This window comes from Sediminicola luteus (genome assembly GCF_040566555.1).
Lineage (GTDB): Bacteria > Bacteroidota > Bacteroidia > Flavobacteriales > Flavobacteriaceae > Sediminicola.
Genome location: NZ_JBEWYP010000006.1, coordinates 115,344 through 230,686, shown reverse-complemented (window position 1 = coordinate 230,686; position 115,343 = coordinate 115,344). Strand labels below are relative to the sequence as shown.

The 115,343-nt window shown below is 39.4% G+C and carries 88 protein-coding genes, 2 tRNA genes, 1 pseudogene and 2 riboswitches (2 of these 93 cut by a window edge); of the genes and pseudogenes, 62 read left to right on the top strand and 29 right to left on the bottom strand.

The features are described 5' to 3' along the window. From ABXZ32_RS11870 to ABXZ32_RS11860, 3 genes are all read right to left on the bottom strand, one after another. Positions 1-543, bottom strand: the start of a protein-coding gene (locus tag ABXZ32_RS11870) for an NRAMP family divalent metal transporter (protein ID WP_354618890.1). 705 nt of this gene lie to the left of the window's left edge; the window shows 543 of its 1,248 coding nt (coding positions 1-543); it begins with the start codon at positions 541-543; its stop codon lies off the left edge, out of view. 79 nt (positions 544-622) lie between these two features. After that, a complete protein-coding gene (locus ABXZ32_RS11865; protein WP_354618889.1) occupies positions 623-1,258 on the bottom strand; it encodes a SanA/YdcF family protein in 636 nt (211 codons plus the stop codon). Between the two features lie 181 nt (positions 1,259-1,439). Next, positions 1,440-1,889 (bottom strand): hypothetical protein, encoded by a 450-nt coding sequence (locus tag ABXZ32_RS11860; RefSeq protein ID WP_354618888.1) that lies wholly within the window; start codon positions 1,887-1,889, stop codon positions 1,440-1,442. 320 nt (positions 1,890-2,209) lie between these two features. On the opposite strand from ABXZ32_RS11860, the gene ABXZ32_RS11855 reads away from it, so the two are divergent. The 7 genes from ABXZ32_RS11855 to ABXZ32_RS11825 all read left to right on the top strand — a co-directional run bounded on the left by ABXZ32_RS11855 (position 2,210) and on the right by ABXZ32_RS11825 (position 23,780). Beyond that, complete coding sequence (locus ABXZ32_RS11855; protein ID WP_354618887.1) at positions 2,210-4,648, top strand: TonB-dependent receptor; 2,439 nt, start codon at positions 2,210-2,212, stop codon at positions 4,646-4,648. 3 nt (positions 4,649-4,651) lie between these two features. Next, a complete protein-coding gene (locus ABXZ32_RS11850; protein ID WP_354618886.1) occupies positions 4,652-10,072 on the top strand; it encodes a fibronectin type III domain-containing protein in 5,421 nt (1,806 codons plus the stop codon). Further along, on the top strand, positions 10,069-10,308 hold the full coding sequence (locus ABXZ32_RS11845) for a hypothetical protein (protein ID WP_354618885.1): 240 nt from the start codon (positions 10,069-10,071) through the stop codon (positions 10,306-10,308). Before ABXZ32_RS11850 ends, ABXZ32_RS11845 begins: the two co-directional genes overlap by 4 nt. 47 nt (positions 10,309-10,355) lie before the next feature. Further along, positions 10,356-10,973: a hypothetical protein gene (locus ABXZ32_RS11840; protein ID WP_354618884.1), complete on the top strand. Its 618-nt coding sequence runs from the start codon at positions 10,356-10,358 to the stop codon at positions 10,971-10,973. A gap of 115 nt (positions 10,974-11,088) precedes the next feature. Beyond that, entirely contained in the window at positions 11,089-16,044 is a 4,956-nt protein-coding gene (locus ABXZ32_RS11835) for a hypothetical protein (protein ID WP_354618883.1), read from the top strand. Between the two features lie 37 nt (positions 16,045-16,081). Continuing rightward, positions 16,082-18,142 (top strand): fibronectin type III domain-containing protein, encoded by a 2,061-nt coding sequence (locus ABXZ32_RS11830; protein WP_354618882.1) that lies wholly within the window; start codon positions 16,082-16,084, stop codon positions 18,140-18,142. 4 nt (positions 18,143-18,146) lie between these two features. Further along, positions 18,147-23,780, top strand: coding sequence for a T9SS type A sorting domain-containing protein (locus ABXZ32_RS11825; protein WP_354618881.1), 5,634 nt, complete (start codon positions 18,147-18,149; stop codon positions 23,778-23,780). A gap of 76 nt (positions 23,781-23,856) precedes the next feature. Here ABXZ32_RS11825 and ABXZ32_RS11820 read toward each other — a convergent pair whose 3' ends face one another. Together ABXZ32_RS11820 and ABXZ32_RS11815 are read right to left on the bottom strand one after the other, a co-directional pair. Then, a complete protein-coding gene (locus ABXZ32_RS11820; RefSeq protein WP_354618880.1) occupies positions 23,857-24,306 on the bottom strand; it encodes a hypothetical protein in 450 nt (149 codons plus the stop codon). 323 nt (positions 24,307-24,629) lie between these two features. Further along, positions 24,630-24,947 (bottom strand): hypothetical protein, encoded by a 318-nt coding sequence (locus ABXZ32_RS11815; RefSeq protein WP_354618879.1) that lies wholly within the window; start codon positions 24,945-24,947, stop codon positions 24,630-24,632. Between the two features lie 348 nt (positions 24,948-25,295). Here ABXZ32_RS11815 and ABXZ32_RS11810 point away from each other — a divergent pair, with 348 nt between their 5' ends. The 6 genes from ABXZ32_RS11810 to ABXZ32_RS11785 all read left to right on the top strand — a co-directional run bounded on the left by ABXZ32_RS11810 (position 25,296) and on the right by ABXZ32_RS11785 (position 31,689). Then, entirely contained in the window at positions 25,296-25,775 is a 480-nt protein-coding gene (locus ABXZ32_RS11810; protein WP_354618878.1) for a UpxY family transcription antiterminator, read from the top strand. Between the two features lie 624 nt (positions 25,776-26,399). Next, the gene (gene gmd / locus ABXZ32_RS11805; RefSeq protein WP_354618877.1) at positions 26,400-27,512 is read left to right on the top strand and encodes a GDP-mannose 4,6-dehydratase; all 1,113 of its coding nucleotides are present in this window, start codon (positions 26,400-26,402) and stop codon (positions 27,510-27,512) included. A 93-nt stretch (positions 27,513-27,605) separates the two neighbouring features. Further along, positions 27,606-28,688: a GDP-L-fucose synthase family protein gene (locus tag ABXZ32_RS11800; RefSeq protein WP_354618876.1), complete on the top strand. Its 1,083-nt coding sequence runs from the start codon at positions 27,606-27,608 to the stop codon at positions 28,686-28,688. A gap of 443 nt (positions 28,689-29,131) precedes the next feature. Further along, positions 29,132-29,434, top strand: a complete 303-nt coding sequence (locus tag ABXZ32_RS11795; protein WP_354618875.1) for a hypothetical protein — start codon at positions 29,132-29,134, stop codon at positions 29,432-29,434. A gap of 113 nt (positions 29,435-29,547) precedes the next feature. Continuing rightward, positions 29,548-30,252: a hypothetical protein gene (locus tag ABXZ32_RS11790; RefSeq protein ID WP_354618874.1), complete on the top strand. Its 705-nt coding sequence runs from the start codon at positions 29,548-29,550 to the stop codon at positions 30,250-30,252. Between the two features lie 84 nt (positions 30,253-30,336). Further along, on the top strand, positions 30,337-31,689 hold the full coding sequence (locus ABXZ32_RS11785) for a lipopolysaccharide biosynthesis protein (RefSeq protein ID WP_354618873.1): 1,353 nt from the start codon (positions 30,337-30,339) through the stop codon (positions 31,687-31,689). A 21-nt stretch (positions 31,690-31,710) separates the two neighbouring features. Here ABXZ32_RS11785 and ABXZ32_RS11780 read toward each other — a convergent pair whose 3' ends face one another. Continuing rightward, positions 31,711-32,097 carry a hypothetical protein gene (locus ABXZ32_RS11780; protein ID WP_354618872.1) on the bottom strand — a complete coding sequence of 129 codons (387 nt, stop codon included), beginning with the start codon at positions 32,095-32,097 and terminating at the stop codon, positions 31,711-31,713. A 79-nt stretch (positions 32,098-32,176) separates the two neighbouring features. Here ABXZ32_RS11780 and ABXZ32_RS11775 point away from each other — a divergent pair, with 79 nt between their 5' ends. From ABXZ32_RS11775 to ABXZ32_RS11705, 15 genes and pseudogenes are all read left to right on the top strand, one after another. Then, complete coding sequence (locus tag ABXZ32_RS11775) at positions 32,177-33,265, top strand: hypothetical protein (RefSeq protein WP_354618871.1); 1,089 nt, start codon at positions 32,177-32,179, stop codon at positions 33,263-33,265. Continuing rightward, positions 33,262-34,212 carry a glycosyltransferase family 2 protein gene (locus ABXZ32_RS11770; RefSeq protein WP_354618870.1) on the top strand — a complete coding sequence of 317 codons (951 nt, stop codon included), beginning with the start codon at positions 33,262-33,264 and terminating at the stop codon, positions 34,210-34,212. The genes ABXZ32_RS11775 and ABXZ32_RS11770 overlap by 4 nt, the downstream gene beginning before the upstream one ends. 97 nt (positions 34,213-34,309) lie before the next feature. Further along, complete coding sequence (locus ABXZ32_RS11765; protein WP_354618869.1) at positions 34,310-35,281, top strand: O-fucosyltransferase family protein; 972 nt, start codon at positions 34,310-34,312, stop codon at positions 35,279-35,281. 3 nt (positions 35,282-35,284) lie between these two features. Further along, positions 35,285-36,235, top strand: a complete 951-nt coding sequence (locus ABXZ32_RS11760; RefSeq protein ID WP_354618868.1) for a GT-D fold domain-containing protein — start codon at positions 35,285-35,287, stop codon at positions 36,233-36,235. A gap of 438 nt (positions 36,236-36,673) precedes the next feature. Beyond that, positions 36,674-36,934, top strand: a pseudogene (locus ABXZ32_RS15780) (CatB-related O-acetyltransferase); the annotation flags it as partial. Continuing rightward, positions 36,931-37,581 (top strand): acyltransferase, encoded by a 651-nt coding sequence (locus ABXZ32_RS11750; RefSeq protein WP_354618866.1) that lies wholly within the window; start codon positions 36,931-36,933, stop codon positions 37,579-37,581. The pseudogene ABXZ32_RS15780 and the gene ABXZ32_RS11750, both read left to right, overlap by 4 nt. A 51-nt stretch (positions 37,582-37,632) precedes the next feature. Then, complete coding sequence (locus tag ABXZ32_RS11745; protein ID WP_354618865.1) at positions 37,633-38,922, top strand: hypothetical protein; 1,290 nt, start codon at positions 37,633-37,635, stop codon at positions 38,920-38,922. Positions 38,923-38,962: 40 nt separating this feature from the next. After that, positions 38,963-39,814, top strand: a complete 852-nt coding sequence (locus ABXZ32_RS11740; RefSeq protein WP_354618864.1) for a glycosyltransferase family 2 protein — start codon at positions 38,963-38,965, stop codon at positions 39,812-39,814. 83 nt (positions 39,815-39,897) lie between these two features. Next, positions 39,898-41,376, top strand: a complete 1,479-nt coding sequence (locus ABXZ32_RS11735) for a class II glutamine amidotransferase domain-containing protein (protein WP_354618863.1) — start codon at positions 39,898-39,900, stop codon at positions 41,374-41,376. A gap of 88 nt (positions 41,377-41,464) precedes the next feature. Then, the gene (locus ABXZ32_RS11730; protein ID WP_354618862.1) at positions 41,465-42,370 is read left to right on the top strand and encodes a glycosyltransferase family protein; all 906 of its coding nucleotides are present in this window, start codon (positions 41,465-41,467) and stop codon (positions 42,368-42,370) included. Between the two features lie 75 nt (positions 42,371-42,445). Further along, positions 42,446-43,471, top strand: a complete 1,026-nt coding sequence (locus ABXZ32_RS11725; RefSeq protein WP_354618861.1) for a hypothetical protein — start codon at positions 42,446-42,448, stop codon at positions 43,469-43,471. Between the two features lie 49 nt (positions 43,472-43,520). Further along, positions 43,521-44,636: a glycosyltransferase family 4 protein gene (locus ABXZ32_RS11720; RefSeq protein ID WP_354618860.1), complete on the top strand. Its 1,116-nt coding sequence runs from the start codon at positions 43,521-43,523 to the stop codon at positions 44,634-44,636. Positions 44,637-44,767: 131 nt separating this feature from the next. Beyond that, complete coding sequence (locus ABXZ32_RS11715) at positions 44,768-45,523, top strand: WecB/TagA/CpsF family glycosyltransferase (RefSeq protein WP_354618859.1); 756 nt, start codon at positions 44,768-44,770, stop codon at positions 45,521-45,523. 182 nt (positions 45,524-45,705) lie between these two features. After that, positions 45,706-47,052 (top strand): undecaprenyl-phosphate glucose phosphotransferase, encoded by a 1,347-nt coding sequence (locus tag ABXZ32_RS11710; protein WP_354618858.1) that lies wholly within the window; start codon positions 45,706-45,708, stop codon positions 47,050-47,052. A 76-nt stretch (positions 47,053-47,128) separates the two neighbouring features. Continuing rightward, positions 47,129-49,522: a GumC family protein gene (locus ABXZ32_RS11705; protein ID WP_354618857.1), complete on the top strand. Its 2,394-nt coding sequence runs from the start codon at positions 47,129-47,131 to the stop codon at positions 49,520-49,522. A gap of 611 nt (positions 49,523-50,133) precedes the next feature. Here ABXZ32_RS11705 and ABXZ32_RS11700 read toward each other — a convergent pair. The 4 genes from ABXZ32_RS11700 to mutS all read right to left on the bottom strand — a co-directional run bounded on the left by ABXZ32_RS11700 (position 50,134) and on the right by mutS (position 55,261). Further along, positions 50,134-51,225, bottom strand: a complete 1,092-nt coding sequence (locus ABXZ32_RS11700; protein WP_354618856.1) for a right-handed parallel beta-helix repeat-containing protein — start codon at positions 51,223-51,225, stop codon at positions 50,134-50,136. Between the two features lie 1,053 nt (positions 51,226-52,278). Next, positions 52,279-52,362, bottom strand: a tRNA-Leu gene (locus ABXZ32_RS11695). Between the two features lie 49 nt (positions 52,363-52,411). Further along, positions 52,412-52,484 (bottom strand) — tRNA-Gly (locus ABXZ32_RS11690). Positions 52,485-52,684: 200 nt separating this feature from the next. After that, entirely contained in the window at positions 52,685-55,261 is a 2,577-nt protein-coding gene (mutS, locus tag ABXZ32_RS11685) for a DNA mismatch repair protein MutS (protein WP_354618897.1), read from the bottom strand. Positions 55,262-55,461: 200 nt separating this feature from the next. On the opposite strand from mutS, the gene ABXZ32_RS11680 reads away from it, so the two are divergent. Beyond that, positions 55,462-56,013, top strand: coding sequence for an RNA methyltransferase (locus ABXZ32_RS11680; RefSeq protein WP_354618855.1), 552 nt, complete (start codon positions 55,462-55,464; stop codon positions 56,011-56,013). 122 nt (positions 56,014-56,135) lie between these two features. Here ABXZ32_RS11680 and folK read toward each other — a convergent pair whose 3' ends face one another. Next, positions 56,136-57,278, bottom strand: a complete 1,143-nt coding sequence (gene folK, locus ABXZ32_RS11675; RefSeq protein WP_354618854.1) for a 2-amino-4-hydroxy-6-hydroxymethyldihydropteridine diphosphokinase — start codon at positions 57,276-57,278, stop codon at positions 56,136-56,138. 176 nt (positions 57,279-57,454) lie between these two features. Here folK and sppA point away from each other — a divergent pair, with 176 nt between their 5' ends. The 3 genes from sppA (at position 57,455) to ABXZ32_RS11660 (ending at position 62,752) form a co-directional block, all read left to right on the top strand. Next, positions 57,455-59,215: a signal peptide peptidase SppA gene (gene sppA / locus ABXZ32_RS11670; protein ID WP_354618853.1), complete on the top strand. Its 1,761-nt coding sequence runs from the start codon at positions 57,455-57,457 to the stop codon at positions 59,213-59,215. 2 nt (positions 59,216-59,217) lie between these two features. After that, on the top strand, positions 59,218-59,931 hold the full coding sequence (locus tag ABXZ32_RS11665) for a queuosine precursor transporter (protein ID WP_354618852.1): 714 nt from the start codon (positions 59,218-59,220) through the stop codon (positions 59,929-59,931). A gap of 94 nt (positions 59,932-60,025) precedes the next feature. Then, complete coding sequence (locus tag ABXZ32_RS11660; protein ID WP_354618851.1) at positions 60,026-62,752, top strand: AsmA-like C-terminal region-containing protein; 2,727 nt, start codon at positions 60,026-60,028, stop codon at positions 62,750-62,752. Here the strand turns inward: ABXZ32_RS11660 and ABXZ32_RS11655 are convergent. Then, the gene (locus ABXZ32_RS11655) at positions 62,745-63,539 is read right to left on the bottom strand and encodes a DUF2797 domain-containing protein (RefSeq protein WP_354618850.1); all 795 of its coding nucleotides are present in this window, start codon (positions 63,537-63,539) and stop codon (positions 62,745-62,747) included. The two genes, ABXZ32_RS11660 and ABXZ32_RS11655, sit on opposite strands and share 8 nt — an antisense overlap. 112 nt (positions 63,540-63,651) lie before the next feature. Between ABXZ32_RS11655 and ABXZ32_RS11650 the strand changes: the two genes are divergently transcribed. Both ABXZ32_RS11650 and ABXZ32_RS11645 read left to right on the top strand, forming a co-directional pair. Then, positions 63,652-65,166, top strand: a complete 1,515-nt coding sequence (locus tag ABXZ32_RS11650; protein WP_354618849.1) for a GH3 auxin-responsive promoter family protein — start codon at positions 63,652-63,654, stop codon at positions 65,164-65,166. 73 nt (positions 65,167-65,239) lie between these two features. After that, complete coding sequence (locus ABXZ32_RS11645) at positions 65,240-65,785, top strand: dienelactone hydrolase family protein (RefSeq protein WP_354618848.1); 546 nt, start codon at positions 65,240-65,242, stop codon at positions 65,783-65,785. On the opposite strand, the gene clpX is transcribed toward ABXZ32_RS11645, so the two are convergent. From clpX to ABXZ32_RS11615, 6 genes are all read right to left on the bottom strand, one after another. Further along, positions 65,782-67,017, bottom strand: coding sequence for an ATP-dependent Clp protease ATP-binding subunit ClpX (clpX, locus tag ABXZ32_RS11640; protein ID WP_354618847.1), 1,236 nt, complete (start codon positions 67,015-67,017; stop codon positions 65,782-65,784). The two genes, ABXZ32_RS11645 and clpX, sit on opposite strands and share 4 nt — an antisense overlap. A 96-nt stretch (positions 67,018-67,113) precedes the next feature. Then, a complete protein-coding gene (gene clpP / locus ABXZ32_RS11635; RefSeq protein WP_354618846.1) occupies positions 67,114-67,794 on the bottom strand; it encodes an ATP-dependent Clp endopeptidase proteolytic subunit ClpP in 681 nt (226 codons plus the stop codon). A gap of 88 nt (positions 67,795-67,882) precedes the next feature. Then, entirely contained in the window at positions 67,883-69,205 is a 1,323-nt protein-coding gene (tig, locus tag ABXZ32_RS11630; protein WP_354618845.1) for a trigger factor, read from the bottom strand. A 106-nt stretch (positions 69,206-69,311) separates the two neighbouring features. Then, positions 69,312-69,653: a phage holin family protein gene (locus ABXZ32_RS11625; RefSeq protein WP_354618844.1), complete on the bottom strand. Its 342-nt coding sequence runs from the start codon at positions 69,651-69,653 to the stop codon at positions 69,312-69,314. Between the two features lie 150 nt (positions 69,654-69,803). Further along, positions 69,804-70,580: an alpha/beta fold hydrolase gene (locus tag ABXZ32_RS11620; protein ID WP_354618843.1), complete on the bottom strand. Its 777-nt coding sequence runs from the start codon at positions 70,578-70,580 to the stop codon at positions 69,804-69,806. Next, complete coding sequence (locus ABXZ32_RS11615; RefSeq protein WP_354618842.1) at positions 70,580-71,305, bottom strand: pyridoxine 5'-phosphate synthase; 726 nt, start codon at positions 71,303-71,305, stop codon at positions 70,580-70,582. Before ABXZ32_RS11615 ends, ABXZ32_RS11620 begins: the two co-directional genes overlap by 1 nt. A gap of 89 nt (positions 71,306-71,394) precedes the next feature. On the opposite strand from ABXZ32_RS11615, the gene ABXZ32_RS11610 reads away from it, so the two are divergent. The 8 genes from ABXZ32_RS11610 (at position 71,395) to murI (ending at position 79,532) form a co-directional block, all read left to right on the top strand. Then, positions 71,395-72,051 carry a CBS domain-containing protein gene (locus ABXZ32_RS11610; protein ID WP_354618841.1) on the top strand — a complete coding sequence of 219 codons (657 nt, stop codon included), beginning with the start codon at positions 71,395-71,397 and terminating at the stop codon, positions 72,049-72,051. 5 nt (positions 72,052-72,056) lie between these two features. Then, entirely contained in the window at positions 72,057-72,938 is an 882-nt protein-coding gene (locus ABXZ32_RS11605; RefSeq protein WP_354618840.1) for an NAD kinase, read from the top strand. A 118-nt stretch (positions 72,939-73,056) separates the two neighbouring features. Further along, positions 73,057-73,749: a type IX secretion system protein PorG gene (gene porG / locus ABXZ32_RS11600; protein ID WP_354618839.1), complete on the top strand. Its 693-nt coding sequence runs from the start codon at positions 73,057-73,059 to the stop codon at positions 73,747-73,749. Positions 73,750-73,758: 9 nt separating this feature from the next. Further along, positions 73,759-74,499, top strand: coding sequence for an isoprenyl transferase (locus ABXZ32_RS11595; RefSeq protein WP_354618838.1), 741 nt, complete (start codon positions 73,759-73,761; stop codon positions 74,497-74,499). Between the two features lie 4 nt (positions 74,500-74,503). Continuing rightward, positions 74,504-77,080: a BamA/OMP85 family outer membrane protein gene (locus ABXZ32_RS11590; RefSeq protein ID WP_354618837.1), complete on the top strand. Its 2,577-nt coding sequence runs from the start codon at positions 74,504-74,506 to the stop codon at positions 77,078-77,080. 105 nt (positions 77,081-77,185) lie between these two features. Next, a complete protein-coding gene (locus ABXZ32_RS11585) occupies positions 77,186-78,016 on the top strand; it encodes an OmpH family outer membrane protein (RefSeq protein ID WP_354618836.1) in 831 nt (276 codons plus the stop codon). A 61-nt stretch (positions 78,017-78,077) separates the two neighbouring features. After that, positions 78,078-78,587, top strand: coding sequence for an OmpH family outer membrane protein (locus ABXZ32_RS11580; protein ID WP_062058312.1), 510 nt, complete (start codon positions 78,078-78,080; stop codon positions 78,585-78,587). Between the two features lie 156 nt (positions 78,588-78,743). Then, on the top strand, positions 78,744-79,532 hold the full coding sequence (gene murI / locus ABXZ32_RS11575; protein ID WP_354618896.1) for a glutamate racemase: 789 nt from the start codon (positions 78,744-78,746) through the stop codon (positions 79,530-79,532). Here murI and ABXZ32_RS11570 read toward each other — a convergent pair. Both ABXZ32_RS11570 and ABXZ32_RS11565 read right to left on the bottom strand, forming a co-directional pair. Next, entirely contained in the window at positions 79,529-80,029 is a 501-nt protein-coding gene (locus ABXZ32_RS11570) for a dihydrofolate reductase (protein ID WP_354618835.1), read from the bottom strand. The genes murI and ABXZ32_RS11570 overlap by 4 nt on opposite strands. Further along, complete coding sequence (locus ABXZ32_RS11565; RefSeq protein ID WP_354618834.1) at positions 80,011-80,415, bottom strand: 2TM domain-containing protein; 405 nt, start codon at positions 80,413-80,415, stop codon at positions 80,011-80,013. Before ABXZ32_RS11565 ends, ABXZ32_RS11570 begins: the two co-directional genes overlap by 19 nt. Positions 80,416-80,474: 59 nt before the next feature. Between ABXZ32_RS11565 and ABXZ32_RS11560 the strand changes: the two genes are divergently transcribed. Together ABXZ32_RS11560 and ABXZ32_RS11555 are read left to right on the top strand one after the other, a co-directional pair. Further along, positions 80,475-81,560 (top strand): aminotransferase class V-fold PLP-dependent enzyme, encoded by a 1,086-nt coding sequence (locus ABXZ32_RS11560; RefSeq protein WP_354618833.1) that lies wholly within the window; start codon positions 80,475-80,477, stop codon positions 81,558-81,560. Positions 81,561-81,709: 149 nt separating this feature from the next. Next, on the top strand, positions 81,710-82,006 hold the full coding sequence (locus ABXZ32_RS11555; protein ID WP_062058321.1) for an isoamylase early set domain-containing protein: 297 nt from the start codon (positions 81,710-81,712) through the stop codon (positions 82,004-82,006). 29 nt (positions 82,007-82,035) lie between these two features. Here ABXZ32_RS11555 and ABXZ32_RS11550 read toward each other — a convergent pair whose 3' ends face one another. The 8 genes from ABXZ32_RS11550 to ABXZ32_RS11515 all read right to left on the bottom strand — a co-directional run bounded on the left by ABXZ32_RS11550 (position 82,036) and on the right by ABXZ32_RS11515 (position 89,501). Then, positions 82,036-82,317, bottom strand: coding sequence for a DUF427 domain-containing protein (locus tag ABXZ32_RS11550; RefSeq protein WP_354618832.1), 282 nt, complete (start codon positions 82,315-82,317; stop codon positions 82,036-82,038). Positions 82,318-82,320: 3 nt separating this feature from the next. After that, positions 82,321-83,292: an L-histidine N(alpha)-methyltransferase gene (locus ABXZ32_RS11545; RefSeq protein ID WP_354618831.1), complete on the bottom strand. Its 972-nt coding sequence runs from the start codon at positions 83,290-83,292 to the stop codon at positions 82,321-82,323. A gap of 16 nt (positions 83,293-83,308) precedes the next feature. After that, entirely contained in the window at positions 83,309-84,469 is a 1,161-nt protein-coding gene (gene egtB, locus ABXZ32_RS11540) for an ergothioneine biosynthesis protein EgtB (protein WP_354618830.1), read from the bottom strand. 75 nt (positions 84,470-84,544) lie between these two features. Continuing rightward, positions 84,545-85,369 carry a thymidylate synthase gene (locus tag ABXZ32_RS11535; RefSeq protein ID WP_354618829.1) on the bottom strand — a complete coding sequence of 275 codons (825 nt, stop codon included), beginning with the start codon at positions 85,367-85,369 and terminating at the stop codon, positions 84,545-84,547. A gap of 144 nt (positions 85,370-85,513) precedes the next feature. After that, positions 85,514-86,980 (bottom strand): NupC/NupG family nucleoside CNT transporter, encoded by a 1,467-nt coding sequence (locus tag ABXZ32_RS11530; RefSeq protein WP_354618828.1) that lies wholly within the window; start codon positions 86,978-86,980, stop codon positions 85,514-85,516. A gap of 14 nt (positions 86,981-86,994) precedes the next feature. After that, on the bottom strand, positions 86,995-87,630 hold the full coding sequence (locus ABXZ32_RS11525; protein ID WP_354618827.1) for a bifunctional nuclease family protein: 636 nt from the start codon (positions 87,628-87,630) through the stop codon (positions 86,995-86,997). A gap of 87 nt (positions 87,631-87,717) precedes the next feature. Beyond that, positions 87,718-88,686, bottom strand: coding sequence for an electron transfer flavoprotein subunit alpha/FixB family protein (locus ABXZ32_RS11520; RefSeq protein ID WP_354618826.1), 969 nt, complete (start codon positions 88,684-88,686; stop codon positions 87,718-87,720). A gap of 68 nt (positions 88,687-88,754) precedes the next feature. Continuing rightward, entirely contained in the window at positions 88,755-89,501 is a 747-nt protein-coding gene (locus ABXZ32_RS11515) for an electron transfer flavoprotein subunit beta/FixA family protein (RefSeq protein WP_354618825.1), read from the bottom strand. A 185-nt stretch (positions 89,502-89,686) separates the two neighbouring features. Here ABXZ32_RS11515 and ABXZ32_RS11510 point away from each other — a divergent pair, with 185 nt between their 5' ends. The 5 genes from ABXZ32_RS11510 to ABXZ32_RS11490 all read left to right on the top strand — a co-directional run bounded on the left by ABXZ32_RS11510 (position 89,687) and on the right by ABXZ32_RS11490 (position 97,708). Continuing rightward, positions 89,687-90,664, top strand: coding sequence for a pyruvate dehydrogenase complex E1 component subunit beta (locus ABXZ32_RS11510; protein WP_354618824.1), 978 nt, complete (start codon positions 89,687-89,689; stop codon positions 90,662-90,664). 161 nt (positions 90,665-90,825) lie between these two features. Continuing rightward, complete coding sequence (locus ABXZ32_RS11505; protein WP_354618823.1) at positions 90,826-93,318, top strand: DUF5686 family protein; 2,493 nt, start codon at positions 90,826-90,828, stop codon at positions 93,316-93,318. Between the two features lie 79 nt (positions 93,319-93,397). Next, positions 93,398-93,925, top strand: a complete 528-nt coding sequence (locus ABXZ32_RS11500; RefSeq protein WP_354618822.1) for an inorganic diphosphatase — start codon at positions 93,398-93,400, stop codon at positions 93,923-93,925. 115 nt (positions 93,926-94,040) lie between these two features. Next, positions 94,041-96,422, top strand: coding sequence for a sodium-translocating pyrophosphatase (locus ABXZ32_RS11495; RefSeq protein ID WP_354618821.1), 2,382 nt, complete (start codon positions 94,041-94,043; stop codon positions 96,420-96,422). Between the two features lie 263 nt (positions 96,423-96,685). After that, positions 96,686-97,708: an App1 family protein gene (locus ABXZ32_RS11490; RefSeq protein WP_354618820.1), complete on the top strand. Its 1,023-nt coding sequence runs from the start codon at positions 96,686-96,688 to the stop codon at positions 97,706-97,708. 63 nt (positions 97,709-97,771) lie between these two features. Here ABXZ32_RS11490 and ABXZ32_RS11485 read toward each other — a convergent pair whose 3' ends face one another. Then, positions 97,772-98,386 carry a deoxynucleoside kinase gene (locus ABXZ32_RS11485; protein WP_354618819.1) on the bottom strand — a complete coding sequence of 205 codons (615 nt, stop codon included), beginning with the start codon at positions 98,384-98,386 and terminating at the stop codon, positions 97,772-97,774. Positions 98,387-98,834: 448 nt separating this feature from the next. Between ABXZ32_RS11485 and metK the strand changes: the two genes are divergently transcribed. The 13 genes from metK to ABXZ32_RS11420 form a co-directional block, all read left to right on the top strand. Continuing rightward, complete coding sequence (gene metK, locus ABXZ32_RS11480; RefSeq protein WP_062058357.1) at positions 98,835-100,091, top strand: methionine adenosyltransferase; 1,257 nt, start codon at positions 98,835-98,837, stop codon at positions 100,089-100,091. A gap of 75 nt (positions 100,092-100,166) precedes the next feature. Then, a riboswitch (SAM riboswitch) is annotated at positions 100,167-100,277 on the top strand. 127 nt (positions 100,278-100,404) lie between these two features. Then, positions 100,405-101,700 (top strand): O-acetylhomoserine aminocarboxypropyltransferase/cysteine synthase family protein, encoded by a 1,296-nt coding sequence (locus ABXZ32_RS11475; RefSeq protein WP_354618818.1) that lies wholly within the window; start codon positions 100,405-100,407, stop codon positions 101,698-101,700. 53 nt (positions 101,701-101,753) lie between these two features. Further along, positions 101,754-105,140 (top strand): bifunctional aspartate kinase/homoserine dehydrogenase I, encoded by a 3,387-nt coding sequence (gene thrA / locus ABXZ32_RS11470; protein WP_354618817.1) that lies wholly within the window; start codon positions 101,754-101,756, stop codon positions 105,138-105,140. 2 nt (positions 105,141-105,142) lie between these two features. After that, positions 105,143-106,309, top strand: a complete 1,167-nt coding sequence (locus tag ABXZ32_RS11465) for a trans-sulfuration enzyme family protein (RefSeq protein WP_354618816.1) — start codon at positions 105,143-105,145, stop codon at positions 106,307-106,309. 81 nt (positions 106,310-106,390) lie between these two features. Continuing rightward, positions 106,391-106,801, top strand: coding sequence for an RrF2 family transcriptional regulator (locus tag ABXZ32_RS11460; protein ID WP_062058366.1), 411 nt, complete (start codon positions 106,391-106,393; stop codon positions 106,799-106,801). Positions 106,802-106,992: 191 nt separating this feature from the next. Beyond that, on the top strand, positions 106,993-107,256 hold the full coding sequence (locus tag ABXZ32_RS11455) for a DUF2061 domain-containing protein (RefSeq protein WP_062058369.1): 264 nt from the start codon (positions 106,993-106,995) through the stop codon (positions 107,254-107,256). 38 nt (positions 107,257-107,294) lie between these two features. After that, on the top strand, positions 107,295-107,918 hold the full coding sequence (locus ABXZ32_RS11450; protein WP_354618815.1) for a phosphoadenosine phosphosulfate reductase domain-containing protein: 624 nt from the start codon (positions 107,295-107,297) through the stop codon (positions 107,916-107,918). Positions 107,919-107,984: 66 nt separating this feature from the next. Then, entirely contained in the window at positions 107,985-108,932 is a 948-nt protein-coding gene (cysD, locus tag ABXZ32_RS11445; protein ID WP_082591171.1) for a sulfate adenylyltransferase subunit CysD, read from the top strand. 86 nt (positions 108,933-109,018) lie between these two features. Continuing rightward, on the top strand, positions 109,019-110,266 hold the full coding sequence (locus ABXZ32_RS11440; RefSeq protein WP_354618814.1) for a sulfate adenylyltransferase subunit 1: 1,248 nt from the start codon (positions 109,019-109,021) through the stop codon (positions 110,264-110,266). A 112-nt stretch (positions 110,267-110,378) separates the two neighbouring features. Next, positions 110,379-112,469 carry a nitrite reductase gene (locus ABXZ32_RS11435; RefSeq protein ID WP_354618812.1) on the top strand — a complete coding sequence of 697 codons (2,091 nt, stop codon included), beginning with the start codon at positions 110,379-110,381 and terminating at the stop codon, positions 112,467-112,469. After that, complete coding sequence (gene cobA, locus ABXZ32_RS11430) at positions 112,462-113,232, top strand: uroporphyrinogen-III C-methyltransferase (RefSeq protein ID WP_354618811.1); 771 nt, start codon at positions 112,462-112,464, stop codon at positions 113,230-113,232. The genes ABXZ32_RS11435 and cobA overlap by 8 nt, the downstream gene beginning before the upstream one ends. After that, positions 113,229-114,293, top strand: a complete 1,065-nt coding sequence (locus ABXZ32_RS11425; protein WP_062058383.1) for an NAD(P)/FAD-dependent oxidoreductase — start codon at positions 113,229-113,231, stop codon at positions 114,291-114,293. Before cobA ends, ABXZ32_RS11425 begins: the two co-directional genes overlap by 4 nt. Before the next feature lie 132 nt (positions 114,294-114,425). Beyond that, positions 114,426-114,579: riboswitch (SAM riboswitch) on the top strand. A gap of 181 nt (positions 114,580-114,760) precedes the next feature. Continuing rightward, positions 114,761-115,343, top strand: partial view of a homocysteine S-methyltransferase family protein gene (locus ABXZ32_RS11420; protein ID WP_354618810.1) — the 5' portion only. Its footprint extends 422 nt past the window's final position; only the first 583 of its 1,005 coding nucleotides appear in the window; its start codon is at positions 114,761-114,763; its stop codon lies off the right edge, out of view.

Genomic DNA, 115,343 nt, shown 5'->3' with positions numbered 1-115,343 from the left:
GATGGGCATAGGTGTAAAATTGTCTGCAGTGGCCACATTGCCTTTAAATACGACTAAGGCCGTAGTAACAATTAGGGCTATAAAAAGAATGGAAACCACCAATTTTAGGGACGTTTCCAGAAACTTGTACTTGCCTATGATCAGTAGGGCACTAATAAAGACGAACAATCCAAGGGCAACCCCGCTTACCGAGGCATCATTTATTTTAAAGAGGTTTATGAATAGGCCCGAGGTAACCACATAGAGGGTAGCCAAAATGGTAAAGGTTGAAATGAGGGTGATAAAAGCATAGAACCACAGGTAGCCCTTTCCTCTGTTGAGATAACCTTCAATTAGGGTTTTATTGGTCACATTGGTATAGCGAACCCCAAATTCAAAGAAAGGATATTTAAGCACATTGGCCAGGATAATGGGGATGATCATGATCCAGCCATATTGGGCACCAGCTTTGGTAGACAATACTAAATGTGACGTTCCAATGGCCATACTGGCAAAAAGGAGACCAGGGCCTAGGTTTTTAAGGAGAATCTTTAAGTTGGACATTATTGGTAGGGTTGGCTAATGAGCCCTAATGTACTATTTTTTAAAGATTTTGAATGAAAAAAATTATGGGTAGGATAGATTATTTGATCTCGATTTTCTTACCGTAAAATTTTGGTTGGGTATTAAAGGTAAGGTCGATGAACACTTTTACCCTAGCCCCATATTCCCTGAGGCGCACTTTCAGGCCATCGCTTCCAGTAATATCCTTGGCGTTGAAACCGATGGCATGGAGTCCTTTTCTTTCGGCCAGAAATATGGCCCGTTCATTGTGGAATTTTTGGGAAATCACGGTAACGCTATCCAACCCAAATACATATTTGGCCCTTACCATGGAATCCAGGGTTCTAAACCCTGCATAATCCAGGAAGATCTTGTTCTCTGGTATTCCGGCCTTGATCAGATCTTTTTTTATGGTGTAGGGTTCATTGTAATATAGGGTGGCATTATCCCCGCTCACCAAGATATATTCAATTTTTCCCGCGTCATAGAGCCTAACAGTGGCAGATATACGATTGTGGTAATAGGGATTGGGTTTACCAGAGGTTAGTCGCTTAGACGTACCCAGTACCAAACCTACTTTGTTTTTGGGAATGTTATTTAGGGTATAAAATGTTTTTCCTGATGTAAGGAGTTGAATTGAAAAAGTACTGATGAACAACACCAAAATAATGGCGGTAGCTAAAAGTAGAAAAACACGGACAATTCTTTTTTTCATTCTTGATCAATTCCAAAATAAAGGTAAGGAAAGCAATTTGATCTTTCTAGATAGAAACAGGAGTTGGATTGAAAATAACGAAATAATGAACTACCTGCCAACTAAGATCTTACAAAAAGGCATTAAAAAACCCTGACCAGTTGGCCAGGGTTACCTTATAAATGGTAATTATTGAATATTCTTATTTTGCATTGGCACCAATATTTCCTTGGGCTATTACAATCTCTAAGTGATCACTGTTCTGGTGAATTTTAAGGTGACCGTCAAAATTGATCAATTCTTCATAGGTTACGGCTTGTCCATTGTCCCATTTAGATACTACGGTGATGCTTTCTTCACAATCACACTCAATAGGTGCTAGGGTAAGCGCAACTGGTCCACCTTCAGCAAGGCTATTGGAATAAATAAAGGCCGGGTGAATGTCTTTTGAAGAGTTATTGATCTGCAAGATAACTTCAGTTCTTCCGTCTTCATATTTTACAAAAGAAACGTTCCCAGAAATATTTGAATCTGCGACCGGACTCAATGCAAATACATTTTTGGCCAGGATAACTTCGGTGGCATCGTCTTTGCCACAACCAGAAATTAGTAAAGAAAAAATAGCGATTAGTAAAAAGTATTGTTTTTTCATGATCTAGGGTTTTATAGTTGTTCTCTGGTCAAAATTAAATCATAATAGGGTCCATATTACATCCACTACTCTCAACGGTCCAAATAATCGTTGTACTACCATCTTCTATACCTATTTAATCATATGAGTTAAAAAATGTTGCAAATTTTCTATTTCTCAGAGAGTTACATTGAAGCAAATGAGTCATAAATAGCTAGCGATAGGGTCAATAGCTTTGGAATGTAGCGTGAGGGGCGTATGAAAAGTTGATCGCCGTTTGTCGAAAATATTCTTCTAATTTGTAATTTTAACTTATATTTAAGTTTTTAAGAAAATTTTCGTTGTTAAAATATTTTGTTCCCTTTTTTATGTGCTTTGGAATAGCCTTTTCTCAATCCGTAAATTTTGACCAATTGGGCAAGGAGAAATTCTTAAGGTACAATGGAGGTATAGCCGCAAATGCGGTCTATTATGATGGTGCTGCCAATAGGCAAGCATTGACGTATTACCTAACAGGTAATTTAAATTTTAATATTGCAGGTTTGTATAATGTTCCTTTATCATTTACCTATTCCAATCAGGAGTTCGATTTTCCGAATCCCTTTAAATTTAATCGGTTTAGTTTTAATCCTTCCTATAAATGGGCAGCTGCCCATCTTGGGGATGTGAGTATGACCTTTTCTCCCTATACTTTAAGCGGACACCAATTTACGGGAGCAGGGGTAGATCTTACTCCGGAAGGTCCTTTTCAGATCAGTGCAATGTACGGACGGTTTCTCAGAGCCACGGAATATAATCCGGAAGCACCTCAAGGTCTTACGGCCTATCAACGTATGGGTTACGGTTTAAAAACGGCCTATGAGTTTGAGAAAGTAAAATTAGGACTCATTTTTTTTAAAGCTAAAGACGAAGAAACTTCCCTGGAGAATCCGATACCCGTTGAATTGGGATTAGCACCAAAAGAAAATGCCGTGCTTTCTTTTGAGTCTGAGTTCAAGGTTTTTGAAAAGGCCCAAATTCGGATAGAATACGCCATTTCAGGAGTAACGGAAGATAACAGATTAATCGAAGAAAGAACCGAAAAAGGGGTCTTGTCCTTTGTCCTAAATGAAAACATAAGCACCAATTACTACAATGCGTTAAACGCCTCCTTTAATTATCCCGCAGGGAATGGATCTTTGGGCGTGGGGTATGAGCGAATAGATCCGGATTATAAGACATTTGGGGCTTATTTTTTTAACAATGATCTCGAGAATATTACGGTCAATGCCAACCAGACCATCTTTGATGGAAAGGTTAATTTAAGTGTAAATGCGGGGGTGCAACAAGATAATTTGGACAATGCCAAATCCTCGGACCAACAGCGGATCGTGACCGCCATTAATGTAAATTATACAGCTTCAGATCGCTTGGGTTTGATCGGGTCTTATTCCAATTTCCAGTCGTACACCAACATTCGCGACCAATTTGATTATATCAATCAAGTGGGTCAGTTTGACAATGTGGACACGCTCAACTATCGACAAATTTCCCAGAATGCCAATTTGGGCATCAATTACATCCTAAAGCAGACGGAAACAAAACAACATACTACCAATTTAAACTTGGTCTATCAGAATTCCAACAACCAACAAGAAGGGGAGACCATTGAAGGTGGATTTTCAACCTTTTATAATGGTACGGCGGCCTATACCTTGGGCTATCCCAAAGAGGCGCTTAGTATTTCTCTAGCGGCAAACACCTCCTATAATACCATAGGGGAAGATGAAAACCTTACGGTTGGACCAACGCTGGCTGTTGGGAAACAGTTTTTTGAAAAGAAATTACGCACCAACTTCTCCAGTTCCTATAACACTTCTTTTAATAACGGAGAGCAACAGGGGAGTGTTTATAATTTCAGATTGGGTAGTAATTACTTGTGGCTGCAAAAACATAATTTGAGTCTTAATGTACTTACGCTATTTAGAAACGCAACCACGGCAAATACCACCGATGTCACTATCACTTTTGGGTATAGCTATGCCTTCGATAATTTTAAACTCAACCTTGATCTTCGCGGCCGCAATGCCAATGCAAATGAGAACACCATCAGTTTTAGGTATAGAAATGTGGTCTATAGCGGTACTATTCCCAATATCAACAATCAGCTGTCCACCGTTTTTGGAAGTAGTCAGTTTTCTTCTATTCCATTATTCAAAAAAGAAGAACTAGTGATGCTTTTGACTATTGTGAAAAAACAAGAAAAGGAAGAAGACTACAAGGAAAATGCGCTTATTTTTTTGGAAGCCTTATATGAGTATGGAGATTTTCAAGCGGTTTATAACGAAGCGCTTTTCAGTGCTATTCAAAAAATAAAACGCGATATGCGGAAAATAGATGTCGTTTTAGAGCAACTATTTGTAGACCAGAAATTAAAAGTCGACCAGCATCCGATGCACAATAAAGAGATTTTTATTTCGGAAGATCAGGAGTTGGAAAATGCCTATAAAAGTCTATTGAAGGATCAGCAAATCCGATTGGAGAAATTGGTGGGACACCGATGGATGCAACAGCAGTTTTCGGAATTTGTGGGCATGGAGGTTGTAACTCAACCGATAGGGGATCTAAAGGAATTCAAAGAGACTATGGCCTCCAGGGCGTTCAAGGATTTTGATGTCAATTCGGATATGGAACGCTTGGAAGAGCTCTTAGAAAATGAAATCATAGATTTTTATTATAAAAAGTCGCTCAATACGGTAAATCCAGAGACTTTTGAATTGAAATACATTAATAAAAATTAGCGGATGAAGAGACTATTACACTGTCTTATAGGATTATATTCATTCATCTTTAGGAAGGTTTTTCAACTTCCCTGGGGAAGGATACACTTGTTCCGTTTTTTCGCTTTATGGGTTTTATTGGCGCTAGGAAATTACTCTTTAGTGTCGGCCCAATCCTTTCCCGTACAGGTAATTCCACAAGCCATTCCCCCTGTACCTATTTATTTCAGCAGTTATTCAGATGCCAGCACTAGTAGTAGTCCGTTGCGGGTCCAGGTCGTGCTCAATGATTTTACCATAACCAATAGGGAGGTTAGGCTAAAGGCTTACTTCCAGGGCAATGGGATTTCTTTTCAGAGTAATGATATTGTAGTTGGGGCGCCAACACTCTTTTTGGAAGGCGGGATCCCCCTGACCCTTACCAATGTGGAATTGGCGCCTTATTTTAGGTTTGAAAATATTACGGGCATCTCACCCAATTTCTATGGGCGGGCCATACCGGAAGGGGCTTATCAGTTTTGTTTTGAAATAATAGATGTCTTGTCCGGTAACCGCTTGTCACAAAAAAGCTGTGCCACGACCATCATCTTCCAGAACGAACCCCCGTTTTTGGTATCCCCCTATAACAAAACCAATATAGTGGAGCGCAATCCACAGAATATAGTTTTCCAGTGGACTCCTAGGCAGCTTAATGTGAGCAATGTGGAGTATGAACTAAGCATTGTGGAGATTTGGGACACCTATGTGGATCCACAAGCCGCCTTTTTAAGTTCGCCCCCAATTTTTCAGACGACTACTACGGCCACCACCTATGTGTATGGCCCGTCTGATCCGCTATTTCTATCCAATAAAAATTATGCCTGGCGGGTACAGGCCAAGGCGAGGCAAGGAACGGAAGAAATAGGACTCTTTAAAAATCAGGGATATAGTGAAATATATTCTTTCAGCTATGCTGGAGTATGTAGCTTACCGAGTGCTATAAACCACGAGGTTAAAGGCAGCACCAATGCCAATATTTTTTGGGACGATTTTTCTACGGATGTTCCGGAGTATACGGTGCGCTACCGTAAAAAAGGCAATGACAATGAGTGGTTTTTTAATAAGACCACTTCCAATACTACTACGCTGTGGGACTTAAAAGCAGGGACGGTTTACGAATACCAGGTACAGAAAAAATGTGTGGTCACCCAAAGCGATTGGGGTACGGTAAGACAGTTTACCACCTTTATCGCCGATGATGAGGCCAGTGTGTATGAGTGTGGTATTACGCCCGACTTCAGTTTAGATAATACCGAACCCTTGCCCAGCATATCCGTGGGCGAACAGTTTACCGCAGGAGATTTTCCCATTAAAATATTGGAGGTAAGTGGCAGCAATGGCAGGTTTACCGGAAAGGGATATGTCACCATCCCTTATTTGAACAGTATTAGGGTAGGGGTAGAATTTACCAATGTGCTGATCAATACCGACAAGCAAATGGCCGAAGGTACGGTCATCACCATATACGACCCAACCTTAGCCAATATAGTGGATGTTGATGCGGCTATTGATACGGTTACGGATGCAGTTGAAGCGATAGGAGAACCTTTTGAAGGCAATAATGATTTGGATGAAATTCGGATCAATTGGGTATTGGATCCAGAGAATGATATTAAGATTGAAGATGGTATTCTAATCATCACAAACCCTCAGAATGGAGCAACAGAAACCAGTCCCTTAGGTGACGATAAGGTTATTATAGATGGTGAAGGCAATGTATATCATGTCGATGCTGGAGGTAATATTACCGAAGGTGGTAAGATAGACCCAGCTGGTTCCGTATCTACTGGGAATGTAACCGGTGTTTCTCAAGATGGAGAGTTAAAAGCCCTAACGGCAAAAGGGATAATAGTCACTTTTGAGGATAATGGGAAGTATGGTTATGACCAAATGCCAGAAACCAATAGTGAGAAACTTAAAAAAGAATATGTAACAATTCCCGATGCAGATGGCAATCCATACACTCTGGTACATCAGGCAGTGGCTAAAGGCGATGTTATAAAGGTAAGAGCGAAGGTTGAGTTTACTAATTCAGACTACACGATAAAAGACCTCATATTTAAAACGAAGTCGGGAGAATTGATTCCATGGGAGGAAATAAATGGTGACCCTGTGTTTACGCTAACAGGGAGATATACCTTAGAAAATGAAACCATTTATGCTGTGGTGCCTTCCAAAACAGAAGAAGAACAGCAACTAACAGCAGGTGCTTTTACGCTTTGGCATTTAACAGATAGACAGGTAGATGTAGTTTTGGTCGCTGTGGATGGAGTGTCTATACCACAAACTACTGTAGACGCCGTAAAAGACATCTTTAAGAAAGGGGTAGCAACCCTAAATTTAAGTACCCAATCAGCTTCACTTAGTAAAAATTTATTGGGAGGGGATAATGAATTGGAAATTGGTGATAGTCCTTGGTTGTCCAGTTACAATGCTGAGCAAAAAGCGGTGATTGAAGACCTAAAATCAAAGATAGTTTACAATTCTAATGCTTACTATCTATTTGTATTTGATTCGATAGTAAAAACCACTAAATCCATTGGCGGGTTTATGCCTTTACAAAGGCAATTTGGTTTTGTGTTCAATGGAGATCTTACAGCTGCTGAAGAAGGGAAAGATGATTTGGCCATCACAATAGCCCATGAGTTGGGTCATGGTGTATTTGCCTTACAGCATCCATTTACAGATTACGGTTCTGCACAAGGAGCAACCGATTGGTTGATGGACTATAAAGATGATGCTAGTCTGCTGCCCCATATGCATTGGGCACAAATGCATAACCCTGCCTTAAAATTTTATGTTTTCCAGGATGAGGAGGATGGGGAGATTGCTGGAAGAATTTGGTTTACGCCTGATTGGAGGCCGTTTAAAATTGAAAAGTCTAGTATAATAAGGTCAAAAATAGAATCGGATAGAGTAAAAGGAACAATTCCTGGATTTAGGTTGAATAACGGAGTTGGCTATGACGCTAGATTCAAGGCAGATGGTAGTTTTGATGGTTATTATACAGAGGGTAAAGGCAACCCTTATGTTCTAAAGTTAATTCCGGACATAGGAAATAACTCTAGTGTTTATTTATTTGAATCTGTGCCTGATGACTGTGCAAAAACTTATTTGACTAATTATGGGTATGTAAACAGTAGTAAAGGCAATCTAAATTTCTCAAGTACTAATTCTAATTTACTCCCTGTTGATATTACAACCAATTGTGCAACTGATTTGTGTGATTTGGGCCAAGAATATTTTAATTCTTACAAAGACTTACCAACCGTTGAAGGCTCGGAAGAAGACTTTTTAAGAGAAGTTTCGAAATTGATATGTGCGGAACAATCGTCTGAAATAGTTGATTCGTACAAGAGACTATATGAGGAATGGGATAATACTCCAAAAACTATTGATGGTAATAGAAAACTAGAATTTTCTTGGAAAAAGTATTATCAAGCTCTAGCTCTCTTAACTGAATGGAGAGAAAACGGAATATCCAACATACTAGATAATGAGAACCTTGATAAAGAGGAACTAAGAGATAAATTATTTGAAATAGCACTTAAAGTTAATACCGATGTATTGGCATTAATTTCCTTAGAGCAAAAGGTGGAAATGCTTTCAATTATGCTAGATGGAAGGCTTTTCAATATTTTATCGATGAATCACGACGCTCTAGTTGCAAAGGTGGTAGCCTCTGTTACCGATGATGAAGCGAAAAGATTTTTGGATGAATTGATTTCTCCAACACATTTAAATAGCGAGGACGAACCTTTAATATATGTATTAAAGGAAAAGTTGAGCGATTTAATAAATGGAGAATATCCACACACTAAATTTTTCCGTGAAATAAAAAGACTTAGTGATGCAAGGGTTAATCTAGCAGACCTAAACATACCGCAAGAACTCTATTTAAGTTGGGATGTACAACAGCAAAATTATTTACTCGTTTCTTACGTCAAAAATAAAAACGACTTCGAATTTATTTATGATGAAGACACACATACAGTTAGCATTAGTACTTGTATCTCCTGCTGTTCTAAAGGAAGAAAGAATTGTTCTACAAAAACAGACTATTTGCTTCCTAAAGGCTCTTCTCCTTTTGAGTTAGTAGGCCTTACAGTTCTTAACGATGTTTCACCATTTGGGGCTGGTTGTGTGGATGGACAATCTTTGTCTGCTAACGAATATTGTGGTTCTATACAAATAGTGCCGGCACTATTTCTTGATTACTTAAAGGAGAATGAAGGAAATCAACGCATTAAAAATTTTGGTTGGAATGCCTTTAATATAATAATTACAGTAAGCACATTGGGGGAGGGTGCAGCAGCGATAACTGCAATCAGATCTGCAAAGGCCGGTCAAAAAGCGTACGAAGTATCAAAGAATTTATATACCCTATTAGATTTTTCTTACACGGTAACAGACTTAGGTTTGAAAGCAACAGAGGTGGATATTCCAGGGGCTTGGACTTGGGTTGGCTACGCATTTGCTGCAAAAGGCGGCTTTGATTTGATTAATAAAGGAGGAGCTAAAGGAATAGGTTATTTGCGCAAACTTCTAAATAATAGACAAACAGATGAGGTAATTGATATAATAAAAGAATTAGAGATTGCCAAAAATGGAACAGAATTGTCTTTGGAAGATGTTGAGGATTTCGTTAGAAGGGCTGAATTGGAAATTCGTAGCGGTAAAAACCCAAAAATAGTATCTGAATACGAGAAGGGTCTGGAATCGATCACGGGTAGCGCTTTGGAATGGAGTAAGACAATTGGAAAAAATATTGATGATTTATCCGAAGCCCCTAATGGGTATAGATTCTATTTTAAAAATGGGAAAAAGTGGATTAGTAGAAAATCAGTTGATAATTCAAATACTCCAAGATTAACAGTTAAAAATGGAGTTCTAATAAAATATTTCCATGAAGGTCAAGTAGCTTATAAATCTGGATGGTCCAAATCAAAAGTAATGTCCTATTCCAAAGCTTCTCGACCTAGCCCCGAAACTTATCTTGAAGCTAATTATATTACTACACATCTGGCAAAATTTAATGATGGAGCTTCTTATCTTGTGCCTAAAAGGTCTTTGGACTTGTATGGACGAAATCCTGTAGGAAGACATGACGGCCAATTTGTAATGTCAAATAAGGAAATGGATAATCTTTTAAACGAGGCTGATGGTGATTTGTCAGTTGTAGAAAATGAATTAGGTATTCCTAGTGGGTCATGGACAGGTGAGGAATTAGTAAGAATTGACATTCCCAATACAGTCTCACAAAATCGAAGAATACCTCAAGGAACAGAAAAAGGAGCTAACGATTTATGGATCCCAGGTGGGATTTTGCCGAATGGGTACTCTGAAATAGTAATAGATGCTGTGCCAGCAGGCAGTTATATCGAATCTTTAACAAATTTGAAATGAAAAAAAAAATAGAAAAAAATTGGGAGTACACGCTATATGAAAATGACGGCGCATTTATACTATCCGTTATATGCGGTAGTGTTGCTCTATATACAATAAATGTAGAGCTAAATGAATTGGAAAAAAATACTTTTTTTGAATTAGGAAACTCCTTTATAGAAGATTTTGCTGAGAAAATAAGACAGAATCCTAGTTTTTTTAAAAATAGGCATAGGGACTTGCCAAGTTTGCAGTAAAGAATATCTACTAGTTTGAATATACGAAACAATTATAAGATAAGATTATGCAATCCGTAAGACACATATTTAATTTATTATTTGGATTTACATTCTGCATTCTTCTCGTATTTGTAGTTAGCCCAACCTTATTTAAAAAAACTAAAGACACGAAAAGCAATATTCCAATTACTAAACAACTAGAATATTTCTCCTTGGACTATGTGTTTGATGGTAAAAAATATATACAACTTAATCTGGGATCGAATGTAGTGGACACATTAACGCGAAACTTTTACATCCCAGATGGAGAACATAAAAGAATTTTAAAATTTTTAAGGACAAATAATATCATAATAAATGGAGATTTAGATCAGATATTGCCGCTCTCCCTTTCTAAAAATCAGCTCACCGCTTTTAATGATATTCGAATAAAGAATAATCAAAGGAGAATTGAAATATTAGTTATAGATGGTTACTATTTAATTGGTACTAAACCATCTTTATTTGTTACAGGAGTTTATTATTTCTTAGGAGGTATTTTTATGCTTCTAGGTCTTGCAGGATTTTTATTGTTAGTTTTTGGGTTAATTAACTATTTCAAAACTGGAGAACTTCCAAATTTGCCAAATAAATTTGAAGGTATAATATATGTGTTAAGTGGTTTTAAGAGTAAAAAAAATTAAAAATATAACGAAAAACCCCCTGCTAGCGCGAGCGTCACGCTCGTGCCATCAACAGTGAGAATTGAAATAATTAAAAAATAAGATGAGTAGAAAATACCAACCATAAGCAACAATTATGATTAAAAACTACCTATACAATTTACTACTATTGTGGCCTTGCTTCTTGTGGGCTTCTCCAAACAATTTCTCTACAAATGAAGAGGTTCCAGCTTATAGAAGTAATGATGTTTGGGTAGCTCCTAATTCAAATAATGGGTTGTCAAACCCTGGAGACTCAACGAAGACCAAGTCGGCCATACAGCAGCAATTGATAAAGCTGCAACAATCGGCCCTTTACAACACTTCTATTTTTGGAATTAAGAACAATCATACTGCTCCCAAAACAATAGAAGAAACAAAAACCTATAGATCCTTCCCAAACCTAGATCAGAAGTTAAAAGAAAACAACAGCTTTAAGGTCTCTTTTATCAACCGAGCTCCGGAATTCAATCAGGAATATCTTAAAGCCCATTATGCCAGTAATTCAAAAGTGGATACCTTGGTGAGTCAGGCTATGAATGCCTTTGAAGCTGTTCAAAAACTAGGGAATTTTGTAGATATCATTACAGGGAAAGAATTACTCCAATTACCGGTTGGCCTCAGTAAGAAGGATTCCACCTCTGGGAATACCGTGCAACTTGCCATTTCCCAAGTGAAATTCACGCCCCAATATGCCGAATTTAAAGCCTGGGCAAAATTGACCATTCCAGAAAAGGCCAATGATTCGACACCGGAACGCAATCTCTATTTTGGTGCCGAAGGGATAAAACTTTCCCACGATGGTGCTCTTCTCGGGGATATGAAACTAGTGCTCTTGGGCAATCAGGCCATTCCCATGAATGGGGACAATTGGTTGCTGACCTTAAAAGGTGGTATCGATCTGGAAACAGGGACTTTTAGTGATCAATCATACGTAGAATTTGATTGCACTGGCTTAAAATCTATTGGCCTTGAAGGGGACCTTCGAATTTCCCGTAATGTATTGCTGCCCATTACCAGCGGAGGCAACTATGTGTGTGGGGATAGTAGGGACAATCAATACCTAAAGGATACAGAGAATGTAGTAAATAACAAATGTTATGTAGGGGCTTCCTTTAGCATTCGGGCTAATGGCTGGAATGATGTACTGCTGGATGTAACCCTTCCCAAATTTGAAGTGGTAGGCCTTAAAGGTTGGGGTTTCAATATAAAACGGGCAGTATTAGATCTCAGCGATAGCAAGAATGCCTCAGGCATAAAATTCCCAAAGGAATACAGTGCCATATATAGTAATGCCGACAGAAAGTTATGGCGTGGGTTCTATGCCAAGGAAGTCTGTGTAATGCTGCCCAAGGGCATCGAAAAAAACAATGCTCCGGAAGGTCGTGTAGAATTTGGCGCCAAAAATCTGATTTTGGATGGCCAAGGAGTGTCAGGAACTTTTTTTGGGGAAAATGTGTTGAATGTTGGGGAAGGCGCAGCGGGAAAATGGGCCTTTACCGTGGAAGATGTAAGCATTACCCTAGCGATGAATTCCCTCACTGGTGGTACCATGGGCGGCGATATTTCCGTACCCATTTTAAAGGAACCTATGGAGTACAAGGGATACATAGATGTTAATGGCTACGGACTGGAAGTAGGGAGAAAAAGTGATTATAAAGCCCCGGTGTTCTTAGGGGAAATACTGTTGGAGCGAAACTCCAAAGTGGGGATCGATGTAAAAGAGGGAAATTTATACCCCTACGCCAATCTTACCGGACAACTTTCGGTCATTGGAAAAATAGGACTCAAAGACGGGGAGGAACCGCCTTCCAAGGAAGAACTGGAAAAGGATAGTAAAGGGTTTAGCTTTCCCGGGATAAAATTCGAGGAACTAAAACTGGAAACGGAACCAGGAAAAAAGGCCATCAGTACCAAATCTTTTGGTTTTACCGGAGAAATGAAACTGATGGGATTTCCCGCCTCTGTTTCAGATCTGGAACTTACCACTCCTGAAGACCAATTGGGCCTTTCTTTTGACCTTACCCTTAATTTGGATGGGGAAGGATCCCATGCAACTACGAGCATGGCCATTTTAGGCCAGTTGGACAAAGGAGCATCTATTCAGCATTGGAAATTTGAACGGGTTAAGGTCAACGGGATTAAAATCGACTATGAAAAAAGTGGGGTGGCCCTCAAAGGAGAATTGGAAATCATGGAGGACCATAGCTGGTATGGAGATGGTTTCAGGGGCGATATTACCGCTACCATAAAAGAGCTTGATTTTAAGGCTAGGGGTAAGGCTATTTTTGGCAAGAAAGAGTTTAGATATTGGAATGTGGATATCTGGACAGATAACAACAGTGCCTCTTCCAACAGTAAATTATTGATCAATGCTTTTGTGGGAGGGGTATCCTACAAAATGAAAAAAATAAGGGGCAATGGAGATGGTTTTTCTCCATCCTCAGCGGTATACAGGCCAAATGAGGAGTATGGACTAGGACTTAGGGCAGGAGTGAAAATAGGTGCACCCAATTCGGATACCTTTAACGGAAAGGCCTATTTGGAAATGGAATTCAATACCCACGGTGGACTCAATAGGATTGGCTTTACTGGGGAAGGGGCTATGATGGGTGGTGAATCCAAAAAGGATAGTACGAAGCTCGGGGAACTCTCCAAGATGGAAGAAAAGATCAATGAGTTTGCGGAAAAGAATCCCAAATTAGTGGAGCAGCTTGCCAAACATGGGAACTACTTGGAACTTTCCAAAGAAGCTATTCCTGTAAGGGATGTTGCCTCTTCCGGAAAAATCGGAGTATATATAGGGATAGAGAAAGACTTTGTCAATCGCACTTTCGATGGGGATTTTGAACTTTACATGGATACCGAGGGAATCCGAGGAGGTGGGGATAACAACTTGGCTGGTTGGGCTAAAATTCACACAGGTCCCAATGATTGGTACTTGCACATAGGATCGCCACAACGAAGGCTGTCGTTGATTTTTGCATTGGGAACCGAAGAATTGGAAGTTGGTGGGTACTTTATGACAGGGACTGAGCTTCCGTCCCAGTTAGATCCACATCCCCAAGTAGTTAAAATTTTGGGTAGCGATATGTTGAATAACAATCGTCAAGAAAACCAGTTGGCGGCTGGAAAGGGCTTTGCCTTTGGCTTAAATTTCGCTTACAGAAAGAATTATGAATTTGCCATTTTTTATGCAGCACTGGAAGCCGGCGTCGGTTTTGATGTAATGCATGCCTATTACCCGAATGCCAAATGTGTAGGTCGTCCCGGTCCCGTTGGTAATGACGGGTGGTATTCCATGGGGCAGGTATATGCCTATCTCTATGGGGAGTTTGGAGTAAAAGTGAACCTGGTATTTGTTAAAGGGAATTTCCAAATTGCAGAAGCTGGGGTTGCTGCGATGCTGCGAGGGCAATTTCCAAACCCTGTATATGTGCAGGGCTATGTGGGAATGTACTATAATATTTTGGGCGGACTGGTCAAGGGGCGTATGCGCCTTAAAGTGGAGATGGGGGAAGAGTGCGAGCTCGAGAATATTAACAATGCCGTGGGCGTACCCATGATATCTGATATAACCCCAAGGGATAAGAGTGAAGACATTTCTGTCTTTGCTGCGCCCCAAGCTATATTCAATTATGCCGCCAACAATGATTTTACGGTAGATCTGGAGGAAGGAACAAGAACCTTTAAACTGCAGTTACAAAACTTTAAGGTCACTTCGGAAGGAAAGGAACTGAAGGGAAGCTTGGAATGGAATGATACCAATGATGCGGTTACCTTCAAACCTTCGGAAACCCTGCCCTCGGAAAAAGAGGTAAAGGTAGTGGTGGAAGTTAGTTTTGATGAAAAAATAGGCGGCTCCTACCAGACCATGGTAGAAAATGGTAAACCGGTCATTGAAAAACTGGAAGCAATTTTTAAAACAGATAAAGCCCCAGACCATATTCCCTTGGAAAATATCGCCTATATGTATCCTGTACTAGATCAAAAAAGTTTTTATCCGGAAGAATACGGGAAGGGGTATGTGAAGATGAAAACCGCGCAACATTATTTGTTTGATAGCGGCTATGAAATGCGTGCCGAGTTTGTATCCAATTCAACCGGTCAGGGTGTTCGAACCAATTTGAACTATGATAGGGGGAAAGCCACAGTTTTCTATGATATCCCTGATATGGTTTTGAATACGCCATATGGTCTTAATTTAATGGCATTCCCACCAGGAGCTGAAATACAAACGGAGATTGTTACCGTTGAAACCGATCTGCTGGCTGATGAGGAAGGCGGCGACACCAATTGGTTTGATGTAGCCTCCAATACGCAGGAAAAAGAAACCATAAATACTTCGGGAAGTGCGGTAGTCTCCAATAAAATGGCAGCAAATGTTACTATTTCCAGTGGAGCTCCTAAATCAATTTTGGAATATGCTTTTAAAACCAGTCAACACCCTACGTTTAAAGACAAAATTCGCGATTTGAATGTCATAGACAACCTGACGAATTTTATTTATGCCGATGTTCATTCCCTTTCCATTAAAGTGTCAGATTATGAATATCTGGAAAAGATGGAAATAATGGGAGGCAGGTATACCGAATCCAAGCCTTTAATCTATGCCCAGGCCGTGTTGGACGATTCCTATTACAAAAATAAAATCTTCCCCTTATTGTACGAGAATTATCCGTTAGATGGGGATATCAGGGTCAATAGGGAAGAGGAATTGTTGGGAGTCCCTCCAATTCGCTCCTTTTATTTAGGTCAGGAATATCTGAATAATTTGGATAATAATCCCAATTCTGCGTGGGTGAAAAACAGGATTCCGTTTGTCTATAATCTGCCGTATCAGTATAAGTCAGACATGATTTATCTGAGGAATAGGATAGTGAACAGATATACCAGTACTGGAGGGGATCAAGCCAAATATGATGCCTACAAATATTTAATGCAAAGCTCGTTTCCAGCCTTGCCTTTGGGAACTTTTAAGGCGCAATTAATTTACAGGACTCCTGGGGATTTGTACCAAAAAGGGTATGAGATAAAATATAAGAATGACTAAAAGTAGTGGGAGATATTCCAACAATAAAAATAAGAAAGTGAAATACATAATTGTCATATTGTTTTTAATGCTAAATGTCATAAGGGCCCAAGAAGCTCCAGCCGTTCAGGTGATTTCAAGATCCTTACCGGAAAAGGTGCTGTTGAGGTGGGCTGTGGATGAACCGAGCGCTTGGAAAAAGGCAAATGAATATGGTTTTTTAATAGAACGAAGTACCATTTCCCGAAATGGTTTAGCGGTAATACCTATTGAAAGGAAGGTATTGGTTTCCGTTCCCTTAAAGCCAGAACCCTTGGAAGCTTGGGAAGCATTGGCAACGCAGGAACAAAATGCCGCCATCTTGGCTCAGGCTTTATATGGGGATAGTTTTGAAACCTCAGTTCCTGGAGGCGCCATGGGCAGTATCTATGCTGTAAACGATGAATTGGAACAACGGTTTACCTTCGCCCTTTTGGCAGCAGAACAAAATTATGAAGCAGCCAAGTTGGCTGGATGGGCCATTGAGGATACATCAGTGAAGGCCGGTGAAAAGTATTTGTATTCCATATCAGTGGCCATTCCTGAGGAAGTGACTCTTACTATAGAAAATGGTAGTGTTTATGCCGGTTCGGATTTATATGAAGAGCTCCCCAAACCCATCGGCTTAACATCAAGTTTTGGAGATGGTTTTGTAACGTTGGATTGGAATTTTGATCTCCTAAAAGGTATATATACGAGTTATGTGGTGGAGCGTTCCAAAGACGCTACTAGCTTTGAACAGTTGAACGGGGTTCCTATTTTTAGTGCGCAGGAATCTAATAACACCAAAGAAATATCCTTGTCCTACACAGATTCCATTCCCAATAATTCAACCTATTACTATCGCATCAAGGGAAAAAATGCTTTTGGGGAAACAGGACCTAGTTCGGAAGTGATTTCTGGCATGGCAGAACAAAAGTTGGAATATGCTCCCAGAATTTACAAAAAGGAAATTCCAACTGAGGATGAAGTAGTCCTATTTTGGGATTTTGATCCCAAGGGAAATGATCTTATTTCAGGTTTTGAGGTAAGGCGGTCCACCAGCAATAAAGGCCCTTTTGAAATAGTAAAAAGCGCTATAAAAGCTATGGATAGGGAAACGAGGATAATGGGGCTAAAACGTGTCAATTATTTCACGGTGGTTGCCATGGGCAAAAACGGAGTGGAAAGCGAATCCTTTCCAACCCTTGTGCAGCCGATAGATTCAATCCCACCTGCCCCTCCAATAGGTTTAAAAGGGGTGATGGATACTACGGGAATCATTAAGTTGGAGTGGACTAAAAATCTCGAAGAAGATCTTGGAGGTTATCGAATATTTAGATCAAATAACCCAGAGCTCGAATATAGTGAGGTCACCCAGACGGTGTTAAAAGGAGAACGCTATACGGACACCCTTCAGGTGAAAAATTTGAATCGGGAAGTATTCTATAAAATCACAGCGGAGGACCATCGTTACAACCGTTCAAAATACTCTGAGGTATTGATAGTAGAAAAACCAGATGTAACGCCACCATCTTCACCAGTATTTAAGAATTATCAGGTGACAGAGGCGGGAATCCAGATCAACTGGATTCCCAGCAGTAGTGAAGATGTTGTGGCTCATGCCATCTACCGAAAAAGGGGCGATGATAACGAAGCCTTATGGGAGCAACTAATGGAAACTAACAAAATATCGGATTCAACCTATGTGGATACGTCTGTAGAACAGCGCGGGGTATATAATTATACCATGATTGCGAAAGATGAGGGGAACTTGGAGAGTACTCCCACAGAATCCTTATCGGTAGTATGGCAAGGCAAAAATATGGACGGTGAGGACCTTAAATTTTCTGGGATGGTAGACCGTGAACTGAGATTCATCAACCTCTCGTGGCGAGTCAAGGACCAGGAAGTCTTGGAATATAGATTGTATCGGGGCAAAGGGGAGGATGGATTGAAATTGTATAAAACCTTGGAGGGTAGTATCAAAGGCTATAATGATGTGGATTTGGAAGTTAATACTAATTACACCTATGGGTTACAGTCGGTTTTGAGCGGGGGACGGACATCAATGATCCAAAAGGTTAATTTAAAATATTAGGGTTATGAGGAAAATTATAACATTGCTTTTTATTCTAATTACTAGTGTTTGTTTGGGGCAAAGATTTCATCTGGCAACCAGTAATAATGTAAATATTAGTACAAGTGAATGCTTTAATGTTACCCCTGCTGCTTTAGCCTCTAATGATGGTGAAATAAGGATTACTGATTTTACAGGAAATACCATCAGTACAACAACAGGAATATTTGAATTTGATGTGAGACCTTTTGAATTTATCGTTAAAAAGGCTGAATGTAGATATATAGAAGGGCCAAATAGGGGAAAGACATTTACTCTGGGTGGTGGATATACGATAACAATAGATCCAACATTTGATTCTTATTATGAAGCGGGAAATAATGGGGCTCTTTATTTTGAAGAAATAAATACTTCAGTCCTGTATGAGTTAAATTGTAATACAAACTCTATCGATGCTTCAAATATTATAGTTGATACGGATGTTGTAGAATGGGAATATAGATTTGAAGGAAATACTAAGGTGCTAGAAAACTCTCAGAGCAGAGCAAGCCTTCCAATTGATTTTGAAAATTTTGATATTGATTTGAATGCTAACAATAATAAACTAATAGATTTTAGATATAAATTAAATGGAAATGTTTTTTCACCATGGAGAACATATACAATAGTTGTTTGCTCCCCCAAACTTATTGAACCCAACGGAATAATAGAAGAAAATGAAACTTGTGGCGGAAACAATTACGGGTCTGTTACCCTCACTTTTGATAGGAACGTTGCCGAAGGTTATCAAATGCGGTATTTTATAAGACAAGGAACTCCTCCATCAGATCCTAGTCAATTGGATTTGAAAAGTGAAAACCCATTCCCAGCTCAATCTTATGCTGATATCTCAGATGTGGCTCTTGTTGATGTAGGAGGGGGTGAATATAGTGGCACTTATTCAGGATTAGATGGTAGTTTTACTGATACTAATGGAGTAACTTTCGATTCTGCAGATTATTATATTATTTATCAGGAGGTTAGATACGACTTTCCAAACGTTGGTGACGTAGATGTAAAAAGCGGGGAAATCACGCCAAAATTCACCATAAGTAGACCGTCTGAAATAAGAATTGACATTCCATCAGAAAACGTCATTCAACCCAAATGTGCAGGGGAAAAAGGAAGTGTTACCGTTGTGGGATCTGGTGGTGGATACGCCCCAAACACCAATGCTGAGTTGGAATATGGAATACAAGGAGATCCTAATAGTTGGCAGCCTTCTCCAACTTTTTCAGATTTGGATGGAGGTAATTATGTATTTCTTGCAAGAAGTCCAAATGGTTGTATAGGTGAGTCTGGTTCGATAACTATAAATTCTTTAACCCCTTTAACCTTTAGTAATCCTAATTCTGGAAGGGCTTCTTCAAATACAAGTCGGGATGGGTTCATTACTATAAATTATGACGGTGGAATCCCAAATTATTCTTTTAAACTTGAAAAACAAATTACAGAGACCTCTAATTTTGAAGAAGTTTCCACAATAACTATTATAAACAATACACAAATAAAAAGAGTGGAATTTGGTGAATTGGAAATAGGCACCTATCGCATCACAATTACGGATGATAATAACTGTACTCTTACCTCCGAAAACATAGATGTGACCTCAGACCCTGTTCCTGATCTTGCTTCGGAACAAACCGACCAGATCAGTTGTTTTGGGGGTTCCGACGGTCGTGTAAGTGCGGAAGTATCCAATTTCACCTCCAATTATAGGTATCAATGGGTGATTAATGGAGCTGCTTCTTCTATCCAATCAGGATCATCTGGGATTATCGAATTGAATAGCATAAATACACCAGGGGACTACGTGTTGAGAGTATCATCCGGTAGGGTCTCAGATGCAGATTTTAACGATCCGGACAACTTTAGTACCACTACCGCTACCTATTTGATAAATGAACCTGATCCTGTGGTCATGGATAGCCCAGTTCCAAATGATGTCAGTTGTAATGGTAGTAATGATGGTTCCATTGTTTTAGTTCTTTCAGGGGGGACCAATTATGAATATACTTATGAGTTGGCGCCAATAGAGTCGGATTGGATACCTCTTAATGGCAATACCATCACGAATCTTCCTCCTGGTTTTTATAGGGTAACGGTAAGAAATGAAAACGGATGCGAATCAGCCCCTTCAGCCTCCGTTTTTATTGATGAACCCGACCAACTTCTGGTATCGGAAATATCAGAACAAAGGAAGAACGTAACCATCAACGGTGGCAATAATGGGGAAATTGTAATAGAATCATCCGGAGGAACAGGCCCCCATAGTTTTGCTTGGTCGGGCCCAAATGGTTTTACTTCAGATCAACCGAATTTATTCGGACTCACAGCCGGGGAGTATCAAGTGGTGGTGACAGATAGTAATAATTGTTCAGTAAATCTTGGCCCAATACCCATTACCGAACCCGGACCCTTGGGAATCACTTCCCTTAATCCAACTAACGTACTTTGTAAAGGAGACGCTACAGGAGGGATTGAGGCTGAGGTATCAGGAACGCCTCCTTTTACCTTTATTTGGACCAAGGACAGTGATCCGAGTTTTACTGGTCCTGACCAGGCCGTTATTGGCGGACTTGCTGTAGGGACCTATACCCTAGAATTATCGGATGCTTCCGGTGATCCTACGGTAAGCAGTTCGGTTGTGGTAACTGAACCTTTGGACGCACTTTTGAGTGAGGTAATCACAACAGATGTATCTTGTTTTAATGGAGGTGATGGCCAAATAACCATCAATGCAACGGGAGGGACGACACCCTATCAATATGCCATAGATGATGGATTTGGATATCAGACAGCGAATACCTTTACTAATCTATCACCAAGAACATATATAGTTACTGTTCAGGATAGTAATGGGTGTTTATATAATGCCAATGTGGTTGTTGGTGAACCCGATGCAATTACCATCGATACAACTAATACCAGTGTTACGGATGCCTCAACCACAGGAGGATCGGATGGGACTATTGATTTGGAAGTTATTGGTGGCACTGGAGCCTATTCTTATGAATGGTCAGGCCCAAATGTGAATGGTAGTGCAGCGCAATATTTAACAGGCCTTGTCGCAGGAGCTTACCAAGTGTTGGTTACGGATGATAATGGATGTACATTTTCGGGAGAATTTAATGTAGGCGAGCCAGGGCCCTTGGCAATTACAAACATCCAAGAGTTTAATGTAGGCTGTAATGGGGAGTCAACTGGAAGCATTACGACCACGGTGACCGGTAATGGAACAATCACTTTTGAATGGAGAGACGTGGCGTCAAATAACGTAATCAGTATAGCAGGCAAGGATTTAGAGGATGTTCCTGCCGGAATTTATACGCTAACCATAGCCGATGAAACAGCTAATCCGCCTGTATCAAGTAGGCAAATAACGATTCAAGAGCCCGAAGAATTAACAGTCGATATAATACCTACTGAAGTATCCTGTTTTGGAGGTGATGATGGAGTATTACAAGTGAATGTTAGCGGAGGTACGCCACCTTTTGCCTATGCCATAGATGGGATCAATTTTCAAAACAATAATCAGTTCAATAACCTGGTGGCTGGAACCTATGAAGTAACGGTTCGAGACACTAATAATTGTGAAGTATTTACAAGTGGTGTCATAACCCAACCACAAGAATTAGGAATTATTGTTGATCAGGAAAAAAACCTTACTGCCGCCAACACGGCTGATGGCGCAATTTCCATTACTGTATTTGGAGGGACCGCTCCTTTCAGTTATCAATGGTCTTCCGATAATGGATTTACTTCAACCGATGAGGATATCAGTAATTTGGAAGGAGGGACTTATACCCTTGTAATAAGAGATGCCAATAATATTATTGATGGCGATGGCTGTTATTTTACTCGTGATTTTAGGATTGCCGAGCCTGGGGAATTGATAGCTAGCTTAAGCCAAACTGTATTCCTTGATTGTTATGGGGATGATTTTGGGGAATTAAGCGCCAATGTGGACGGAGGTGTTGCACCATATACTTATCAATGGTTTGCTATTCAAAATGGTTCGAACACCCTTTTATCTGAAGATTCAGGAATTATAGGGGATTTATCAGCGGGAGAATATTTTGTACGTGTTACAGATGCCAATTCGATTTCCATCGATACTGCTCCATTAATTATAGTTGCACCAGATTTGTTGGAGATTTATATAGATGGTAAGGTAGATGTGCTTTGTTATGGTGAAGCGACGGGAAATATAGCTATTTCAGTTGTTGGAGGAACCGAACCCTATCAATATTATTGGGACAACGGAGAAACCACAGAAGATTTGAGCGGACTGCTCGCCGGTGATTATGTTATTGAGGTGGTAGATGCAAATGGATGTTTTACAGAAAGTAGTATTACTATCGAGGCGCCTTCGGATCCATTGCGCATTGCAAGTGCCAATCTAGAGGATGTTTCTGAATATGAGGCAAACGATGGCCGCATTACCTTGGAAATTTCAGGAGGCTCAGGATCATATGGCATCAGATGGACCAGACTTTCAGATAATGCATTCGTTGGGGAAACAAAAAGTATAGAAAACCTTTCGGCAAATACATACGAAGTTGCAATTACCGATGGCAATGGCTGTACATTCAGTGAAAGTTATATAGTCTCACAACCTGATATTGTAGAGGAAACGATGGTGTCACCGTCCTGTGCAGGCACTTCGGATGGAAGTATATCCGTTGTGGTAAATAAAGGAAACGGAGTGTTTACCTATTCTTGGAATACTGGAGATACTACTAGCGATATTAATGGACTTCCCGCAGGTACATATACGGTTACTATTGGCGGCTTTGGCGATGGACCAATAACCCGGACTTATGTCTTGGAAGATCCTCTTCCTCTAATGGTTGACCTTGGTGAGGATAGGGTGTTGTGTGACGGACAGCAGCTGGAACTGGATGCCACAGTGGCCGACCCAACGGCAACCTATTTGTGGTCTTCGGATCAAGGATATACCAGTACAGAGTCCAAAGTAATATTGACCGAAACAGGGAACTATACTTTGGTAGTGGAAAGTCAAAATGGCTGTACTGCCCAAGGTGCTATTTTTATTGATGTAAGTTCTGATGAGATCAGTGCGGAATTTGCAGTTTCTAGCCAAGTATTCGTTGGGGAGCCCTTGATTCTGGTGGATATCAGTTATCCATTGCCGGAAAGATTAGAGTGGATAATTCCAGAAGAAGCAACCGTGGTTAAAAAGGATAATGATGAGGCTGAACTTGTTTTTAATAGCCCGGGTGAATACGAAATAGGAATTATTACCCATCGTGGGCCATGCAGTGCCCAACAGACCAAAAAGGTTCTGGTACTTGCTAAGGATGCTACGGTGAGTGAAGAAGAAATTGAATTTAATAAGAAGGTGGTAGAAAACTTCGTAGTGTTTCCTAATCCAACAAGTGGACAATTTAATACACAGATTAATCTAACAGAACGGGGAAATGTGAGTATTAGGGTTTTTAGTTTTGCAAACAATGCCTTGATAGCCTCAGAAAAAGCAAGGGGGGAATCTTCTTATGACATTTCCATGGATATTTCGGGCAAGCCGGCCGGGGTTTACGCGGTCGTATTGGAAACACCTTATGGCACTTCCCTTAGGAAGATAATTTTGAAATAATCACAAATACAATAAATAAAAAACCCTGACCAATTAAGATCAGGGCTTTGAAGATGAATTTAGTATTCTTGAGTTATTATTTTACGTTAGAACCTATGTTCCCTTGAGCAATAATAATTTCCATATGATTTTCATTTTGATGGATCTTTATGTGTCCATTAAAATTTACTAGTTCCTCATAAGAAATAGCAGTGCCATTGTCCAATTTGGAAACCATAGTAGTACTAGCTTCACAATCACACTCAATGGCGGCAAGCGTAATGGCTGCTTCCCCACCTTGTACAGCGTTGTTCAGATAGATTTTTGCTGGATGGATGTCCGTAGAGGAGTTGCTGATCTGCAATACCACTTCAGTCAAACCGTTTTCTTTTTTGATGAAAGTAGCCGTTCCACTAATGTTGGAATTAGAGACAGCACTTAATTGGAAAACCCTACTCACAATAGAGGTTTCACTGTTGTCATCTTTACTACAACCGGTAAGTATCACCATTACCAATGCCAAGAATAAATAAGTATGTTTTTTCATTTTTTTAGTATTTGCTCAATTATTGCACAAATGAATGTCAAAAATGAATCCCTTCGGTTATTGCAGTTCCAAATACCAAAATAAACGATGAAATGCATGTTTTTGGGTTTAATTCCCTAAAAACTAGATCAGTAGGGCATTGTGTGGTGAGCTGATAAAATGGTGTTTAGTTAAATATGGGAACAAAAAAACCCTCGAAAATCAGGTGATGAACAAGGGGGTTTAGGTCATATATAACCAACTTCAATAGTATATGATTCAAGACTTTAGTGCAGTGAATCTATATATTATAGGATAATTGTCTATTTGTAATTAGCAGCTTTTTAACTTCTTAAGGATATCACTTTGCCTTTCTTATGTCCAAAAGGGGATTTGTTAAGGCGCTCCTCCATTAATTTTGAGTACGCCATTTGATTAATTGCAATTTGCTGTAGGTCATTAGGCAATGGCGCAGCATGGTTTGTGGCTGAAACCTTTTTTACTTGTTTCAATTCCTGTATCGTAATCACCTCACTCTTGGAAAACTTAATGCCCAGATCGGACAATAATCGTTCTAAGTTGTAGAAGGGTTGTTTATTAATTGAAGTCGCACTTTTACTTGAAGTACTTTTGTGTTTTTTGATAAATAAGGTAGGTAACATAAGCGTTCAATTTGGGTTATTCTAAACTAACGGTAAGATTTTTTCTTTAGTATTGAACTTAAAGGTTTTTAGGAAAATACTTACAAGTTCAACCTATTCTTCGTGTTATGTATTATAGTTGATCATAAATTGCACCCAAAGGAGTATGTTGGAGCGTTTATGTTGTAACTTACTTTTATGTTATGTGCTGACATTCAATATGGTGAAAGTTGTGGTCAGGCAGATGGTTGATTTTTATAGTATAATATTCGTACTTATTTGGCCATCTACGTCGGATTAAACCTATTTTTGGCGGTAATATTTTGAGAATATAGACGTTATATTTATATCTTTAAGTTGATAAGCACTATGTCCATGAAGTGGTATGTTTTATATGTACAGTCTAGAAAGGAAAAGAAGGTAGCTAATATGCTGCAGGATATGCAGATAGAAGTGTATTGTCCTGTAATTAAAGAAATTAGACAATGGAGCGATCGAAAAAGAACCATTGAAACCCCTTTATTTAAATCCTACGTTTTTGTTCGTCTAAATGATAAGGAACGCCAAACAGTTTTTGGAGTGCCGGGAGTGGTACGTTACTTGTTTTGGCTTGGAAAACCTGCCGTGGTCAGGGATGAGGAAATCAATACCATTAAGAATTGGTTAGAGGATGAGGATGTTGAAGAAATAACACTTTCCAAACTCATTCCAGGGGATGAACTGTATATAAAAAATGGGATTCTTAAAGACCATAAGGCTATTATTCAAGAAGTTGGAAAAAAACGGATGCGGTTGGTAATTCCTGGTCTTGGGGTAGTACTCAACGCAAAGATTAAAGATGTGGTCTAAAACTATCTATAACTGTATTGGTTTATAGCTTCCCTGATTACATTGAGTTCCAAAAAAATATCCCTACTATTAAATTACTCTATTTTTAACTCAACATTACCTCTAAAACTGTGATTATAGTGTGGTTTGCTAAAATACTACCATGCCTTTAATCGATGATCTGGGTCTTACATCTTTTGGCTTTTTTTTAAACTCATATATTCAATTTTCTATATCGCAATCAATTGGGAGATAATCTTGATTATATGTATTATGCTGACTCACAAAATGCATTTTTCGCAATACTTATTATAGTTGTTAACAAAAGCTTGTGCTTTAAATATACCCTGAGTATTTTCGCACTTTAAGAGGTTCTTAACGTTTACGGGAAACCGTAAAGAACAAATTCTGGGTTACCTTATATTAGCCCTTTCTTAGAAAATTTCTATTTTACTGTAGCCATGAAAATTGTGGCTAACGGCGCGGAGCGCTAAATTCCAATGAAATTTTATTGCGTAAAAACTTGGGCCTCACCCTCGTTTTATTTCTAGAAAAACTTTAGTCCAAATATCCGAAATAGTACCGAAAGCATGGCTTTTGGCAGACATTGGGTTGGATGATTTATAACTTAATTTATTACAGAGTATGAAAGTAGCATTTATTACCGGAGTAACCGGACAGGATGGAGCTTACTTGAGTGAGTTTTTATTGAAAAAAGGATATCAGGTACACGGCCTTAAAAGGAGGTCTTCTTCCTTCAATACAGATAGAATAGATCATTTGTACCAAGACCCACACGTAGAGCATCGTAATTTTATTTTGCACTACGGAGATATGACCGATAGTACCAACCTTATACGTTTGATCCAAGAGATCCAACCGGATGAAATCTATAACCTTGCCGCAATGAGCCACGTACAGGTATCTTTCGAGATTCCCGAATATACAGGGAATGCAGATGGTTTAGGTACGCTTCGTATTTTAGATGCAGTGCGTTTGTTGGGATTGGAGAAAAAAACACGTATTTACCAAGCATCTACTTCAGAATTGTACGGGAAAGTACAAGAGGTGCCACAATCAGAGACCACCCCTTTCTACCCTCGTAGTCCTTATGCCGTAGCTAAAATGTACGCCTACTGGATTACCGTGAATTATAGGGAAGCCTATGGGATGTATGCTTGTAACGGAATTTTGTTCAACCATGAATCTCCTATTCGTGGAGAAACTTTTGTGACCAGAAAAATTACACGTGCTGCTTCCAGAATTGCCCTGGGATTACAGGATAAGTTTTACCTTGGAAATTTGGATGCCAAAAGGGATTGGGGCCATGCCAAGGATTATGTGAGGATGATGTGGATGATCCTACAGGCGGAAGAGGCCGAAGACTGGGTAATCGCTACAGGGAAGACCACCCCGGTTAGGGATTTTGTAAGAATGTCATTTGCTGAGGTTGGTATAGAACTGGAATTTAAAGGTATAGGGGTAGAAGAAAAAGGATACGTAAAATCTTGTTCCAATCCAGAATTTCAATTGGAAATAGGAAAAGAGGTATTAGCAGTAGATCCTAAATATTTTAGACCAACAGAGGTAGATCTATTGATTGGTGATGCCACCAAGGCAAATACCAAATTGGGTTGGATTCCAGAATATGACCTGCAAGCCCTTGTTAAGGACATGATGAAGAGCGACGTAAAGTTGATGCAGAAAGACCAGCATTTGAAATATGGAGGTTATGAGACTTTCAATTATTTCGAATAATATATCTTCTTTCAAAACAGGGATTAGTAATAAAAGACATTCGATTTTGCAGGTACTCATAAAAAAAACCTCAGGATCTAGGTAAAAATAAGAATGAAGAAAGACGCTAAAATATATATTGCGGGCCATAGGGGATTGGTGGGCAGCGCCATTTTAAAGAACCTGCAAGCCAAGGGGTATACCAATTTTGTGACCCGCACCCACAAAGAGCTGGATTTAACCGATGGTGCCGCTGTGTCAACGTTTTTTGCTACTGAAAAGCCGGCATACGTTTTTTTGGCTGCCGCCAAAGTAGGGGGCATTGTGGCAAACAATACCTATAGGGCAGATTTCATCTATGACAATCTCATGATCCAAAATAATGTGATTCATCAGAGTTTTGTGCATGGGGTTAAAAAAATGATGTTTTTGGGTAGTACCTGTATTTATCCCAAGAACTGTCCACAGCCCATGAAAGAGGACTATTTGCTTACGGATACCTTGGAATATACCAATGAGCCTTATGCCATTGCGAAGATTGCGGGCATTAAAATGTGCGAGAGCTATAATTTGCAGTACGGTACCAATTTTATTTCGGTAATGCCTACCAACTTATACGGTCCCAATGATAATTTTGATCTGGAAAAGTCGCATGTGCTTCCGGCATTGATTCGTAAAATGCATTTAGGGAAAGCCCTTGAGAACAATGATTGGGATACCATTTGCAAGGATTTGGACCGTTTGCCCATTGAAGGGGTCAACGGATCAGCACAAAAAGATGTCATTTACAGTGTTCTGGATAAGTACGGCATTCAAAAAAATGGGGATGCGGTGCATTTGGAAATTTGGGGCACTGGCAAGCCAATGAGAGAATTTCTCTGGAGTGAGGACATGGCAGATGCCTGCGTATTCCTCATGGAAAAGAGGGACTTTAAGGACTGCTATGATGCCGGGACCAAAGAAATTAGGAATACCCATATCAACATAGGAACAGGCGAGGATATATCCATCAAGGATCTGGCCCAGGTGATTAAAGAAACCATTGGCTTTAAAGGGGAACTTTTTTTCAATTCCAACAAACCCGATGGTACCATGAAAAAGCTGACGGACCCATCAAAATTACACGGGTTGGGGTGGAAACACGCTATTGATTTGGAGGAAGGGGTAGAAAGAGTCTACGACTGGTACCTAAAATAAAGGCTGGGTATATTTTAAGATAATGGCACATGAATAACAGGTTCTTTTTAACGCTTAAGAGTTCTTTTAATCAAAGACCGGCCACGAGATTATTAAAACTCTTGTTGCTTATAGATGTGTTATTTGTGTTGGTTCATTTCTTCATAGTGTTGTTTTGGAATTCAGAGCCTAAAGCTTTTTTGCTTGATGCCAATGGATTGGGTTATCCTGAGCTATTTCAGTATGTGAAATATTTGATTGTAATGGCTTTGACAGCGAATCTTATGTTTCGGAAAAAGGAGAATCTATACCTTCCTTTTTTAGTGCTTTTTTTTCTATTGTTAGTAGATGATGCCTACCAATTACATCATAAAGCAAGTTGGTTTTTGGTTCATCTTTTGGATTTAAAGAATGTATCGGGTCTTAGGGCCGTGGTGTTAGGGCAGCTAATCTACATTGTGTTTATGGGTATTTTAGTTTCGGGTTTTTCCTCATTATTTTACTTAAAAGGATCCGCGCATTTCAGAAAAACCTTTATAGACATTTTCATGCTTATTTCTGTTTTTCTTTTTTTTGGGATTGGGGTCGATATTTTGCATAACCAATTGGAAGAGGTTTATTTGGTTTCTGACATTTTGGTTTTAATAGAGGAAGGCGGAGAAATGATAGCATTAAGCCTGTTGGTTTGGTACTTTTATTTTTTAGTATTAGAATCGAATGGGGACAGGAAATTTTATTTAGGAACGATTTTCCAAGTTGAAAGGTAAAATGCCTTCAGGAATATTAAGCCAATGCTTGTTTCAAGTAATATTAATTTAAAAATATATAAAAAGTATTTCATTAACTAAAACTACAAATTGGTTTAACAAATTAACTTACTATGATAGATTTTTTAAAAAATAACTTTAATAAAGAGCGGTCGAGTTTGCTCTTGTTTATTTTTCTTACAATCGACATAGTATTTATTGTTATACATCTTTTAATCGCATTATTTTGGGACTCAAACCCAAAAGAGTTTAGGGTTGATGAAGATGGAGGATACCCTGAGATTTTTCAATATTTTAAATATATTTTAATTGTTCTTATCACATTTTATCTAGTAGCAAAACGATCGATTAATTATTTACCTTGGTTAATTTTATTTTTATTTCTCTGTTTTGATGATGCGTTACAGTTCCATGAAAAAGCAGGAATTTTTTTTGCTAATTTTTTTAGTTTACAATCTTACTTAGGCTTAAGAGCTATTGATTTGGGTGAACTTGTGTTCGCATTCTTAATGGGGTTAATTTTATTTTTGTTCTCATTTAAGAGCTATTTTCAAGGATCCAAAATTTTCAAAAATAATTGTGTTGATATTCTATCTTTATTTACCTTTTTTCTTTTTTTTGGTATTGGAATAGATATGGTTCACCAGCTTTTTGCACATCTAGAATTTGTTGCTGGTGCTGTTGCCTTAATTGAAGATGGTGGAGAAATGATAACTTTGAGCTTGTTAGTTTGGTACTTTTATTTTATTGTACTGGAGACTGACGTTGAAAGAAGGTTTTTATATAATTACTTCTATTCAAAAAAAGAGGTTAAATGATCATAATCGATTTTTAGAGGCTTCAGCTTGAATAAGTATAGAAATAATAGAAATTTAACGAATCTGATATTCCTTTAAAATTTCATGAATCGAATTTACCAACGATTAAGGGTTAGTAGCGATAGAACCCAAAATATTGTAAAACACATTGGTTGGTCAACATTATATAAGGGAGGAAGCATATTAGCTAATTTTCTTTTGGTACCTCTTACCATTGCCTATTTGGACCAAGAAAATTATGGGGTATGGCTGACCTTGAGTTCTTTTGTTGGATGGTTTTCTATTTTAGACATTGGTCTTGGCAATGGGCTTCGCAATAAATTTGCCGAGGCAAAGGCAAAAGGAGATTTGCTGTTGGCAAGAGCTTATGTGAGTTGTGCGTATTATGTCATTGGGTTTATAGGGGTAGGTGTTATTGCCATCTTTCTTTTGGTGAATGTATTTGTAGATTGGACCATTGTTTTTAACACTAGCGCAGGTTTAAAAGGAGATTTAGGTATTCTAATGCCCATTGTTTTTGCATTTTTTATCCTCCAATTGGTAACTAAATTAATTACAACCATTTATGCGGCAGATCAGCAACATTCTGTACAAGGCAAAATTGAATTTTTTATTCAAGTACTATCGCTGTTAATTGTTTGGTTGCTAAGTAAAACCACGGGAAGTTCCCTATTGCTATTTGGGAGTATGTTTTCGGTTTTACCCGTAGTCATTTTGTTGGGCCTAAATGTATTTGCCTTCAACAATAGGTACAAGGATTTTAAACCGACCCTAAAACTATGGGAAAGAAAATTTATTAAGGATATAACCGGGTTGGGGTTTCATTTTTTTATCATTCAGATGGCGACTACTGTTTTATTGTCAACGGACAATATTATCATCACCAACCTTTTTGCCCCGGAGGAAGTGGTGCCCTATAATGTATCCTTAAAGTATTTTTCCATTGTTCTTATGGGGTATGCCATGGTAACGGCCCCTTATTGGTCCTCTTTTACGGAGGCGTATGTGAACAAGGATTTTGAATGGATCAAGCATTCAGTGAGGAATATCCAGAAATTATGGTGGGCTGTACCTTTTATCTTGGGAATCATGTTCCTGGTATCGGATTGGTTTTATGTTGTATGGGTGGGAGACAAAATAAAAGTGCCAACTACACTTTCTTTGTCCATGGGATTGTATGTTATGATGGCGACCTTTCAATCTATTTATTATAAGTTTATCAATGCCGTTGGCAAAATCAAGATTCAACTTATTATAAGCATAATTTCTATAGTTATAAATATTCCATTAAGCTTGTTGTTTGCCAAGACCTTTAATCTGGGATTGGCAGGAGTTATATTGGCCACTTGCTTTTCATTTGCCATTTCGGTTGTAATAGGACCTATACAATATCAAAAATTAATTACCCACAATGCTTTTGGGATTTGGAACAAATAACTTCTTGTTAAAGGAAAAATATTAAATGCAGCAAGCCAAAAGAGTAGCAAAGAATACAGGGTTTTTATATGCCCGTATGGCTATTACCGTATTTATATCATTGTATTCCACAAGATTAATTTTGGCGGCCTTGGGCGCAACTGACTTTGGAATTTTCAATGTGGTCGCCGGTGCCATAGCCATGCTTACGTTCTTAAATGCGGCTATGGCATCCGCTACCCAGCGATTTATGTCCTTTGCCGAAGGGAAAGGAGATTTTAAGGCACAGGTTGGTATTTTCAATGTTAGCGTAGTATTACATTTAATCATTTCAATTGTCGTAGTGCTTTTATTGGAAGGAGCTGGTTTCTTTCTTTTTAATGGGGTTCTGGAAATTCCTGAAAACAGGCTATATGCAGCAAAGGTCATTTTTCAATGTATGGTGTTAAGTACATTTTTCGGTATCCTTTCTGTACCATATAATGCTGTGATAAATGCTCACGAAAACATGTTTTTAGTTGCGGTTTTGGGTGTGCTAGAGGCACTTATAAAATTGGGTATAGCCTTATATGTGACCAATACGTCATTTGATAAATTGATTAGCTATGGTTCTTTAATGGCAGTAATGGCAATTATTTTGTTATTGATCAGAAGGGTTTATTGCCATCTAAAGTATAATGAAGTAACAATTAACGTTAAAAAGTATTTTGATAGGTCATTATTCAAGGAAATGGGGAGTTTCGCAGGTTGGTCTTTTTTAGGGTCTTCAAGTAGCATGATCGCAAATTACGGCCAGGGTATTGTGCTAAACATGTTTTTTGGACCTCGCGTGAATGCTGCTCAAGGGATTGCCAACCAAGTAAGCGGGCAACTGAGTGCATTTTCAACTACTATGCTAAGTGCCCTGAACCCTGGCATAGCGAAAAGTGAGGGTGCAGGGAAAAGGGGGTCTATGCTGAAGATGACTGCCATGGGGAGTAAAATGTCTTTTTTCCTTTTAAGTTTTATGTGCATTCCGGTGCTCATAGAGATGCCTTACATTTTGGGACTTTGGTTAAAAGATGTACCAGCATATGCTGTTGTATTTTGTAGGTTGCTTCTTATTAAAAATTTAATTGAGCAGCTTTCAATTCCTGTTTCAACTTCCATAAAAGCTGTAGGTAATATTAGAGATTTTCAAATTGCAAGTTCCATTTTAACATTTTTTCCCTTAATTATTTCTTTTGGTTTCTTCTTTTTGGGCTATCCTCCTTATTTCTTATATGTAGTTTTTATAGGATATGCCATTTTAAATTCGGGTTTAATATTTAAATATGGAAACAAATATTGTGGTCTTGCCTTGTGGTCCTTTATAAAAAATGTCGTTTTAAGATGCGTGTTCTCTTTTTTAGCTGTTTTGTTGTTGTCCTTAATACCACAACTTGTACTTGATGAAGATGGTATTCGTTTGCTGATAGTTACCGGAAGTTCAGGATTGTTTTTTATTATTATAGTTTATGTTATAGGGTTTAATAAACAAGAAAAGAATTGGCTTAATATGCTGTTAAAATCGTTTGCCATTTCATTAAAAGAAAAACTGTCAATTGTAAAAATATGATATCTGTAGTTATTCCCTTATACAATAAGGCTCATACCATTGAAAAAACCTTAGGCTCGGTAATTGCTCAAACTTATATAAACTTTGAGGTGGTTATTGTTGACGATGGCAGCACGGATGATGGTGTTGAAGTAATTAAGAATTTCACAAACGACAAGCGGGTTAGAATTATTAGTCAGCCAAATCAAGGGGTTAGTGTTGCTAGAAATCAAGGAGTGCAACATTCCACATTTAATTATATTGCTTTTTTGGATGGTGACGATGAGTGGGACCAAAACTATTTATTTCAAATGAACCAAGCAATAGTAAAATTTCCAACTGTAGGTCTAATTTGCTCAGCGGGTAAGATTAGGTCTGGAGGAAATGAATATTTGAGATTGGCCAAAAAATATGAAGGGTTAATAACTGAAGTTGATTTTTTTGAAAACCCCCATGTATTCTTGCATACCAGTGCGACAGTGGTGTCTAAAAAAGAATTTAATAGAACTGATGGTTTTCCCATTGGAATGAAAAGAAATCAAGATTTTGCATTGTTCTTTTCTTTGGCACTAATTACCAAAGTTGTGTATTCCGGCATTCCTTTAAGTGTATATGTTGGTGATGTTGAGGGCCAAGCAACAAAAACCTCTTTTAAGGAGGTTTTGCTCCATGTTACTAAAAGATATAATGAGGTTTTTAATAACTGGAAGAAAAATCCAAGAAAAAATAAGTCATTTATTATATTTATGAAGTATGAATTAAGACATACGTTCTTATCCTTTATTAAAGCCAATAATCATGATACGCTTATTTACTTTATGGATGGATTGCAATTGGACATTAGAAATCAGTTTAATTCTCTTGAATGGTATATGCTTACAAAGAAGCCTTTAAAACCTTTAAATGTGCTTTTTATTTACGCGACAAAAGTAAGATGGCGTTTGAGAGGATACCCAAGAGTGCAATAGAAATTAAAAGGAATTCTATGGGTTAGAATGTTTTAATATGTATTTTAATATATGAATTTCTTGTAAGAATACTGAAATATTGATAAATCTTAAAAATTTGGAGGGAATTGATCACTTAAAAAGAAAGATTTGGGAAAAGCTTGTGAGACGGACGAAGCAATCCAAATTGTATTTCTGTATTTATAAATCTTATTGGCATTTAATGTTAAGGGGTGATTTGGATAGAGAAGATAATTTAAATTATTTTACGGCACTCCCTAATTCGGGGGCGGGTATAGGTCATCAAATGGCCAATTGGATTGCGGGGCTGTGGTTTGCCAAAAAATTGGATTTAAGATTTGCACATTCACCATTTCCTAATCCGATTTGGGAATATTTTTTAGGTTTTGGAGAAGAGGAAATAACTGCTGACGTCTTAATTAAAAATCATGGATATAAAAAAATTAAACTCCCTCTATTCGATGAAAATAAAAAAGATGAAATAGCCCTGATTAAGAATATCATTAATTCGTATCAAAATAAAAAGGTAGTGTTCTTTGCAGAACAAGATCAATATTATGGAGATCAATTTGGAGTGATGGTAACTTTAAAACAAAAATTCCATAATGCAAAGGCCAGACAATTCGATCATGTAATTTACTCAAAAGACCATTTTAATATAGCTATCCATGTAAGAAGAGGCGATATAACTATAGGTCAGCTCAATAAAAATCCCAATTTATTGATGCGATGGCAAGATAATGATTTCTTTACCAATGCTCTGGATAACGCTATTAAAAAAGTGTCATCGGAAAAACCAATAAGGATATTTTTATTTTCCCAAGGGAACATTGAAGATTTTAAAGAATTTGAAAAATATAAATGTATAACCTATTGTTTGGATATGAATGCAAAGGATTCTTTTTTACATATGGTCTATGCAGACATGCTTATTACAAGCAAAAGTTCATTTTCCTATAAACCTGCTCTTTTAAATAAGGGTATAATTGTGAGTGCCAAAAACTTTTGGCATGGTTACCCTAAAGATGAAAATTGGTTATTAACGGATGATAAAGGTTTTTTTATTTAAAAAATGAGATTATTACTAAAAATACTAAAAAAGGCACATAAATTCTTATTTCCAAGTTCTCATTCCGAAGGTAGGAATTGGAAAATGTTTTCGAACAAGGAATATGCCAACCAGCTTATCTATGATACGTTAATGGCAGATAAGCCATGTATGGTTGCCCGTTTTGGTTCTACTGAAATGGCTGCCTTAGCCAACTACATAGGCGTTAAACGAAAAAACCAGAACAAAAAAGAATTCATTACCGGAAAAAGTTTAAAATGGTGGTGGGAACCCAACGTGATCAACCAAATGCAAGTGTGGAGCGGGTTTTTCCCCCCTACCCAAGATAAGATTGAAAGATTCTGTGATTTAATGCTGCAAGAAGTGCCGCAAGTGGATATCTTGGGTTCGTGGTTGCACGATGAAAAACACTTGGCTCAAGGATTGGTGGAATCTAAACGAGTAATGTTGGAAGATTTGGAGCCTTTTTTTTGTTCCAATCCTTGGACCAGGGCCTTGGCTGGGAAAAAAGTATTGGTAGTGCATCCCTTTGCGGAAACCATAGTGGTACAGTATAATAAAAGGACACTGTTATTCGAGAAAGACCTATTGCCAACGTTTGAGCTAAAAACCATTAAGGCTGTACAAAGTGTGGCTGGGTCAGAAACCGAATTTAACGATTGGTTTGAGGCCTTAGACCATATGAAGGCACAAATAGATGCTACTGATTATGATATCTGCATTATTGGTTGCGGAGCTTATGGGTTTCCTCTAGCCGCACACGTAAAGCGCAGTGGTAAAAAAGCCATACATATGGCTGGGGCCACCCAATTGCTTTTTGGAATAAAAGGAAAACGATGGGAAAATTATATTGTCTGGCCTTATATGAACCTTTTTAATGAACACTGGGTAAGGCCTGGAAAAAATGAAAAACCTAAAAATGCGGCTGCTGTTGAAGGGGCCTGTTATTGGTAAGATTATTTCAATATGAAAACATCTCAATTAGTTACAAGAATACTTTGGATACCCTTTGGCCTGATTAGAGGGTTGTTAGATTTGGCTAATCAAAAAGCACGTGATATTGATAATAGAAGACGTTTTCCACAAGCCATAATAGATCAAAATTCTAGTTTTACCAATGGAGTTACTATAGGGAAAAATTCACATATTTGTAGTAATTGCATTGTAAACAATAGTCACGTTGGTTCGTATTCATATGTTAATTATGGAACTTTGATTCAAAATACTACTATTGGTAACTATTGCTCAATTGCTCATCATGTAAAAATAGGTCTCGGAGCACACCCTTTAAATATGTTTTCAACTTCTCCAATTTTTTATAAAACCAAAAATGCCTTGAATGTAAGGGTACTTCAGGATGATCTAGACTTTCAGGATTATGCCCATATTACAATCGGAAGTGATGTTTGGATAGGCGCAAATGCCATAATTATGGATGGTGTGACAATTGGCCACGGTGCCGTAGTCGCAGCTGGGGCAATCGTCTCCAAGAATGTTCCTGCATACGCTATAGTAGGGGGGGTGCCGGCCAAAATTATCAGGTATAGGTTTACTGAAGAGCAAAGAAAGGCCATTTTAAAAACGCGTTGGTGGGAAAAAAATGCAATTGATGTCCAGGCTATGAAAGATAATTTGACCGAAATTGTAAATTGAGAAAAGTAATAAATTATAAAAATATGCAACATTATTTTAGTTTGCTTTTTAAAGGAGTCAGAAGAAGTAATATTATTTTAAATAATATTATAAATAATGTATTGTGTAAGATTATGTTTTATGGAAATAGGGTTAGCCATAAAAATTTTCATACTAATGGACTACCATATGTAATGGTTGCGATAGATGGAAATTTTGAAATAGGAAATAATTTTAGAATGAACAACAATATTTCCTCTAATCCAATTGGCTGTATCCAGCCTTGTATATTTTTTGTAGATAAAAAGGCAAAATTGGTGATAGGGAATAATGTAAATATTAGTCAAACAACTTTGGTATGTCACCTTAATATTTCAATTGGGGATAACGTCAAATTAGGCGGAGGGGTTTGTATTTATGATACTGATTTTCATAGTTTAGATCCAAATCTTAGAGTTAATGCTAAATTAGATCAAAGACATAAAGTTAAACAACCAATAAATATAAATGATAATGTTTTTATTGGAGCTCATTCAATAATTTTAAAGGGCGTTACTATTGGTGAAAATTCAATTATTGGCGCGAGATCCGTTGTGACTAAGAGTGTTCCGGCGAATGAAATTTGGGGAGGGAACCCTGCTAAGAAAATAAAGGAATTAGTCGTTTAATTTGGATTGTAGATTTATCCAATCATCTTGGGAATATTTAAAGCATACTGGATGTCTAAATTTTTAAAAAACTGTATACTTATTGGAATATTTTTAGTTACTCTTTATTCCATAAACTCTTGGACAGATCTCCCAGTTGGAAATACAACTATTTGGTGGGCTGTTTTTATTTTGATATTAATAGCTTTTGTTCTAGCAAAAAATAAATTTTATGACAAGGTTAATGATTCCAATATAATCTTTATTAAGTTATATCTTTTTTGGAATATTGTTTGTATTGTAAGAGGCTTATTTGTAGCACAAGATTATTGGGAATGGAAGTTTTTGACTCAAACGTCAATAGTTTTGTTGTTGCCATTGAGCATATTTATCTCTACAAATACGTTTGTGGTTCAAACCATTGTTGGTCAGTGGATTAAATATGTTTTTCCTGCTTTTTTTATTTTTTATTTTTTTATGCATGCGGAAGCTGTTGGCCATTATTTGATTCCTGTAAGTTTTTTATTGCTGTTCTTTCCGTTTCTTAATTCGAAATGGAAAATCTTAGCAGTATCTATTGTAATGGTTGTATTGGCTTCCAATCTCGGGGCAAGAAGTAACGTAATCAAGTTTATGGTTCCAATAGCCTTGTCCTTGCTCTATTATTTTAAATCCCTAATAAATATTAGGTTAATATCCTTAGCTAGAATAATACTGCTTGGTTTACCAATTGTCTTTTTAGTTTTAGCTTTGACCAATACGTTCAATGTTTTTAAAATGAGTGAATATATCGAAGGTAATTATAAGTTGGAAAACAAATCAACTCCAAATGGTGGGCGAGAAGACTTAACTTCGGATACCCGAACATTTCTATATATAGAGGTAATTAATTCAGCCCTTAAGTACGATTACGTTTGGTTGGGTCGTACTCCAGCGAGGGGTAATGAATCTCCATCATTTGGCCCGCAAATAGATAAAGATTTGAAAACCAAAAAGATGGAACGTCATTCTAATGAAGTGTCTATACTCAATATTTTCACTTGGACAGGGATCGTAGGTGTACTTCTCTATTTCTTTGTGTTTTTTAAAGCCTCCTTTTTGGCCATTAAAAAATCAAATAGTTGGTTTATGAAATTGCTGGGAATCTATATTTCATTTCGTTGGGCCTATGCCTGGGTTGAAGATTTTAGCACTTTTAACTTATCTTATTTATTTCTTTGGATTACGATAGGGATGTGTTTCTCAACAGCATTTAGAGAAATGACAGACCTTGAATTAAAGAACTGGGTACGTGGTATTTTTGATAAAAGATATAGGCAGGCGATTTTAAAATTACAATTGGCCGCTCCACATAAAGTATAGCAAATCTTATATTTTTCAATTTAAATAATCTACTTGCATTATGATATTTATCGTTATTCCTGTTTTTAACCGTTGGCATTTTACAAAAGCTTGTATTGATAACTTGCAAAAACAGTCGTATACAGATTTTAAGATCATTGTAGTAGATGATGGTTCTACCGATGGTACTTCCGAAAAATTGGCTAGTGCATACCCCGAGGTCAAGGTATTGAACGGGAATGGGTCATTATGGTGGACAGGGGGCATAAATTTGGGTATTACCTATGCCTTGGAAAACAGGGCAGATTGCATTTTATCTCTGAATAATGATACTTTGCCTACTGTTGACTATATAGAACAGTTGGTAAATGCATCAAATATGAAACCCGGAGCGCTGATTGGTTCTACTGGGATTGATGTGAATACCAAAGAGATTAATTATTGTGGGGAGAGGATCAAATGGCTTACCGATAGTGCAGAAAGTTTAAAAGATAGTCTAGGGAAAGAGAACATGAAGGGCTTACATGAGGTATCTTATTTTCCGGGACGTGGCTTGTTGATACCAAAATCAGTTTTTAGTAAAATTGGGTTGTTTGACCGAGAATACTTTCCCCATTATATGGCCGATTACGATTTTACATTTAGGGCGCGAAAGGCCGGGTTTAAAGTATATTGTTGTATAGAGGCAAAATTGGGAACATACCCCGAGGCAAGTGGTGCCAACCAATTAATGGCCCAAAAAAGTTTTAAAAATTATAAAGAACATTTATTTGGTATGAAGGGAGCGGCCAATTTGAAGTATTACTATACCTATGTAATTAGGCACTGTCCAATTTATCTATTGCCAATAAGTGTCACAATTGGAACTCTTAAACGACTGACCAGTTATTGGATTAAGCCTAATTTTATGTAAGTACGCTAACCCTATTATTTTAACAAAACGAAATTCTTGTAAATTCATATTAATGGGAATTATAAACTACCTCAGCTATTGTTATGGCTACATTAAAATTTAGAAGACAGTTTTTATTGACTCCCACTGATACGGAAGAATTGTCAGATTGGAATCATGAACGTTTAGCGTCATATAATCTTTATTCCCATCCAGATTGTGCTAAGTATAAGGTTGCTATTAGGACTAAGGAGGGGGTGATATTGGGACATGTACTTGATCCTAAAAAACCCGAGCGCTCCACTATGGATATCTTAAGGGATATAGTCATGCAAGAAAATGAAACTGGGGTAGCGAAAGAGCTGTATGGCTTGGTGGGGCGCTTTGTATTGATCATTAACAGTAATGGTCGTTTCGTATTTTTTAATGATGCCTGTGGCTTAAAATCGTTTTTTTATACAAAGTATGAGGGCCAGTTACATATGGCATCTCAACCCTTATTGCTAAAGATGGTAACCGGCAATCTCATTGTAAAAGGAGAGCGCTATAATAGTTTCTTTGATTCCGAATATGTTAAACGGAATAAAGAAAGTTGGTTCCCTAGTGGCACGTCTCTCTATGAAGGAGTTTACCATCTGGTTCCCAATCATTATTTAAAGTCAGAAAGTTTGGAACAGGTTCGCTATTGGCCAATCAAAGCCTTGGAATTAGAAGATTATGAAAGCTCATTAAAGAAGTTTTCCAACCTTTTGCGCATGACCATGGAAGCCGGAAGCAAAAAGTATAATTTGGCACTGGGGTTAACAGCAGGTTTTGATAGTAGAATTATATTGAGTGCTACAAAAGGTGTAAAGGATAAAACGTTGTATTATACCCTGCAATATAGAAATTTAACTAAAGATTCCAGAGATATAGCCATACCATTAAATCTAAAAAAAGTATTGAAAATCAATCATAAGTTAATGGACTGTAGAATTCCATTGGATAAAGATTTTGGTAGGATTTACGTAGAAAATTCCGACATGGCCCATTTGGACGATTGGGGGTTTATAGCTAATGGGATTTCCAAAAACCTGCCTAAAGATGTTATGGCTATAAAAGGGAGCTGTTCCGAAACTGGGCGTTGCTATTTTTATAAATCAGGGAAACATCCAAATTTTTCTTCCAGTTCGGATATAGTAAATTATAATCGGAATTGGAAGGGAATCCGTTTTATTGAGGAACGGATATCGGATTGGTACGATGAGGTTAACAAAGAATCAGTGAACAAAGGATATAATATATTGGATCTCTTCCATTGGGAAGTAAGCACAGGAAGTTGGCAGACCCAAAACCAATTGGAGTGGGATTTGGTACATGATACCTTTACGCCATTTAATAACAGGGAACTCTTGGATATTATGCTGCATATAGATACTAAATTTCGCTCCAAGCCGGATTATATTTTGTATACGGAAACAATGAAACTATTGTGGCCAGAAGTATTATCCCAGCCCATAAACCCTTTATCCAATAGAGATTGGTTAAAAACGAATATTAAAGTGGCCTTAACGAAAGTAGGATTTGAACGATTTAACCATTAGGAAAAACATTTCAATTATTTTTTAAGAATGGATTAGTTGAGGTGGAACAATCCTTACTGGTTACATTTAAAATCAATACTTTAATTTTATGAAGCTTGCACCCATTTTATTATTCACATATAAAAAATATGAGCCTTTAAAATTAACAGTTGAAGCATTGGCCAAAAATCAACTAGCTCCTAAATCTACGTTGTACATTTTCTCTGATGGTCCGGCAAATACCTCCGATATGAAACAAGTAGAAGAGGTTAGGAAGTATATTAAGAATGTTTCTGGATTTAAACAGGTATACTTAATAATTTCTAAAACCAATAAAGGTTTGGCGAATTCAATTATTGATGGGGTGTCAGAGATATTAAAAACCTATGAATCGGTCATAGTATTGGAAGATGATTTAATTACAAGTACCAATTTTCTCACCTATATGAATTGTGCATTGGAATTTTACAATACCAATCCCAAAATTATGTCAATCGCAGGGTATTCGCCAACTATAAATGTTCCAGACGACTACTGCTATGATAATTATTTCACCCTTAGGGCCAGTTCTTGGGGATGGGCAACATGGAAGCAAAAATGGGAGGTCGTAGATTGGTCCGTCGGGGATTATAGGGAGTTTAATAAAGATAAACGTGCCAAGAAAAGATTTAATAGTATGGGTTCTGATATGTCACGTATGTTAGAAAAACAAATGAATGGGAAGTTAAATTCCTGGGCTATACGTTGGTGTTACCACCAATTTAAATATGAGTTGTATACCGTGTTCCCAACTGTTTCGAAAATCAATAATATTGGTTTTGGAGGAGAAGCCACACATACTTTTGGCAAAAACACTGATTTGCGTTTCAATAGCTACTTTGATACTTCAAATAGATTTGAATTTAACTTTAGTAAGACAATTGTATTAGACAGAAAATTCATTAGGAAGTTCGTGATTCCATATAGTTATAAAACAAGAATTTTCTACAAAATTAAAAATCTACTTAGGGTATGAGGTTGTTGTTATTAAAGAATCTTAAATATCTTCAATAGAAAAGAACTATTAAATAATACCATAAATTAAATAACAATGGACTATATAAGTACATGGTTTTGCGCAGATAAGGAGGGGGAGGAAAGTAATTATGCTCAAACGGGTGAAAAGTCTTCCTCAAAAAAACACCAAGATATCTATTGGCGGTGTATTGTTGTTTTTTTTATATCTAGCAAATATCAAAATCCTTCCAAAAAGCATCTGCTTTTTACGAATGTGAATAAATTGCCAAATGTAGATGGCATTGATTTGAATGTGCTTTTTCAAAAATTAGAAATAGAAATTGTTTATGCCGCATATAAATATAAAACGCCAATCGGTTATTACGGAGCATGGCGGAACCAGTTTTATATTTTTTCTGTGTTAGAATATATCGCAGATAATTTTAAACTCGAATCTAACTTCTTGATCTTGGATTCAGACTGCGTAATTACTAAATCCACAGATAGTTTATTTAATGATGCTAGGTTAAATGGAGGGTTTCTATCCTACATTGTTGAATATGGAGAACAACATGTAGTAAATGGTATTTCTAGAAGAGATATGAAAATAATTTATGAGGATCTTTACGGTGGTATCATATCACATGTTCCGGAGTATCACGGGGGTGAATTTTTTCTTGCCAATGTAGTAAATATTACACAGATTTATAAAGACTTTGTAAACCTTTGGCCGATTCTTTTAGAAAGACACAATAAAGAAAAAATCAAATTTAATGAAGAGGCACATACTTTGAGTTTTCTTTATTTTAAAAATAATTTACAGGGGGGTGGCGCCAATTCTCATATAAAAAGAATATGGACTAATCCGGTATTTTATAGGAATGTGTTGAAAGATGATGTGTTATTAACAATTTGGCACATACCAGCTGAAAAAACAGTCGGTTTTAAATATTTATTTGGTAAGTTCAAGGATTTAGATTTTAATCTAACTGAAAATAAATTTGAATTCAAAAAATTGATATCAAAACAGTTTGGAATTCCCAATTTAACTCTAGGTCATAAATTGATGTACTATTCACTGGCTTACAAAAAAGCAATCAGAAAAAGATTGAATTTTTAAATAACGGTAAAATTTGTAACACTCTATAAATCGAACTTTTCGTAATAAAATGAAGCCTAATTTATTGTTTATTCTGCATGTTTCACCCCCTGTAAATGGTGCAGCTATGGTTGGTGATTATATATCAAAAAGTCCTATTATCAATAGAACCTATGATATAGACTATATTAACCTTACTACATCTTTTACTTTGGATAAAATAGGTAAAGGTGGAATAGGGAAAATTCAAGGCACTTTTAAAATTCAGAGTAAGGTACTCAGGGCATTGTTAAGCAATCGTTATGAACTTTGTTATATGACATTAACTGCTAGAGGAGCAGGGTTTTATAAAGATTTTTTTGTGGTTCTTCTATTAAAGTTGTTTGGTAAAAAGATAATCTATCATTTTCATAACAAAGGGGTGCAGGAAAATAGTAAAAAATGGTACAATCATTTGTTATATCGCATCACTTTTCATAATACCCAAAGTATTCTTTTGGCGCCAACATTATATAAGGATATAGAACGCTATGTCGAAAAAGATAAAGTGCATTTTTGCCCTAATGGTATTCCTGATTTAATGGGAAAAACTTTGGTTAAAATTGAAAAGACTAAGAAGGCTGAGATCTGTCAGTTTTTGTTCCTATCCAATATGATGGAAGAAAAAGGAGTATTCGAATTATTAAAAGCATGTAAGATTCTAAAGGCTAAAAAGACAGCTTTCCAATGTCATTTTATAGGAGCTTGGTCAGATATCTCAGAAAGGAGTTTCATGGATCTTGTTGATCAATATGATTTAACGAACAATATTCTTGTTCACGGAAAAAAATACGATGCGGAGAAAATTCAATTTTTTAAAAATGCAGATATTTTTATTTTGCCTACATTTTATCATAATGAATGCTTCCCTTTAGTGCTTTTAGAGGCTATGCAACACGCCTTGCCAATTATCTCTACTAAGGAAGGTGCCATATCTGAAATGGTAGTAGATGGCGTAACAGGGGTTGTGATAACTCAAAAAAACACCCAAGAATTAGCAGATAGAATGGAAATGCTAATGAATGATCCTGATTTAAGAGAAAAAATGGGTGCTGCAGGACGGAAACGTTATGAAAAACTATTTACCCTTACAGTCTTTGAAAATAAATTAAAGTCCATTCTTACAGATGCTATTGATAAAGTATAGCATTCTATTTAGTACGATCACTTTTTTACTATTTGATAATTTTTGAGGTTAATTAATTGATAGAAATTATACGCTTTCTTTTGTTCTAAATTTCTCTAAGGAATATCCAAAAAAATAAATTTCAAAAGACTATGATAAGCAATACCAGCACACGTTGTATGGGGTATGATGTATTTACCGGAGACCTTGGGGTTTTGTTGGCCATGCAAAAAGCAACTGTTAATACAATCAATCAATACTCCTATTGCGTGGCAAAAAAGGATGAAACTTTTAGTCAAGCTCTAAGGCAGTCAGATATTCTTTTACCGGATGGAATTGGAATAACCGTAGCGGCCAAAATATTAAATGGTGATAAAATTAGGAAAATAGCAGGTGCTGATCTGCATGCCTATTTATTGGAGCATATGAACCTTAAAGGGGGGTCTTGTTTTTATCTAGGTTCTTCCCAAGCAACCCTTGATAAAATTAAAAAGCGTTTATCAACCGAATACCCCAATATAAAGGTCGGCACCTATTCTCCTCCATATAAGCCCGTATTTTCATTGGTGGATAATGATAAAATGTTAGCCGCTGTAAATGGCTTCAAACCTGATGTTTTGTTTATAGGAATGACGGCACCAAAACAAGAAAAATGGAGCAGGCAGCACAAGGATCAGCTCGATGCCGGTCTTATTTGTGCTATCGGAGCGGTCTTTGATTTTTATGCGGGTACAGTCCAACGTCCAAGCAAGGTTTGGAGGGATCTAGGTTTGGAATGGCTTGGCCGTCTAATTAAGGAGCCTAAACGTATGTGGAAAAGGTACCTCTATAACGGCGTGATATTTTGTGGCTATCTTTTGAAAGAAAAATATTATCATGTTGCGAGAAGAAAAGGCAGCTATCAGTGATCAAGAACTTCTATTTAGATTTTAAAAACTATAAAAATCCCCCCATTTAGAACAATCGAAGTCCATAATCTCAAGTTCAGATTGTGATATGAATGAATTTTAATTTTCTAAACTGGAGGCAAGAAGTTAAATCGGTAATGCCCCAAAAAACCGTAAACCTTACCTTTTTAACTCATATGAATATGAAAAAGTCTTATTTTATTCTTCCTATCTCCGTAATATTCCATGTAGTTACTATTAATCTTATCTTGTATTTGTTTACACCAGAGACTTATGGTGTTGGTTTCAGTATATTGTACTATAATATTACCTGGTTTTTGGTGACCTATAGCATAGACTTTTATCACTTGGCAAGAAGGGATGGGTTTATGTCCAATTTTGGAAATTTTTTACGTGCTTTTATAATTTATGGGTTTGTCTATTTTGCGTCCTTCTCCTTTAGGGACCACATCCCTTATAACTTTGCTTATTTAATGCAGATCTATCTATTGATTTGTTTAACAATTACGGCATGGAGGGTTTTCTTCTTTTGGGCGAGGAGGTTGTACAGGGCCAAAGGAGGTAATTATGTCAGGGTAGTAGTAATAGGCAGGGATGATAATTTAAAAAAAATAAGAAGGGTATTTGATAATCCTGCATTAGGGTATCGCTATGAAGGTTATTTTGATAATTATAAATCCAATAGTCCCACCTACCTGGGCGATATCAAAACGGCATACACCTATATCTTTGAAAATGATATAGATGAGGTGTATTGCATGGCCTCAAAACTTTCCAAAATAGAATTGAAACAGTTTATTTCAATTGCGGATAATAGTTTAAAGAAAATTAAGATAGTACCGGACAACAAGGAGCTGATCTCAAGAGCAATGTCCATTGAGCTTTATGATACTGTTCCTGTGCTCAATTTACGAGAATCTCCTTTGGAAGTGGAGTACGCCAATGTAGTAAAGCGATTATTTGATCTGGTCTTCTCGAGCATGGTGATCATATTATTGCTGTCCTGGCTAACACCTATAGTTTACATACTCTTAAAACTCGATTCTAAAGGTCCTTTATTCTTTAAGCAGAAAAGGCATGGGGCAAACAGGGAAACCTTCTGGTGTTATAAATTTAGGTCCATGACCCCCACCAAAGAAAGTGATACGGTGATGGCAACCAAGAATGATATGAGGATAACCCGCATGGGAAGAATTTTGAGGAAAACCAGTATCGACGAACTTCCGCAATTTTTTAATGTACTAAAAGGGAATATGAGCGTGGTAGGGCCCAGGCCACATATGGAGTTGCATACCCAACAATATGAAACTTCTGTTGATAAATACCTGGTTCGCCACTTTTTAAAACCTGGTATCACGGGCTTGGCACAAATAAAAGGTTATCGTGGAGAAATAATTGATCATTCAGATATAGTCAATAGGGTGCGCTTGGATATTTTTTACATGGAAAAATGGTCTATAAAGTTAGATGTAGTAATCATTTATTATACCTTGGTCAACGCAATGCGTGGACAGGAAAGGGCATATTGATTCATGAATTAAACGTGGGATAAACTCTCAGATTTCTAGGCAAATGCAAAGAATAATTAAATAATTTTTAAAAAATATGGCGAAGGAAAAATATAAATATTTACCTATCGAGTCAGAAGGGCAAGAGGTCAATGTTAGGGAAGTATTGGACAAATATCTAAGGTATTGGCCGTGGTTTATAATTGTCACTATTTTGGCATTAGGGGTGGCGGTGTCATACTTAAAATATGCGATCCCAACTTATAAAACTGTTACTAGTATCATAATCAAGGATGAGGATAAAGGGAATTCCCCAGATCGGTCTGCTTTGGTAGACTTAGGGGTGTTCAGTGGTATGGGCACTAATAGCGTGGCCAATGAACTGGGCTTGTTAATGTCCAAAAGAATGATGACTAATACTGTTAAAGCATTAAATCTTAATGTACAATATTTCAACGATGAAGATTTCGTATTAAAAGAACTTTATGAGGATAGTCCACTTCAGGTTAAAGTACTTCGTTTAGATGAAAATAGATTACAAAGAGCTATTAAGGAGGAAAAGAATGGCTACAAGGTCCATAATCTTGGCGATGGTAATTTAAAGCTAGTAAATGAAACTAGTGGCAAAACTGTAAAAGCTACTTTTAGAAATCCCATTGAATTGGATTTTGTAGATTTTATAATTGAAATGAATACGGATTCATTTATGTCCAATAAAAAATGGAAGACTGTACTTATCAATTTTGTACCCTTGGAAAGTGTGGCAGTAGCCTATAGGTCTAAGTTGGTAGTGGAACTGATAGAAGAGAAATCCACCCTCATACAATTGAGTTTGGAAGATCAGGTGAAAAAAAAGGCCCAAGATATTCTCAATCAATTGGTATATGAATATAACCGGGAAGCCATAGATGAGAAAAATTTAATAGCCAAGAATACGGCCTATTTTATTGATGAGCGTTTAAAGATTATCAATCAAGAATTGGATTCTGTAGAGACAGGTAAAGAACAATTTAAAGAGGCCAATAACCTAACAAATATTGATGCAGAATCCTCAATGATCATCCAAAACGTAAGTGATTATAATAAGAGGCAGCAAGAAGTGGGAACGCAGTTGGAACTTACAAGTTCAATGCTGAATTATATGGATTCGGAAAAGACCGTACTGTTTCCTTCCAATTTAGGGATTGAGGAAACCAGTGTAAACCAGTTGATAGAGGAATACAACAAATTGGTGATAGAACGCAACCGTGTTTTAGCAGGGTCTACCGAACGTAATCCTGTGGTGGTTCGTTTAGATAGCCAAATAGCGCAATTAAAGAATAGCGTAAAAGTCAGTTTGGAGGGCAGACGAAATAATTTAATTATTGCTAGTGATAATTTACGGAGGCAGTCAGGAAAGCTTGGTTCCCAAATTTCAGAGGTACCAGGCCAAGAACGTCGATTTAGGGGTATAGAGCGTCAACAGAATATTAAAGAGGCATTATACCTGTATTTGCTGCAGAAACGAGAGGAAAATACCTTGGCATTGTCCGTGACAGCCCCAAAAGCGAAGCTGGTAGATCAAGCCTATAGTATGGGAGGGTCTATTTCACCAAGTCCAAAAATAGCCCTAGGAATAGCCTTAATTGTAGGACTGATGTTTCCGGTAATCGTAATACAAGGCAAAGAACTATTAAACAACAAAATTAAGGACCGTAAGGATGTTGAGAAAATTACCAAAACCATTCCTATTGTAGGTGAATTACCTAAGGTAGAGAGAAAGGAGAAAGAATTGATTGCCAACAATGATCGCACCATTCTATCGGAATCTTTTAGGATTCTCCTTGCAAATTTACAATATGCTTCTGTAAAAAGTAATGATAAAAAAGGGGGCTTATGCATTTTCGTTACCTCTACTATTAAAGGGGAAGGTAAAACCTTTACCACCATGAATTTGGGGATGACCTTGGCCATGACAGGAAAAAAAGTGGTGGTAGTTGGGGGTGATCTTAGAAATCCTCAATTACATCGCTATGAAAATGGATTAAATAATGTACTTGGAGTCAGTAATTACTTGGTAAATAGGGAGCAAGAGCTGATGCATTTAATTCAGGATTCAAGTCAGCATCCTAACCTTAAATTACTGCCTTCTGGGACTATTCCGCCAAATCCTGCGGAACTGTTGCAGTTGGATAAAATGGGCCTAATGTTCAAAGAACTGGAAAAGGAATACGATTATATATTGGTAGATACAGCCCCGGCCATGTTGTTGGCAGATACTTTTTTAATGAACAAATATGCAGATATCACTTTATATGTAGTACGCGCCGCTTTTACAAAAAAGAACTTGTTAAATTTTGCTGTTGATTCTAAAAAAGAGGGAAAACTCAAAAATGTGAGTTTCGTACTTAATGATGTGGGACTCGGGAATTTAGGGTATGGTAGTAAATACGGTTATGTTTACGGGGAAAATCAACCCGGGTTTTGGAAACGGTTAAAATATAACTTCTAATATAGCAACAAAAAGTTAATTAGCACTAGGTCCAAGAAATAGGCTTTAATAAAGGAGTGGTTTTTCAAGGGTTTGGCAAGTATAAAATAACTTGCCAAACCCTTATTTAATTATATTAAGTTTTGACTCCACACCAATTGATGATTAGACTAGATTATATAAAAGGGATTACAATGATAAATATGGCAATCTAATTAAATTGGCCCAAGGCCTTTATTTTTTTATTTTGTAATTTCTTATAGTAGAAGGTCTTATATATTGAATATCAAATTTTGAGTTATCGTTTAGATGTTTTCAATCTCAATTTGAATTTTAATCCAAGTGTACGTCAATCTATATTTAAAACGTCATAGTAAAAGTTATAATTACCGCTTCTTCCAATTAATTCTGTTTGATATCACAGATTATTGGGATTGTAATTTTAATTAAAATGTAAAGAGAAAATGAAAAATTGGATGGACTGTAGACTTATATTCGATATTGTCACAACAGAAAGTTTTTGTTTTGGGTATCTTGGGCGACTATTCTTGTAGGTCTAATAACCTGTTCAAAGATCATTATTGACCTTAGTAGAATAACCATTAATTTGACGCACCATTGATATTTACAATCTATAAGGTGCAGTCGATTAGGATTTGAGAGGGTAGAATTGTTGAATCAATATCCGCCGCCCAGATATTGTTATCCCATCCTATCACTGTCCCACAATTGCCTTTGTTCCAAACACTATTTTGAGTTCCGTTCTTATTCACCCAATTAACAGAATTGTCTCTTATTTCATTAGAAGAACAAACACTTGTTTCCGTATATTGGTTCCATATATAAATACCTACATTGGTAAAAGTTTGTTGTTTAGCATAAACAAAATTGTTTAAAATTTTAATGTTGCTCCCAGCGGCAATAGCAATACCGTATTGTCCAGGATCTACAAGAATATTATCTTTCACTACTATATGGCTTCCACCTTTATCACCAGTCATGATGCCACCGCCACTATTACTCGGACCTCCTCCTCTAATCCAATTTCCAATTACTTCTATAGGACTTGAAATAGTACCGTGGGTATTATAAAGGTTAATAGCATCTTCTGGATTACTTTGTCCCATAATATTCTCACTCACATTATAGTTAATTTTATTCCCTTCACCAGTTACACCATTAAACTGTACCATTTGGCCTCTAGGAAACGGTCCCAAAGCATTCTTTACTTCAATATGAGTTACTAAGACTCCTTGGCTTATTTGTGCATAGACTCCCGAAGCAACAGCTTCCATCCTTACATTTCGGATTTCAATGTTTTCACAACTTGTTAGATTTACTCCATTGCCAATGGAATGGTGTAAATAACTTTTTTCAATAATTACGTTTTTACAGTTAACTAAGGTGATGGCATGTCCCGTGGGATTACTAATGTCCAGTCCACTAATAATGGTATCATTTATTCCACTTAATACCAGTGGTTCGGAAGCATTATATGGACCACAATAAGTAGCTCCAGGTTTATTGTTTATTTCTACATCTGGTTGGTTTGGTGTAGATATATTATCCTCTGAATCTGGTGTATCCGGTGTAATTGAAATATCTTCTATATCAGTACGTTCTTCGTTAATAAGTATTTCCGCTAATAGATCACCATCTTTTTGGCAAGAGGATGTAAAAACTACCGTAAGAACTATAAGTAGGGTATGGACAATACTTTTCATTAAAGAGGTTTTGGGGTAAAGCTATATAGCACTGTTTTCTCTATTTTATCTTATTTGTTATTGACTAAAGCATTAATAACATAGGTAATAGTATACAACGCTTAGAATCTTAATAATAGTATTGGGGGAGGAGGTATAAATTTGATAAAAAACACGCTATAATTACGTGTTCCTGGTACTAAAAAGACGTCCTAACCCCTATTTTTATTATATCTGCGAATATCAGGCCTTTAATTAATATAATCGCAAAAGAAATCGGATAGAATTTAGTTAAAATCGTTGAAATGCATTTTTAGGACTAGGTCACGTACTGGTATTTTGTAAAACACCTTGAGACTTGCGCTTTTTTGTTTGGAGTAGGCGTAGAAAATTATGAGGTATTGGTCTCGTGGCGAGAATTACCTAACGCTCAGTCCCGCCCGAACATCTTGAAAGTGGAAAAGTCGGCATGTTATGCCGTGTTTTTGTTTTGCCCGCTTTCGCTCAAATAAATTTGGCTCAGCACTTAAAACAAAAAAGACCTGATAATTATTCTATTTATTAGGGTTGCGATTTGGAGGCGAGAATTACCTCACTTCGTTCGGTGAGTCCCACCCGAACATCTTGATAGTGGAAAAGTCGGCATGCTATGCCGTGTTTTTGTTTCACGTGCCCTCGCTCAAATAAATTTGGCTCAGCCCTTAAAACAAAAAAGCCCCGATAATTACTAGATTAATTGGGTTATCGTTCTGGAGGAGAGAATTACCTCACTACGTTCGGTGAGTCCCGCCCGAACATCTTGAAAGTGGAAAAGTCGGCATGCTATGCCATGTTTTTGTTTCACGTGCCCTCGCTCAAATAAATTTGGCAAATGTTTGTCAGATAAGGTTTTGAGGTATTTGAGGCGAGAATTACCTCACTTCGTTCGGTGAGTCCCGCCCGAACATGTTGAGAAGAAAAGACCGGTCCTTTCAGGACTGTTATTTTTGTTTTGCCCGCTTTCGCTCAAATAAATTTGGCTCAGCACTTAAAACAAAAAAACCAAAGCTTTCGCTTTGGTCTTTTCTTCATCTGTACTCGAGGCGGGACTTGAACCCGCACGGACTAATGTCCATTGGATTTTAAGTCCAACGTGTCTACCAATTCCACCACTCGAGCCTCTGCTTGCGCAGCGATCCTACCATTGGTAGAACGTGGATTTTATATGAGCGAAAAACGGGATTCGAACCCGCGACCTCCACCTTGGCAAGGTGGCGCTCTACCAACTGAGCTATTTTCGCGAATGTTAAGAACGTTTGCCCATAGGGCCACATCTTTGTCTGATGCGGATGCAAATTTAATACAATTCTATAAAAGGCAAAGAAATTTGTTCAAAAAGAAATAAAAAAAATAAACCCCTACATTCCATAGCCCTCAGCCCTTTCTCCCTATACCTTTCAGGGCCTTAAGTACCAAGCAAATACGGCTGTACCTCCGCTCTCTAAGCGTTTTTCTTTTTGGTGAGCAAGCGCTGAATTTCGTTCAATTTCATCAAGGCCTCCACTGGGGTAAGCGTATTAATGTCCAAATGAAGGATTTCTTCTTTAATTTGGGACAACAAAGGATCGTCCAAATTAAAAAAGCTCAGCTGCATTTCATTCTGGGCAGCCTTGAGATTATCCGTCAGCTCTTCATTGGAATGGGATTTTTCCAGCTTCTTCAGTATTTTATTGGCCTTATGGATTACCTGCTGCGGCATCCCCGCCATTTTGGCCACATGGATCCCAAAACTGTGTTCGCTGCCCCCAGGGGTGAGTTTGCGCAAGAACAAAACGTTGTCCTTGAGCTCCTTTACGGAAACATTGTAATTTTTTATCCTCGAAAAGGTGGCTGTCATCTCATTGATCTCATGGTAATGGGTGGCAAAGAGCGTTTTTGCCCTGGCAGGATGCTCGTGTATATACTCAGAGATGGCCCATGCTATGGAAATACCGTCATACGTACTTGTGCCACGTCCTATTTCATCCAAAAGCACCAGACTCCGCTCGGATAGGTTGTTCAATATTGAGGCTGTCTCGTTCATTTCCACCATAAAAGTGGATTCCCCCATAGAAATGTTGTCACTGGCGCCTACTCTGGTGAAGATCTTGTCCACATATCCAATTTCGGCCGACTCCGCAGGGACAAAACTTCCCATTTGTGCCAAGAGAACAATAAGGGCTGTTTGCCGCAAGATGGCCGATTTACCACTCATGTTGGGTCCCGTGATCATAATGATCTGCTGTTCCTCCCGGTTCAAGGTCACATCATTGGCAATATAAGCCTCTCCCAAGGGCAATTGTTTTTCTATGACCGGGTGGCGACCGTTTTTAATGAGTAGTTCCGTAGAATCGTTCATGGTCGGGGCCACGTAATTATTGTCTTTTGCCAATTGGGTAAACCCGCAAAGGCAGTCCAGCTGGGCAATCAATTGTGCGTTGTTCTGTACCGGGGTAATATACTCCTGCATCCAAACGATCAGTTGGGAGAACAGTTGTTGCTCCAAATTTTGGATGCGCTCCTCGGCACCCAGAATTTTGGATTCATATTCCTTTAATTCCTCGGTAATATACCGCTCTGCATTCACCAAGGTCTGTTTGCGGATCCATTCTTCTGGCACCTTGTCCTTATGCGTATTGCGGACCTCTATATAATATCCAAAAACATTGTTGGAGGCGATCTTCAGCGAGGTGATCCCCGTGCGTTTGGTTTCCCTTTCCAACATTTTGTTGAGGTAGTCCTTTCCGGAAAAAGCCAAGCCTCTCAGCTCGTCCAGCTCCTCGGAGTACCCTTTGGCTATGGTAGTGCCCTTAAGAATGTTCACCGGGGCTTCCTCACTTACCATTTCCTTGATCTTGCTCCTGAGAAGCTCACAAGAATGTAGCTGGTCGCCAATGAGTTTTACGGCTTCATTGGGGCTCTTGGTGGTCAGTTGTTTTATAGGGACAACGGCCTCAAGGGAGTTCTTTAATTGGATGACCTCCTTGGGACTGATTTTTCCCGTGGCCACCTTAGAGATCAAACGCTCCAGATCCCCCATCTGTTTAATATTGTGCTGCAGCTTCTGCAGGGTAATGGGGTCCTCGTAGAGATAGGAAATGACCTGATGGCGTCTTCTTATCTTTTCAATATTCTTCAAAGGGAGTGCCAACCACCTTTTTAACAAGCGCCCGCCCATAGGGGAAATGGTCTTGTCTATAACGTCCAATAAGGTTACCGCATTGAGATTGTTGGAATGGTAGAGCTCCAAATTTCGGATGGTAAATCTGTCCATCCAGATATATTCTTCTTCAGCTATACGCTGTAATCTATTGATATGTTGTAATTGTCGATGCTGTGTTTCCGATAGATAGTGCAACACGGCCCCCGAGGCCACCACCCCATACGTTAAATGGTCCACCCCAAAACCTTTAAGGGTGCTGGTCTTAAAATGATTGGTCAAGGTTTCTAAGGCATAATCTTCTTGAAAGATCCAGTCTTCGGTAAAAAAGGTGTGAAACTGTTTCCCGAAAACTTCCAGAAATTCCTTTTTATTGGCCTTGGAAACCAATACCTCGTTAGGAGAAAAATTTTGCAGTAATTTATCGATCTGCTCCTCCGTTCCCTGGGAGGTGAGAAACTCCCCCGTGGAAATATCCAAAAAGGAGACCCCTATGGTCTTACGGCCAAAATGAACGGCACACAAGAAATTATTGTCCTTGGCATTCAGGATGTCATCATTAAAAGCAACCCCTGGGGTTACCAATTCCGTGACTCCCCTTTTTACAATGGTCTTGGTCAGTTTTGGATCTTCCAATTGGTCGCAGATCGCTACCCGTTGCCCGGCCTTTACCAATTTAGGCAAATACGTATTTAAGGAATGATGTGGGAACCCGGCCAATTCCGTCCGGTCCCCGCCGTTATTTCTATGGGTGAGGATAATACCCAGTATTTTGGAGGCCTTTACGGCATCTTCCCCAAAAGTCTCATAAAAATCGCCTACGCGGAACAACAATAGGGCATCAGGATATTTGGTCTTGATGGTATTGTACTGTTGCATTAAAGGGGTTACCTTTTTTGTTTTTTTTGAATTGGCCAAAGCGATTTTATTAACTTATTTTTGCAGAAATCTTATAGTAACGAAAGTACCATTTTCTTTAGGGTTGGCAAACCATTGTTGATATTTTGGGAATAACTTTTAGTCCGTCTGGGCTTTGAGGTTCCTTAGATAACTAGAAAAGTGGATCATAAAAAGTATACATGCGAAAATTAGAGAACAGCGAGCTGAACAGATTGGATGTCAACGAATTTAAAGAGGCGCAAAAGACCCCTATAATCATAGTGCTGGACAATGTCAGAAGCCTTAACAATATAGGTTCCGTCTTTAGAACGGCCGATGCCTTTTTGGTAGAGAAAATTTATCTGTGCGGTATCACGGCAACCCCTCCCCATAAGGATATCCATAAAACGGCCTTGGGCGCTACGGATAGTGTAGCTTGGGAATACAGGAAGGATACCATGGAGTTGATAGAGGAGTGCAAAGGTTTGGGCTATGAGACCATCGCCATAGAACAAGCGGAAAATGCCATAATGCTCAACGACTATAGCCCAGCAACAGGTAAAAAACAAGTGTTGGTCTTTGGGAACGAAGTTAAAGGGGTGGCCCAAGACGTGGTCACAGCCTGCGACAAAGTTATTGAAATTCCGCAGTACGGAACCAAGCACTCCTTGAACATATCGGTAAGTGCGGGAGTGGTGGTCTGGGACCTCTGGTCAAAAATTAAACTGGCCGCTAAATCCGGCGGAAAATAAAAAGACCCAACCGTTAAGTTGGGTCCAGGTATAAAGATTGAGTTAGTTAGTTTCGCCATTAAAAGCACTGCAATTAAGTAAATCTGATTGATTTATACAATTATTGGGTGAAAATATACATTCTAGGGTAGGGAGACGGTAAATCTTTGTATTTCATCCAAGATGAACTCGTAATCGTTCTGGTTTTGTACAAAGTCGAGCTCACTCACATCAATAATCAAGCTCTTGCGTTCCGGAGAACTTTTGATAAAATCCAGATACCCTCTATTGATCTTATCCAAATACTCGGCTGAAATGTTCTGTTCGTAATCGCGCCCCCTCTTTTTGATATTGGATAACAATCGCTCTGAGTTTTGGTACAGGTATATAAAAATATCGGGCTTCACCACCTCTTTGTGCATAAAGGTGAATACCTTTCTATAAAGGGAAAACTCCTCTTTTTGAAGGGTTACGTTGGCAAAGATCAAAGATTTGTAGATATCGTAATCACTGACCATGAAATTCTTGAACAGATCAAATTGTGAGGTGTCGTCCGTAAATTGCTGGTACCTATCGGCCAGGAAAGACATCTCCAAAGGAAAGGCATACCGGGATTGGTCCTCATAAAATTTGGGTAGAAAGGGGTTGTCCGCAAATCGCTCCAAAACCAATTTGGCATTAAAATCATCGGCGATCATTTTGGCCAAGGTGGTCTTCCCCGCTCCAATATTTCCTTCAATGGTGATAAAATGTAGTTTGGAAAAAAGTTCTTCTTTGCTTTTGTACAATTTAAGTAAGGTTTTTTCCATGACACTTTTATCTGGACATTCTTGCAACAGATTTCTGGTGTCTTTGTTGATGATGGGATGGTAAAATTGAGGGGCAATATCCGCTAACGGCCGTAAAACAAACCGTCTATTTTGAAGATTTGGGTGTGGGATCACCAAATTCTCGGTATTGATCACCTCCCGCTCATAGTACAAGATGTCGATATCTATGGTCCTGGGTTGGTAACCTTCCTCATTTCCCCGTTTTCTTCCCAATGATGTTTCTACCTCCAAGATGGCCTCCAAGAGCTGTTCCGGTGACAGAAAAGTTTGAAGTGACAGGCATGCGTTTAGGAAGTCTTCCCCCTCAAAGCCCCATGCGGGAGTTTGATAGACAGAAGAAAGCCCTGTAATAAAACCTGCTTTTTTTTGAATAGCGAACACAGCCTCCTGCAAGTTGTTCAACTTATTGCCTAGGTTGCTTCCTATAGATAGATATGTGGTCTTGGAATTATTCATAATTGGGAAAGCAAAATAAATAAAAGTAAGCGACTTAAATTACTATTATCCATAAAACAATTGAAATAAATATTTGTAACAAATCTTATCAGTTTGCGACTATATAGGTAGCGCATTGTGAATACAGAACATTTACAATGCCTATCTTTGAAACCGCAAATTTAATTTCGACTTTAATGAATTTTCTAAGAAACCTTTTGGCCTCTATTTTGGGGACCTTGTTCGCATTTGGGATACTATTTGTAATGTTTGTAATTCTTGGTAGCCTTATTGGTGGGGCCGAGGATAGTGTGAGCATAAAGAAAAATTCCATCTTGGAATTGCATATGGAAGATCCTGTAAGTGATTATGTGGGCAATGCCGATGCAGATCCTTTTGGGGGGCTCTTTGATAAATCACAGGGGTTGGATGAAATTTTACATGCGATAAAAGTTGCCAAGGATGATGATAATATTAAGGGAATAAGCATAAACAACAATTATATCCTAGCGGGAATGTCCCAAACACAAGCTATTCGCAATGCGCTGAAAGAGTTTAAGGAAGGCGGAAAATTTGTGTATGCCTACGGGGATTTTTACATGCAAAAGGATTATTACTTGTCCAGTGTGGCCGATGGGGTTTACTTGAATCCAGTTGGGGCCATGGACTTTAAAGGGCTGTCCTCGGAAGTATTGTTCTTTAAGGAGCTGCAGGAAAAGACAGGGATTAAGATGGAAGTGATCCGTCATGGGAAATACAAAAGTGCGGTAGAACCGTTCCTTGCCAATGAAATGAGTGATGCCAATAGAACGCAGATCAAAGAATTGATCGGTTCCTTATGGACATCTATCGTAGATGACATTGCCGAAGGAAGAAATATAAGTCCAGAAAACCTAAACATCATTGCCGATACCTTGGGGGGAAGAACCCCTGAATTTGCCAAGGCTTCCGGTTTAATTGATGATATCCTTTTTTATGACCAGTATGAAGCTAAGTTGAGGGAAGTTGCTGAGCTGGATGCCGATAAGGATGTGAATTACGTGGGTCTTAAAGATTACGTAAAATACGCCAAGAAAAAGAAGCTGAAGACTGGGACCGATAAAATTGCCGTGATCTATGCCCAAGGCGAGATCATTTACGGCGAAGGGGGTCCAAATGTCATAGGGGCAGACATTATTAATGAGGCCCTGATAAAAGCAAGGGAAGATGAGTCGGTCAAAGCTATTGTACTCAGGGTAAATTCCCCAGGAGGTAGTGCCCTTACTTCGGATATTATCTGGAGGGAAGTGGAACTGACCAAAGAAATAAAGCCTGTAGTGGTTTCCATGGGTGATGTTGCCGCTTCTGGCGGATATTACATTGCGGTGGGTGCCGATAAGATTTTTGCAGAGCCTACCACTATTACCGGATCAATAGGCGTATTTGGGGTAGTGCCCAATATGACCGAATTGGCAGATAATATTGGGATCAATGCAGAACAGGTAGGTACCAATAAAAATTCTGTTGATTATTCGCTTTTCGAGCCCATGAGCGATTCCTTTAGAAATAGGATTCAGGAAGGGGTAGAGTCAACGTACAACACATTCTTGTCCAGGGTTGCCCAAGGAAGAAATATATCCGTTGCCAGTGCCGATAGTTTGGCACAAGGTCGCGTTTGGAGTGGTGTGGATGCCAAAAGACTCGGCTTGGTCGATGAACTTGGTGGCTTGGAAGCGGCTATCAATGAAGCGGCCTCAATGGTAGGGCTCTCCTCCTACAGTATCAAGAATTTCCCAAAATATAAGTCGGGCTTCGAAAAGTTGATGGAAGATTTGGGTGGCAGCAGTGCCAAGGCCAAACAAGCCTTTATCCAGGAGGAAGTGGGGACAGAGATCTACTCCATTTTACAGCAAATGAAATCGGCCATGGATCAAAAAGGAGTTCAGGCCAGAATGCCCTTTGTGCTTAACATCAAGTAAGTATGACCTATAGGGACAAGAAATTTGCGCATACCATATACTTGTATTTGGGTGCGCTTTTTATTACCTCCTTGGTGGTCTCTAACCTCATTTTTCAAAAGTTCTTTTACTGGACGCCTTTTGGAGAGGATGCCACAATTTTTGGGGCTCCGTTATTTGTAGTTTCCGTTGGGATCTTGCCCTATCCATTAACGTTCTTGATCACCGATCTTATTTCGGAGATCTACGGGGCCAAGAAAGCCAATCAGATAGTGACGGCAGGCATTTTTGCCTCCTTCTTTTCCATGGGGATCGTGTATTTGGCCAATGTTGCCCCCGCCGTGGATACGTCCCCCGTTAACGATTCAACGTTCAACCAGGTATTTGCCCTGTCCCCAGTGGCTGTGCTGGCCTCTATGATCGCCTATTTGTTAGCCCAATACGTAGATATAGGTATTTATCATTTTTGGAAACGCTTGACCAAGGGGAAAATGCTTTGGCTGCGGAACAACTTTTCCACCTTTGCCTCCCAGTTTATAGATACCTTTACCGTAGTAGGCCTGCTGTGTATTTTTGAGGTCATCCCCTGGAGCATGTTTTACGGGTTGGTGGTGAGCGGATTCATTTTTAAGATTTTAATAGCATTTATAGATACTCCTTTTTTGTATTTTTTCGTATATATCTTTAGAAAACGATTTAATCTGCAAATGGGGCAAGAAATTGATCTGGAAGTATAATAAATTTCAATTCTTTTTGTTACCATTGAAAGTAGAAAAAAATTACGGTGAAGTTTGTTTCCCGTAGTGTTAAATGCATAACACGTACATATTTATGAAAAAGAAAATAGCAAAAATTACAGGATTGGTTTTAGTGGTTCTAATAGGAGTCCTAATTGCAGCACCTTTTTTTCTAAAGGGAAAAATAACAAAACTGATCAAGGAAAAAGTAAACACAAGCATCAATGCAACGTTTGATTTTGCTGATGCGGATTTGAGCCTTTTTAGTAGTTTTCCAAACGCAACCGTTACTTTGGAAGATATTTCCTTGGTAAACAAAACTCCGTTTGAAGGGGATACGCTATTTGCTTCCAAAGAGGTGCAATTGAAAATGTCCGTCATGGAATTGTTCAAGGATGCCGCTGAGCCTATAGAATTGACATACCTTAAGATAGATGGGGCCCAGTTGAACATTAAATATGATATGGCAGAAAATGCCAATTATGATATTGCTGTGGATAAAGGTGACACAAAAGAGGCCGAGGACAACTTTTTACTTACCCTTCAGAAATATGAAATATTGAACTCCAATGTGATATACCATGATCTGGCATCGAACATGCGTTTGGAAATTTCAGAAATGAACCATAGCGGAACTGGAGATCTTTCCCTGGACAAATCAGAATTGGATACGCAGACCACAGCCTTGGTGTCTTTTGAAATGGACAGCACCAATTACCTGAACAAAAACCCTGTGCAGTTAAAGGCCCTAATCGGGGTAGATTTAAAAGAGTTGAAATATACCTTTCTAAAAAACGAAGCCTTGGTCAATCAATTGGCATTGGTATTTGATGGATATGTAAAAATGAACGAGGACAATCAGGAGGTGAACATCAGTTTTAAAACTCCTTCTTCGGACTTTAAAAACTTTTTGGCGGTCATTCCTGAAACCTATTCCAAGAATATTGAAAATGTAAAGACGACTGGGAATTTTACGGTGGAAGGTGCGTTTACGGGGATTGTTGATGATCTCCATATCCCACAGTTCAAGATCGATATCAAATCTGATAATGCCTCTTTCAAATATCCAGACCTGCCCAAATCGGTGAACAATGTTCATATTGATACCGAAATTACCAATACCACGGGGATAACGGAAGATACCTTTGTGGATATCCGTAAGCTGAGCTTTATGATAGATCAGGATAAGTTTAATATGGTGGCGAATATTAAGGACCTGATGGGAAATACCAAGGTTAATGCCCATATTGATGGAAAAATGAACCTCGCGAATATTTCCAAGGCCTACCCAGTACCTTCAGATTTAGATTTAAAGGGAATCCTAACTGCGGATATTTCTACGGCTTTTGATATGGCCACAGTGGAGAAAAAGCAATATGAAAATACAAAGACCAGTGGAAAATTGACCCTTCAGGGGTTTGAATATAAATCGGCCGAAATTCCCAATCCTGTAAAATTGGAGAATACGTCCGTTACTTTTAATCCTAAAACGGTTACCTTAAATGAATTGAAGGGAACTACCGGGAAAACAGATTTTGACGTCACTGGAACCATCAATAACCTTTTGGGCTTTATGTTCAATGACGAGAAGGTGGAGGGTAATTTCAACCTTAAGTCCAACACCTTTGCCCTTAACGATTTTATGGTGGCCGAGACAACAGGGGAAGGGACAGACAAAGCATCAAAAACCCCACCCGTTGCCGAAGAGAAAATTAAAATACCTTCTTTTCTAGACTGTACCATTAATGCCACGGCGACCAATGTGCTCTATGATAACCTCACTCTAAAAAATGTTTCAGGAACCCTAAAGATCAAGGATGAAAAGGCAGAACTCCTCAATATGACCTCTTCTATATTTGATGGGAAAATGGCATTTAACGGAGAGGTGTCCACCAAGAACGACACCCCTACCTTTGCCATGAAGTTGGGAATGGAAAGTTTTAAAATAGGAGAAACGTTCAAATCTCTGGAGCTTTTCAAAGTCCTGGCGCCCATAGCCAACATTTTGCAGGGTACCCTAAATTCGGACATCGCGCTTTCTGGGAACCTGAAGGATGATTTTACTCCTAATTTGGTGAGCTTATCGGGGAATATCCTGGCGTCCTTGTTTACGGAAAAAATAGATACCGATAAATCTAAACTCTTGTCCAGTTTGGATGGGGCGTTAAACTTTATCGATTTTGATAAATTGGATTTAAAGGAGCTGAAAACGGCCCTTACTTTTGAGGACGGACTTGTAAAGGTGAAACCTTTTACCATCAAATATCAAGATATAGCGATCAATGTGGCCGGAAGCCATACGTTCGATCAAAAACTGAACTATACAGCCACCTTTGAAGTGCCTGCTAAATATTTGGGCAAGGACATCTCCAATCTGATCGCTAAAATAGACGACAAGTCCTTGGAGGGACTTACTATCCCCGTAACAGCGAACATAGGCGGACTCTATTCCAGTCCGACCGTGAGTACCGACCTTACCAGTGGTGTGAAAAACCTTACCGCGAAGCTTGTTGAGATTGAAAAGCAAAAGCTGCTCAATCAAGGAAAAGACAAGGCAAAAAACTTGATTGGCGGACTATTGGGAGGCGATGCCAAAACCAAGGATTCTACTGCCCAGAAGACTACAGGGCAAGAAGGAGTGAAGGAAGTTTTGGGAGGGTTATTAGGTGGTAAGCCTAAAACCCAAGACACCACAGCGGCAAAGACCGGAACCATGCCACCAAAGAAAGATGCCATAAAAGAGGCTGCCTCAGGGGTGTTGGGCGGATTTCTAAACAAGAAAAAGAAGGATGCCGAAGTAAAAAAGGACAGTGTTAATTAATGTTTAGGGAGATATAGTAGCCTTCGCTGCCCCTGACATTAAATACGGTGTTGTCCTCAAAGATGAGGTATTGTCCTTTTATTCCCTTGAGAATACCTTTGAAATGGGGTGTTTTTTCAAGATTAAGGCTTTTTACCTTTTCAGGATAGCGCAATACAGGAAATTCCATATGGCTTTCCTTGTTGTTTTCAATAAAATATGGGGCAGCCTCCTCCGGGATGTACTGCCTCAATTTATTTCTATAGGCCACCAGGTCCTCATCATCCACATTGTTGGTGAGCATTTTGCGCCAATTGGTTTTGTCTCCGATATGATCTTTAAGGGCAACCTCGGTGATACCCGCCAAATAACGATTTGGGACTTCAACAATTTCTATGGCCTCGTGGGCTCCCTGGTCTATCCACCTTGTAGGAACCTGTGATTTTCTGGTCACGCCCACTTTAATATTACTTGAATTGGCCAGATATACAACATGCGGTTGCAATTGCACCTTCTTTTCATATTCCAAATCCCTGTCCTCCTGATCCAAATGTGCCGTACTCAATTCAGGTCTCATGATCCAATCTCCAGCTGAGGGGATTTCAAAAAAACAATTGCGACAAAATCCCTGTCTGTAGATAGGCTTGTCCAAATTGCAATTTAGGCATTGGTATTTAATGAATTCAATTTCCAATTCCCTGTCCAGCACTTGGTTGACATTTAAAAAGTCGCTTTCAAAAACCAGATAATATTGAATGGGATTACCTATTTCTGTTTGCATTTTTTTTAAGACTCCCTTGAACTGCATAAAAGCGTATTTTTTTAATTAGAATTCAATTTGAAATGATAACTTTAAGAGCTATTTTTAAGAAATAAACCAAAAATAAAAGCCTATCATTTTAGGATAAAGATACCGAAAAATGCCAATACCATTATTTAATTCCATCGCATCTTGGTTGCTGAAAAAGCGAGATCACCAGATAGAACTTTTCTTGAAATATCCAGGAGAAGTGCAGGAAGAGGTGTTGCGCCAATTATTGTCAATTGCCGAGGATACGGAAGTTGGAAGAAAATACGGATTTAGGTCCATCCCCAATTATAAAACCTTTGCAGAACGGGTGCCCATAGTTTCCTATGAGGAATTTGAGCCCATGATAGAACGTGCCAGAAGAGGGGAGCAAAATATATTCTGGCCCACGTCTATCAAGTGGTTTGCAAAAAGTAGTGGGACCACCAATGCGAAAAGCAAATTTATTCCGGTGAGCAGTGAGGCCTTGGAAGACTGCCATTATAAGTCGAGCAAGGATCTGTTGTGCCTCTATCTTAACAATAACGAAAATTCCCAGCTGTTTACGGGGAAGAGTCTTCGACTAGGGGGTAGTAAGGAGCTGTACCAGGATAATGGCACTTTCTTTGGAGACCTTTCTGCTATCCTGATAGACAATATGCCGTTTTGGGCAGAATTGAGCAGTACCCCGAGTAATAAGGTGTCCTTAATGAGCGAGTGGGAATCCAAAATGCAGGCAATCATTAAAGAATGCGTGCAGGAAAATGTCACCAGTTTGGCCGGCGTACCGTCTTGGATGTTGGTGCTCTTGAACAATGTATTGGAGGAGACGGGCAAGAGTCATCTGTTCCAGGTGTGGGAAAATTTGGAGGTCTATTTCCATGGAGGGGTCAATTTTGGGCCTTATAAGGACCAATACAAATCTTTACTGCCCAGAAAAAACTTTAATTATTACGAGATTTATAATGCCTCCGAGGGCTTTTTTGCCATACAGGATAGAAACCATGCCGATGATCTTTTGTTGATGTTGGACTATGGAATATTCTATGAGTTCATCCCCATGGACAATTACGGAACCTTGGAGCAAAGGGTGGTGCCTTTGTGGGAAGTAAGGCCCAAAGTGAACTATGCCATCCTTATCACGACCAATGCAGGGCTATGGCGTTACAAGATAGGGGATACGGTTCGCTTTACCTCTACAGATCCATACCGCATAAAGGTAACAGGTAGGACCAAGCACCATATCAATGTATTTGGGGAGGAATTGATCATAGAAAACGCGGAGGAGGCCCTAAAAAGTATCTGTAAAAAAACAGGTGCCGAAATTAAGGATTATACCGCTGCCCCCATCTTTATGAGCGATAAGGAAAAGGGAGGCCATGAGTGGATCATTGAATTCAGAACGCCGCCCGAAGAGATCGAATACTTCACGGAAATATTGGATAATGCCCTTAAATCCCTGAATTCGGATTACGAGGCAAAACGCTATCACAATATGACTTTAAATATGCCAAAAGTGCATATTGCACGTCATAATCTTTTCTACGATTGGCTAAAATCCAAAGGCAAACTTGGAGGTCAACATAAAATACCACGATTGTCCAATGAAAGGACTTATGTCGAAGAATTGCTACAAATGAACAAGTAAATAGTGTTTTTGGCGGAAATTGACGCAAATTGTCGTTAATAATTGTCCCCTATTAACCTAAAAACTTTTTATTATGGCAGAACGACTAGTAGTATTATCAGATATGTGGGGTGCGAAAAAAGGACTCTGGATCACTTCTTATCTAGGATATTTGCAGCAACATTTTGACATCGTATTTTATGATTGCCAGCAATTGGCGAACATTGATTTGGCGGTAGACACTAATAAAAATGTACATCAGGCCTTTGTAAACGGGGGTATAGATACCGCTGTTAAGCATCTATTGAAGAAAGAGACTGTACCCAGCCATTATTTGGCCTTCAGTACTGGAGGTACCATTGCTTGGAAAGCAGCGCTTGCCGGGTTGAAAATGAAATCTCTTTACAATGTTTCGGCAACACGGATCAGAAATGAATCGGAGAAGCCCAATTGTAAGACGAATTTAATTTATGGAGGTAAGGATGAATTTAGACCTTCCGATGAATGGGCCAAAAACATGGAAATGGAATTAGAGATCATTCCCAACTTTGGACATGATCTGTACTCGGATGAAAAAATTATACAAAAGGTATGTAAAGACCTATTGGGTAGAGCTATAAAAAAGCAGCTTCAATCTTAAGAAGCTGCTTTTAGTTTTTTCAATGTCACAAAGGAAAGTTTTTCCTCGGCATAGGTTCTGGTTACTTTGAATTCACTTTCATCGCTGCTCGGTAATTCGAACATAGCATCGGTGAAAATGGCTTCACATAGGGATCTCAATCCCCTAGCACCCAATTTGTATTCAATAGCTTTCTTTACGATGTAGTTCAATGCTTCATCCGTAATTTTAAAGCTAATGTTATCCATGGCAAACAATTTTTCATATTGTTTGATGATGGCATTCTTAGGTTCGGTAAGGATTGCTCTTAGCGTTTCCTCATCCAACGGATTCATATGTGTAAGAACCGGTAAACGCCCAATAATCTCAGGAATCAGACCAAATTCTTTTAAATCCCTAGGGATGATGTACTGAAGGATATTGGTATTGTCCAGATTGTCCTCTGCTTTGGAGGCACTGTAACCTACAGCTTGCATATTCAAGCGTTTGGTAATGATACGTTCAATACCATCGAAGGCACCACCGGCAATAAACAGGATATTTTCCGTATTGACCTCAATAAATTTTTGATCTGGATGTTTACGTCCTCCTTTTGGTGGGACATTTACAACCGTACCTTCAAGAAGCTTTAACAAACCTTGTTGTACGCCTTCGCCAGATACATCCCTTGTTATGGAAGGGTTGTCGCTTTTGCGGGCTATCTTGTCTATTTCATCAATAAATACGATTCCACGCTCAGCTTTTTCTAAATTGTAATCGGCTGCCTGAAGTAACCTGGTAAGGATACTTTCAACATCTTCACCTACGTAACCAGCTTCAGTCAATACCGTGGCATCAACAATTGCCAAAGGTACATTCAACATTTTAGCGATGGTTTTGGCCATCAATGTTTTTCCTGTTCCCGTTTGCCCGGCCATGATGATATTACTCTTTTGAATTTCTATCTCATCTTCCTTGCTCTTGGGCTGTAACAATCGTTTGTAGTGGTTGTATACTGCAACGGACATTACCTTTTTGGTGCGATCCTGTCCTATGATAAACATGTCTAAAAACTCCTTTATATCCAAAGGCTTCCTAAGGGTCAACTCAGAAGAAAGATCGTTCTTGTCCGATTGTTTTGATTCTTCGGCAACTATTCCGTGCGCCTGCTCAATACATCTGTCACATATGTGTGCATCCAAACCAGCAATCAATAGATTGGTCTCTGGTTTCTTCCTTCCGCAAAAAGAGCATTCTAAATTTTCTTTTGCCATAATATTGGGGGTAACATAAAACACAATAACGTTTGTATCGTGTTTTTGGTTTAATTATACGGAATTATATTTCCGTACCTCATTCCTTTGTCGGGATTATTTGCTATCCCTTACTAATATTTCATCGATCATGCCATATTTCAAGGCTTCATTGGCTTTCATCCAATAGTCCCTATCGCTATCCTCGTTCACCTTTTCAAAAGTCTGTCCGGAATGCTTGGAAATGATCTGGTACAATTCATCTTTAAGTTTAAGAATTTCCCTGGCAGTAATTTCTATATCACTTGCCTGTCCCTGAGCACCACCTAAAGGTTGGTGAATCATAACTCGGGAATGCGTTAACCCACTGCGCTTGCCTTTTTCGCCTGCGCACAACAATACAGCTCCCATAGAAGCGGCAATACCTGTACAGATAGTGGCCACATCTGGTTTTATGAATTGCATGGTGTCATATATTCCAAGACCGGCATAAACGCTGCCTCCTGGAGAGTTGATATAGATCTGAATGTCCTTGGAGGCATCCGCACTTTCCAAAAACAACAATTGTGCTTGTACAATATTGGCGACCTGGTCATTGATGCCGGTTCCTAAAAAAATGATCCTGTCCATCATCAACCTGGAAAAAACATCCATTGCAATTGCATTTAGTTGTCTTTCCTCAATAATGTTGGGGGTCATTGCCGACGGGTACATGGTACTCATGATTTTGTCATAGTACATGCTGCTGATCCCTTGGTCTTTTATAGCGTAGTTCTTGAACTCTTTTCCGTAATCCATGTGTTTTCTTCTATATTTTTTTGAAACAAAAAAAGGTGCCGAAAAATAATTTCCGGCACCGTAAAGATACTTAAATTATTTTTGAAAACTACCCATAAACTTCTTTCACAAAGTTCTCGTAGGTCACTTCTTTAGTTTTCAAATTTGCTTTCTCCTTGTATAGTTTCAATAGTTTCTGGCTCATCAATTGTTCAGACAATCTGCGAACCTCGTCCTGGTTGGATAAAACCCTTGCAGCAATGTTGTCCAATTCTTCCTCTTTAGGGTCCATTTGTCCAAATTGTGCCATTTGTGTTTTGATAAAACCTTTGGCGAAATCTTTTAACTCGTCAAATTGTACTTGAATATCGTTTTCTTTAATGATCTTACCTTCGATCAATTGATAACGCAATCCTTTTTCAGATTTTTCATATTCTGCCTTTGCCTCTTCCTCTGTCAACGGCTTTTCACCAGTAGACTGAATCCATTTTGTCAAGAAATCTGCAGGAAGGTCAAATTTTGTATTTTCAATAAAATACTCGGTAACATCATTCAGCAATTTCTGATCTGCTTGTTGCTCAAACTGCTTTTCAGAATCTTCTTTTATTCTTGCTTCAAGCTCTTTTTTAGAGGTAACCACATCTTTTCCAAAAAGCTTATCAAACAACTCTTGGTCCAATTTAGCTGGCTCCCTTTCGTTGATCTCCTCAATTGTGAAAGTAACCTCGATGTCTAAATTTTCAGCTTTATCGGCCTGAATTCCCAAGATATTTGCAAGAAGGTGATCTTCTTTGAACAAGCCTTTGGTTTTTAAAGTGACTACATCTCCTGCTTTTTTGCCCAAAAGACTGTCGATTGCCTTTTTGTTGGAGATTTGATCTAGCTCAAGGTTTGATTTTTTGTCAATTCCTTCCTCTTCATTTTTGAAAACTCCAGTGATCTCATCTTTTTTGCCAGCCTCTGTTTTGTTGACCAATTTCCCGTATTGTTTTTGAATACGTTCTACTTGCTCGTCAATCATTTTCTGATCGGCAACAATTTGGTAATGGGTGATGGCTTTTTTGGATTTAAGATCGATCTCAAAGCTCGGTGCCAATCCTAATTCGAATTCAAAATCCAAATTTTCGGCATCCCAGTTAAAGTTGTCCTGTTGTTTTGGAAGTGGGTTTCCAAGAACATCCAATTTTTCTTCGGTAAGGTATTTGTTCAGGTTGTCCTGAAGAAGCTTGTTCACTTCATCAACCAAAACGGCTTTCCCGTATTGTTTTTTTATCAAGCCCATAGGAACCTGGCCTTTTCTAAAACCTGGGATATTGGCTGACTTTCTATAGTCCTTTAAGATATTTTCTACTTTGTCCTTGTAATCGTCCTTTGTTATGGCAACTTTTACAACAGCATTTAACTCGTCAATCTGCTCTTTTGTGATGTTCATCTCTGTATCGAATTTTACATAAATAAAATGGGATGCAAAAGTAGTACATTTTAATAAGTTCGCCAAGTTTTTAAATTACTGAATGTCAAACCGTAACTCAAATATTTTAATCTTCTTTTAGGAGAGAATATAATATGGATTGTAGAAAGGACAGTAAAAGACTAAAAAGCAGGGCCCACCATATGTTGGTAACCTCAAAACCTGATATCAGATTATCGGCCAAAAGGATAATAATGGCATTGATGATCAAGAGGAAAAGGCCAAGGGTCAGAATGGTAATTGGTAGGGTCAATATGACCAATATTGGTTTTACGATAAAGTTCAGGAGGCTCAGGACAATGGCAACAATTATGGCTGTGGTATAGGAGTCTACCCCAATCCCCGGCAAAATTTTGGCCAATATAACAACTGCAAGGGCGCTCAATAATATTCTTAATATTAGTTTCATCTCTTAATTTTTAGGTTGGGTCTTGTTAGCTACGTTAAATGTAAACAATAAATTGAAATGCCAATGCCTGTAAGTAGGGTGTTTTGATTACATTTTCTCCACTTGATTTCAGGATGCTCTTAAAATGCAATCGCCTTGGTATTTACCCAATTAGCCCTGATTTTTCATAAAAGCCATGGATTTTTCAAAAAATGCCTCTGGATTTTCGGCATGAAGCCAATGCCCAGCCTTTGCTATTGTATCCAATTCTGCTAATGGAAAATGCCTTTTTATTTCAGGGAGATCCTGCATGGTCACGTATTCTGACTTATCGCCTCTTAAGAATAGGGTAGGGCCTTGAAAATTGGCGGTAGACCCAATATTTTCACCCACTTCCTCCATTTTTGTGCTCAATACGGGCAGGTTGAAACGGAATCCAAGTTTCTCCTTGCTTTCCCAATACAGGTTTTTCAGCAAGAATTGACGTACCCCAAAATTGGTAAGGTGCTTGGCCAATTGTTTGTCAGCCTCCGTTCTGGAACTAATAGTGGTAAGGTCTAAGGCGTTTAATCCGTTTAAAATTTCATCGTGATGTGGCGGATAGTATTTGGGAGCAATATCGGCTACCAGTAACTTGGAGACTACATTGTGGTAGGAGCAGGCCAACTGCATGGCCGTTTTTCCACCCATGGAATGTCCGATCACAATTACATCCTTCAATTGGTAGTGTTGTATGTAATCATAGACGTCCTTGGCCAGCAGATCGTAATTAAACTCGCTGGAGTGAAAGCTTTTTCCGTGGTTTCTTTGGTCCATTAAATGAACCTCAAAACCCTCTTCTGCATATTGGGTACCCAAGGTCTTCCAGTTATCCGACATGCCCAAAAAGCCGTGAAGGATCATCAAAGGGGTTCCTTTTCCTAAGATATTCGAATATAATAATGGCATTACTTCAGTTTGTTTAAATACATGTTCACTACATTCTCCAAACCAAGATAAAGCGACTCACAAATTAGGGCGTGCCCTATGGAGACTTCTAAAAGATGGGGGATGTTTTCTTTGAAATATTTTATATTGTCCAAGCTTAGGTCGTGCCCTGCGTTGATGCCTAAGCCTAAGCTATGGGCCATTTTTGCAGCTTCTATAAAAGGAAGGATTCCGGCCCTGCAGCGTTCGGCATCACCTTCCAGATAAGCATGCGCATAGCTTTCTGTGTATAGTTCTATCCTGTCAGTACCGGTTTCTGCGGCCCCTTCTACCATTTTGGTATTGGCATCTACGAAAATTGAGGTGCGTATTCCGTTCTGCTTAAAAGTAGAGATTACCTCTTTCAGAAAATCTTTGTGTTTAATGGTGTCCCAGCCGGCATTGGAAGTAATGGCATCCACACTGTCCGGAACCAAGGTGACTTGGGTTGGTTTTACTTCTAACACTAGGTCCATGAACTTTTGAACTGGATTACCCTCTATATTAAATTCGGTAGTGACCACCTTTTTGAGGTCACGGGCATCCTGATACCTAATGTGTCTTTCGTCTGGGCGGGGGTGTATGGTGATTCCTTCCGCTCCAAAAGCCTCTATATCCATGGCAACTTTGATAAGATCGGGAACATTTCCGCCCCTCGCATTTCTTAAAGTTGCTATTTTATTTACGTTTACACTGAGTTTTGTCATGTTCTAATGCTGAATAATTCCACGCAAAAATACAAATAAGGCATGCTTTTTGCCATTATTAATTAGTAATTTGCATTATATTTAAGATTATGGAGATCCAATCCCGCATTATTAGAAATATCCCCGTATTTGAAATAGGGGATTCATTAAAGGAAGTCATCAAATTCTTTAAGGACACTACCTATTCCCATGTGGCAGTGACCGATGAGGGTAAATTTATGGGACTTTTGAGTGAAAATGACTTGGAGACCTTCGAAGGAAATAAAAAGATAGAAGATTACAGATTCAACTTGGAGTCGTTTTTTGTAACCTTGGAAACTTCCTGGTTAGACGTTCTGGAGGTTTTTGCCAGAAATGAGGCCAACCTGATTCCAGTGATGGATATGGAAGAAAAAATGATAGGTTACTATAATCTAACAGACGTTGTTGCTTTGTTTATAGGCACTCCCTTTTTTACAGAGCCTGGGGGTATTCTTGTGATTGCTAAAGGAATAAAGGACTACTCTTTTAGTGAGATTGCGCAGATTGTGGAAAGCAACAATTCCAGATTATTGGGAGGCTTTGTCACCGATATGGAAAATGACGTGGTGCAGGTAACCATTAAAATTAGGGCTACAGAGATCAACGATATTATACAGACATTTAGAAGATACAACTACACTATACTTTTTGGCAATTCGGACGATCAGTTTTTAGAGAATCTAAAACAACGTTCAGATTATTTGGATAAATATCTAAACGTTTAGTCTGTATGAAGGTTGCCATATACGGTCAAACGTACCAAAATAATGCCCTTGATTATGTCGTTGCTTTTTTGGACGAACTTCAAAAGACCGAATCTGAGGCTTATTTTGAAGAAGAATTTTACAAACTTTTATTTTCATCTGGGAAGCTGGCGTCGCACAAGACCTTTAATATGGTTAGCGGTTTGGACGATTCCTTTGACATGTTCGTCAGTTTTGGAGGGGATGGAACCATTCTACGTGCCATTACCTATGTTCGGGAATTGGATATCCCAATAGTTGGTGTCAATACTGGGAGGTTAGGGTTTTTATCCACCTTTAAAAAAGAGGATGTCCGTAAAGTGGTACAGGAGTTTGTATCCGGGGCCTATACCATTGTTGAACGAAGTTTGCTGGAGGTGCATGCAGATGAGGCCATCCCAGAATTTGGCGACCTAAATTTTGCGCTTAACGAAATTACGGTAAGCCGTAAGGATACCACCTCTATGATTACCGTGGAGACCTATTTGAACAATGAGTATTTAACTTCCTATTGGGCAGACGGTCTCATCGTTTCCACGCCTACGGGATCTACAGGATATTCCTTGAGTTGTGGAGGGCCGGTAATTGCGCCAACAGCAAAGTCTTTGGTGTTGACCCCAATTGCACCCCATAACCTTAATGCCAGGCCCCTTGTGGTTTCTGATAATACCGAAATACGACTGCGCGTTACTGGGCGCGAAGAATACCATTTGCTGTCTTTGGATTCACGTATTGCCACCTTAAAAAGCGGCAAGGAGATTTTACTTAAAAAGGCAGGTTTTTCCATCAAGATGATCGAATATACTTCTGAGAGTTTTTTTAAAACACTTCGCAACAAATTGTTATGGGGGGAAGATCGCAGAAATTGACCCGTGTACCGAACAATAAACGAAGCTAATTATTGTTTATCAAAAAGGAGACTACATGTATGTCCATTTCACTAGGCTAAAAAGCTGAAATGGTTATATTTGCAAACTTTTGGGATTTATGAGGATATTTTTTGTTGTAATTCTAGTAATGCTATTTGGTCAACTGAGCGCACAAACCTACGAAGTGGGTATTTTTGCGGGAGGGGCCAATAACATAGGCGATGTTGGGAGAACCAACTATATTTTGCCTTCTGGTCCGGCGTTTGGAGGATTGTTCAAATGGAATAAAAGCAAAAGGTATGCATGGCGTGCAAGTGCCATATATGGAAAATTTACGGCAGATGATTTTAAATCGGATATGCCCTCGAGACAAAATAGGGGATATGTGATGGATAATTCCCTTTTAGAAGTGTCCGCCGGATTGGAGTTTAATTTTGTGGAATATAATTTACACCGATTAGGGCCTGCGTTTACGCCTTATCTATACACTGGGCTTACCTATTTTAGGTATGACTATGCCTATTTTGATGCTGGACAGTTGCAGGAGATTGAAGGAGGACAACGAGATGGGTCTTTTGCCATTCCCATGACGGTCGGGGCTAAACTCAGAATTAACCAGTTTTTAATTTTGGGAGCGGAAATAGGAGGTAGATATACCTTTACGGATAATTTGGATGGCAGTAACCCTGTAGGGTCCAATTATGAGCAGTTTAAATTTGGGAATGTTTTTAGTGATGATTGGTACGTTTTTTCAGGAATGACCCTGACCTATACCTTTGGTAGGAAACCGTGTCGTGATTGCTTTGAGTAAAATGGGATGATGAACACTATAGAAGATATCAACAATCAAAATTTGCCGGCGCATTTGGCCATTATCATGGACGGTAATGGAAGGTGGGCCAAAAAACAGGGGAAATTGCGTGTTTTTGGTCATGAGAATGGCGTGAAGACTGTAAGGGAAACTGTGGAAAATTGTGCGAAGATCGGTATTGGATATCTTACCCTATATACTTTTTCTACAGAAAACTGGAACAGGCCAAAGCTGGAAGTGGATACCTTGATGAAAATTTTGGTCTCTTCTCTTAAGAAAGAATTGAAAACCCTCCATAAAAACAACATCCGTTTAAACGCGATCGGCAATATAGACTCCTTGCCCAAAAAGGCCAATAAGGAGTTGAAGGAAGTGATGGAAAAAACATCGGAAAACTCTGGAATGACCCTAACTTTGGCACTGAGCTATGGTGCAAGGGAAGAAATCAGAAATGCCGTGGAGCAAATAAGTATCAAAGTTAAAAATAATATAATTTCTCCTGAAAAGATTGATGAAACGATTATAAATAACCATCTTTACACGCATAATTTGCCTGATGTAGATCTCCTAATAAGGACTAGCGGAGAGCGTAGAATAAGCAATTTTTTACTTTGGCAGATTGCATATGCCGAATTATATTTTATTGATGTATTTTGGCCCGATTTTAAAGAGCATCATTTGGTAGAGGCCATTATAAATTACCAAAACAGAGAACGAAGATTTGGAAAAACTAGCGAACAACTTAACTAGCGATATGAAAAAGTTCATATCCTTTGAACTTTTAACAACAATCCTACTACTTTTTTTTACCACTATAACCACCGCGCAGGACACGTCCTATGAGGATGGTAAAAAGTATATTTTAGGGGGTCTGGAAGTAACGGGCCTACAAAGTTACAACGAGCAAACGGTAAAAACCTATACAGGACTAAGGGAGGGGCAGCCCATCACTATCCCTGGAGAGGAAATAAGCGCCATCATCAATAAGTTGTGGGGCTTGGAACTTTTTAGTGATATCTCCTTCTATATTACCAATATCGAAGACGATAAGATATTCCTTGAACTTAATATTCTGGAACGCCCAACCTTATCTGAAGTCACCGTTTATGGTGTGAAGAAAAGGAAGGTAGAAGATATCATTAAGGATACTGATCTTAAAAAGGGTAAAAAGATTACCGAGAGTTTAATCGCCAATACCAAAAACTACCTTCAGAACAAGTACAAGAAGCAGGGATACCTGAACACCAAAGTGACCATTGCAACCGCCACCGATACCGTGGGAAGCAATACCCAGAAAATGGTGATCAATATCAAAAAAGGCGACAAGGTAAAGATCAAGGATATTGAGTTTGAAGGGAATGAACAGCTTTCCGATAAAAAACTGGCCAAATCCCTAAAGAATACCAAGCAAAAGAAGTTTTATCGCTTCTGGAAAAAATCGAAATATATTCAGGCCGACTATAAGGAAGATTTAACATCCTTGATTGAGAAATATGCCGAAAACGGATTTAGGGATGCCAGGGTGATTTCTGATACCCTTGTTAAGGTAGATGAAAACAACGTCAACCTAAAGATCAAGGTAGAAGAAGGGAATAAGTACTACTTTGGGGAAATAGATTTTGTTGGAAATACCGTATACTCGGATCGTGTGTTGAGCCAAGTTATCGGAATTAAAAAAGGGGATACCTATAATGGGGTATTGCTTAAAAAACGTATTGCAGACGACAGTAAGCCAGACGGACAAGATATAACCAACCTGTACCAAAACAATGGGTACCTGTTCTCCAGTGTGAACCCAGTGGAAGTATCTGCACAGAACGACACCATTAATTTTGAGATCCGAATCATTGAAGGAAAGGAAACTTTCTTGAACCATGTAACGGTAGAAGGGAATGACAAGACCAATGACCACGTAATCTTTAGGGAGCTAAGGACGCGTCCAGGACAGAAATACAGTAAGGACAATATCATCCGTAGTATTCGTGAATTGGGCCAATTGGGCTTCTTTGATGCTGAAAATATTAAGCCAGACATTATCAACCCAAACCCTAACGATGGTACGGTAGATATCAACTATAGTTTGGTTGAGTCTGGATCTAGCCAGATAGAATTGCAAGGTGGTTACGGTGGGGGTGGCTTCATCGGTACTTTGGGATTATCCTTTAGCAACTTCTCATTAAGGAATATATTTAATGGGGAAGCCTATAAGCCCGTGCCTATGGGTGACGGACAGACCATGGCCCTGCGTTTACAGGCCAGTAGGACCTTTAGGGTGTATAGCCTTAACTTTTCCGAACCTTGGTTGGGAGGTAAAAAACCAGTGCGTTTCAACATGTCCCTTTCTAGGACACAGCAGTTTCAGTACGATTTTGTGAATAGGGATATAGATAAGGATAGGCAGTTTTCCATAACAGGTGTTTCTGTAGGGTTGGCAAAACGTCTACAGTGGCCAGACGATTTTTTTACCGTCTCCCACTCCCTAGGGTATCAATTGTATAATTTCCAGGATTACAATATTGGCTTGTTCAATTTTGGTAATGGAAAATCTAATTCCTTGGCATATACCTTTGGAATATCACGTAAATCTTCAGGTCCTAATCCGATCTTCCCAATGGGAGGTTCAAATTTTGAGATCACGGCCAAGTTCACTCCGCCTTATTCCTTATTTAACGGGAAGGATTACAGCCAATTGAACCAGGATGAGCAAACGGCAATAGAAAATAGGGATTTGGAAGCTTTAGAAGATGTAGACCGTGAACGATTTAAATGGCAAGAATTTTATAAGGTTAACTTTAAAGGAGATTGGTACACTAATCTCGTAGACAAACTGGTGTTGCGTTCCAATGCTGAATTTGGTTTCCTAGGTAATTACAATAGCGACATTGGTAACGTTCCTTTTGAGCGTTTCTTTGTTGGAGGTGATGGTTTGGGTAACTTTACTTTGGACGGTAGGGATGTAGTACAGTTGAGAGGGTATGAGAACCAATCCTTAACGCCGTACAGCATAAACCCAGCAACGGGTAGGCAAGAGCAAGATGGGGGCGTTGTATACAACAAGTTCTCTTTGGAGCTAAGGTATCCGTTGACATTGAAGCCGTCGGCTTCTATATACGGACTGGCCTTTTTGGAAGGTGGTAACTCCTTTAATAGTTTTAGTGAGTTCGATCCATTTCAAATTAAAAGATCGGCAGGGGTAGGATTGCGTATCTTTATGCCAGCCTTTGGTCTTTTGGGAATAGATTTTGGTTACGGGTTTGATTCAGATAATATCCCTGGTTCTGTTGGTCCTAGCGGATGGCAGACACACTTTATTATCGGGCAGCAATTCTAGGAATCCTATGAACTTTCCCATGCGTGTTAAAACAAGAAATATATTCATTTTAAATTATTTACTTATTTTGGCACGATATTTTCTATATACTAAAAAGTAAACAGGATGAAAACGAAAGTTCTTTTAATCATAACAGCTGTATTCTTTTCAACAGCCATTTTTGCCCAACGCGGGGTAAGGATAGCATATGTAGATATGGAGTACATCCTGGAAAATGTAGAGGAGTACCGAGATGCAAATGCGCAGTTGGAAACCAAGGTCCAGAAATGGAAAGTGGAGATAGAACAGAAGCAGAGTGTGGTGGAACAGATGAAGAAGGACTTGATGGCAGAAAAAGTGCTGTTGACCAATGAACTGATAGCTGAGCGGGAGGAAGAAATACAGGTGCTGGAAAACGAAATGTTTCAATACCAACAAGATCGCTTTGGGCCGCAGGGAGATTTGGTCCTTCAAAAGCGAAGATTGATACAGCCCATCCAAGATCAGGTATTTAATGAGGTACAGAAGATTGGAGCCAATAAAAAATATGATTTTATTTTTGATAGTTCTGCAGATGTTGTAATGTTGTATTCCGAAAAAAGGCACGATATCAGTGACTTGGTGCTTAGGGGTATAGCTAGGACTAGAAAAATAAGCAAGCCCTTAAAAGGTAATAATATCCAAAGTCGTTTGGATGCTTTTGAAGGTGACGAGGAGCCAGATGAGGAAGTGATATCCGAGGAGCTCCAAGAACGAATAGAAAAAGCTGGAGCTGCCCAAGAAGCGAGGGAAAAAAGCGCTGAGGAAAAAAGAGCAGAACAGCTAAAATTAAGGGAAGAGCGTAAAAAGGCATACGAGGCAAGGCGTAACAAATTGCTGGAAGAACGCGAGGCCCAGCGAAAAGCTAAACTAGAAGAAAGAAAAGAAGGCGAAGTAAAAAAGGACACGGTCAACTGAGAATTGGAACTTCGCAGAAATTTGAAACCATTAATTTAACACGTAAATAGTAATTAAAATCATGAAACACTTAAAGAAAATAGCAGTAGCGATTGTATTGTTTGTAGGAGCTACTAGTTTTGTTAATGCTCAGAGCAAGGTAGCACATATCAATGTGGAACAACTATTGTCTCAGATGCCAGAAATGAAAAAGGCGCAAGCAGAATTAAAAAAATTACAGGAAACTTATAGAGCGGATATCGAAAGCTCTATGACCGAATTGAAAAATAAATACACCCAATATTCTAACGAATCTGCTTCTAAGACTCCAGAAGAGAACGAAAAGAGAGCTTTGGAATTACAAGGATTCGATAAGAATATTAAGGAAGCCGAGCAAGCAGCTTACCAAGAATTGCAAAAGAAGCAAGGGGAGCTAATGGGTCCTATCACTGAGAAAGCTAAAGTAGCCATTGAGAAGGTTGCCGCTACTCTTGGATATGACTATGTGATCGATGCAACCCAAGGTGGTGGCTTGATCGTAGCTAAAGGTAAAGATCTATTGCCTGATGTAAAGAAGCAATTGGGCTTCTAAGAAATTAGAATTTTAGTTTAAGGGAAACCACACAAGCAATTGTGTGGTTTCTTGTTTTTAGGGGTTTAAGGAATTGGAATGCCTAGATGATAATTTATATAAATTCCTATGGGTATTAGCGTGTAACTTCATACTTTTAATTGCAGAATGAACAATATGGACAACAGGCCGATCGGCATTTTTGATTCGGGTATTGGCGGTACTTCGGTTTGGAGGGAAATTGAAAAATTACTTCCCAATGAGGATACCATTTATTTGGCAGACAGTAAAAATGCCCCTTACGGGGAGCGGTCAAAAGCAGAAATTCTTCAGTTGAGCATAAAGAATATCGAGTTTTTGCTGGCCAGAGATTGTAAGCTTATCGTTGTGGCCTGTAACACGGCGACCACCAATGCCATCTCCTATGTACGGGAACATTATTCTATCCCGTTTATCGGTACCGAACCTGCCATAAAACCGGCGGCATTACGATCCAAATCTAAAACTGTGGGGGTATTGGCCACCAAAGGAACTTTGTCCAGCGAACTCTTTTTTACCACTTCACAAAATCATGCAGGAGGTATCAACAAAATAGTGCAGGTAGGAACCGGCCTGGTACCTTTAATAGAAGCGGGAAAGGTGCATGCTCCCGAAACAAAAGAATTATTGCAAAAGTACTTGGAACCCATGTTGGCTGAAGGAATGGATTATTTGGTACTTGGTTGTACCCATTATCCGTATTTGATCCCGGTGCTAAAAGAAATGATACCGGCTCACGTGGAGATTTTAGATTCCGGTGCGGCCATCGCAAAGCAGACCATGGCAATATTGAAGGAGAATAACCTCTCGGCCCCTCCTGTAAAAAAAGGGAGCCATCTGTTTTACACCAATGCAAATCCGGACATCTTAGCCAGTTTTCTGACCGATGTGGAGGCCCAGTACAAAACGGCTTATCTGGATTTTTAGTTTTCCTTTTTGATAAAGGTCCTATAGGTGAAATCTACCGCATGTTTTTCATCCTTCCCGTGATATTCTTCACGGACCAATTTCCAATTGGAAGGATCGATCTCAGGAAAAAAGGCATCGGCCTCATAGTCCCCATGTACCCTGGTGACTTCTAGGATGTCGCAATAGGGCATGGCCAAGCTATAGATTTCCCCACCCCCAATTACAAAAGATAGGTCTTCGTTTTCAACTAAAGCCAAGGCGTCCGATAGGGAGTGGACAATGGTGCAATTGGGATGTTCAACATGATAGCCTTTATCTCTGGTGATGATGATATGGTGTCTGTTGGGCAAAGGTTTTGGAAAGCTTTCAAAGGTCTTTCTTCCCATGATGATCTTGTGCCCGGTGGTCAGCTGTTTAAAGCGTTTAAAATCGTCCGGGAGGTGCCAAAGGAGATCATTGTCCTTGCCCAGGGCGTTGTTATCCGCAACAGCGGCTATTATGGTAATTTTTCCCACGAATCTTTTTTTTGGTTGATGTTGGACAAAGGAAAATCGGTCTCTATTTCCTTCTGGATTTCAGCGATGCGTCGTTTTTGTTTTTCAACTAATTTTTCACGTTGCTTGCGTTCCCATTCGAGGCCCATGAACTTTCTGGAAAATAGCACGTTTACGGCATGGATCACAAAAAGAAAGGCCCAAAAAGTAATGGCCCATATGAACCAATCGTAGGCTTCGCCATACTTCAAGATTTTGTTGATCAATACTAGAAACACACTTCCTATAAGAAAGATGATAAAATGGTTATAAAGCCTTTTTTTTACCTTGATCCTTTCTTGGGCATGCTCCAATAGCTCGTGCTGATCTGTGTCTATTTTTGATGTAGTTTTATTTCTGGAAAACATGGAATAAGTATCTTTACCTACAAAGATAAGCCAATTACTAATTATCATTTCGGTTCCATATGCAAAAGATTATAAAGCAGTTTCCTGTCCTTAGCCAATATGTTTATGCCAATACCGCTGCCTCAGGGTTGCTGTACGACGATCTGCTGGACTGGCGCCAAGAACACGATCTAGATTTTTTGATAGAAGGGAGTATCATGAAGGCGAAGTCACACAAATTGCTGGGAAATACCCGTAAAACAGTCGGACAATTTTTTGGATGTGATCCTTCCAATGTGGCCTTGATCCCAAATTTTTCTATCGGAATAAACTTGTTGCTCGAGGGCTTGCCCAAGGAACATAAGGTCTTATTGATAGAAGGGGATTACCCGTCACTTAATTGGCCTTTCGAAAATAGGGGGTATGACATTTCCACAATTGCCTTGGATGAACATTTGGAGCAGAATATACTTCAGACAGTAAAAACCAAAGGAATTACGGTGCTGGCCTTAAGTCTGGTGCAGTGGCTGAACGGCATTAAAATTGATCTTGAGTTTTTAAAGACCTTGAAGAAGGACTTTCCAGAACTGATCATTATTGCCGATGGGACCCAATATTGCGGTACGGAGAGTTTTAACTTTGGGGAATCTGGGATAGACATCCTCGGTGCCAGTGGCTATAAATGGCTATTGGCCGGGTATGGCAATGGGTTTATGTTGTTTAAAGATGGTGTAAAAAATGTATTCTCTCCCAAGTCAGTCGGATTCAATTCCACCACTTTAGATCTTTCGGCAAAGGATGCCGTTTCTTTTAACAAGCATTTTGAGCCAGGCCATTTGGATACCTTGAATTTTGGCAGCCTTAAATTTTCGCTTGACTTTCTTTCCAAAATAGGGATGGACACCATTTCGGGCCACCTTAAGACCTTATCGGAATTTGCAAAAGGCGAATTGACCACTTTGGGCCTTTTGGACGAGGCTGTTGTGAACAGAACAAGTCACAGCACCATTTTCAATATAAAAGGGGGAGACAAGCTTTTTCAAAAATTGACAGAGAATGATGTTCTCTGCGCACAAAGAGGAGGAGGCATCCGCCTAAGTTTTCATATCTATAATACAGAAAAGGACATCCAAAAAATAGTAAAGCTTCTAAAATCAACTATTTAACCATTAGGTACATCAGAATTTAATCGACACTTTTTTGTCGATGTTAATCAAAAGGCCCCATAATATTATCAAATTGATAAATATGATGTAAATCATTGTGGGCGAGCTTATTAATCCGTTTTTTTGCGCTATAATTTAATAACAGAATTATGGCAATAGCTAAACAATACCTTAAGACAAAACCAGTTTGTAAAGTAACTTTCACTGTTCCTGCAGAGGGCGCTAAAAAAGTTGCTGTTGTAGGTGATTTCAATGATTGGGATCCAAAGAAAAATGTACTGAAAAAATTAAAGAACGGAACTTTTAAGGGTACGTTTGATTTACCTGTAGAAAATACATACGAGTTTAAGTATTTGATAGATGGTAATTACGCTACCGAAGCTGAAGCCGATGGTTTCAAGTGGAATGAGTTTGCTGGGACAGAGAATCCTATTTTAGCACTATAAAAAATTAAAATTGGAAGGTCACCATTGATTTAATTTTCAATGGTGACTCCTTTCCAAAATGCTACGTGGCCTTTAATTGTTTTGGCCAATTCGCTTACCTCTGGATAGTACCAGGCCGCATCCTTGTTTTCTTCCCCATCTACTTCTAGGGAATAATAAGATGCCTTGCCTTTCCATGCACATGTGGTATGTGTGGAACTGGGTTTAAAGTATTGTTTCTTAATGCTGTCCGCAGGGAAATAATGATTGTTTTCCACTACCACCGTGTGGTCACTTTCTGCTATTACGGTATTGTTCCAAATTGCTTTCATCTTCTATATTTTTTTAAAGGCATAGTTCTTATAGTACTTGTTTTCATCTGAAAATTGTGCTACAATCTTCAGTCCTGCTTCTTTGGCCAGCCATGAGACCACCTCGTCATCATATTTTTGGGATATTTCCGTATGTATTGTTTCCCAAGGCTTCAAGGTAATGGTCAAGTCCAGCTCTTTAATCGTAACGGTCTGTTCTTTTTTAGAGACCAAAAAGCTTTTAGCTGTTCCAGTTTCGGGATCATATGTTTCCCAATGGAGGAAGTTGTCCGTTACAAAGTCACCCTTTAATTCTGTATTTATACGCACTAATATATTCTTATTAAATGCCTCCGTAATTCCCGCTTCGTCATTGTAGGCATCCAATATAGTCTGTGGATTTTTCTTCTGGTCGAACCCAACAAAAAATATGTCATCCGCTTTCATAGATGCCTGAACCTGTTTTAAAAAAGTTACGGCCTGTGGGTGCAACAGATTTCCGACATTGGAGCCTAGAAAGAGTATTACTTTCTTTATATCCCTAATGGAGTTGATGGTTTCCAAAGTTTCAAGATAAGTGCCTTGTAAGGGTTCTGTTTTTAAGGAAGGGATTTCATTTTGGAGAGATTTTTCCAGTTGATCCAAAGCATTTTGACTAATATCAATTGGCAGATATTTGAAATCCAACTTGTGTTCTGCCAGATATTTAAGCAGAATTTTGGTCTTTTTCCCATCCCCGGCCCCCAATTCAATGAGATTGAAGCTATTTGAGCCTTCGGAAAATAGGGCAGAAATGTCTTCCTTATGATGTTCCAGGATATTGTATTCACAATCTGTCAGGTAATATTCTGGCATAGTCATGATATCTTGGAATATCTTGTCGCCCTTAGCGTCATAAAAATATTTAGAGGATAAATATTTTGGGTTCGCCGTTAATCCGGCATACACTTCTTCCTCAAATTGGGACATCGTTATGGTGCGGGTATTCTTGTGCATATTTATTTTGTCGAAATTATTTTGCCAACCTTAATCCTGTGTACTGCCACCGGGCCGAAGGTGGGAAAAAATTACGGTATGTTGGTCTTGTATGCTTGTTGGGAGTAGCGATAGAAGCTCCCCTGAGAACTTTCTGGCTTACCATGAACTTACCGTTGTATTCTCCTAAGGCTCCATCAGCTTTTTGGTAATTGGGATAGGGTAAATAGGCGCTCTCGGTCCATTCCCAACGCTTGCCCCATGAGAATTGCCCTTGTGCCGCTTCCCACTCAAATTCGGTAGGGAGTCGCAACCCTTTCCATAGTGCAAAAGCAAAGGCTTCGTAATAGGAGAGGTGGGTAACTGGGGCTTTTGGGTCAATTTTTTGCAATCCTTCCAAAGAGTAGTACTGCCAGGAGCCTTCTACTTGGTACCAATAAAGGGGAGCTTTTATCAGATCGGTATTCACCCAATGCCATCCTTCGGCATGCCAGAATTCAAAATGTTCATATCCCCCGGCATTCATAAATTCCAGGTATTCTTCATTCGTTACCAATGTGCTGGAGATTTGATAGGAATGGAGGTATACTTTATGGCGTCCCAATTCATTGTCATAGCAAAATTGGTCAGAATTATGTCCAATTTCGTAGATGCCCTCGTCCATTTCTATCCATTCCTGGGAAGCACTTTCATGCGGGTGTTCACTGTAGGTGTTGGCGTAGGGTGGAAGTAAGGGATTGTTGCCCAAAATATACTTGATATCCGTGAGCAATAATTCTTGGTGTTGCTTTTCATGGTGGATCCCAATCTCCAATACTGCTTCCAATTTTGGATCTATGGGCTCTTCAAACAAGCTTACCACAGCTGCAGTCACATAGCTGCGGTATTCATAGACTTTCTCTACAGAAGGCCTGGAAAGGTTCCCGCGATCTGAGCGAACAACCCTTTTTCCTACGGATTCGTAATAACTATTGAAAACAAAAGAAAAGTCGGTATCAAAAACCTGATAGCCTTTTTTATATTTTTTTAGGATGAATTCCTCAAAAAACCACGTGCTGTGGCCTAAATGCCACTTTGGAGGAGAAACATCCGCCATTGGCTGCACCACATAGTCCTCTATCTCCAAGGGAGCGCATATGCTTTCGGTATGTTTTCTGGTTTCTATAAAGAAATCCAAGAGTGTTTGGGTAAGTATCATCAATCTTGGGTTAATACTTATAAAGATACTTAATTTATCTTTTTTCGTTTTAACCCTAACGTGACAAGGATTAACCTAAACCGCTACTGCTCCTTTGATATGAGGATGTGGATTGTAATCTTCCAAGGTGAAGTCCTCAAACTTAAAATCGAAGATGTCTTTCACCTCAGGATTCAGAACCATCTTAGGTAAGGGTCTTGGTTCTCTGCTCAGTTGTAATTCTACCTGCTCCAAGTGGTTGTTGTAGATATGGGCGTCTCCAAAAGTGTGAATAAATTCCCCTGGTTGAAGATCGCATACCTGGGCCATCATCAATGTGAACAAGGCGTAGGAGGCTATATTGAAAGGCACCCCTAAAAAGATATCCGCGCTGCGTTGGTACAATTGACAGGAAAGCTTGCCGTCGGCCACATAGAACTGAAAAAATGCATGGCATGGAGGTAATGCGGCTTTTCCGTTGGCCACATTCTCGGCAAAAGAAACCGAGGTGTCTGGCAATACGCTTGGATTCCAAGCGGTAACCATCATTCGGCGGCTGTTGGGGTTATTTTTTAAGGAGGTGACCACTTCCTTGATCTGGTCAATCTCTTCCCCGTTCCAATTTCGCCATTGATACCCGTAAACCGGACCTAGATTTCCATTGTCATCGGCCCATTCGTTCCAGATGCGCACCCCATTTTCTTGCAGGTAGGTAACGTTGGTATCCCCTTTTAAAAACCAGAGCAATTCGTGTACAATGGATTTTAAATGTAGTTTTTTGGTAGTGACCATTGGAAACCCTTCACTGAGATCAAATCGCATCTGATGGCCAAAAACACTAATGGTTCCTGTTCCCGTGCGGTCCCCTTTTTGGTTTCCTGATGCTAATACGTGTCGGAGTAAATCGTGGTATTGTTTCATGGGTCGCTAAACTTTTTTCCACAACCAAAGGCGTGGGGATATATGCTACGAAAATAAACAAAGGGGTAAAAAGTTGCCGTAATTCTAGATTCCTATTTATAAAAACTTATCAACTAGGATCGGATTTTTTAATAAATAGTGCCGTTATCCTAGGATCATTCCAGCAATGGTTGCCGAGAGCAAAGAAGCCAAAGATCCACCTAAAACAGCCTTTAGGCCAAATTCGGATAAGGTCTTCCTTTGGTTTGGTGCCAAGGAGCCTATCCCTCCAATTTGAATCCCTATAGAGGCAAAATTTGCAAAGCCACAGAGCATATAAGTGGCCATAATAACGGATTTGTTATAGGCCAGATGGGTGCCGTTGACCACATCTTTTAGTTCTGCCAACTGGATATAGCCAATAAATTCACTAGCGGCCAATTTTATTCCCAATAACTGTCCCATCAGGGAAATGTCCTCATTCGCAACCCCTATCAACCACATTAATGGGGAGAATACGGTCCCTAAGATAGCTTCCAGCGATAGTTGATCATAGGATGAATTAGCTGCAATCCAGCTATTGATGGTGGTTACATCTCCAATCCAGCCAAAGATACCGTTCAACATGGCAATAAAAGCAACAAAGACAAGGAGCATGGCTCCTACGTTAACGGCCAATTTTAGCCCTTCCGTGGTTCCGTTCGCGATGGCGTCCAGAATATTGGATCCTATTTTTTCTGTAGAAACAACTACGTCGGTAGACACCTTCTCCGTCTGCGGATATAATATCTTAGAAATAACGATAGCTCCTGGTGCAGCCATTACGGATGCCGCCAATAGATGTTTGGCAAATTGAAGTCTTAAAAGTTCATCGCTCCCGCCCAAAAATCCAATATAGGCCGCCAATACTGCCCCAGCCACAGTGGCCATTCCACCTATCATGACCAATAACATTTCGGACTTGGTCATTTTTTCCAAATACGCTTTGATGAGCAAGGGGGCTTCTGTTTGTCCCAAGAATATATTTCCGGCCACAGAAAGGCTTTCGGCACCGGAGATACCCAGTGTTTTTGACAACAGCCATGCCAGGGCCTTTACGATTTTTTGAATGATTCCAAGGTAAAACAGCACAGAGGTAAGTGCTGAAAAGAAGATAATAGTAGGTAGAACCTGAAAGGCAAAAATAAACCCAAAAGTATCCATGTCGACTACAAGTCCCTCGAATAAAAACTTACTTCCTGCATTGGTAAATTGCAATATACTTACGAAAACTTGTCCTATTTTTTCAAATATCATTTGGATAAATGGTACCTGTAGGACCCCAACAGCGATCAAAAGCTGAATGGAAAGTCCTATTCCAACGGTTTTCCAATTGATGGCCTTTCTGTTTGAACTAAAAAGCACGGCTATTAAAATAAGGACGATCATCCCTAATAGTCCCCTTAATAAACCTTGGGTCGTAAACCCTTCGTTAGGAGCAATTTCGGTAGAAGTAGCTAATAGTGATGAAGTGTTATCCTCAGCTATTGGGGTAACTACTTGCTGTATGGTGTCGGTAAGTGCTGGTTCTTGTGCAAAGGAGGAGAAAATGGTCAGGCATATTGATAGGGTAATCAAGAAGCTATATTTCATAAAATCGTATTTGTTTAGCGCTGACGTTTAGAAATCTCGTCCCTTAATTTTGCAGCTTTTTCGTAGTCTTCATTAGCAACTGCCTTATCCAATTCTTGATGTAATTCCTCTAACGATAATTCTTTGTACGCATCAGATGCGCCGCTGTCTATTTCTACGGTTTCACCTTCCTGTAATATTTCATCTACCATGATGCTGTCTGTACTCTCGTCTTCTTTATCCTTGTCCTTGGAGGAGAATTTTAAGAAAATTCCAGCTTTGTCCAAGATCGTCTTGTAGGTAAATATAGGGGCATTAAAACGCAGTGCCAGGGCAATGGCATCGCTGGTTCTGGCGTCTATAATTTCTTCGATTTTATCTCGTTCACAGATGATACTGGAATAGAAAACACCATCGACCAATTTGTGAATGATCACTTGTTTGACGATGATTTCGAATCTGTCTGCAAAATTCTTGAACAGATCGTGGGTAAGGGGTCTTGGAGGTTTTATTTCCTTTTCCAAGGCTATGGCGATGGATTGTGCCTCAAAGGCACCAATTACTATAGGTAGTTTGCGATCCCCGTCAACTTCATTCAATATAAGGGCATACGCGCCATTTTGTGTTTGGCTGTACGAAATCCCTTTTATTTTTAATCTAACTAAACTCATATCCTTAAATAAACAAAAAAAGGCTGTTAAAATAAAAGGTTTGTCCAATTATTTAACAGCCCTTTAAGGGGCACAATTTAACAAAAATTAAGCGTTTTGTGCCTTAAATTCTTTTAATTTTTCGATGAGTTTAGGTACCACTTCAAAAGCGTCCCCAACAATTCCATAATCGGCAGCTTTAAAAAATGGGGCTTCAGGGTCGGTGTTGATTACCACTTTCACCTTGGAAGAGCTTACCCCCGCAAGATGTTGAATGGCCCCAGAGATACCAATAGCGATATAAAGATTACTGGCCACTGGCTTTCCTGTCTGTCCCACATGTTCTCCATGAGGTCTCCATCCTAAATCGGAAACAGGCTTGGAGCAAGCGGTAGCTGCGCCAAGAACTTCGGCCAATTCCTCTATCATTCCCCAGTTTTCTGGTCCTTTTAATCCTCTTCCTCCAGAAACTACAATGTCCGCATCGGCTATGGTGGCCTTGCCTACCACTTTGTCCACTTCGACTGATTTTGTAGTAAAATCGGCATCGGTAATAGTCGGACTAAAAGCTTCTACAGCAGCCGTTGTCTTATGCTCATGAATACCGAAAGCGTTGTTTGATACTCCGACGATCTTGATATCGGTGCTAATTTCGGTATGGGCGAAACCTTTGTTGCTAAATGCAGTTCTTTTTACAGTAAATGGACTTGCACTTTCCGGAGCAGTAACCACATTGGGAACATACCCCGCCTTTAATTTGGCAGAGACAATTGGAGCCAAATATTTGGTGTCCGTACTGGAACTTACAATAACTACTTTGGCGCCTTCTTTTTCAGCGGCCTCTGTAATTGCATGGGCATAGGCCTTGGCATTAAATGTTTTTAGGGTGTCGTTGGAAACGTTCAAAACCTTTGCAACCCCATAGTCTCCCAATACCTCGTTGTTGGAGGCGTTAAAAGAAATAGCGGTAACCGTGGTGCCCAATAACTGAGCAACTTCGTAGGCATATGAGGCAACTTCAAAAGCATTCTTTTTGAACTTTCCGTTTTCTGATTCTGTATATACTAAAACTGACATGTCTTTATTTTTTTGTTGATAAAACTAGCGTGTTTGAATGTAGAATTCCGTGAAGAAACGGAATCTACCTAGATGACTTTGGCTTCGTTATGCAGTAAATTGATCAATTCATCAATGTTGTCTGCGCTAACCAATTTAACCGCTCCTTTTGGGGCAGGTTTTTCAAATTTTTCATCCACCGTCTTGGCATTGGCATCAATAGGTTCAACCACGTTCAATTTTTTCTGACGTGCCATCATGATCCCCCTCATATTTGGGATTCTAAGGTCGCTTTCTTCCACCAATCCTTTTTGTCCGCCTATAACCAATGGAAGGGAAGTGGATAATTTTTCTTTACCACCATCTATCTCTCTTATTGCCGTTACCTTATCGCCATCGATTTCGAGATTGACACAAGTATTGATAAAATTCATATCTAAAATAGTAGCCATAATTCCAGGTACCATTCCACCGTTGTAATCAATGGATTCCCTTCCTGCTATCACAAGATCATATCCTCCATTTTTTACAACTTCGGCCAGTTGTTGAGCTACAAAAAAACCATCTGTAGGTTCTGCATTTACCCTAATGGCCTCATCTGCTCCAATGGCCAAGGCCTTTCTGATAGTAGGTTCCGTATTGGCCCCTCCAACAGTGGCAACATGTACCGTGGCGCCTTGTTTTTCTTTGAACCACATGGCCCTTGTCAATCCAAATTCGTCGTTCGGATTAATAACAAATTGCACCCCATTGGTGTCAAATTTTGTGTTATTATCAGTGAAATTTATTTTGGAAGTAGTGTCCGGAACGTTACTTATACAAACGAGTATTTTCATTTTGATATATAGTTTTTCTTTTTCTTAAAAATGAATTGCCCAAAGATAACTATTAATTTTTAAATTTACTATGCATGCATAGTAAATTTGTTGTTATTTTGATAATCACAAGGTATTATTTGACATATAATTTCCTATTTTTGCTTGCGTTTTGAGACGAACATAAAAACTTTACTCTATTATACATGAGAACAATACAATTTAGAGAAGCCATAGCGGAGGCGATGTCCGAAGAGATGAGACGTGATGAATCCATTTATTTAATGGGAGAAGAAGTTGCGGAATATAACGGAGCATATAAGGCTTCCAAAGGGATGTTGGACGAATTTGGTCCAGATAGGGTTATAGATACCCCCATTTCTGAATTGGGTTTTGCAGGTATTGGAGTTGGTTCTGCCATGGGTGGTAACAGACCCATCATTGAATTCATGACCTTTAACTTTGCATTGGTCGGTATTGATCAGATCATAAGTAACGCAGCAAAAATCAGACAAATGTCGGGCGGACAGTTCAATTGTCCAATCGTATTTAGAGGACCTACAGGTTCTGCTGGTCAGTTGGGTGCAACCCACTCACAAGCTTTTGAGAGTTGGTTCGCAAATTGTCCTGGTCTAAAAGTGGTTGTACCTTCCAATCCTTACGATGCAAAAGGACTTTTGAAAGCATCGATTAGAGATGACGATCCGGTTATTTTTATGGAATCGGAGCAGATGTACGGTGATAAAGGAGAAGCTCCCGATGGAGAATATACTATTCCTTTAGGAGTGGCAGAAATAAAAAGAGAAGGTAAGGATGTTACCATTGTATCTTTTGGTAAAATAATCAAGGAAGCTTACAAAGCTGCAGAGGAATTGGAAAAAGAAGGGATCAGTTGTGAGATTATAGATTTACGTACTGTACGTCCTATGGATCATGATACCATTTTAAAATCTGTAAAAAAGACGAACAGACTTGTTATTTTGGAGGAAGCGTGGCCTTTTGGAAACGTGGCTACTGAGATTACGTACCAAGTGCAATCCCAAGCGTTCGATTATTTGGATGCGCCTATCATTAAAATTAATACTGCCGATACCCCGGCACCATATTCTCCAGTTTTATTGGAAGAATGGTTGCCAAACTACAATGATGTGATCAAGGCGGTTAAAAAAGTGTTATATAAATAAATAAAAATATTTTGTTAAGGTATTTTAGCTTTGCCGACCAAGTGTCGGCAAAGCTTTTGTTTTATTATAAGATGGTGTGTTTGGGTTCACTTTAAAAACCAAAAGATGGCAAAGCTTTCAGGATTCATTGTTAACGTTCCTGATAACCCTATGATTGCTTCATGAAAAGAATTTTATTAGTCCTGTTTGTTCTTTCCTCTTTCTGGTCCATTGCACAGACCAAGGTTAGTGGCGTTGTGGTAGATGAAACCGGAGAACCGGTAGCTTTTGCGAATGTATTGTTCAAGAACTCGTCCCAAGGAACCATTACCAATGACAACGGGGTGTTCTATATGGAGTCCGACGAGACCTATACTACTTTAATTATTTCCTTTATCGGTTATGATAAATTGGAACTTCCCTTGCCCACAAAAGTCAATTATAATTTAAAGGCAGTGTTGATGGAGTCCAGTGAGCAATTGGATGAGGTTGTGGTCTATGTGGGCAAACAATCCAAAAAGAATAACCCGGCCATAGATATCCTTAAGAAAATCTGGGCAAAGAAACGTGAGAATGGGGTAAGCAAGTTTAAACAGTACCAGTATGACAAATATGAAAAGGTAGAGTTTGATTTGAATACGATAGACAGCGCCCTGATCAAAAGCAGACTCTTTAGGGGGATGGAATTTGTATTCGAAGACTTGGATACCTCCAGAATTACAGGAAAGACCTATTTACCTATTTTCCTAAACGAGACCTTTTCCAAAGTGTACGGCGACAACAAGTTGGCGGAGACCAAGGAAGATATTCTGGGAAATAAAAACTCTGGGTTTAGCAATAACCAGGCGTTAATCGCATTTGTGAAGGATTTATATTCTGACTATAACATTTATAACAACTACTTAAAATTCTTTGATAAAAGTTTTACAAGTCCCTTATCCAAGACAGGGGTGGATACCTATAATTATGTGTTGTCCGACAGTGCTTATATCGATAACAAATGGTGCTATAACATTATTTACTATCCTAGGCGAAAGAACGAGCTGACTTTCAAAGGGGATTTTTGGGTGAATGATACCACCTTCGCCATCAAGAAGATTAACTTGGAAGTTACCCGAAGTGCCAATATCAACTGGGTAAAGGATATCTATATTGAGCAGGAATTTGAAGTTTTGAACGATTCAGTTTTTCTATTGAAGCGTGACTATATGCTCAGCGATTTTAGTTTCAGCAAAAAGGAGAAGGCCAGAGGGGTGTATGGAAAGAGGACCACGGTGTATAATAACTATATGTTCGATATTCCCAAGCCAAGGGAATTCTATAAGGTAGATGCCAACCAATTTGACCCATCGGTCTTTGAGAAGGAAGATAGTTTTTGGAGCGACAACAGATTGGAGCCCTTGAATAAGGATGAAAAAGGGATCTATCAATTATTGGATACCCTGCGTACCGTTCCCAAGTTTAAATCCATGTACAATATAGCCAGTATCTTAGGTTCCGGATATGTGGAAATAGATAAATGGAATGTTGATATAGGGAGTGTGTTCAATGTTTTTGGATATAACGAAGCAGAGGGCATGCGCCTGAGAATGGGAGCAAGGACCTATTTTGGTCAAAATGACCCATGGCGCTTGGAAGGTTATTTGGCCTATGGTTTTGGCGATCATAAATTTAAACACGGGTTTTCCGCCAAATGGTTGGTTGATAAAAAAAATAGGATTATTATTTCTGGTGGAAATAGAAGGGATATTGGTCAGCTTGGAATAAGCTTAACGGCAACAAGTGATGTGTTGGGGCGCAATCAGGCAACCTCCTCGGTACTTACCGTGGGCTCCAATAATAGGCTTTCCAATATCAATCTGAGTGCCTTTAATATGGAGATTGAGCCTATCACCAATTTAAAATTTGGGGTGGGTAGTTCTTTGCGGACCCTGAGTTCGGCATTGCCAGATCTTTTTAGTCTCGATTATGTGGATCCTGAATCACCAACGGGTATTTCCTCGGAAATAAAACAATTTGAAATCAGTACCCAGATCATTTATACGCCGGGCAGAAGGACCATTGGGTATGGCGTGGAAAGACGAAATATCAACGATGATTACAGTACCTTGTTCTTGAATTACAGCCAAGGGCTGGAAGGGTTTCTGGAAAGCGATTTCAATTATAGGAAAGTACAATTTTCCTATAGCCAGCCATGGCAATTGGGATGGGGGAGATTATTGAGTTCTGTGGAATTGGGAAAAACGTTTGGGGAGGTGCCTTTGGGCCTTTTAAATGTGATTCCGGGAAACCAGACTTTCTTCTCTGTGTACAACAGTTTTGCCAATCTCGATTTTTATGAATTTGTAACGGATACGTATGCCACAGTGCATTTGGAACATAATTTTAATGGTCGGCTTTTTTCAAGGATACCATTTATGAGAAAATGGAATTTGAGGGAAATAGTGGGAATCAGAGGCGCCTGGGGAGATCTGTCCGATGAGAATATAGCATTGAGCAGTCCAACCAACGTCCCATTAATTGCTCCGACCAATAAGATTTATTATGAATACTCCGTTGGGGTAGGGAACATATTTAGAATATTGCGAATCGATTTTAATTTTAGGGGCAATTATTTGGAAAATCCTGATGCTAGGGCGTTTGGGGTTACAGGGTCATTTGGCTTTAGTTTTTAGAAACAAATGGGCTATGCTGCCTTTTTTCTAAGGCCTACTGATTTTTTTCAATTATATTTGCACCACAATTTAACGAAACATGAGTACAGAAGAAATAACATCGTTTGATGTTCTTATTGAGATCCCAAAGGGGAGTAGAAACAAATATGAGTATGATTTTAAATTGAAGAAGGTTCGTTACGATCGTATGATCTTTTCTTCAATGATGTATCCGGCCGATTACGGTTTTGTGCCAGAAACGTTGGCTTTGGATGGTGATCCCTTGGATGTATTGGTTTTGGTAACAGAGCCTACGTTCCCTGGATGTGTAATGGAAGTGAAGCCTATTGGGGTTTTCCATATGACCGATGAAAAAGGGCCAGATGAAAAAATTATCTGTGTTCCTGTTTCAGATCCAATTTGGAACAAAGTAAATGATTTGAATGAATTAAATCCACACCTTATTAAAGAGATAGAGCATTTCTTCCAAGTATATAAGGATTTGGAAAAGAAAAAAGTTGATGTTGGTGGATGGGGAGATGTCAATGAAGCCAAGGAAATTGTTGTTAAGTGCATCAAGCGCTTTGCGGATAGTGATGTTCCACTTAGGGATGTAACAATTACCTAGTAATAAAGCATAACAATTTTTATCATATAAGCAATATTCTTAGTTGAATATTGCTTTTTTTATTTCTATTTGATTTTACTACTTTAGTCCAGCTAAAAATTTAACAGATAAACGAATGGATTCAATTATGATTTATGTGCCTATTATCATGGCAATCATTGGGCTTCTTTTTATGTGGGTAAAAAGATCCTGGGTTTTAAAACAAGACGCCGGAGATGGAAAAATGAAAGAGATTTCCGATCACATCTATGAAGGCGCACTGGCTTTTCTAAAAGCGGAATACAAATTATTGACAATCTTTGTCATCGGAGCCAGTATTGCTTTGGCCGTAATTTCATTTATTGTTCCTACAACACATATTTTAATCGTAGTAGCCTTTGTTTTTGGGGCATTTTTCTCTGCATTGGCAGGAAATATGGGTATGAAGATTGCCACCAAGACGAACGTAAGAACAACCCAAGCTGCACGTACCAGTTTGCCACAGGCTTTAAAAGTATCCTTTGGTGGTGGTACCGTTATGGGATTGGGCGTAGCCGGATTGGCGGTTTTAGGACTTACAACATTTTTTATCATACTGTTCCATTTCTTTATGAACGGTACATGGACCTCCACAGAGGATATGACCATTGTTCTCGAAACTTTGGCAGGATTCTCCTTGGGAGCTGAGTCCATTGCCCTTTTTGCCCGTGTGGGTGGGGGTATTTATACCAAAGCGGCCGATGTGGGCGCGGATTTAGTAGGTAAGGTTGAAGCAGGAATTCCTGAGGATGATCCTCGTAACCCGGCGACCATAGCAGATAACGTTGGAGACAACGTTGGTGATGTGGCAGGGATGGGTGCAGATTTGTTCGGTTCTTATGTAGCCACCGTGCTTGCTGCCATGGTACTGGGAAATTATGTCATCAAAGATATGGGAGGTAATATCCAAGATGCCTTTGGAGGTATCGGACCTATATTGTTGCCAATGACCATTGCTGGTTTTGGAATTTTATTTTCCATTATTGGAACCATGTTGGTGAAAATTAAAAGTAACGATGCCAAAGAAGCCCAAGTTCAAGGGGCACTAAACATAGGAAACTGGGTATCTATAGGCTTGACCCTGGTGACTTGTTTTATTTTGGTAAAATATATGCTCCCAGAAACCATGAAAATGGAATTCTTTGGGGAAGGTTTAAAAGATATTTCTTCTATGAGGGTATTTTATGCCACTGTAGTCGGATTGGCCGTGGGAGGTATAATTTCTTCTGTGACGGAATATTATACTGGACTTGGAACAAAGCCTGTATTGGCCATCGTTCAAAAATCCAGTACTGGAGCAGGGACCAATGTAATTGCCGGATTGGCAACAGGGATGATCTCTACGTTTCCAACTGTTCTAATATTTGCTGCGGCTATTTGGGCGTCCTATGCTTTTGCAGGGTTTTACGGAGTTGCATTAGCGGCTTCTGCTATGATGGCCACAACTGCCATGCAATTGGCTATTGATGCCTTTGGACCTATTTCCGATAACGCAGGGGGTATTGCAGAAATGAGTGAACTGCCTAAAGAAGTACGTACCCGTACAGATATTTTAGATTCGGTAGGGAATACTACCGCTGCAACCGGGAAAGGATTTGCCATTGCATCTGCTGCCTTGACTTCCTTGGCTTTGTTTGCTGCCTATGTCACCTTTACCGGGATAGATGGGATCAACATATTTAAAGCGCCCGTACTTGCGATGCTCTTTGTAGGTGGGATGATTCCTGTGGTGTTCTCGGCTCTTGCGATGAACTCGGTTGGGAAGGCTGCTATGGATATGGTGTACGAAGTACGTAGACAGTTTAAAGAAATTCCTGGTATTATGGAAGGTACCGGTAAACCAGAGTATGGAAAATGTGTGGAAATTTCTACCAAGGCTGCCTTGAGGGAAATGATGTTACCTGGAATCCTGACTATTGGGTTTCCTATCGCCATCGTCTTGCTTGGAAAATTGGTATATTCTGATAATGACCAATTGACAGCAGAAATGCTTGGAGGTTATATGGCGGGTGTTACCGTTTCCGGTGTGTTATGGGCTATTTTCCAGAACAACGCAGGAGGTGCTTGGGACAATGCCAAAAAATCTTTTGAAGCAGGTGTGGAAATTAACGGGGAAATGACTTATAAAGGTTCGGATGCCCATAAGGCTGCCGTAACCGGGGATACTGTTGGAGACCCATTCAAAGATACTTCTGGTCCGTCTATGAACATTTTGATCAAGCTAACCTGTTTAATAGGACTTGTAATTGCTCCTATATTGGGAGGTCATAACGTTGAAACTGGGGTTGCACAGAAAGAACAAGAGGTTCGTGTGGAAATGATGGTAGATAATGATGCTGCAGAAGCAATAGTTAGCTATACGACCATCGTTAATGGAGAAGAAGTTGTCCAAGAAAAAAAATTCGTAGGAACTACTGAAGAAGTAAAGAAGCAAGTAGAGGCCTTTAGGGATGATGTAAAGGTTCAGATAGAACGTTAAAATTAGGATTGACCTAAAAAGTAAAAGCCGCCCATAGAAATATGGGTGGCTTTTACTTTTTAACTTATCAATATGACCATGAGGTGGACGCTAAAACTTTAAGTGGGAATTGAATAGGAAGTTCTTCAGGTTGCCTTGTTAGTTTTATAATTGGGGTTATGACTTTTGGCCTAAAGTAATTATATTCACAATTTTAATGATACATTTTATACAGTAGGGTGCCTTTAATTTACTTAAGACCTGAGAAATAAAAATTTTAAGATATGGGATTATTCTATGGCCGCGACCCCTTACAGCTTATTGTCTTTCAAACTTATGGCTCTGACACGTATTTGTACATTAAAGGTCGTGCCCTTGAGGATGAGAATATAGATCTTACAAAAAAGAATTTTATTCACCTTTTAATTAATTCTTGGAAACGCTTCGAAACAGACGTTATTGGCAATTGTCAAATCAAATTAAAACTCCCCAATGGCGATTTCCATGAGTTTAAAACAGATGTAGAAGGCTATTTTTTACTAGCCTTGAATAAAGCCAATCTACAATCTATGAGTAATGAGGAGGGTTGGTTAGCTTTTGAAGTTTCCTATGCGGATGAATCCATAAAAAGAAGCATTCAACTTGAAAATCGATTTCCCGGAGAAATGTTGATACCTTCCCATTTCTCGGATTTTGGGGTTATAAGCGATATAGACGATACTATTTTACAGACAGGTATGATGTCCTTATTAAAATGGAGGGTTCTCTACAATACTTTTTTAAAAACTCCCGGAACAAGAATTCCCTTGACGGGAGCACCAGAATTTTATCATTTGCTGCATAGGGGTGCGTCTGGCGAAAAATCCAATCCTATTTTTTATGTGAGTAACAGTCCGTGGAATTTGTATCTATATCTAGAATTCTTTTTAAAGAACAATAATTTTCCAAAGGGCCCTATATTATTGCGGAGTCTGAGTGCATTTTTTAATAGGCATAAGCTTAAGGGGCCGGACGATCGTCCACATAAAATCCGAGAGATATTAAATATTCTTCAAACATATCCTGCGCTTCCATTTGTGCTCATCGGAGATGGAGGGGAGAAAGATGCCGATATCTATTTAGAAATTGCAAAAATGTATCCAGATAGGATAAAAGCGATTTATTTGCGCAGTGTCAAGCATCAGAAAAAAATGTTACGGGTAGCTGGTTTGTTCAAAGATTATACAGATATTCCAGTGCTTTTGGTTGAAGATAGTGACCAAGCCATTCAACATGCCCAAGAAAATGGATTAATCGTGTTGAAATAAGTCGAGTTCCTATTTCAACGTTCATACCATATTTAAGTCTTTAAAAAGGGGAAGTTGGATTGTTTAAAATAGGCCGTTGATTTCCGCGTCAATTTTGTTAAGAATCAATCCTAAATCCTCTGGATTGTCCACAAAATCCAATTTATCCACATCTATGATCAAAAGGGGACCTTTTTCATAACCTTCTACCCAGGCCTCATAGCGTTCATTCAATCTGCTGAGGTAATCTATGGAAATAGTGTTTTCGTAATCCCTACCTCTCTTATGGATCTGATTGACCAAATTGGGAATGGAGCTTCTCAAATAGATCATAAGATCTGGCGGTTGTACCAAACTTTCCATCAACTCAAAGAGACTGGAGTAATTTGTAAAATCACGATTCGTCATAAGCCCCATGGCGTGCAAGTTGGGAGCGAATATAAAGGCATCCTCGTAAATGGTCCTATCCTGAATAATACTCTTGCCACTTTCGCGGATTTGTAAAATTTGTCGGAAACGGCTGTTGAGGAAGTAGATCTGCAGGTTAAAACTCCATCGTTCCATTTGATTGTAAAAATCGTCCAAATAGGGATTGTCAACCACATCCTCAAAATGGGCCTCCCATTTGTAATGTTTGGCCAGTAATCTGGTCAGGGTAGTTTTTCCTGCTCCTATATTTCCAGCAACCGCGATATGCATAGTCTTATTTGTTTGTGATTAGTGCTCAATGTAACCTATTTACTCAAATTGATAGGGGGCCACAAGATACAAGATATCGTTATGAAGTGAAAATCTTTAATAGAATATACGATGAAAAAAATAGGAATGTTTATTGAGTACTTATTTCCATATTCAAGCGTAGTTTTGGATTTCATTTTGGGTAATAAATTAAAGTATGGTTCCCAAATGAACATTAAATATCCAACCTTGTGTAATTTGTTGTTAAAGATTTTGCGGGCAATTTGAATTCTCCTACTTTTGCCCGACAATTTGAAGAGGAAGGATTTGACTGATTGCAACCTCGAGTTCCGGAATTGTTCCGGATTCTTAAAATGCTAAAGCAGTTCCTACTGAAGTTCTTTCAGTAAGTAAACTTCTTTACCACATTACGTCAAATCGGAAACTCAATTTAAAATGATTGAAAGTTATGGCGTATTTATTCACCTCGGAATCGGTAAGTGAGGGACACCCAGATAAAATAGCAGATCAAATTAGCGATGCGTTGTTGGACAATTTTTTGGCCTTCGACTCAGAAAGCAAAGTAGCTTGTGAGACTTTGGTTACCACAGGCCAAGTAATTCTTGCCGGGGAGGTCAAGAGCCATACCTATTTGGATTTACAGCAAATAGCAAGGGATGTCATCAATAAAATAGGTTACACCAAAGGGGAATACCAATTTAGTGGGGATTCCTGTGGGGTTATTTCCTTGATTCATGAACAATCCAAGGATATCAATCAAGGTGTAGACAGAGGTACTAAAGAAGAGCAGGGGGCAGGTGACCAGGGAATGATGTTTGGGTATGCCACCAAAGAAACCGAAAATTACATGCCTTTGGCATTGGATATTTCCCATAAAATCCTCCAGGAACTGGCTTTGATGAGAAGGGAGAATAAAGAAATCACTTATCTAAGACCTGATGCAAAGGCGCAGGTGACCATAGAATATTCCAATGAAAATGTACCCCAACGAATTGATACCATTGTAGTTTCTACACAACACGATCAATTTGATGCGGATGACGATAAAATGTTGGAAAAAATAAAAAAAGATATTATTTCCATTCTTATTCCAAAGGTAAAGTCCCAATTACATGAGTCGTTACAAGTATTGTTCGATGATGATATTAACTACCACATCAACCCAACCGGTAAATTTGTTGTCGGTGGGCCACATGGGGATACCGGGTTAACCGGAAGAAAGATTATTGTGGATACCTATGGTGGAAAAGGTGCCCATGGAGGTGGCGCCTTCAGTGGTAAGGATCCAAGTAAGGTAGATAGAAGTGCGGCCTACGCTGCCCGTCATGCGGCCAAAAATTTGGTAGCGGCAGGAGTTGCCGATGAAATCTTGGTGCAGGTAAGTTATGCCATCGGGGTGGTTAAGCCAACGTCCATTTATGTAGATACCTATGGTACCTCTAAAGTGAATTTAAGCGATGGGGAGATAGCTAAGAAAGTAGGAGAATTGTTCGATATGAGGCCTTTTGCCATCGAAGAGCGATTGAAACTGCGCAATCCCATCTATTTTGAAACAGCGGCTTATGGCCACATGGGCAAAGAGCCACAAATGGTAAACAAAGTTTTTGAATCCCCTTATAATGGTAGGATCGAAAAGGAAGTGGAGTTGTTCACTTGGGAAAAATTGGATGCCATAGATAAGGTAAAAGCGGCCTTCCAATTGTAATTTTATTGAAAAGATTAGGAAATTTAAATTTTCCGAACCTATATTTGCAGACCTAAAGTTCAAACACGTATTGAATAGTTATCAAGAAAGGCGGAGGGATTAGACCCTATGAAGCCTTAGCAACCCTTTGCTCCAAAAGCAATGAAGGTGCTAAATTCTGCCCAATTTATGTGGGACAGATAACAAAAACAGGTTGCCCATGGCAACTGTCTTTTCTTTTTAACTTTTTTGATTTTACCTATTCGCATTGTCCGCGGATCAGGGTTTGGCTTTTTTAATTTATTCAGTTTTAACAATTAAAAAAACAAAAATCATGAGTGATCAAAAATTTTCAACAAACGCATTACATGCAGGCCACGATGTGGCTGCCAATGGAGGAACAAGAGCAGTACCTATCTATCAGAGTACGGCCTTTGTATTTAAGGACTCGGACCATGCAGCCAATCTTTTTGCTTTGGCGGAGCCTGGGAACATCTACACCAGGATCAATAACCCTACCAATGATATTTTAGAGCAGCGCTTGGCCGTTTTGGAAGGCGGAATAGCATCCGTGGTTACGGCTTCCGGAACAGCAGCTATTTCTACGACCTTATTGGTTTTATTAAAAGCGGGCGACCATATTGTGGCCTCCAATAGTTTATATGGGGGTACTTACAATTTATTGAACGTTACACTTCCAAGACTGGGGATCACTACCACTTTTGTAGACCCTTCTGATCCTGCAAATTTTGGCAAGGCGGTTAAAGATAATACCAGGGCCATTTTTGTGGAGTCCCTCGGGAATCCTAAATTGGATGTCCTGGATCTGGCTGCAATATCCAAAGAAGCAAAAGCAGCTAAAATTCCCTTTATTGTGGATAATACGGTCGCAACACCGGCCTTGTTAAATCCTATAGCCCATGGTGCCAATATCGTGATCCATTCGTTGACCAAATTTATCAACGGGAATGGAACGGCTCTAGGTGGTGCAATTATAGATGCTGGTACTTTTGATTGGAGCAGCGGCAAATTCCCTGAGTTCACGGAACCATCCGCGGGATACCATGGACTGGTATATCATGAAGCTTTGGGCCCGGCAGCATTTATTGCTAAGGTCAGGATTGAAGGATTACGGGATCACGGAGCGGCATTGAGTCCATTTAATGCATTTCAAATTATTCAAGGTTTGGAAACTTTGGAGATTAGAATTGCAAAGCATAGTGAAAATGCACTGGCACTGGCCCAATGGCTGGAAAGTCGTGATGAGGTGGTTTGGGTGAATTATCCAGGATTGGAAAGCAGTAAATACAACCAATTGGCCAAGAAATACCTACCTAAAGGTCAGAGCAGTATTGTTACCTTTGGAGTTAAAGGAGGATTTGAGTCTGCCAAAAAAATAGCTGATGAAACCAAAATATTCTCTTTGCTTGCCAATATTGGCGATACAAAATCTTTGATCATACACCCGGCTAGTACCACGCATCAACAATTGGATGCTGCCGCCCAGGAATCAACAGGCGTTACCACAGATCTGATTAGATTATCTGTAGGTCTGGAAAATCTCGAGGATTTAAAGTCAGACTTGGAGCATGCTTTCAAGACCATCGCATTGAGCAATCCAATAGCCTAGTACGTTATTGGAAATAAAATAAAAGTACCTGTCAACGTTAAGATGACCACATTATGTTAAAGCATTTAAAGATTAAAAATTACACCACCTACAGTGGAAGCAGTTTGGATATTTCCTTGTCCTATCAGTTATTCGGACCCGAATTGCATTCTGCCCCAATAGTCTTGGTGAACCATGCCCTGACCGGTAATTCGGACGTGGCCGGGGAACACGGTTGGTGGTCTGCCTTAATTGGTGACGATAAGTGTATAGATACCAAAAAATATACGGTGCTTTGTTTTAATGTTCCGGGCAATGGGTACGATGGTTTTGTCATTGATAATTATAAGGATTTTGTGGCCAGGGATATTGCCAATATCTTTTTGCAGGGCTTGGACCTGTTGGATATTAAAAGGATATATGCCTTGATCGGGGGATCATTAGGGGGCGGTATAGCTTGGGAAATGGCCGTATTGAAGCCTAACCTAACCGAACACCTGATCCCTGTTGCGTCTGACTGGAAATCTACGGATTGGTTAATTGCAAACTGTCAGATCCAGGAACAGTTTTTGGTGAATTCCAAGCAGCCCGTTCAGGATGCCCGTATGCATGCCATGTTGTGCTACCGAACCCCTGAGTCTTTTAAAGAGCGTTTTAAAAGGAGCACCAATGAAGAATTAAAGGTGTTTAATGTGGAAAGTTGGTTGCTGCACCATGGGAACAAGTTGCAGGAGCGGTTTCAATTATCGGCCTACAAACTTGCCAACCAACTATTAAAGACCATAGATGTGACCAGGGACGGAGAGGACCGCTTTATGAAATTGCAGAAGAGCGATACCAATATTCATATCATAGGGGTAGATTCCGATCTGTTCTTTACCGCAAAGGAAAATAAGGAGACCTTTAAACAATGGGCCCAGGCCAATAGCAAGGTGACCTATGGTGAAATCCATTCGCTACACGGGCATGACGCTTTTTTGATAGAGTTTGATCAGGTTCAGGAATTGCTAAAAGGGATTTTTGACCAAAATGGAGATTCCAAGAGGATAAAGGTGCTCAAATTTGGGGGGAAATCATTGGCCAATGGGGAAGGAATTGAAAGGGTTTTGGATATCATTACCTCCAAAGTGAAGGATGGAGAAAAAATAACAGTGGTATTATCTGCCCGGGACAAGGCAACTGACCAACTGGAGGCCATTTTGGAAAAGGCTGCCAATGGGAAGAATTACGCCAAGGATTTTGAAGCTTTTGAGAAATATCAAAGGCACACCTACAAAAATGTAGATCTGTCCAAGGAGTTTACAGAATTGGTGAAATTGTTCGAAGGGGTTTCTCTTTTGGGGGATTACAGTTCCAAGATCAAGGACCAAGTCTTGTCATATGGAGAGCTTATTTCTGCCAAATTGCTGACAAAGTTATTGGTAGGGAGAGGTGTAAAAGCCAAGTTATTGGATTCTAGAAATTTGATAAAGACCGATGCCTCTTTTGGGGATGCCCAGGTTTTGGATGGCCTGTCCAGGGATAATGTGGTCTATGAATTTGGGAAATTGGATGCTGATTGCGTCCCTGTTATAGCTGGGTTCATTGCTTCCAATACCGATAATGCCACCACCACCCTGGGTAGAAACGGCAGTAATTATTCTGCTTCCTTATTGGCCAATTATTTAAATGCCGAGGAGTTACAGAGTTATACCCATGTAGATGGGATCTTTACTGCCAATCCGGATTTGGTGCCAGATGCCAAAATTATTTCAGAACTATCCTATGGGGAGGCGAATGAGCTGGCAAATTTTGGGACCACCATCCTGCACGCCAAGACCATTATTCCGCTTATTGAGAAAAATATCCCATTGCGAATATTGAACACCTTTAATAATGACAATAAGGGAACCCTCATAAGCGCAAAAACCGATGTTGAAGGCATCAAATCACTTTCCGTCTTTGAACATATGTCCCTTATCAATTTGGAAGGACGTGGGCTTTTGGGGAAAGTAGGCGTGGATGCCCGAATTTTTAGAGCCTTGGGGGATAATAAAATAAGTGTGAGCATCATTTCACAAGGATCTTCTGAAAGGGGGATCGGATTGGTAGTGGCCACGGATAAGGCTGTTTTGGCAAAAATGGCCCTGGAAAAGGAATTTGAGCACGATTTCCATTCGCAGGATATCAGTATGATCACGGTGGTGGAAGACGTTTCTATCATCTCCATTGTGGGGGAGGACTTGAGCACTTTTCACAAGCCCTATAATGCGCTGATCAAAAACCAGATAGTTCCTTTGCTGTTCAACAATACGGTATCAGGGAAGAATGTCAGTTTGGTCCTAAAAAAGACAGACCTGCACAAGGCCCTTAATGTGATGCACGGCCAGATTTTCGGAATTAGTAAAAAGGTAAATATTGCTGTTTTTGGACATGGCAATGTTGGAGGAACCCTCATTGATCAAATACTGAAATCTTCCAAAAAGATTGAAAAAAGAAATGGGATAAACCTCAATGTTTTTGCCGTGGCAAATTCCAAAAGAGTGCTTTTTAATCCCAAGGGTGTCTCTAAGAACTGGAAGACGGACATAGTTTCCAGGGGCATGGAATACCAACTAAAGGATGTTTTTGATTTTGCGAGGAACCATCATTTGGAAAACTTGATAGCTGTAGACAATACTGCCAATCAGGATTTTGTTGCCCATTATTTCGACTTCGTTGAAAACGGATTCGACCTGGTATCTTCCAATAAAATTGCCAATACCTTGGGATATGATTTCTATCAATTGTTACGGGAAGAATTGGATAAACATCAAAAGCAATACCTTTATGAGACCAATGTGGGGGCAGGGTTGCCTTTGATAGATACCATAAAGCTATTGCATATGTCCGGGGAGAATATCACTAGGATAAAAGGCGTTTTCTCAGGTTCTTTAAGTTATATTTTTAATACCTTTTCCGAGGAGGATGCCTCTTTTTCAAGTATCTTAAAGGAAGCAATGGATAAGGGATTCACCGAACCGGACCCAAGGGAAGACCTTTCTGGTAATGACGTGGGTAGAAAATTACTTATTTTGGCCAGGGAACTGGATCTGAGCAATGAATTTTCGGATATTGAGATCCAAAATTTGATTCCCAGTGAATTGAGGGAAGGTACAGCTTCTGACTTCTTGCAGCATTTGGAAGTGTTGGATGAAAAGTTCAAGAGTATTAAGGAGCAACAAAAACCAAACCATGTGTTGCGGTATGTGGGAGAGCTATCCGGGGACTTGCAACAGGAAAAGGGAGTCTTGCAGGTGAAATTGGTCTCGGTTCCCAAGGAAAGTGCTTTGGGACAAGTAAAGGGATCTGACTCTATCATTGAGATTTACACGGAATCATACGGTGAAAAACCCTTGGTCATACAAGGAGCGGGAGCAGGTGCGGCAGTAACAGCAAGAGGGGTGTTTGGCGATATATTACGAATTACTGAGAAAAGTTGATTATGAAAAAAAAGCAGTTTGAAACGGAAGCAATTCGCACACAAATGGAACGAAGTCAGTATTTGGAGCATTCAACGCCCATGTACCTTACGTCCAGTTTTGTATTTGAGGATGCAGAAGACATGCGCGCTTCCTTTGCAGAGGAAAAGGAAAGAAATATATATTCAAGATATAGCAACCCCAATTCTTCGGAATTTATTGAAAAAGTATGTAAAATGGAAGGCGCAGAAGACGGCTTCGCCTTTGCGTCGGGAATGGCAGCTGTTTTTTCAACCTTTGCTGCCCTTTTGGAAAGTGGAGACCATATTATTTCTTGTAGAAGTGTTTTTGGCTCTACCCATAGTCTCTTTACCCAATTTTTTCCGAAGTGGAATATCAATACCAGTTATTTCAACATAAATGAGGTAGATACCATTGAGGGCCTAATCACCCCAAAAACCAAAATACTTTATGCTGAATCGCCTACCAATCCTGGGGTTGATATCCTCGATCTGGAGGTATTGGGCGCGATTGCCAAAAAGCACAATTTGATCTTTATAGTGGACAATTGTTTTGCTTCCCCATATTTGCAGCAACCCATGAAATTTGGTGCCCATCTCGTAATACATTCCGGGACCAAACTTATGGATGGCCAAGGCCGTGTATTGGCAGGGATTACTGTGGGAGGAAAGGAGTTGATGGAAAAAGTGTATCGTTTTTCACGAATTACCGGTCCGGCTTTATCCCCTTTTAACGCCTGGGTGTTATCTAAAAGTTTGGAGACCTTGTCCGTAAGGGTAGACCGACATTGTGAGAATGCTTTAAAACTAGCCCAATTCTTGGAAGAACATCCCAAGGTAAATTGGGTAAAATATCCATTTTTAAAATCGCACCCCCAATATGAAATCGCCAAAAGGCAAATGAAAGCTGGCGGTTGTGTGGTTGCCTTTGATGTAAAGGGAGGAGTAGAGGCGGGAAGGAAATTCTTTGATGCCATAAAATTACTGTCCTTGTCTGCTAATTTGGGTGATGCAAGAAGTATTGTAACACACCCTGCATCCACGACCCATAGCAAGTTAACCACCGAAGAACGATTGGGCGCTGGGATAACAGATGGTATGGTAAGGGTATCCGTAGGCCTGGAACACATAGATGACATCATTGCCGATATTGATCAGGCATTGGCGTAAGACTTTGGGTATTGGGATAGGCTGAAAAAAAGGGGAGTTTATGGCGCAACAAGCAATACCAAATTTTCCTATATTCGTAGTATGCTTTCTAAGAAGACCAAGTACGGATTAAAGGCGCTCACCTTTTTGGCCAACCAAAAAGATAGGGAGCCCGTTCAAATTGCTGAAATTGCCAATCACGAGAATATTTCACAAAAATTTTTGGAAAGCATTCTGTTAACCTTGCGTAAAACAGGCTTTTTAGGATCAAAAAAAGGAAAGGGTGGGGGGTATTACCTCATTAAGGACCCCAAAGATATTCCAATGACCACGGTGATGAGGGTTTTGGAAGGTCCTATTGCCCTTGTTCCCTGTGTCAGCCTTAATTTTTACGAAAAATGCAGTGACTGTCCAGATGAGGAAAGTTGTTCCGTTCACAAGCTTATGATTCAAGTGAGGGACAGTACGTTAGAGGTTTTTGGCAGCAATACCCTCGCCGATTTAATGTCCTAAGCGCATTTTTAGTACTACTCCTGCTATATTTATTAGGAAATCCTCAAAAATCATCCTTCTTTTTCATTAATCTACTAAAACTATAGGGCAAAAGTAATATTGGTCAATCTTTTGCCTATAAAAGTAAAAATTAATTTTACTTTTGCTTACTCTACTAAATCTATAGGGATTAGTATTTTAAATTGTTTCACATGATAGCAGATCAATTGATATTAGGTAAAAAAGCGAGTAGTACCAGCTATAAGTCCGACAAGAAAACTGAGCAGCCAAAAAGGAGTATTGTTAAATCCATTAGCTGGAGGATTATTGGTACCATTGATACCATTTTAATTTCTTGGATTGTTACAGGTACTGCAAAGGTGGCTTTTTCAATCGGATTGGTAGAATTGTTCACTAAGATGCTATTGTACTTTTTTCATGAAAGAGCATGGAATTCCATTAACTGGGGCAAGTAATTAGGGAATCAGCTTTAAGCGTATTAAATCAAGAAAAAATGAAGTTTACGGAACAACAGATAAAAGATCTTAATGCCCAATTCAAGGGCATACCACCAGAAGAAATTATTTCTTGGGCTTTGCAATATGCTAAAAACGCGGTGGTAACCACTAATTTTCGACCTTATGAAGTGGCAATACTTCATGCGGTGACTGATATAGAAAAAGATGTTCCGGTAATCTGGTGCGATACGGGCTACAATACCCCCAATACATACAAACATGCCGAGGAGTTAATCGCTAAACTGGACTTGAACATTAAGTTATACGTGCCAAAGCAAACAGCAGCGCACAGGGATGCTGTTTTGGGAATTCCAGGAATTGAAGACCCAAACCATGCCATTTTCACAGAACAGGTGAAATTGGAACCTTTTAAAAGAGCAATGGCAGAGCATAAGCCAGATGTGTGGTTCACCAATTTAAGAAAAGGGCAGACCGCCCTGCGTGATACTTTGGATATTTTGAGCCAAAGCAAGGATGGTGTATTAAAGGTGAGTCCGTTTTACCATTGGAACGATTCGCAATTGGATGCCTATCTCGCCCATCTTGGTTTGCCCAATGAACATAAATATTTTGACCCGACCAAAGTACTGGACAATCGGGAGTGTGGATTACACACCTAATTAGAGGAGAGCAGCAATCAATTTTTCTTGTTTCAATTGAAAAAGGAAAATCAAAAAAGATATAGTTTGGAAACAGCAACATTAGATTCAAAACAAACAACAAAAATTTCACAATCAAGGGTTTTGCAAACCAATGCCTTGGAGAATGAGGCCATTTACATCTTTAGGGAAGTAGTGGCGCAGTTCGAAAGACCTGTATTGTTATTTTCTGGAGGTAAGGATTCCATTACTTTGGTCCGATTGGCACAAAAGGCATTCTTTCCTGCAAAAATCCCATTTCCTTTAATGCATATCGATACTGGACACAATTTCCCGGAAACCATAGAATTCAGGGATAAACTGGCGAAGGAACTGGGCGTGGAACTCATCATCCGTAATGTGCAGGATTCAATAGATCAAGGGAAAGTAGTTGAGGAAACTGGAAAATATGCCAGTAGGAATATGTTGCAGACCACGACCCTTTTGGATGCAATCGAGGAATTTAAGTTCGATGCCTGTATTGGTGGTGCCAGAAGAGATGAGGAAAAGGCTAGGGCAAAAGAACGTATTTTTTCTGTCCGCGACGATTTTGGACAATGGGACGAAAAAAATCAGCGTCCAGAATTGTTCGATATGCTCAATGGACAAATAGAGATTGGTCAGAATGTAAGGGTCTTCCCTATCAGTAACTGGACAGAATTGGATGTGTGGAGCTACATACAAAAGGAGGAGATTGAAATCCCATCCATTTATTTTGCACACCAACGTAATATTTTTGAAAGGGACGGATTGATCTGGTCGGCAGAGGACGGAGTAGTGTTTCGTGCGGAAGATGAAAAGGTAGAGGAACGTACAGTAAGATTTAGAACTGTTGGGGATATGTCCTGTACAGCTGCCGTTCTATCACATGCAGATACCATTGATAAGGTAGTTGCTGAAATTCGTGAATCAAAAATTTCAGAAAGAGGTGCCCGTATTGACGATAAGCGTTCCGAGGCGGCCATGGAAAAACGCAAGCAACAAGGATATTTCTAAAGCATTGATCCGTAATCGGGAAGATGTAAATCAAAAGCAATAGATCAAACAAAAAAATCCTTTCATAAGGAGAGGTTCATAAAGGCATGGAAGTACTAAAAATAGCAACAGCAGGAAGTGTGGATGATGGGAAGAGCACCTTAATTGGAAGGTTGCTTTACGATACAAAATCCCTCACCGATGATAAGTTGGAGGCCATAGAGAAAAGTAGCAGGCAGAGAGGTTATGATTATTTGGATTTCTCATTGGCTACGGACGGTCTTGTGGCCGAAAGGGAACAGGGGATTACCATTGATGTGGCCCATATCTATTTTTCCACACCTACCAAAAGTTATATAATTGCCGATACCCCTGGGCATGTTGAGTATACCAGGAACATGGTTACCGGAGCATCTACATCCCAAGTGGCCATTATCCTAATTGATGCAAGAAAAGGGGTCATCGAGCAGACCTATCGACATTTCTTCATCAATAACCTATTAAAGGTAAAAGATGTGATCGTAGCGGTCAATAAAATGGATCTGGTAGATTATTCAGAAGAGGTGTTCAATGATATTAAAAGGGATTTTGAGGCCTTAAATGCGAAGAGCACCTACCAAGAACAAAACGTGAGTTATATTCCAGTAAGTGCGCTAAAAGGCGACAATATTGTGAAACGAACGGATGCTATGACTTGGTACGATGGGGACACCATTCTTGGACATTTAGAAAATTTGGAAGCCGCTGATGTATATGATAAGGGGCAAGTACGTTTTCCAGTTCAGTCGGTCATCCGACCCAAAATGGATGAATACCATGATTTTAGAGGCTATGCCGGTAAAATATATGGTGGTAGCTTAAAAGTGGGGGACAGTGTAACCGTGTTGCCATCTTTAACGCAATCCAAAGTAAAGGAAATTTACTTTTTTGATAAAAAATATGATGAGGCCGTTGCAGGTAGTTCCGTTAATATCACCTTGGAGGATGATATCAATATCACCAGAGGGGATATGTTGGTAAAGAGCAAGGAGCTTCCAAAAATTGAAAAACAGATTACGGCAACTGTATGTTGGATGGATAGTAAACAACTGCAACCAGGAGCTAAATATATGGTTCAGCATAACACCAATAAGGTATTGTCCAAAATTGATGCCATTAAAAATGTGGTATCTACAGAATACACGGGCGTACATGATGCCAATAATAAATTGGCCTTGAACGAAATTGGGGAAGTGAGCATCAAATTGAGCAAGCCAATTTATTTTGATGCGTACAAAGACAACAAAGCCAATGGGTCATTTATCTTGATAGATACCCAATCCAATACCACGGCAGGCGTTGGTTTTATAAACTGATCCCATTTGTAAATAAATAAAGTAAGGCGCTCTTTTTATATTTATCCTATTAAATACATAGAATAAATAGGGATATATTAAAAACGCCAGTAATAATTAGAGAAGCGGTCCTATGCAGAGTTTTAGAACAGAAATAGAAAATCCAGTAGTACAAAAGGATATTATTGACTTGGAGGCCAAAATACGCCAGTTCCATGAAGGAAAGCTAGACGAAGAAAAGTTTAGAAGCCTTCGTTTGGCAAGGGGTGTTTATGGGCAACGTCAGGAAGGGGTGCAAATGATTCGTATCAAATTGCCTTATGGAAAAGTTTCCTCCAACCAATTACGAAGGATATGTGATGTTTCGGAAGAATATTCCACTGGGCGTTTACATATTACCACAAGACAGGATATACAGATCCATTATGTGGATCTTAACAGAACCCCTGAACTTTGGTCCCAATTGGAAAAGGACGATATCACCTTACGGGAAGCCTGTGGTAACACCGTTAGAAACGTAACGGCAAGTGAAACGGCGGGGATAGATACAGAGGAACCTTTTGATGTATCTCCGTATGCACATGCCTTATTCCAATATTTTTTAAGGAATCCTGTCAGTCAGGAAATGGGAAGGAAGTTTAAAGTTTCTTTTTCAGCCAGTGATGCGGATACGGGACTTTCCTATATGCACGATCTTGGCTTTATTGCCAAACTCCAAAATGGGGTTCCTGGTTTTAAAGTGATGTTAGGTGGCGGCTTGGGTTCCCAGCCCCGTCATGCGGATGAATTGTTTTCCTATTTACCAAGTGATCAAATTATTCCTTTGATGGAAGGGGTTGTAAGAGTTTTCGACCGATATGGGGAACGAAAAAGCAGGGCCAAAGCTAGGATGAAATTCTTAATAAAGGACTTGGGTCTGGATGGCTTTAAAGAATTATTGGAAGCCGAACAAAAGGCTCTTCCTTTTAAAACGTACCCTATTGATGCCAATGCCTACCCACAAGCTCAAATAGCCGATGTAACGGCGCCAGAGGTAACAATTGCGGATCAAGAGGCATTTGAAAATTGGAAGGCAACCAATATTGTGCCCCAAAAACAAACAGGTTTTGTAGCGATAGGGGTGAAGGTAAAATTAGGTGATTTTTATATAGACAAGGCTCGTGCCTTGGCAGATCTAGTAGAAAAGTACGCTGCAGGCGAAATTCGTCTTTCACTGCGTCAAAATATTCTGATCCCTTATGTAAAAGAAGCCTTGCTTCCGTTTTTTTACACAGAATTGGAAAAACTTGGATTTGCAGAAGCTGGTTACAATAAAGCGTTGGACATCACGGCATGTCCGGGAACCGATACCTGTAACTTGGGGATTGCCAGTAGTACAGGAATTGCGGCGGAGTTGGAACGGGTGATAGCGGCAGAATATCCGCAATACATCAAAAATCCGGACGTAGTCATTAAAATCAGTGGTTGTATGAATGCCTGTGGGCAGCACAATATGGCCAATATTGGTTTTCAGGGGATGTCGATCAGGACCAAAGATAAATTGGTGGCCCCAGCGCTACAGGTGTTATTGGGCGGTGGAAATATTGGCAATGGAAAAGGATTATTTGCAGATAAGGTAATTAAAGTACCTAGCAAAAGGGGACCAGAAGCCTTACGATTGATATTGAACGATTTTGAAGCCAACGGCAACGGACTATCTTTTGTGGATTACTACGTAGAGAAGGGACAAATTTATTTTTACGACTTCTTAAAGCCTTTGGCAGATATTGAAAATCTGACTCAAGATGACTTTATCGATTGGGGCAATACAGAGGAATATGTCCAAGCTATTGGGGTTGGTGAGTGTGCCGGGGTGGTCATTGATTTGATCGCTACCCTGCTGTACGAGTCAGAGGAGAAGATCGCCAATGCACAGATTGCCTTGGAGGATAAAAAATGGGCTGCCAGTATCTACCATTCCTATGCTTCTATGGTCAATTCTGCAAAAGCATTGTTGACATCGGAAAATCACAAAACGAATACACATGCAGGAATTATCAAGGATTTTGATACTGTTTTTGTGACTTCGGATAAAATAAGCCTGGATACTTCTTTTGAAGTCCTCGCTTTGCAATTGAACAAAAATGAACCAACTGAGGCCTTTGCCAAAGCTTATGTGAAAGATGCGAATGCATTTTTGAAGAAAGTGGCGGCCTACAGAAAATTGGAATTGGAACATGTATAAAGAACCTAAATTAACGGTAGTAGGGGCAGGACCTGGCGATGTGGAGCTGATAACCTTGAAGGCGATCAAAGCACTGGCATCTGCGGATGTTGTTCTCTATGATGCCTTGGTGGATCCGGAGTTGTTGGCGTATGCCGAGCATTCGGAACATATTTTCGTAGGCAAGCGCAAAGGATGTTATGCTTATCAACAAGACCAGATCAACGAACTGATTGTTAGCAGGGCACATTCACATGGACATGTAGTACGCCTAAAAGGTGGTGACCCCTTTGTGTTTGGTAGGGGAGCTGAAGAAATGGAGTATGCTGCAAAGGCAGGTTTGGCTGTAGCCATGGTTCCAGGGATTTCATCTTCAGTGGCAGTGCCGGCATCCCAAAATATACCCGTGACCAAAAGAGGAGCGGCAGAAAGTTTCTGGGTGATCACAGGTACCACAAAAGACCATCAGTTATCCACTGATGTAGCCTTGGCGGCAAAGAGCAATGCCACCGTGGTGATATTGATGGGGATGTCCAAGTTGCCAGCCATTGTAGAGCTGTTCAAGCAAGAAGGTAAATCAGAATTGCCAATTGCCATAATCCAAAATGGTACTAGGGATGATGAAAAAGTAGGCGTTGCAAAAATAGCAACCATAGAAGCTGAGGTGGCCAGACAAGAATTGGCAAATCCGGCGATAATAATAATTGGAGAAGTAGTTAAACACAGGGCCGCCATTTTAGAGGTTGCCCAAGAATATAAACAAGTAGAAAGTCAGAAGTTATGATAAAGACAGATATACTGATCATTGGAGCGGGACCTACGGGATTGTTCACTGTTTTTGAAGCAGGATTATTGAAATTGAAAACGCATTTAATAGATGCATTGCCACAACCGGGGGGACAATGTTCTGAAATCTATCCAAAAAAACCCATATACGATATTCCGGCATTTCCTGAAATCTTGGCTGGAGATCTTGTAAACAACCTTATGGAACAAATAAGGCCATTTAATGCAGGTTTTACGTTGGGAGAAAGAGCTGAAACCTTGGAAAGGTTAGATGATGATACGTTTATCGTTACTACCAATAAAGGGACAAAGCACCATGCACCAGTAGTTGTTATCGCGGGAGGGTTAGGTTCTTTTGAACCTAGAAAGCCATTGATTCCCAATATTGCAAATTATGAGGACAAAGGGGTTTCTTATATGATCAAGGACCCTGAGGTATACCGCGATAAAAAAGTGGTGATTGCCGGGGGTGGAGATTCTGCTTTGGATTGGGCCATCTTCTTGACCAATGTAGCTTCAGAAGTTTCTTTGGTTCACCGTAGGAATGAGTTTAGAGGGGCCTTGGATTCCGTTGAAAAAGCGGCAGAATTGGCAAAATTGGGCAAGATCCGATTATTTACAGAGGCTGAGGTGGTGTCCGTTCAAGGAAAAGATACCTTGGAGGCAGTAGTGATTAAACATAACGATGCCGAAAAAGGGGAGACCTTTTTGGAAGTGGATGATTTTATTCCGCTTTTTGGGCTCTCACCAAAACTGGGACCCATTGGGAGCTGGGGCTTGGAAATTGAGAAAAATGCCATTAAAGTGGATAATGCTTATGATTACCAAACCAATATCCCTGGAGTTTACGCCATAGGTGATGTCAATACCTATCCTGGCAAGCTTAAATTGATCTTATCAGGATTCCATGAAGCTGCCGTAATGTGCCAGAGTGCCTATCAACGCATAAATCCAGGCAAGAGATATGTTATGAAATACACAACTGTTGGTGGGGTTGAAGGATTTGATGGTTCCAAAAAAGAAGCCAAAAAGGAAGTTGTACAGAGTATATTAGCTTAGATTATATTTGAATTAGTCTAAAAAACCTTCCAGATTACAATCTATCTGGAAGGTTTTAAAAAAAGCATACTTTCCTTGTTTTTAATAATGCTGTGACGTTACTTTGCAGCTAGTTCATTACCAAAACTGAAAACGTTATCAAGAAAGGCGGAGGGATTAGACCCAATGAAGCCTTAGCAACCCTTTTTTCAATACCCTTTCCTAGAGGGATGAACAAAGAAGGTGCTACATTCTAATCCATGTGCTGTTCCTTTTAAGGAACGTTTAGTGCGGGAGTAGATAACTCAAAGAAAGACAACATTGTCTACACTTTTCCTTACTTGATAGTATAATTTTATTGGTCCTTGGTCATTTTGATCCTGGCCCTGGTTTTGTCGTTGACTTTGTTGGAACAACAAGATAGTTAAGGCCAAAATCAGCCCATTTGGGATTGCGTTTGATATTTGGGGGAACACAAAGTGAAGATTATGAAGAATATTAAGGAATTATTGACAGAACGTGTGCTGGTACTGGATGGTGCCATGGGTACCATGCTCCAACGCTATAAATTCACCGAGGAAGATTTTAGGGGCGAACGCTTTAAGGATTGGGGCCATCCCTTACAAGGGAACAATGACTTGCTTTCATTGACCCAACCCGATGCCATTGCGGAAGTACACCGCAAGTATTTTGAAGCTGGGGCCGACATTGTGGAAACAAATACCTTCTCCGGTACCACCATTGCCATGGCCGATTACAACATGGAAACGTTGGTGTACGAATTAAATTATGAATCGGCGCGTATTGCTAAAAAGGTGGCCGATGAATTCACGGCCAAGAATCCCGATAAACCGAGATTCGTGGCGGGGAGCATAGGACCCACCAATAAAACGGCAAGTATGTCCCCGGATGTAAACGATCCCGGTTTCAGGGCCATTTCCTTTGATGATCTTAGAATTGCCTACAAGCAACAGGTAGAGGCCTTATTGGACGGAGGATCGGATCTTTTATTGGTAGAAACCATTTTTGATACGCTCAATGCCAAAGCGGCCCTTTTTGCCATAGAGGAAG

Excerpts from the sequence above, each read along its gene's own strand:
- ABXZ32_RS11865 (WP_354618889.1), bottom strand. The coding sequence starts at position 1,258 with ATGAAAAAAAGAATTGTCCGTGTTTTTCTACTTTTAGCTACCGCCATT.
- ABXZ32_RS11860 (WP_354618888.1), bottom strand. The coding sequence starts at position 1,889 with ATGAAAAAACAATACTTTTTACTAATCGCTATTTTTTCTTTACTAATT.
- ABXZ32_RS11850 (WP_354618886.1), top strand. The coding sequence starts at position 4,652 with ATGAAGAGACTATTACACTGTCTTATAGGATTATATTCATTCATCTTT.
- ABXZ32_RS11845 (WP_354618885.1), top strand. The coding sequence starts at position 10,069 with ATGAAAAAAAAAATAGAAAAAAATTGGGAGTACACGCTATATGAAAAT.
- ABXZ32_RS11840 (WP_354618884.1), top strand. The coding sequence starts at position 10,356 with ATGCAATCCGTAAGACACATATTTAATTTATTATTTGGATTTACATTC.
- ABXZ32_RS11835 (WP_354618883.1), top strand. The coding sequence starts at position 11,089 with ATGATTAAAAACTACCTATACAATTTACTACTATTGTGGCCTTGCTTC.
- ABXZ32_RS11825 (WP_354618881.1), top strand. The coding sequence starts at position 18,147 with ATGAGGAAAATTATAACATTGCTTTTTATTCTAATTACTAGTGTTTGT.
- ABXZ32_RS11820 (WP_354618880.1), bottom strand. The coding sequence starts at position 24,306 with ATGAAAAAACATACTTATTTATTCTTGGCATTGGTAATGGTGATACTT.
- ABXZ32_RS11815 (WP_354618879.1), bottom strand. The coding sequence starts at position 24,947 with ATGTTACCTACCTTATTTATCAAAAAACACAAAAGTACTTCAAGTAAA.
- ABXZ32_RS11810 (WP_354618878.1), top strand. The coding sequence starts at position 25,296 with ATGTCCATGAAGTGGTATGTTTTATATGTACAGTCTAGAAAGGAAAAG.
- gmd (WP_354618877.1), top strand. The coding sequence starts at position 26,400 with ATGAAAGTAGCATTTATTACCGGAGTAACCGGACAGGATGGAGCTTAC.
- ABXZ32_RS11800 (WP_354618876.1), top strand. The coding sequence starts at position 27,606 with ATGAAGAAAGACGCTAAAATATATATTGCGGGCCATAGGGGATTGGTG.
- ABXZ32_RS11795 (WP_354618875.1), top strand. The coding sequence starts at position 29,132 with ATGGGTATTTTAGTTTCGGGTTTTTCCTCATTATTTTACTTAAAAGGA.
- ABXZ32_RS11790 (WP_354618874.1), top strand. The coding sequence starts at position 29,548 with ATGATAGATTTTTTAAAAAATAACTTTAATAAAGAGCGGTCGAGTTTG.
- ABXZ32_RS11785 (WP_354618873.1), top strand. The coding sequence starts at position 30,337 with ATGAATCGAATTTACCAACGATTAAGGGTTAGTAGCGATAGAACCCAA.
- ABXZ32_RS11780 (WP_354618872.1), bottom strand. The coding sequence starts at position 32,097 with ATGACCTTTGCTGCATATAGCCTGTTTTCAGGAATTTCCAGAACCCCA.
- ABXZ32_RS11775 (WP_354618871.1), top strand. The coding sequence starts at position 32,177 with ATGTTTTTAGTTGCGGTTTTGGGTGTGCTAGAGGCACTTATAAAATTG.
- ABXZ32_RS11770 (WP_354618870.1), top strand. The coding sequence starts at position 33,262 with ATGATATCTGTAGTTATTCCCTTATACAATAAGGCTCATACCATTGAA.
- ABXZ32_RS11760 (WP_354618868.1), top strand. The coding sequence starts at position 35,285 with ATGAGATTATTACTAAAAATACTAAAAAAGGCACATAAATTCTTATTT.
- ABXZ32_RS11745 (WP_354618865.1), top strand. The coding sequence starts at position 37,633 with ATGTCTAAATTTTTAAAAAACTGTATACTTATTGGAATATTTTTAGTT.
- ABXZ32_RS11740 (WP_354618864.1), top strand. The coding sequence starts at position 38,963 with ATGATATTTATCGTTATTCCTGTTTTTAACCGTTGGCATTTTACAAAA.
- ABXZ32_RS11735 (WP_354618863.1), top strand. The coding sequence starts at position 39,898 with ATGGCTACATTAAAATTTAGAAGACAGTTTTTATTGACTCCCACTGAT.
- ABXZ32_RS11730 (WP_354618862.1), top strand. The coding sequence starts at position 41,465 with ATGAAGCTTGCACCCATTTTATTATTCACATATAAAAAATATGAGCCT.
- ABXZ32_RS11725 (WP_354618861.1), top strand. The coding sequence starts at position 42,446 with ATGGACTATATAAGTACATGGTTTTGCGCAGATAAGGAGGGGGAGGAA.
- ABXZ32_RS11720 (WP_354618860.1), top strand. The coding sequence starts at position 43,521 with ATGAAGCCTAATTTATTGTTTATTCTGCATGTTTCACCCCCTGTAAAT.
- ABXZ32_RS11715 (WP_354618859.1), top strand. The coding sequence starts at position 44,768 with ATGATAAGCAATACCAGCACACGTTGTATGGGGTATGATGTATTTACC.
- ABXZ32_RS11710 (WP_354618858.1), top strand. The coding sequence starts at position 45,706 with ATGAAAAAGTCTTATTTTATTCTTCCTATCTCCGTAATATTCCATGTA.
- ABXZ32_RS11705 (WP_354618857.1), top strand. The coding sequence starts at position 47,129 with ATGGCGAAGGAAAAATATAAATATTTACCTATCGAGTCAGAAGGGCAA.
- ABXZ32_RS11700 (WP_354618856.1), bottom strand. The coding sequence starts at position 51,225 with ATGAAAAGTATTGTCCATACCCTACTTATAGTTCTTACGGTAGTTTTT.
- mutS (WP_354618897.1), bottom strand. The coding sequence starts at position 55,261 with ATGCAACAGTACAATACCATCAAGACCAAATATCCTGATGCCCTATTG.
- ABXZ32_RS11680 (WP_354618855.1), top strand. The coding sequence starts at position 55,462 with ATGCGAAAATTAGAGAACAGCGAGCTGAACAGATTGGATGTCAACGAA.
- folK (WP_354618854.1), bottom strand. The coding sequence starts at position 57,278 with ATGAATAATTCCAAGACCACATATCTATCTATAGGAAGCAACCTAGGC.
- sppA (WP_354618853.1), top strand. The coding sequence starts at position 57,455 with ATGAATTTTCTAAGAAACCTTTTGGCCTCTATTTTGGGGACCTTGTTC.
- ABXZ32_RS11665 (WP_354618852.1), top strand. The coding sequence starts at position 59,218 with ATGACCTATAGGGACAAGAAATTTGCGCATACCATATACTTGTATTTG.
- ABXZ32_RS11660 (WP_354618851.1), top strand. The coding sequence starts at position 60,026 with ATGAAAAAGAAAATAGCAAAAATTACAGGATTGGTTTTAGTGGTTCTA.
- ABXZ32_RS11655 (WP_354618850.1), bottom strand. The coding sequence starts at position 63,539 with ATGCAGTTCAAGGGAGTCTTAAAAAAAATGCAAACAGAAATAGGTAAT.
- ABXZ32_RS11650 (WP_354618849.1), top strand. The coding sequence starts at position 63,652 with ATGCCAATACCATTATTTAATTCCATCGCATCTTGGTTGCTGAAAAAG.
- ABXZ32_RS11645 (WP_354618848.1), top strand. The coding sequence starts at position 65,240 with ATGGCAGAACGACTAGTAGTATTATCAGATATGTGGGGTGCGAAAAAA.
- clpX (WP_354618847.1), bottom strand. The coding sequence starts at position 67,017 with ATGGCAAAAGAAAATTTAGAATGCTCTTTTTGCGGAAGGAAGAAACCA.
- clpP (WP_354618846.1), bottom strand. The coding sequence starts at position 67,794 with ATGGATTACGGAAAAGAGTTCAAGAACTACGCTATAAAAGACCAAGGG.
- tig (WP_354618845.1), bottom strand. The coding sequence starts at position 69,205 with ATGAACATCACAAAAGAGCAGATTGACGAGTTAAATGCTGTTGTAAAA.
- ABXZ32_RS11625 (WP_354618844.1), bottom strand. The coding sequence starts at position 69,653 with ATGAAACTAATATTAAGAATATTATTGAGCGCCCTTGCAGTTGTTATA.
- ABXZ32_RS11620 (WP_354618843.1), bottom strand. The coding sequence starts at position 70,580 with ATGCCATTATTATATTCGAATATCTTAGGAAAAGGAACCCCTTTGATG.
- ABXZ32_RS11615 (WP_354618842.1), bottom strand. The coding sequence starts at position 71,305 with ATGACAAAACTCAGTGTAAACGTAAATAAAATAGCAACTTTAAGAAAT.
- ABXZ32_RS11610 (WP_354618841.1), top strand. The coding sequence starts at position 71,395 with ATGGAGATCCAATCCCGCATTATTAGAAATATCCCCGTATTTGAAATA.
- ABXZ32_RS11605 (WP_354618840.1), top strand. The coding sequence starts at position 72,057 with ATGAAGGTTGCCATATACGGTCAAACGTACCAAAATAATGCCCTTGAT.
- porG (WP_354618839.1), top strand. The coding sequence starts at position 73,057 with ATGAGGATATTTTTTGTTGTAATTCTAGTAATGCTATTTGGTCAACTG.
- ABXZ32_RS11595 (WP_354618838.1), top strand. The coding sequence starts at position 73,759 with ATGAACACTATAGAAGATATCAACAATCAAAATTTGCCGGCGCATTTG.
- ABXZ32_RS11590 (WP_354618837.1), top strand. The coding sequence starts at position 74,504 with ATGAAAAAGTTCATATCCTTTGAACTTTTAACAACAATCCTACTACTT.
- ABXZ32_RS11585 (WP_354618836.1), top strand. The coding sequence starts at position 77,186 with ATGAAAACGAAAGTTCTTTTAATCATAACAGCTGTATTCTTTTCAACA.
- ABXZ32_RS11580 (WP_062058312.1), top strand. The coding sequence starts at position 78,078 with ATGAAACACTTAAAGAAAATAGCAGTAGCGATTGTATTGTTTGTAGGA.
- murI (WP_354618896.1), top strand. The coding sequence starts at position 78,744 with ATGGACAACAGGCCGATCGGCATTTTTGATTCGGGTATTGGCGGTACT.
- ABXZ32_RS11565 (WP_354618834.1), bottom strand. The coding sequence starts at position 80,415 with ATGTTTTCCAGAAATAAAACTACATCAAAAATAGACACAGATCAGCAC.
- ABXZ32_RS11560 (WP_354618833.1), top strand. The coding sequence starts at position 80,475 with ATGCAAAAGATTATAAAGCAGTTTCCTGTCCTTAGCCAATATGTTTAT.
- ABXZ32_RS11555 (WP_062058321.1), top strand. The coding sequence starts at position 81,710 with ATGGCAATAGCTAAACAATACCTTAAGACAAAACCAGTTTGTAAAGTA.
- ABXZ32_RS11550 (WP_354618832.1), bottom strand. The coding sequence starts at position 82,317 with ATGAAAGCAATTTGGAACAATACCGTAATAGCAGAAAGTGACCACACG.
- ABXZ32_RS11545 (WP_354618831.1), bottom strand. The coding sequence starts at position 83,292 with ATGCACAAGAATACCCGCACCATAACGATGTCCCAATTTGAGGAAGAA.
- egtB (WP_354618830.1), bottom strand. The coding sequence starts at position 84,469 with ATGATACTTACCCAAACACTCTTGGATTTCTTTATAGAAACCAGAAAA.
- ABXZ32_RS11535 (WP_354618829.1), bottom strand. The coding sequence starts at position 85,369 with ATGAAACAATACCACGATTTACTCCGACACGTATTAGCATCAGGAAAC.
- ABXZ32_RS11530 (WP_354618828.1), bottom strand. The coding sequence starts at position 86,980 with ATGAAATATAGCTTCTTGATTACCCTATCAATATGCCTGACCATTTTC.
- ABXZ32_RS11525 (WP_354618827.1), bottom strand. The coding sequence starts at position 87,630 with ATGAGTTTAGTTAGATTAAAAATAAAAGGGATTTCGTACAGCCAAACA.
- ABXZ32_RS11520 (WP_354618826.1), bottom strand. The coding sequence starts at position 88,686 with ATGTCAGTTTTAGTATATACAGAATCAGAAAACGGAAAGTTCAAAAAG.
- ABXZ32_RS11515 (WP_354618825.1), bottom strand. The coding sequence starts at position 89,501 with ATGAAAATACTCGTTTGTATAAGTAACGTTCCGGACACTACTTCCAAA.
- ABXZ32_RS11510 (WP_354618824.1), top strand. The coding sequence starts at position 89,687 with ATGAGAACAATACAATTTAGAGAAGCCATAGCGGAGGCGATGTCCGAA.
- ABXZ32_RS11505 (WP_354618823.1), top strand. The coding sequence starts at position 90,826 with ATGAAAAGAATTTTATTAGTCCTGTTTGTTCTTTCCTCTTTCTGGTCC.
- ABXZ32_RS11500 (WP_354618822.1), top strand. The coding sequence starts at position 93,398 with ATGAGTACAGAAGAAATAACATCGTTTGATGTTCTTATTGAGATCCCA.
- ABXZ32_RS11495 (WP_354618821.1), top strand. The coding sequence starts at position 94,041 with ATGGATTCAATTATGATTTATGTGCCTATTATCATGGCAATCATTGGG.
- ABXZ32_RS11490 (WP_354618820.1), top strand. The coding sequence starts at position 96,686 with ATGGGATTATTCTATGGCCGCGACCCCTTACAGCTTATTGTCTTTCAA.
- ABXZ32_RS11485 (WP_354618819.1), bottom strand. The coding sequence starts at position 98,386 with ATGCATATCGCGGTTGCTGGAAATATAGGAGCAGGAAAAACTACCCTG.
- metK (WP_062058357.1), top strand. The coding sequence starts at position 98,835 with ATGGCGTATTTATTCACCTCGGAATCGGTAAGTGAGGGACACCCAGAT.
- ABXZ32_RS11475 (WP_354618818.1), top strand. The coding sequence starts at position 100,405 with ATGAGTGATCAAAAATTTTCAACAAACGCATTACATGCAGGCCACGAT.
- thrA (WP_354618817.1), top strand. The coding sequence starts at position 101,754 with ATGTTAAAGCATTTAAAGATTAAAAATTACACCACCTACAGTGGAAGC.
- ABXZ32_RS11465 (WP_354618816.1), top strand. The coding sequence starts at position 105,143 with ATGAAAAAAAAGCAGTTTGAAACGGAAGCAATTCGCACACAAATGGAA.
- ABXZ32_RS11460 (WP_062058366.1), top strand. The coding sequence starts at position 106,391 with ATGCTTTCTAAGAAGACCAAGTACGGATTAAAGGCGCTCACCTTTTTG.
- ABXZ32_RS11455 (WP_062058369.1), top strand. The coding sequence starts at position 106,993 with ATGATAGCAGATCAATTGATATTAGGTAAAAAAGCGAGTAGTACCAGC.
- ABXZ32_RS11450 (WP_354618815.1), top strand. The coding sequence starts at position 107,295 with ATGAAGTTTACGGAACAACAGATAAAAGATCTTAATGCCCAATTCAAG.
- ABXZ32_RS11440 (WP_354618814.1), top strand. The coding sequence starts at position 109,019 with ATGGAAGTACTAAAAATAGCAACAGCAGGAAGTGTGGATGATGGGAAG.
- ABXZ32_RS11435 (WP_354618812.1), top strand. The coding sequence starts at position 110,379 with ATGCAGAGTTTTAGAACAGAAATAGAAAATCCAGTAGTACAAAAGGAT.
- cobA (WP_354618811.1), top strand. The coding sequence starts at position 112,462 with ATGTATAAAGAACCTAAATTAACGGTAGTAGGGGCAGGACCTGGCGAT.
- ABXZ32_RS11425 (WP_062058383.1), top strand. The coding sequence starts at position 113,229 with ATGATAAAGACAGATATACTGATCATTGGAGCGGGACCTACGGGATTG.